Consider the following 115,343-nt stretch of genomic DNA (forward strand, 5'->3'; position numbering starts at 1 on the left):
CTCGGCGCGGAGCCAGCCGAGCGGCACGGGATGGCCGAGAACGGATTGTCGGGCAGGAGGATGCGCAGGCCCCGGCCGCGATGCGGCGACTGCGCCGCGGGCGCCTCGCCCAGCGCGGTCAGCACGGCCGGGTCCGTGCCGACGGCGATGCCGGTACGTTCCTCGTAGTTCTCCGTCGCACTCGCCCGCCCGTCGTAGAACGCCACCACCCGGTCGTCATCGAAACGCACCGCGCTGACCCGGACGCCGCGAGCGTCCCACAGCCCGGACCGACCACTCAGCGCGGTGCCGTGCCAGGTCCACTCCAGACCATCGGCGCTGGTGGCGTAGTCGGTGACCATCTGGTCGGCCTCGTCGGGATCGGCGAGCGGGTGGCAGGAGGCCCACAGATGCCAGACGCCGTCCCGCCGTACGATCACCGTGTCCTTGACCCCGGTCTTCGGATCGCCCGACAGGACGGTGACGCGCGAGCGCGCATCGAACGCCGCCGGGTCGGCCGCCTCCAGCACCTCCACCCGCCAGTGCTTGGTGCCGGTGGTGGCGCAACTCAGGTACAGCCGCCAGCGCCCGCTCGGCAGGCGTACCAGCGAGGGCCGCTCCAGCGACTCCGCGTCCATCTATCTCCTCGCGGGTCACGGTCGTCAGCGTCTCGAAGCGCTCACCGTCCGCCGACCGCGCGACCACGACGGCGTACCCGCGCCCCTCCCCGACCGGGCGGCGCAGCCGGTAGGCGAGATAGATCAGCCCGTCCGCGGCCACCGCGCTGGGCGCGCCCGCCCAGTGCCCCTCCCCCGCGGCCGGCGGTTCGACCGCGACCACGGCGCGATCGGGGTCGGGGAGCGGGGCGGCGTTCTCGGCGATCGACATGGCCGTGAGACTAGGCGACGGCACGGGGCTGGACCCGCTGACGGTTGCCGACCAAAGCCACCACGTTTCCGCCGCTCACGACGACCACCCCTACTCATTTTGAAGGAATTTCGGCGACGCCGAGTGCCCGCAGCAGCTCGGATCGGATCTCGGTGGCGCTCCGGTCGGCATCCAGCCGCTGCTCGGCGGCGATCCTGCCGTGGTCGAGCACGAGAACGCGGTCGGCCAGGGCGATCGCCTCGTCCACGTCATGGGTGACCAGCAGCACGGCGGGCCGGTGTTCCTCGTACAGGCGGCGCAGCAGGCCGTGCATCTTGAGCCTGGTCAGGGCGTCGAGCGCGCCGAAGGGCTCGTCCGCGAGCAGGAGCCGGGGCTCGCGGACCAGGGAGCGTGCCAGCGCCACGCGCTGCTGCTCGCCGCCGGACAACTCGTTGGGCCAGGCACGCTCCCGCCCGGCCAGACCTACCTCCGCCAGGCTCTCCCGGCCGCGCTCCACGGCGCCGTCGAGTCCGAGGATCACGTTGTCGAGCACGCGCTGCCAGGGCAACAGCCTGGCGTCTTGGAACACCACCGACACCTGCGCGGGCACCTCGACGAGACCGTCCCCGGCGACGTCTGCGTCCAGGCCCGCCAGGGCCCGCAGCAGTGTGCTCTTGCCCGACCCGCTCTGCCCGAGCAGGGCCACGAACTCTCCCGGCGCGATCTCCAGGTCCAGGCCGTCCAGGACGGCGCGATCGCCGTACACGCGGGTCAGGCCCTTGACGCGGATCAGCTGGCCAACGTCCGTCGCCACGACAGCGTCCTCCTCTCCACGAGCCGCACCCCGGCGTCGGAGAAGAGCCCGAGCAGGCCGTACAGGACGATGCCGACGAGGATCACGTCGGTCTGCCCGTACGTGCGCGCCAGGTCCATCATGTAGCCGATGCCGGTGGTGGAGTTGATGAGCTCGGCCACGACCAGGAACAGCCAGGCCGTGGTGACCGCGAAGCGCATGCCGAGCAGGAACCCCGGCAGCGCGCCCGGCAGGACCACCTTCCTGATGAACGCGCCGCGCTTGAGGTCGACGGTCTCGGCCAGTTCGACGTAGCGGCTGTCGATGCTGCGCAGCCCGTTGTGGGTGTGGATGTAGATCGGCACGAGCACGCCGAGGGCGATCATGGTGATCTTCATGCCCTCGCCGATGCCCAGCCACAGAATGAGGAGCGGCATGAGCGCGAGCGCCGGGATGGCCCGCTTGATCTGGATGGGCCCGTCGATCACGGCCTCACCCCACCGGCTAAGCCCGGAGACCAGCGCGAGCATGGTGCCGAGCGGCACGCCGAAGGCCAATCCCAGTGCCACCCGCTGGACGGACGCGAGCAGGTTGGACTGCAGGCGGCCGGACTCGATCAGGTCGGCCGCGGTGGTGACCACGGTCCACGGCGCGGACAGGAAGCGCGGATCCAGCAGGCCGCTCGCCGAGGCGGCCGCCCAGAGCGCGAGGAGCAGGAGCGGGCCGACCAGGAAACCGAACCTGATCCGCGGGCCGGGCCGCAGGCGACGACGCTTGCGCGTGCGGGCGGCCACGGCCGGACGGGCGGCGACGAGCGTCATCACGCACCACCCTTGACCGCGTCCGCGCCCACCGTCTGGAAGCGCAGGTCGTACAGGTCCTGGGCCTTCAGCACCGGGTTACCGGTCTCCTTGGACAGGATGTCGATGGTCTCCTGGTGCCGGGCGATGGCCTCGGACCAGTCGGCGGGGATGTCCGGCTCGCCCGCCAGCTCGGCCAGGTATTTGCCGTCTTCGGCACTGAGACCCTGGTCCTTGACGTAGTAACCGTCGATCCACTCCTCGGGGTGCTCGTAGACCCAGCGCGAGGCCCGTGCCCAGGCGGCGACATACTCGCGGATCGCAGCGGCCTTGGCCGGGTCCTGGAGCGTGACCGTCCGCACGTACAGGTGGCCCGGGTCGTCGCGGAGCCCGTGGCGAATGGTCGTGGCGCCGTCCCTGCCGAACTTGGCGGTGTAGCGCCTGATGTTCACGCCGCCGATCGGAGCCACGTCCACCTGCTTGGAGGCCAGCGCGTTGGGGTAGACGTCGCCGGTGCTCGGCAGCTCGACCAGGGTGACGTCGTCCTTCGTCAGCCCGGCCTGCTTGAGGACTTTGAGCACGAGCGCGCCCTGAGCCTGGCCGGGGCTGTAGGCGATCTTCTTGCCGCGCAGGTCGGCCAGGGTCTTCACGCTCACGCCCGGCGCGATGCCGAGCTCGTACGTCGGGTGGTGGAGCGGGTCCTTGCGGAACTTGGAGGCGACGATCTTCACGGGCAGGCCGGTCCAGGTGGCCTGGATGGCCGGGATCTCCGCGACCGCGCCCACGTCGAGCGCGTCGGCCCGGAACGCCTCGCTGGTCTGCGGACCGCCGCTGATGTTGGCCCACTCAATGTCGAACGAGAACTTGTCGATCTCACCGGACAGCTGCAACGCCACCTTGGTGGGCGGGTCTCCGACGATCAGCTTGGTGCCCTTGGGGACGGACGTCGGCAGCGGCGCGTCGGCAGCGAGCACCGCCGCGGAGCTCTGCTGCTCGCCGCCTCCAGCACATCCGGTCAGGACGGCCAGCAAAAGCACGGCGAGTGCGGGTCTCAGGAGAGCGGAAACAGGCATATGGCATGGCCTTTCACGTGTGAAGGTGCAGATCCTTGACGAAGGCGAGCGGGCCCCGCGTGGGACGGTCGGCGACGTCGAACTGCGGGTCGTAGCCACTGGCCGGATAGAGGCGCACGGCCTCCGGCTGGCGGGGCCCGGTGGTCAGGTAGATCCGGCGGTGGCGCGGGTGCGTCCACACGCGCTTGACCTCGGCCGTCGCCGCGTCGTAGCGACGGAACGCGCCGCCGGACACCACGATCAGGAACGCACCGTACGGCGGCGCGAACTCGGACTCCGGATACCTCGCCAGCTCATCGTTGCGGCCGTAGCGCGAGGTGTACTCCAGGCCGGTTGGGCGAGAGCCGCACCAGCGCCAGGACCGCGCCCAGCACGAACCCGAGCGCGATGCCCAGCACGGTCAGCTCCAGCGTGAGCAGCACCGAGCGCACCACCGACGGCGCCCAGCCACCGCAGCGGACGACGGGCCGTCATCACCTCCAGCGGCCACCCCGCGTCCTGGCGGGCCGGTGACTCTACTTCAGGCAGCGTCATGAGCCGCCTCCGATCTCGATCACTCCTCGGCGAGAGGAAGGGAGGGTTGATGACGAGATTTCGTGATCAGTGACACTGCGCGCTGGCGACGTGGCCGTGGTCCACGTGCGCGCGCCGGGTCAGGTTCGCGGCCTGGCTCATGACCACGAAGCTATGAGCACATCCAGATAAAGTCAACATTTCCTACTGGATATACATGTATTATCTGATATCGTCTGAGACGCACCGGCCCCCGGAAGGGCTCCACGACATGCACATGATCACGCAGTCGGAGATCGAGCGCCTGCTCACCCCTTCCGACTACATTGACCTCATCGAGGCCGCCTTCGCCGCCCACGCCCGTGGCGAGACCTCACCCAGCCGCCTGTCTCACCTCGACAGCCCGCCCGGCGAGTTCCACATCAAGGCCGCCGGGCTCGGCGGCGTGGTCGCTGTCAAGATCGGCGCCTGCTTCTACGACCGGCCTGCCACGCTGGGCCTGCCGAGCATCGTCGGCGTCATCGCCCTGTTCGACGCCACGAACGGCCAACCCCTGCTGTTCCTGGAATCGGCCACGGTCACCCGGCTGCGCACCGCCGCAGCCACCGCCGTGGCCGTACGCCACCTGGCACTGCCCGGCGCCGCCACCCTGGCCGTGCTCGGCACCGGTGCCCAGGCCGCCGCCCACATCGCGGCCATCCGGGCGGTCCGCCCGATCGAGCGAATTCTCGTATGGGGCCGCGACCCGGCCAAGACCGCGCGCTTCGCCGCCGAACACGGCGCCGAGGCCACCCGCACTCCCGCCGAGGCCACCCGGCAGTCCGCCGTCGTCGTCACCCTGACCCCCTCCACCGATCCCTACTTGGGCTTGCGCGACGTACGACCAGGCACGTTGGTGGCGGCGGTGGGCTCCGACGCGCCCGCCAAACGCGAACTCCACGACGACCTGCTCGCCGCCGCCACCCTGATCACCGACGTCACCCACCAGTGCGCCGCAGTCGGCGAACTCCACCACCGCCCGAAGACGCCGGTCAGGGCCGAGCTCGGCGAAATCGTCCTGGGCACGAAGACCGGCCGCGAGCACGCCGACGACCTCGTGGTCTTCGACTCCACCGGCACCGCCGTCCAGGATGTTGCCGCCGCGCAGGCGCTCTACACCGCCGCGATGAAGAACGGCGCCGGCCACCCGCTCCCCCTATGGGAATGAACACGCCGGCCGCCACCAGAGCGACCAGCAAGACGCCGGCCAGCGTCGTCACACGGATCCATCGCTCTGCCGAGAGGTCGAGCACGGCGGGAGCGATTCCGCCTTCCTCAGCCCCACATAGCCGTGGCCGGCATCCCCTCCGTGGGCGTACGGCGCGTGCCGGGCCTGCGCCGGGAGGAGGTCGCGATGCTCGCCGGCATCAGCGCCGACTACTACCTGCGCCTGGAGCAGAGCCGCGACCGCACCTCCTCCGCGCAGGTCCTCGGGTCCCTCGCCCACGTGCTGCAACTCGACGACGATGCAGCGGCCTACCTGCTACGCCTCGGGGCGGGAAAATCCCGGCGGCGACGGCGGCGGCACCGGAAGGAGACCGTCCCTCCGGGCGTCGCCAAGCTCGTCGTCGCGCTTCCGCTCCCCGCGTACGTGGAGGAGAGCTACTTCGACGTCCTCGCCGCCAACACGCTGGCACCCACTCTGTCGCCGCGACTCGTGGCGGGGGGCAACCGCCTGCGGGACGTGTTCCTCGACCCCGCCGAGCGTGAACACGTGCGAAGGCACCCCAAGCACATCGATCATCCCCAGGTCGGTGGCCTGTGGCTGAACCGGGAGAGACTGGGCGTCAGCGGCGCGCCAGACGCTCGTCGTTTTCCCCCGTGGATCACGGCTTCGGAGCGGGTGGGCAGGGCCTCGTGGCCGACGACTTCGATGTCTGTGCCGAGGGCGAGAAGGTATGGAGGCGGCCGCGCGGCGGTTCTCTGCTCGACGACGCCAAAGGAGAACTCGCGCGCCCGCTCACCGGGCAGCGGGTTCGGCGGCGGCCGGAGGCAGGGGCGGGGAGCCGGTGGCCACCAGGCCGCGACCGGTCTCACCTTGCGGCGGGCGATCAGGCACCTACCGTCGTACTGCTCGAAGTCGTCCTCCACCAGGCCGATTCGTCGTCCAGTCCGCCGGCCGCAGGTCGCCCTGAGCGGCGTTGGCCTGGTGCCAGTGCCAGACCGTCGCGTACGCGGACACCCGGGGTCGGCCCGTGTCCCACTCGATGGCTATTTGAGCCGCCGCGGGTACGGGGCGCGCGGCCGGCGCAGCACCTCGGCCACCGGCCCGCACTCGACGATCCGGCCCTCGTGCATCACCGCCAGCCGGTGTGCCCGATCTGCGGCGACGCCCAGGTCGTGGGTGACCAGCAGGACGGCGGTGCCGTTCTCCTCGGCCAGCCTCTGCATATCGTCGAGGATCACTCGCTGGACGGTGACGTCGAGGGCGCTGGTCGGCTCGTCGGCGATGATCAGCCGCGGCCGGGCGGCGATGGCGATGGCGATGAGCACGCGCTGCCGCATCCCGCCGGACAGCTCGTGCGGGTACTGCCGGGCTCGGGTCTCCGGGTCGGGCAGACCGGCCCGGCCCAGTAGCTCGATCGCGGCGCCGCGGGCCGAGGTACGCGTGGCCAGACCGTGGATGCGCAGCGTCTCGGCCACCTGGTCGCCGACGCGGTGCACGGGGTTGAGCGAGACGCCCGGATCCCGGGGGATCAGCCCGATCTGGTGCCCCCGTACGGCACGAAGCTCCCGCTCCGAGAGGGCGGCCAGATCGTGGGTGCCGAACCCGATGCGGCCCTCGTCGATCCGCCCGCCGGGCGGCAGCAGCCCTACGACGGCTTGCGCCAGTGTGCTCTTGCCCGACCCCGACTCCCCCGCCAGCGCGACGATCTCGCCTGGCCGCACGTCGAGATCGACCCCGCGTACGGCAAGCGTGATCCCATCGCGGGAGTGGTAGGAGACGTCCTCGCCACCGAGCACCATCCCGATCCCGCCGCCCCTGTTCCGGCTCGCCGTGGCGGGCCTGAGCCCGCAGGTCAGCGCAGCTCGGCGCGAATGACCGGCACCACCTCGGCGAAGAAGCGCTCCAGGTGGCCCCGCGTGGTGGCGGCGTCGGTGAAGAAGAAGCCCTCGAAGCCGACGCCGAACAGGTCGTTGCCGAAGTCGGCGTGCAGGGCGAGCAGCTTGTCGGTGATCTGCGCGGGGCTGCCGATCAGCGCCGAGCCGCGGGCGACGAAGTCCTCCAGGCTGTCGTAGGGGAAGCCGTTGCTCGCGGCGACCGGTTGCCGGCGGAAGCGTTCGAACGCCGGGCGGGCCAGCTCGTAGGCGTCCTGGGAGCGGGTGGCGATCACCGGCGAGTGGGCGCCCAGCCCAAGGGGGATCGCCGCGGGGTCGTGGCCGTGGTGCGCCAGCCGCTCCCGGTAGTGCCGGACCAGCTCCAGGTAGTGCGCGGCGGGCTTGAAGCCGTTGGCGGAGTACAGCGGGTCGCCGAAGGCGGCGGCCAGCTCGGTGGAGCGCCGGCTGGAGGCCGAGCCGTGCCACACGCGGGGGGCGGGCCGCTGGAAGGGGCGCGGCCGGGTCGTCACCTCGTCGAGAGGCGGGCGGAACCGTCCTGACCAGGTGACCCGTTCCTCACGCCACAGCCGCCGCAGCAGCTCGTACGCCTCGGCGAGCCGGTCCCACTGCTCCTCCTCGCGCGCCCCGAAGAGCTTCAGTGACGGCGCGTCGTTGCCCTTGCCGATGATCAGCTCCAGGCGGCCGTCGCTGAGGTGGTCGAGCATGGCGTAGTCCTCGGCCACCCGCACCGGGTCGTTGAGCGACAGCACGGCCACCGTGGTGAACAGCCGGATGGTCGACGTCCGCGCGGCGATGTGCGACAGCAGCACCGCCGGGGACGGGGACAGGAACGCAGGGTTGTGCCGCTCCCCCACGCCGAAGCCGTCGTAGCCGACCCGCTCGGCCCACACGGCGAGGTCGACCGTGGCGCGTAACCGGTCGTGCTCGCTCTCCCCGGGCAGCGACAACGCCGGATCGTTCGACAACAGCGTACTGGCGAGGAACTTCACGACAGCCCCCATTCACCATAAACTCTACCTGGAATAAGTATTATACGGAGGAGGGACGACGGATGCTCTGGCGCTGACGGCGTAGGCACCAGCCGGAGTACCCCAGGCGGGCGCTGGTCATGGGGGCGCTGCCCAAGCCGATCGCCGAGGTCGTACCGCCGACCGGCACCGCGAACAGCCTCAACGACATCGCCCGCACCGTTGGCGGCCTCCCCGGCCAGCTCGCCGCCGTGATCGCCTCCAGCACCGAGGGCTGCGCTGCGGCCGTGCCGGCGACCGCGAAGCGAGTGGCATCGCTAACCGGCAAGACGACGCCGGTGAGCCCGCTGGCGGCACGTCGAACTGCAGTAGCGGGGCGGCCGCCCTGTAGCCCGCTCCGGCAGCGGCGCCCCGCATTCCCCGCAGTGCCGCGGAGCGGAGGTTTCGTGACGTGACGGCGAGGCCGAGTCACGAAACGACTCGGGTTTCGTGACGGTACGGGCACGCAACCCGTCCACCAGCAACCGCACCAGCCGGGCGCCGCGGGCCTGGTCCCGGTGCGCGGCAAGCAGGGCGGCACCGCCGACGGCTAGCGCCGACAGGTCGTCCACCCGTACGTCGGCGCGTACCACACCTGCCCGTCTCGCGTCGTGCAGCAGGCGCTCCAGTGCCTCGTGGAACCGCCCTACCGCGGCGGCCAGCACGGCGCGCGGCCAGCTCCGGTCATCGGTGAGCGCATCGCACACGTGCTGGCGCCCCGCCGACTTCTCGATCACTTCGAGCAGGAAGCCGAACAGCGCGTCACCGGGAGCGGCGCGGGCGCGCCAGCGATCGGCGGCGGCCACCAGAGCGCCGAGGTGTTCGGCGAGCACCGCCTCGAGCAGGATGTCCTTGCTCGGGAAGTGCCGGTAGACCGTGCCGGCGCCAACCTCGGCGCGCTGCGCGATACGGCCGAGGGACACCCCGGGCCCCTCCTCGGCGAACACCCGCATCGCCGTGCGCAGCACGAGCTCCCGGTTGCGGCGGGCATCGGCGCGCCCGGCGGGCGCTGCGACCGGCGCTGCTGTCATGTCACGAAATCCTTGTCTGCGACGGCGAAGCGGGTGGAGCATTCCGGACCGAGCCAGTATCTCCCACCTCACCGGAGGGCACCATGACCACCGCCACACCAGCCGGCACCGACGCTCCGATCCTCATCACCGGCGCCACCGGCAAACAGGGCGGCGCCACCGCCCGCCGGCTGCTCGCCGAAGGCCGCAAGGTCCGCGCGCTGGTGCGCGACCCGGCCGCGCCGGCCGCCGCCGAGCTGGCCGCGGCGGGTGCCCAGCTCGTACGCGGCGACTTCGACGATCCGGCGAGCCTGCCACCCGCGCTCGACGGCGCCGCCGCCGTGTTCGGCGTGCCGCCGGTGTCCTTCGGCCCGGCCGGACCACGGACGGAGCTCGAGGTGGCCCGCGGCAGGGCGCTGATCGACGCCGCGGCCCGCGCGGGCGTCGAGCAGATCGTCTTCAGCACCGTCGCCTCCACCTCGGCCCCGTCGCGAGGGGCGCAGGGCAAGACGCTTATCGAGGAGTACCTACGCGACCACGTGGCGCTGCCCACCGTGCTGCGCCCGGTCCGGTTCATGACGAACTATCTCGGCGCCGGAGTCGTCGGCATCGACGGCATCTCCCCTGATGGCGTGCACCGGCACCTCTTCCCGCCGCACGAGCCCATGCAGGTCATCGCACTGGAGGACATCGCCGAGTTCGCCGCGCTCACGTTCGCGGACCCGGCCCGATTCGCCGGACGTACCTTGGAACTGGCCGGCGACGAACCGACCCCGGTCGAGGCCGCCGCCGCGATCAGCGCGGCCACCGGCCTCCCGATCCGGTACGAGCAGCTCACCGACGACGAGACCGCCCGGCTCGGCCCGGAGATCGCCGAGACCGCGAAACACTGGCAGGCCGGTCACCGCTGGCACGCCGACATCGAGGCCCTGCGCGTCATCCATCCCGGTCTGCGCACCCTCGCCGATTGGCTCGCCGACTCCGGCGCCGCCGCCATCCGCGCCCACGTCACCGCCGTATGAGCCGCCTGCTCAGCCTCAGGACGGTCGGGGCGCACGGGAATACGCAGGCGGGTGAGCAGGTTGGGTCCTCCGCCTGGCACGGGAGAACCCGAGGTAGGGGTACCGGCGGGTACACGGCGAACTGGTTCGGCTCGGCTTGCAGGTCAGTGCAGCGACCGTGCGACGGATCCCGCGTCCACGCCGACACGGTCCCGCTCCCCGAAGCCGTCCGGGCCGGTGAGGAAGGCCACGACGTTCGTGATCTCGCCAGGCGTGCCGGTACGACCTGCGCCGCACGCCTGAAGCATGCTCATCATGTGGTCGCCCCGAATGCAGAGCCACGACTGTAACGCGCGGTCCTCCAGCAGCCTTCACATCAGTGACCGGTGACGGTCGACATCGCGAGATCACAGGTTCGCCCGATGACGCTCGCCGCCGGTGAACCGATAGTGCAGGTCGAGCAGACCGGCCGGCTGCGACCCTCACTCTCATCACGCCGGCCACCGCGATCGCTGAGCGGAGGCCAGCATGCCTCCGGATGGCCGGACCACACGACCTCATCGGAATCCCGCCACACGGCCTCGCCGGCTGAACCATCCAGAGCAGGTCGCGTGAGGTCGCGGCGGCCACCGCCGCACCAGGATCTCCACCTCCTTGGAGGTGTCACTCCGCACGAGCATCCGGCCCCGCGTTCGCCGCCCGCTCACGACGAGGCGGGGCCGCGGCTCTTGCCGCAGCAGTCGGAGGTGGCGAATGGATCATGGTGTGTGCGGGGTTGGCGCCCTCCAGGATTCGAACCTGCGACCGTCGGATTGGACGCGCGGTCTTCGATCCGCGAGTGCCTTCAGCGAGTCAGGTCGCGCGTAGCTTGCGGATCGGTGCGGGCCGCATCAGCGAGAGCCGGCGAACAGGCCCCGCTCGGCCACCTCGGCCGACCACACCGCATCATCGAAAGTGCTCTCCGTCACCATCCCCGGGCCACACCTCGGCAGAGTCAGGGCTACGCCGACGGCATGGCGGCACCGGCATCGCAGGACGTGCGCATGGTCGCGGTGCGGAAGAGCGCCTCCTGCCTGATCCGCTCATCGGCCCCACCCTGCTCAGTCCCGGCCTCACGGCCATGATCTTCCCCGAGGAGGTGCGGCCTGCGCTGAGCGCGCTCGCCGGGGTCGGGGTAGCGCTGTTCATGTTCGTCGTCGGCACCGAGCTGGACGCCGGAGCCATGAAGGGCGGCGGGCGGGTGACGGTGTGGGCCTCGCTCTTCGCGACGGCGGTGCCGCTGGCGCTGGGCGCCCTGCTGGCCGGGACGCTGCTGTCGGGGCACCAGAGGGGTTCCGGCGCCGGGTTCGTGCTGTTCTTCGCGGTGGCGTTGTCGGTGACCGCGTTCCCTGTCCTGGCGCGCATCATCGCCGACCGCGGCATGACCGGCACCCGGATCGGCGCCACCGCGCTGACCTGTGCGGCCGTCTGCGACGTGCTGGCCTGGTCGCTGCTCGCGCTGGTCGTCGCGCTCGCCACCGGCGCCCGCTTCCAGTGGTGGCTGCTGCTGCTCGTGCCGTACGTCGTCGTGATGGTCACGCTCGTGCGCCCGCTGCTGCGCCGGGTGAGCGAGCTCCGCCGGCACGGCGAGCCGGGAGGCGGATTCTTCTTCGCCGTCGTGCTGGCCGGGCTGCTGATGTCGGCCGCCTTCACGGAGTGGCTGGGGCTGCACTACATCTTCGGGGCGTTTCTCTTCGGCGTCCTCCTGCCCAAGGGCGGGGGCGGCGAGGTGCGCGAGTGCGTGATCCGACGGGTCGAGCCGCTGTGCGGCGCGCTCTTGCTCCCCGTCTACTTCGTGGTGGCGGGGCTCAAGATAGACCTGTCCGGGCTGACCGTGGGCGAGCTGGGAGAACTGGCCCTCATCCTGGCCACGGCTGTGACGGCCAAGTTCGCCGGCGCGTACGCCGGAGCCCGCATCGGCGGCCTGGACTCGCGCGGGGCGATCACGCTCGGAGCGCTGCTGAACACGCGCGGGCTGACGGAGCTCGTCGTGCTGGGCGTCGGGCTGGAGCTCGGCGTGCTGAACGAGCGCCTCTACGCGCTCATGGTGGTGATGGCCGTCGTGACCACCGCGCTCACCGGCCCCCTGCTGAACCGGCTGCATCCGGCGCCGGCGGAGGAGTCGTCGCGGCGCGCCGCCTCCTCCCCCGCTCGCGCCGGTCGAGCGGGCTAGTTGCCGGTGCCCGCGCTGACGAGCCCGGTCTCGTAGGCGACGACGACGGCCTGGGCGCGGTCGCGCAGGCCGAGCTTGGTGAAGATGCGGGCGACGTGGGTCTTCACCGTGGTCTCGCTCAGCGTCAGCGCCTCGGCCAGTTCGGCGTTGGACAACCCGCGCCCCACCAGCGTCAGCACCTCGAGCTCGCGCGTGGTCAGGCTGGCCAGGTCGGCGTGCGCGTCCTTGGACGGCGTGCCGCCGGCGGGGTCCTGCGTGGCGAAGCGCTCGACGAGCCGCCGGGTGATCGACGGCGCCAGCAGGGCATCACCGGTGGTGACCAGCCGAACGGCATTGGTCAGGTGCTCGGGCGTGACGTCCTTCAGCAGGAAACCGCTAGCGCCGAGAGCCAGCGCGGCGTACACGTAGCGGTCGAGGTCGAACGTGGTCAGCATGAGCACGCGGCAGTCCGGATCCTGCGCCAGGACCCGCCTGGCCGCCTCCAGCCCGTCCATGTTGGGCATGCGGATGTCCATGAGCACAACGTCCGGCCGCAGCTCCCGCGCGGCCGTCACCGCCTCCACACCGTCGGCCGCCTCCCCCACCACGTCGATGCCGCGGGTGGTGAGGATCAGCCGGAATCCTGCCCGGATGAGCGCCTGATCGTCGACGATCAGCACGCGGGGCGAAGGCTCGGGGGTCATCAACCATCCTGTCGATGTGAGGTGCCCGCCGGGGGCGGACCAGACCGGTCGCCGGCGGGCGGCGCGTTCAGCGGGATGCGGGCGCGGATGCGGTAACCGCCGCCGAGGCGGCGCCGGGCGTCCAGGTCCCCGCCGTAGACGGCGACCCGTTCGCCCAGCCCCAGCAGGCCGCGCCCGGTTCCGTCGTCGCGTTTGCGCTGCTGCGCCACCGGCACGGCACGGCCCCGCCCTGCCGGCTGCTCGGGCTGGTCGGCGGTGAGCGTGCTGGGGCCGGTGTTGAGCACCTCCACGCGTATCTGGTTCTCGGCGTAGCGGATCGTCACCTCGGCCTTCGTATCCGGCTCGGCGTGCTTGAGCGCATTGGTCAAGGCCTCCTGGATGATCCGGTAGACCGTCGCGTCGATGCCCGGCGGCAGCGCGCGGGGCTCGCCCAGGATGCGCGTCTCCACATTCAGCCCGGCGAAGGCGAAGCGGTCGATCAGCGTGTTCAGGGTGCTCAGGCTCGGCGACGGCACGAGGCCGGCGTCAAAGGAATCCTCAACGCCGTCCGGCGAAGGCGCGAGCAGTCCCAGCAGGTGCCGCAGCTCCGACATCGCCGAGCGGCCGGCGTTCTCGACCGCTTTGATCGCCTCCGCGCACTCGTCCGGCTTGATGGTCATCACCTCGCGCGCCGCGCTGGCCTGGACGACCATGAGGCTCACGTTGTGACTGACGATGTCGTGCAGTTCCCTGGCGATCCTGGCCCGTTCGGCGTCGACCGCCGCCCTGGCGGCCCGGTCGCTCTCTCGCTCCAGGATCCTGCCCCGCTCCTCGATGGCCTCGCGGTGCCGCCGGTGAGATCGCACGAGCGCGACACTCAGCGACAGCGTGACTCCCAGCAGCGCCACCACAACGACGACCAAGGTGTACGCCCAGACTCCGCCCACCGTTCCACCCTGGCAAACGGCGTGGAGATCCGCACTACATCCACAGGATGACATCGGAGCGGATTTACATCCGGGGAAGGATGCCCGGCGTCCGGCACCGTTCGTAGCCTCCTTGCATGACAACCGGAACCGAGATCGTCGTACAACTTGATCAGGTACGCAAGCAATACGGCGAGACGGCGGCACTGGGCGGCGTCTCGCTGGAGATCCGTGCCGGTGAGGCCGTCGCGGTGATGGGACCATCGGGCTGCGGGAAGTCGACGCTCCTCAACATGATCGCCGGGCTGGACCGACCCAGCGCCGGAAGGGTCATCGTCCACGGCGAGGACCTGACCGGGTTGAACGAGACAGGGCTGGCGCTGTTCAGGCGGCGCCGGATCGGCATGGTCTTCCAGTTCTTCAACCTGCTCGACGACCTGTCCGCGCTCGACAACGTGGCGCTCGCCGCCCAGCTCACCGGCACACCCGCCGCCCAGGCCCGCAGACGCGCGCTCGAACTGCTGGACGAACTCGGCATCGCCGACCGCGCCCGCATGTACCCCGCGGTGCTGAGCGGCGGCGAGCGCCAGCGTGTCGCCGTCGCCCGCGCCCTCATGAACCGGCCGGCCGTGCTGCTGGCCGACGAGCCGACCGGCGCGCTGGACAGCCACTCCGGTGAGCAGGTGATGGACCTGCTGCTCGACCTGCACCAGATCGGCCAGACGCTGCTGCTGGTCACCCATGACGAACGGCTGGCCGAGCGGTGCGCCGGCCGGGTGATCGAGTTGGCCGACGGCCGGGTGACCGCCGAACGCAAGCTGGAGTGGGCCCCATGAGCGTGGTGTGGAGCATCGCACTGGCGGCGGTGCGGCGGCGTAGGTTGCAGAGCACGGTCCTGGCCGTGGTGGTCATGTGCTCCACCGTGGCGATCGTCGTGGCGCTCGGTCTGCTCGAGGCCTCCTCGGGGCCCTTCGACCGGACCTTCGCCAAGCAGCACGGGGCGCACGTCGTGGCCACGTTCGACCGGGCCACGGTTCCCGACGCGCTGCTCACGCAGACGGCGGGCAAGCCGGGGGTCGAAGCGGCGGCCGGGCCGTTCGGCCAGAGCGTGGTCACCGTCGCCGACACCCGGCAGAGCCTGCCGCCCGGACCGCTCACGGTCGTCGGACGGCCCGGTCCGGGCGGTCCCGTGGACCAGGTCGACCTCTGGGCGGGCCGCTGGGCCGCCAAACCCGGGGAGATCGTGGTGAACCGGCCGGTCGAGCCGCTCTTCAGCGACCTGATCGGCGCCACGGTGCAGGCCCAGGAGGGGATGAACTTCACCATCGTCGGCCTGGCCTCCAGCGTCAGCAGGACATCTGAGGCCTGGGTCACCCCCGCGCAGATGCAGACGATGAACCCCAAGACCACCCAGATGCTCTACCGGTTCACCAAGGCGGAGACGGAGGGCGACCTGCGCGCGGCCACGACGAGCGCGACCGCCGGGCTGCCGTCCTCCGGCGTGCTCAACCAGCAGTCCTACCTCGCCGTCAAGCAGGACGTCTCCCGGGCGGCCGCCGCCTACCTGCCGTTCCTGGTGGGGTTCGGTCTCCTGGGACTGCTGGTGGCGGTGCTCATCGTGGCGAACGTCATCGGCGGCGCCGTCGTCGCCGGGCAGCGGCACATCGGAGTGCTCAAGTCACTGGGGTTCACCCCCAACCAGGTCATGGCCGTGTACCTGGCCATGGTCCTGCTGCCCGGGTTCGCCGGGTGTCTGGTCGGCACCGGGCTCGGCGCCCTGGTCTCACAGCCGCTGCTGCAGCGCGTGTTCGCGGGCATCGGGTCGTCCATCGGCCTGGGCGTCAGCCTGTGGGTGTATCTGGCGGCGCTGATCGGCGTACCGGCCGTGGTCGTCCTGGCCGCGCTCATCCCCGCCTCTCGCGCGCATCGGCTGTCCGCCGCCGAGACCATCCGGGTCGGCAGCGCGCCCCAGCCGGGACGCGGGCAGGCGATCCAGGGCCTGCTGTCGGGCACTCCGCTCCCCCGCTCGGTGAGCCTGGGCCTGGGCCTGCCGTTCGCCCGCCCCGGCCGCTCGACGTTGACGCTGGCCGCGATCGTCCTCGGCGTGGCCGCGGTGACGCTCGCCACCGGCCTGTTCCAGACGATGACCGCCTATGGTGACACGGCACAACGCGTGGGCCACGTCCATTCCGTGGTCTATGTCGGACGGCCCGATCAGACCAGGCCCAAGCTGAACGACGCCGCCATCGAGGCGCTGCTGCGCTCGCAGCCCGGCGTGCGGTACGTGACCGCCGACGCCTGGATCGACGTGCAGCTCCCGGGCCACACGGGCCGGATCAAGGCCCAGTTTCTGCGCGGCGACGCCGCGACCCGCGGCGACGTGGTGGTGGCCGGGCGCTACATCTCCGGGCCTAACGAGGTCGCCGCCCCTTCGGCGTTCCTGAAGCGGTTCGGGCTGCACGTCAGCGACCGGCTCACGCTCGCGCTCGGCGGCGGCCGCACCCAGGCCACGATCGTGGGCGAGCTCATGGACGCCGCGAACGACCTCGTCATCGCGAGCTGGCCCACGCTGACCGCGCTCGACCCGAACAGGAGCGCCACTCAGTACGAGGTGCGGCTCGCTCCAGGCGCCGACGTCGAGAAGTTCAACGCGGCCGTCAAGGCGGCCGAACCCGGCCTGTACCCCCAGACGAAGTCGCAGGTGGACCAGAACAGCGTGGCCATCATCAGTGCGGCGTCCATCTTCACCCTGCTCCTCGGCACGGTGGCGACGCTGGGCGTCTTCAACACCGTGGTGCTCAACACCCGCGAGCGCCGCCGCGACCTGGCCATGCTGAAGTCGATCGGGATGACCCCGCGCCAGGTGACGCTGATGATGGTCACGTCCATGGCGGCGCTGGGTGCCTTCGGCGGCCTGGTCGGCATCCCCATCGGCATCGCCTCGCACCGGGTCATCGTGCTGGCCATGCTCAACGCGGTGGGGCTCACCGCACCCGAGATCCTGCTCGACGTCTGGCAGGCCACGGCACTGGCCGCGCTGGTCGTGGCGGGTGTGGCCATCGCCATGCTGGGCGCGTACCTGCCCGCGCGCTCGGCCGCCACGCTGACCATCGCCGAAGCGCTGCGCACAGAATGAGCACCAGGCGACGCGATGGGAAGTCCTGATCGATGTACCACTCCTACACGGCGGCCCAGTCGCTGTCCCTCACCATGCAGGAGGAATTGATCGAGCGCCTCCAGGACACCCGCCCGTACGCACCGCGCACCGTGCTGACCATCACCGATCCGGAGACCGGCGAGACGTACCGGCTGGCGCTCGGCCCAGCGCACGTGGCATACCTGGAGGACCTGCTGGCCTTCGGCGTGATTCCGTAACCCGCCCCCACCGCGACAGCCACATCGGCCCCGTACGGGAGGGGCGGCGGACCCACGTTCAAGGCGGCGTTCACCATTGCCTCCGGGTGCGTCGGCGTCGTCCTGCTCGGGCTCACGCTGCTATCGTGCGTCACGATGAGACACACGTGAGTCACGTCCTCAGGGGCCCTTGCGCACCATCCGCGCCGCCTTACGTGCCGCGCCCGACACCAGCCTCGCGGTCGCCCGTACGTTGCCGTGACACGGCTGTGGCAGCACCGACATGTGCGTGTCGGCGGTCAGCGCGATGCCGGCATGCCCCAGCTAGCCCTGCACCAGCCGCAGGTCCAGCGCAGCCCCGCTACCTCGGCGCGGCGCGAACGTCGTAGAGCGATCAGCCACCACAGCACGGGCGCTCGCCCTTACGCCGCCAAGCGACCTCCCGCCGCAGCGTCCACACCACCGGGTGGATGTGGCGTGGAGACGGCAATCGTTGCCCGCGAGCCGGGTTGTCACCGATCAAATCCTCTCGTTAGCCAGCGCCGCGAACGCGCCCGCAGCTTGTTCAACTGCCGCTGTGGCGGCGGACTTTTTCCGCGCTCCGTCGCCGCAGTGTGTCTGACGCCCAGGAACGCCGAAATCCTGGCGCTGTACGCACCACAGGCGTGCGAGGATCTCGCGAAACGAACCGCTTTCAGACTCAGCGGCGCCCATACGAACCGGCCTATACGGCGACCCACCTGACATGCCTGACCTGCAGGTGCGATCAGCGGCACCGGACGTGAGCGCGTCCGCGCCGGGCCTGTCCTCGAATCACGCCGGGCCATGCGACGGCACCCACCTCGCCATGACGCCGAGAGGCTCGTCATCCCGGCCCCGTACCTGCCTGGTCACGAGCCGGCATGAGCGGCGGGATGCCGAATGTTCAACTGATTCACGGAATGATCGTCTGCGCGTTACTCTGCCTCCGGCCTAACGGAAATGGAGACCATGGATGCACAGATTAGCCAGATCCGGTTTTGCCCTGTCCTTAGTCGGGGCCATAGTCGCGGCCACCCTGATCGCCACCGCACCCGCCGCGTCAGCCGCGCCCGCACGCGGCAACGGACACCGGGTCACCGTCATGGTCCACGGGTTCGACCGCGAGGCCGACATCAGCTGCTCCGGCGCATGGAACAGCGCCAAGAATCTGCTGAACGCCAATGGCTGGGGCGACGTCGTCACCTTCGGCTACTACAACAAGGCCACCAACTGCGACCTCAGACTCCAAGGGACCACCGACACGCGCATCCAGGAGGTCGGCCGCCAGTTCGCGTGGACCGTCTACTACCTGTACTCCAGCAAGGACGTGGCAATCGACGTCGTGACGCACTCCATGGGCGGTCTGGTCGCGAAGGCGGCCATCGAGGGCGTCAACAGGTACGGCGTGGGCAAGCCGCCACCCGACCTGAGCGGGCTGACGGTCGATCCGAACAACCTCGGCGCGACCGCGTGGCCCAGAGACTGGCCCCCCTTCCTGTACATCGAGGACATGGTCACGTTCGCCACGCCGCACCTGGGCATCGGCAGCGCGGTGGTGACCGCGTGCGCCATCACCCACGAGCAGTGCAGCGACATGCGTCCGGGCAGCGGCTTCATCAGCTGGCTGGGAAAGCAGCCGCAGTCCCAGATGGGCACGGACTACACCTTCCTCGCCTCGAAGCACGACGACACGGTCAGCGCCGACTCGGCGACCAACAAGCGCACCGCCCACCATTGGGCACTCTACGGCTCGAACGCCGACGGTGGCACGCTGAGTCACACCTCCATCCGGAACACCTCGACCGGCGACTGGCAAGCGTCGTACGGCGGGGAATTCAGCGACGAGGGTGAGGGCTCGTACCCCGCGCCGCTCCTTCGGATGATGGACGGCCTGTACGACCAGCAGGCCCAGTAGCGCAGAACGACGATCGGCACGCCACAGTGGTGGCATGCCGCAATCGAGACAAGCAAAGTGCCTGGCTCGCGGAACCTGAGGCGCGAGCAGGGCGCTGAGCTGGTTGCCTCAGTTTGAGTGAGACAGGGATGCCGTCGTTGTCCCACTCAAACTGAGCAATCTTCGTCTGCCACCACTCCGCCTGCCGATGACGCCATCCGCGCGGGTCATCCGGGCTTGTACGGCTACGACCGGCGACGCCGGGCCGATCTGCCGATGAGCGGCCGTGGCGTGTTCATCGAGTTGACGGGTGCGGCGGCTGCACCGTCCCGCATTCCGTTTTCCGGACACCCCGGTCGGGCGCCTGATCAATCGGCATTCTTGGGCATTTGCTGCATGACCTCCGCCATGGCGCGGCCTCGCTGATGTTGGCGTCCGGGGGGGAGATGAAGGTGATCCAGGAGGCACTGGGACATTGCGCCTGTGGGGTGTTAGCGGCCATCACAAAGTCCTGATCGGCGGACATCTCCGTCTTGGTAGACGGACATAGCGGTCCTGGCTGGCGGACATCGGAAATCCTGGTCGATGGCGTCGCCCGCCTACCCGAGCGGCCCGAACCTCCTGGCCGGCACCATGACCGGCGGGATGAAGATTCGGACGCACCTGAAGTTCGACACCCCGGGCCTGAAGGGCAGCACGGTGACCGACGCCAAGCTGTCGATGAACACCATCGATAGCCACAACTGCGGCGCCGCGCTCACCAACGGCATCCAGGTCGCCCGGCTGACCAGCGCATGGGACCCGGACAACCTGTACTGGGCCACCAAGCCTGCCTTCACTACCGAGGACGCCTCGGCAAACTTCAAGGGCGTCAATTCCGACTGCGCCACCTGGCCGGACAGCATGGACTGGAACGTCACCGGCATCGCCCAGGACTGGGCCGCCGGCGCCGCCAACCACGGCCTGGTGCTCAAGTCGCCCGGCGAGGCGAACATCGACAACTACCGGGTGTTCACCTCCTCCGAAGACACCGACTTCAACCAACCGCCCACGCTGACCATCACCACCAGCGGACCGGCCTCGCAACCGGCTGTCTCCGCCCCGGCCATCACACCGGCGCAGACTGTGGACGGTGTCACCGTGACCGGCTCGCTCACCCCGCAGCTCGCCGTGACCGTCGCCGACCCCGCCGGCGGCAGCCTCACCGGCCAGTTCGAGGTCGAGCACGACCCGGCCGCGCCTGGGCAGGGCACCGGCCAGATCCGGACCGGCACCTCGCAGACGGTCACCTCCGGCGGCCAGGCCACTGTCAGCATCCCTCCCGGGAAGCTGGCGGACGGCTGGAAGATCCGCTGGCGGTCCCGCGCGGCCAACGCCGCCGCCTCCACCACCTCTGCGTGGTCGGAGTGGCAGACGGCCACCGTGGACGTGCCGAATCCCAGCGTCGGCCCTTTCGGCGTCACGCCGTCACAGGTAGTCGACGGTCAGACGGTCACGAGCAGCCTGACGCCCACCCTGCATACCATGGTGAGCGACCCGGCGGGGCAACCGGTTCGCGCGGAGTTCGAGGTCGAACACGACCCGGCCCCGGCAGGGCAAGGTGCCGGGCAGATCTGGGCCGGTGGCGTCGACAACGTCGCCTCCGGGACCCAGGCCGCGCTCACCGTTCCTGCGGGCAAGCTGACCGATGGCTGGAACGTCCGGTGGCGGGTCCGCGCGATCAACTCCGCCACCACGGTCAGCTCACCGTGGTCCGGCTGGCAGAGCCTGAGCGTCGACGTTCCGCCGCCCGCTTCCGAGCCCGCGATCGGAGCCCTGCAGATCTCTCCGTCAGAGCAGGTGAACGGCACCACCATCGTCACCACGCTCACTCCGACGCTCCGCGCCGAGGTCGGCAACCCGATCGGTGGAACCCTTCGTGCCGAGTTCGTGGTGGAACACGATCCAGAAGCCACGGAGCAAGGCAGCGGCCCCATCTGGGATGGAGCCGTCGACAACGTGGCCTCCGGCGCGCAGGCCACCGTCAATATCCCCGCCGGGGTACTGACCGACGGGTGGAAGGTGCGCTGGCGTGCTCGTGCCGTTGCGGGAGAAACGAGTTCTCCCTGGTCTGAGTGGCACTCGGCCACTGTCGCAGTGCCCAAAGCCGGCCGTGGCCGATCTCGTCCTCACCCCGTCAACGGTCATAGACGGCCAAACGATCATGAACGTACTGAGCCCGACGCTCAAGGCGACTGTGACTGGGCCCGCCGGGCAAACGGTCCGGGCCGAGTTCGAAGTCGAGCACGACCCGGGCAGCACCGGGCAAGGCGCTGGGCAGATCTGGGCTGGATCCGTCGACGGCCTCGCATCGGGCACCCAGGCGAGCCTCACGGTGCCCCACGGAGAGCTGTCGGACGGATGGACCGTCCGCTGGCGTGCCAGGGCGATCGCCGGCGAGGTGTCGAGCGACTGGGCCGCGTGGCACTATGTCACGCTTGATCTGGCTCAAGCCGGACCAGGACCGATGGCGCGAACGGCGGGGCCGGTGCTGCGCACCGATCAAAGTTTCACCGTCGCGGCATGGGTGAGGTGGGACGACCAGAACGGCGCGTACACCATCGTTGGACAAGATGGCGTAAATGCGGCGCCATTCCGGCTGGGAAACGATCCGGAAGACGGCCTGATCTTCAGCTTGACGTCGTCTGATACCGCCGACGCGAGATCGGAAGGCGTCGTGTCGGGCGTCAAAGCTCCCGCAAACTCCTGGTTTCACATCGCGGCCGTGTACGACAAGGAGAGCAGCACCGCGACTCTCTACGTGAACGGCAACACCATCGGGTTGCCGGTGCTGGACGAGAGCCAAGAAGACACGGAGGTGTCGGCAAGCGCGCCGATCAGTTTCCCGACCTGGAATTCCACCGGGCCGCTCACTCTCGGCACCAGCATGAACGGCACTCTCGACGAGGTGTGGGCCTACGATCGCGCCCTGTCCCACTCGGAGATCGCTGAGCTGGTGGACGGCAGCAGTTCCGAGGAGTTCGCTCCGCTCGCCGGCCAGGGTGACAGACGGTCCACGACGGCCATGGCCGCTCCGCAACCCATGACGTACGATCGCGTCGACCCGGAAGAGTGCTGGAAGAAATTCGAGGACAACGACAGGAATAAGGCAACCTGGCGGAAGAACCGCTTCAGCGGATGTCAGGTGCACAGCATCAAATTCGCCGGTGACGGCGCGGATACCGGGGAATTCTTCCTGATGCTCGTCGCCAGCACCTTCAACGGTCCGGACGGAGGTCCGGGCGGAGTTCCCCCCGGCGGAACCAGCCGGGACATGTACTTCGACGTCTATGTCAATGAGTTCAGGTTCAGTGACTACGATTTCCTGGACGCGGACTATACGCTCGGCCTGAGCCCGGCACGAGGGCAGACAGCGTGCCGTCACATCACCTCATGGAACGGGAGCGCACAGCACAACAACATCACCAAAGAAGGCGACGAGCTGCGGGCCCTCAGCAATCCGATCGACGACAAGTGGCCCAAGCTCGCCACCTGGCGGTTCCGCTCCGCTCCCGGAGACGCGAGCGGAGCCGATCTCATCTCGAACTGCAACTTCAGCCCATGGGTAAAGACCGACAGCGACGGGTGGCTGGATCCCATCAAGTTCGAATGGGGCCATGGCGCCACGCCGCAGCAGTTCACCATCCGGTGCGACTCCGCCACATACATCTCGAAGCAGTTTCCGGGAGGGTGTGCGATGCCCGCGGCAGCGTCCATCAAATGGGAGCTCGGGGCTGGTTACGACGAAGCCTACATCCATTACTGGAAGGCCTGTTACGACAAGGGCGACACCTACCCCAAGAGGCCCGACAAGATCATCAAGGGCTGCGCGACCTCGGCCAACGAGAACCCCGGAGCACAGAACTACCTGCATCGGATAGGCCAACCGGAGATCGATCGGAACCGCGGACGAGCCACCACCAGGTGCAGAAGTCTCTGGCCGAACTACGGCACTCCCGTACCTCCCATGGTCCACATGGAGTGCGATGAGTTTCCGCCGGCATCCGCCGTGGAGCGGACACCGGCCGGGGACAGGGCAAGGAACTTGTCGGTGTGCGCCATGCCGGGCACCGCGGCCGGCCCCAACGGTAAAGCCGGCAAGGCCATGACACGCTTCTACAATCGCGACCGGCTCCTGTACAAGGACGATCCATGGTTCTCGCGGTTCGCCACCAAGCTACAACCCTATCCGGCCACACCGTCCAACCGTCAATGGATTCCAACTGCTGGAAACCTGCTGTAGGCGGATACACGAAGTGGCCATAACCGGAAAATGACGCGCGTATAGCAGAATCAGCGTTCATGAACAGCAGCCTCCGTCGCCGTGCGGCAGCCAGCCTGCCGCACGGCGACGGAGGCGCATATAGGAGGGAACCCGGCTTGAATCCTGCAGATTTCCAAGAGTCAGTACGGCGCTATCGAAGCTTGTTGAAAGAGGTGGCATGGATGGGCGAAGGGATGGCATGGACGGTGATCGTGCCGGAGTCCGAGAGCCTTTCTCTCGACGAGGTGGGACGCCGTGTCACCGGTGGCGCGACTCCACAGTTCCAGGAGTACGAGCCCGGTTACGCCGACCTGACGGCCTTCCGGCTGTCCGGAACGTCGGTGATGCTCTTCCAAGCCGAGGGTTTCACGCCTGTAGGGGAGCAGCCGATGCTGGGGCGCGTCAGCTCGGGTGCGCAGGTCTGGCATGTGCAGTGGAACATCACCGGAGCCCGCAGGCTGCTCTATGCCGCCGACGGCGGGGTCGTGGCCGAGGTCCGCGACTTCGATCCGAAAGGGATTCACGGCACGAACGCCGAGGCCCTCCGGGAAGAGGCGGCTCTGCTCGGTGGCACCCGGGACGCGTTCACTGTCCGGGCGAAGGCCATGGCGATCGTGGAGCAACGGACGAACGTCCGGCTGGACAGGGAGTGGCTTGATCATCCTCAGCCCTCCCTGGAGATCGACTGAGCCTCGCGGGCGCTGGAGCCGCCATGCCCGCCCACGGGTCAGGGAGATGGTGGGGTGGGCGGCCGGCTTGGTACCGGCGAAGATCACGGTGCGGCGCGGTGACCGGCGGCGATCACTCTTGCTGACACCTGGGTCTGCTGATTTCCCGGCAGAGCCCGGCGACAGCAGTCGCTATCCGTTCCCGGTGACCTGCCGGGCTACGCGCAGTTCGGCGTCGCGGACACGCCGGAACCGGTCGAAGTCCCGGCGGTGGGCGGCGATGGCGTCGAGCTGAACGGCCTTGTCAGCGGCGGACCGGGCGGCGACCAGCCCGGTTGCCCGCTTGCAGCCGATGTCGGCCGTGGCGACGGCGAGCCCCCGGGGCGAGGCGTGGCCGGGTTTCGCCCACGCCGGATCGGGGGTTGAGGAGTTCCTCCTCAACCCCCGTCCTCCGGCGAGCAGCCGAGCTGTTCGCCGGCATCATCAAATGGACGAACTGGCGGGATGGTCAAGGAACCATCAAACTGCCGAACCAGCCGACCTACTACGGCGACGTATCCCTTAATGCTTTTCATCCTCACGCTGCCTGCGCAGCTCGGTGATTCTGAAGGACAGCGATGGCCTTGCAGAGGTGGCCAGCCTTGCTGGGGCTGCAGCGTAGCTTGCGGAGGATCTTCCAGCTCTTCAGCTGGGCGTTCGCTCGTTCACCGGGACCCCGAAGTCTTGCGTGGGCACGGTTGGCCTGCTTCTGGGATTCAGGCTTGTTCTTGCCCTTGTATGGAGTGAGCACCGGACCTTCGGCCCCCTGATACGCCTTGTCGGCCAGGGTGATGATTCCGGCTGCCTCCAGCGCGCGCAGGATGCCCCAGATCCGGGCGGCGCTTAGATCGTGGGCTTTGCCGGGCAGCGCTCCGGAGGTCCACAGGATCGTCCCGTTCGGTGAGGCGATGACCTGGACGTTCATACCGTGCACGCGGTGCTTGCCGGAGAAGTACGGCCGGTCGGCGGCGATCCGGTCGGTGCGGATCAGCGTGCCGTCCAGCACCAGGTAGTGCAGCCCGTCCCGCTTCGCCTTGCGCAGCGCCTGCCCGAGCTTCGGTGAGCGGGCCGACAACAGCGCAACCGTCTCCTCCACATACCGCCAAGCGGTCGCGGTCGACACCCTGAACGCCCCGAGTTCGCTGAATGTCTCGCCCTTGCGCAGGTAGACCAGCACCAGCAGCGCTTGCTGCCCCGGGTTGAGCAGCCGCCAGACCGACCCGATTGTCTTGCGGTGCCGGCGGATCACTCCGGCGACGTAGTTCAGCGTTGAGCGCGACAAATCGACGGCGGCGCGATAGAAAAGCATCCGAGGCCCCTGGTTGTGACGGATCTGGTTGTGGTGATCAATCCATCTACCAGGGGTTTCTTGCGTCGTCAGGCGAACGCCAGGCTCGCGATCACGCTGTGACCTAGCAACCCGCCGCCAGGGGATGCAAAAGCCTCACTGGAGCACGGAAGGCAACGAACGACGTGCCGGCAAAGCGTCAAGGGCACGGGATACACGCAGAATAACCTTGAAAGGGTACGGACCGTGCATTCGTTTGCGCAGCTCAGACTATATATCAGGGCGTACAAGCCGCACACCCCCACTGCGGATGTCGGCTGGGCGAAGCCGAGACGATTCGCTCACTTCGCCACTCGATGGCCGTGGCTGGAGTGATCGAAGCTGGGGCCTTCCTCTCGTAGGGTCCCGCGCCGGGCGGTGCGGTAGGCTCTACTGCCCTAAATCATCCGAATTTGCACTTTTTATGGCATAAGCTACATCACGACCAAAGAGGGGCTTTGAGAACTTCATGTCCCATTTCCGGAAAACCTGAGGCTTTGGTGAAACTCCTACGCATCCGCCGCGCAGAGCCGCTACCTTAGCGCGTGCCGTAGCTCCGCCGTTGACAGATATCGACGTGAGCGAGAAGCTGGTCGGCTTTGTGTTGCGCAAAAAAATGGCCAGGAGGCAACCATTGAGCGCCGATCCGTCGTCTGAAACGCCGATGGCCGCGCGGCAGCGACGCCCACCGCGTCCCCTGCCGGTCTTCGTTCTTGCCGACATCAGCGGCAGCATGCACGGTGAGAAGATCGCCGTGCTCAATGACAGCATGCGCGTGATGTTCTCCGCCTTCGCCACGGAGGATTCGCCCCGAGGCCAGATCCACGTCGCCGTGGTGACCTTCGGCGGCGACGAGGCGAGGCTCCACATGCCGCTGATACCGGCGTCGCAAGCCGAGTGGAGCGAAGTCGTGGCTGGTGGAAGGACTCCGCTCGGCGACGCGCTCGATCTGACGCGCCAGCTGATCGAGGATCCCGAGGTCGTTCCCGAGTCGGCCTTCACTCCTGCCTTGGTATTGGTCTCCGACGGCGCGCCCACCGACGATTGGGAGGCGCCGCTCGACGCGCTCCTGTCCGAAGGGCGCGCCGCCAAGGCGGTACGGCTCGCGATGGGCATCGGCAGTGATCGCACTCCCGAGGCCGAGCACGTGCTCACCACGTTCGCCACGCCAGGCTGGGACGTCCTGCGCGCCGACCAGGTCGACGAGATCGCGCGGAGCTTCCGATGGGTCACGGCGAAGGTGACGAGCCAGTTCCGTCAGGTCACCGGACGAGTGGCGCCCCGCCTGCAGGATCTGGACGCGCCATGACCATGACCGTGGAACATTTACCGGAGTATGTCCGTGACGAGCACGGCAACACCTATCAGTTGGACCGTGAGACGCCGATCGGAGAAGGCGGCCAGGGTGTGGTGCTGCGGGTTAAGCGCAGCAGGTTGGCAGTGAAGATCTGCTTTGACGACGGCCAGCCGTCGTTGGGTGACGACATCCGGGAGCGTCTTGATCGGCTCCGCTGGCTTCCGATCGAGGACCTGCCCGTCAGCAGGCCAATCGTCCGGCTCGACGAGCCGCATGTCGGATACGTTATGGAGCTCCTGGAGGACATGGCCTCGATGGAGTCCCTTTGCCAGCCGCCCGCAGGCGACCTCGGTCCCTGGTATGCGAGAGGCGGTGGGCTTAGCCGCAGGCTGCGCCTGCTCGCGAAGTGCGCCGACGTGCTGGGCCGGATGCACGGCCGCGGCATCGTGTACGGCGACGTCTCCCCCGGCAACATCCTCGTCTCGGCAGACCCGGAGCATGACGAGGTCTGGTTGGTCGATGCGGACAACCTGCGCGTCGAGAGCTCTCCGGCTGACCGTGTGGTGAAGACGCCGTTCTACGCCGCGCCGGAGCTGTTGCGGCGGCTCAGCGGCAACACACCGTTCAGCGACGCCTACTCCTTCGCCACGATCGCCTACGAGACGCTGGTCGCCAACCACCCACTGTTAGGCGACCTTGTGGAAGACGGCCCCGTCGAGTACCAGGAGGATGTCCAGCGCGGGCTGCTGCCGTGGGTCGGCCACTCCGACGACGACAGGAATCGCTCCTCGCACGGACTGGAGCCCGGTCTGGTCCTGACGAAGCGGCTGCGGGCACTGTTCGAGCAGACCTTCGAAGAAGGTGTCCGCACTCCGTATCGCCGTCCAGGACTCCACACCTGGGCGGACGCACTACACGCCGCGGCCGATCTCACGATCGTGTGCCCTTCGTGCCGACAGACGTACTATGCGTTCTGCACGTTCTGCCCGTGGTGTCGGGCGGAGCCGCCACAAATCGTGGTAGTCCAAGCGCACGACGTACTTCCGGCGGGGTTCGCCGACAGGGCGCAGCACTTGGCTCCCCGGACGGAGTATCTGGTGCTCCAGGGAGGCCAGCCGGTCAACGTGACAGCGCGGCTCACGCGAGTGCTCGGGGGCGACGCGCACACCTCAGTCGCGCGCTTGACCTGGAACGGTGCCTACGACGTGACCGTGCGCAACGTGGGCACCACCGCGATGAGACGGGTCCCGGCTGCGGGTGGGGCAGGCCGGATGGTCTTCCCCGGATCGGAGTTCGTCGAGGACGTACGGATGCCGTGGTTCCTGCACTTCGGCGAGGACAGCCGCGTCCATCGTGCGCTGACCTTTATGTTGCCACGGCGATCGGAGGGCTGACGTGAAGGCCCATGAACTGCACACGGGAGAGGCCGTCCCTGTCGAATTGCAGCTGTGCGGCACCCCGCAGGGATGGCTGCGGAATCCGTCAGCGGAAGTGTTCCTCAAAAGGCCCGCGCCGGGCTCCGCGCACGACGTCGTCGTCGTTCCCGTTGGCGGCGGAACGCCAGTGCAGGCGATGGCGGTCGATCGGGCCCAGCTTGACGCCGTGCTCGACTCGGGCATGAAGACCGTGAGCTGGGTGCTGACGGGTACGCGTGAAGCCCGTGACCCCTTCGTCGTTCAGTGCCACCTGTTCCCCGGCGTTTCGCTGGGTGAGCGTCTCGTCATCGGCGTGGACGACTACGTGGCGGACCAGGTCCGCTCATCGGCGGGCTCCCAGAGCGTCTACACCTGGCTAGGAGAAGAGTTCACGCTCTCACCCGGCCCCTCCCGGATCGTCCACAGCGGCGGCCCAGCCGACACGGAGACCCCGGAGGTGCGCCCCTTCAGCATGCACGGCCGCCGCTGGATCGCTGACGTGGGGCTGCGCGACGACCGGCTGCAGATCGTTCGCATCGTGCCCAGCGGCAGAAGACAGCCGAGCCGCTGGATCAGGATCAGCGAGGTCGAGCTGTCGTTCGTAGACGTCGCGGAGGCGGTCGCGACGGAGCAGATACGCGCGATGCTCGCCGGTCTCATGGAGGAGGGACGCTCCTATATCGAGATGTGGAGTGCCTACAACGACATCGAGCGCGAGGCGCTCGTGGAGGAGGCTCTCAGGCTCAAGTCGGCGCGCTACGAGCGGTGGGAGCTGCTGCCCGACGGGCTTTGGCGCTTCCACCTCGCTGGCGACGAGCGCTCGGCAGCCTTTCTACGCGCGCTGAAGTCCTACGAGGGAAAGCTCGACCTCGAGGCGGGTAGCGATCTCCCGCCGGAACTGACAGGCGACCAGAAGTCCCGCGGCGGCCAGACGGTGTCCGGCACCCTCGCCGGCGTGCGGCCGGACATCGACGCGATCGATGTCACGCCGCTGCGCGACGACCTCGACGCCGATGATCCGTCCACGTCCGGGCACCTGTTCCGCGCGCTCACCGGCGACCGGATCCGGCTGAGCCGACGTGAGCAGGCCAAGCGCCGGATCTGGTCCGGCCACGCGGAGATGCGCGGCCTCGCCCAGTTGATCGAGGGCATCGACGTCTCAGCGGGCACGCCGCGGCGGATCATGGGGGAGAGCGAAATACTCTCCCAGGCGGTCAGAGACGTCTTCGGCGGAGGCGGGCCCACCGACGCGCAGCGGGCGGCGCTGAAACTCGCCCTGACCACGCCTGACATCCTCCTCGTCCAGGGACCTCCCGGCACCGGCAAGACGCAGTTCATCAGCGCCCTCCTGCACTGCCTGGATCAGATCGACGAGAAGGCGCTCGCGCTCAACCGTACTTTGATCACCAGCTACCAGCACGACGCGGTCGACAATGTCGTGGGCAAGGCACGCCGCAGGGGAATGCCGCCTACCCGGGTGGACTCCCGGCCAGGGCGTCAGGCTCAGAGCGCCCGTAGCTGGCGCGAGGAGACCCTGGCGAGACTCGACGAATACCTCCAAGAGCACCGCCCCGACGTCAGGGCCAGGCAACACCTGGACGACCTACGGCGCATTGCCGCTGCCTACGATGCGCACCCGGCGACCGCCCGCGACCTACTGGATCTGCTCGACAAGGTCAGGCGGTCGGTGGGAGAGCTGCTTCCGCCTCCGTTGCGCGGACGTCTCGACCAGGCTCGTGCTGCCGTCCACGGACGCATCAACGCTCAGCTGCACCTGGCCGCGCCCGTACGCAGAACCGCGCTCGCCGTGATCAGGTCGATCCGCGTCAGCGCCGAGTCGTTCGCAGATGACGGCCCGGAGCGCGCCAGGACGGCACGCGCTCTGCTCGACCGCTACGGCCTCCTCAACGAGGGGGACCACGCCCTGCTGGACCAGGCGGCGGACCAGCTTGACAGAGGAGACGTGCAGGCCGTGATCGACGAGCTGCGGCTTCTGTGCGTGCGGCTGTTCGACCGAATCTCCGCCGAGCGGCATCTCGAGGGCACGACCGGTCGCGACCCCGCCATCCTCGTGCTGCTCCAGGACATTGTCGACGCGGTCGAGGAGCGCGTGGCGGCCAAGCCGGACAATGTCGGTGAGGTGCTGCGCGCCTTTCGAGCCGATCTCCAGGATGACCTGTCTCTGGTGGAGGCGACGCTGCGCCGGTACAACTCCGTGCTCGCGACCACGGTCCAGCAGGTGGACTCCAGCGAGATGCACCGAATCGTGGACGCGCCGCTGCCGGTCTTCGACACCGTGATCGTCGATGAGGCGGCCCGGGCCAACCCGCTCGACCTCATGATCCCGCTTGCCTGCGCGCGCAAGCGCATCGTCCTAGTCGGCGACCACAAGCAGCTTCCGCACGCCCTGGAGCTGAAGCTGGAGAGGGAGTTGCGCCGTACGAACCGCATCAGCACTTCCTCCGACCTGTCACGCAGCCTGTTCGAGCGGTGGTTCGACATGTTCGATGGCATCGAACCTCGGCTGCGCACGATACGGCTGGACGAGCAGTTCCGCATGCATCCCCGCTTAGGGGAGTTCGTGAGCAGGGTCTTCTACGGCGGCCCGCGCGCGGTCCGGCCGCATCCGTCCACGCACGCGCTCACCCACTCCCTGCAGCCCTACCACGGAAAGGTCGCCGCGTGGATCGACGTTCCGCACGAGACGGGTGGCGAGGAGAGGGACGGCCACAGCTTCGTCCGCGAATGCGAGGCGAAGCGGCTCGTCAGCGAGCTGGCCGCCCTGATGGCGGTGGACGCCAATCGTAGGCTCAGCTTCGGCGTGATCACCTTCTATAAGGCGCAGCAGCTACGGCTGGAAGATCTTCTCGTGGACGCGGGGCTCGGCGTCAAGGACGACAAAGACCGTTTCGGGCCGATGCCTCATATGGCGTGGACAGACGAACGCCGTCCCCGCGAACGCCTGCGCGTCGGCACGGTCGACGCGTTCCAGGGCATGGAGTTCGACGTCGTCCTGCTTTCCGTCACCAGAAGCAGCCCGTGGTCGGACGAGCCCGGCTCGGCGGTCAGGCGCTACGGCCACCTGCTCCGCGACAGTCGCATGTGCGTGGCCATGAGCAGGCAACGTCGGCTGCTCATCGCTGTGGGCGACCCGGCGATGGCTGATCGTGACACGGCTCCACACGACCAGCTCCTCGGCCGGTCGCTCGCCGAAGGACTCGTTGCCTTCCGCGAGCTGTGCGAAGGGAGGCATGGTGTCGTTCGGTCCTGACACACCCGTGCTGATGTCAGAGTACGTGAGCTATCGGGGCAGGCTGCAATGGCTGCTCTGGCCGGCATGGCAATACCGCGTACTGGCACCACTGGTCTACGAGCAGCACCTCAACGCCTTCCAAAAGGCCGTGCTAGGTCTCGCCCGAGCCGGACACCGCAACACGACGACTATGGCCGAGCTGCTGCAACTGCACCCGGACCTGCTCGAACTCGTCCGCGACGACCTGCGCCAGCTCTCCTACCTCGACCAGCACGGCGTGGTAACCGAGCGTGGGGCCGCGGCCATGAAGGACGGCTTCCTCGATCCGGACAAGACCATCGTCACCTATGTCTACCAGGACCCCGTCACAGGCACCCTCTGGCCGGCCTCTACTCAGGAGCCGCAGATCGCTCCGGCGCAGTGGGAGGGCGTCAACCGCGCGAGCGTGCGATTCCGGACTGCGGGCGCGCCGCTACATGTGTCGGCCCTGCCCGTCCCTCCGCCCGCTATGGGTCCTTCCGTTGGGCCGCCAGGCCACGAGGACATCGTCGAGGCGGTCTCACGCGGTGAACGCCTCGGCAGGCGGATTCGACGCGACCGACCCTGGCAGCAGGCGCCGCCGGAACGCGTCGTGGCCCGCGTCTCGGTGGTGAGCGCCGGGCAACCGGTATTCCTGCCTGTCGCGCTCGGGCTGTCCAAGCAGGCCAAGGAAGGCGTCGCGAGCGTGACCTGGGTCGCGCGCAATCCGTTCTCCGGACGGCCCAGCACATACCTGCGGCGGCTCGTCGCCACTCAGGCACAGCACAGCCCCCCGTTACGCGGCGCCATCGACAAGCTGCTCGGCCGGTCGAGCCAGGCCCTGTACGCGGAATTCGACCAAATGGATCGGGAGATTCGCCGGAGGCTGGCGGAGGACCTGGAGGCACGATTCACCCATCGCATCCGCGACGAGCAGGCGGTGTTAGAACTGCTGACGCTCCTGGAACGCGACATCAACAGAGTGCGGCGGCCCGGCGACCACACCGCCGAAGTGGCCGACGTCGTGCGCAACGCCTGGCGACTGCACGAGGTCGTGCTGCGCGTTCTCGTGCGCCGCCGACGTGTGCCGATCGCCAGGAACGAGTCCATACGCGAGCGCCTGACCAGAGCGCTCACGGAGCTGGGCCTGCCGTTCTCACAATACGCGCCGATCAAGGCTGCGGACTGGCGCACGATCTCAAAGGCGTTCAACAACCCTGACAGCGCCACTTCCCCCAGCCTGCTCGCCGCCGCCACTCTGTCGGCCGCCGCCGGGGACTCCGCCCACCCCTTCCGCAGGCTCGCCGCCCATCGGCGAACTTTAATCACCGACCTGACGAACCTCTCGAAAGACCGCAACTCCCCCGGCTCGCACGCGGGGCTTACCCCGCTCAGTCCCGCGTTCGCCGAGCTCGCCTGGCAACTGGCGCAGGAGACCGTTGCGGCACACCTCAATCTGCCGATACCGAAGGGAAACGATGTCGAAGCGTAGTCGCCGCTCGGGCAGCACCAGGGAGAACAACGGCACGAGCGTCGCCAGGAAGACCGAGGCGCTCAAGACCCTGCTGGAGCGGGCTCGACAAGCCGATCCAGCAGAGGTGGAGGCAGTCATGACGGCGGAAGGCGTGCCGGCCGCCGACATGACTGCCATGACAATCGAGCCTGCGGACGTCACGCGGCTGGGCGAGGTGCTGGACGCGCTGGACATGCAGCGTCTGGCGTACCAGAAATGCGCCACGGCAGCCAGCGAGCGGGAGCGCCAAGCCGAGGAGACCCGCAAGTCGCTGGAGGAGGAGCGCCGAAGCCTCGCCGGCGAACGCCAGAACCTGGCCGACCAACAAACCAAGATCCAAAAAACGAGTCTGGCCTTGGCTGCACGCGAGGAGCAACTCCGCGCCCTCGAGCAGGACGCGGAAGAGGGCTTCGTCGCCGCTGCGGCGAACGCCCACCAGGCTCTGACGACCGAGCTGACCCGTCGCCGCGACGATTTCGACCGGCGGCTCCAAGAGGAGGCCGACGCCCTGCGGGACGACCATCGGCGGCGGTTAGCACGGCTCGACGAGGACCGCGTCGAGTTCCAGGCCGCCCGCGACACGCTGAAGGCAGAGCAGGCGGAGCTGCGCGCCGCGCTCGCCGAGGCGCGCCGTACGCAGATCGCCAGTGAGCGTCGCGATGCGGCGATCGAGGCCGAGGTGGCCGCGCGAGCGGCCGCCGAGATCGCGGCGGTGCAGGTGGAGCTGCACACCACGACTATGCGGGCGGACGCCGCCGAGCAGCTGGTAGACGAGCTGTCGGCCAGGCTGAGGAGGCTGGAGAGCGACTGGGAAAGGTACGGGATCGAGGACCCAAGCCACATCCTCGACCAGCTCAACGCTGTCAAGGAGGCGAATAGGGACCTCCGCGACAAACTCGCCACCCGACTTGACGACGACACGCTCGACCGACTACGCCGTCTGGAACAGCAGAACCGCGAACTCAACGCCGAGCGCGAGCGACTCGGCTACGAGCTGGAGGAACTGCGCGGCCAGGCGCTGGCGAACCGGATCAGCAACCTCCAGGTCAAGCAGCTCGCCGACGCCGAACAACACTTCGCCATCCTCGAACGCGGCTACCAGACACGCATCGGAGAGCTGCGCGCGAGCGTGGAGGAGCTCTATCGGGATCGCCCCGATCCCACATCGCCACTGTTCCCAAACTGCGTCGCCATGGACGACGATGACGAGCTGAACGAGGAGGGCGTGCTGGTGGACGAAGCGCCCGACTTGGCGGAGCTCGCGCTCGCCCTCCAAGCCAAGATGTTCACCGGGTCCGATCGGGCCTACCGGCTCAACGACGTGTGCGCCGCGCTCGGAGGCATGCACATGAGCAGGCTCCACCTGCTGGAGGGCATCAGCGGTATCGGCAAGACCTCGCTGCCCAAGGCGCTGGCGCGAGCACTCGGCACCGACTGCGTGGTGATCGAGGTCCAAGCGGGCTGGCGCGACCGCCACGACCTCATCGGCCACTACAACACTTTCGAGAAACGGTTCGACGAGTCGGAGTTCCTGCAGGCCATCTACCGGGCGCAGACACCGAGATTCCGCCACCGCCCCTATTTCATAGTGCTCGACGAGATGAACTTGTCGCGTCCAGAGCAGTACTTCTCGGTGTTTCTGTCCAAGCTCGAGAACAACGACGGCAAGCCCATCCAACTCGCCCCCACTGGACTGGGCAGACAACCCAACTGGATGGTGGGCGGCAAGGCGATCCATCTGCCGGACAACATCTGGTTCGTCGGCACTGCCAACCAGGACGAGTCGACGCTGGAGTTCGCAGACAAGACCTACAACCGCTCGTTCGTGCTGGAACTGCCCGCCGTACGGCCGTGGGTGCCGCGCTCGGCCGCGCACGCCGCGCAGCCGTACAGTGTTACAGCCTTGGACCAGGCCTTCCGCGGGGCGAGGAAAACGCACGCCGAAGCGGGAACGAAGGCACGCGAGTTCGTCAAGTCACTGCGCAACGACCTCTACGAGTTCGGCAGGGTGCAACTGGGCAGCCGGGTGGAGAAACAGCTGGAGAGGTACGTGCCCGTGGTGGTGGCCGCGGGCGCCGGCCAGCAGCAGGACGACTCCGGACAGGACGGCCTAGCCTTCGCTATTGACCAGTTCCTCTCCTCGAAGGTGCTTCGCCAGCTCCGCACCAGATTCGAAGTGACCGTCGAGCATGTGAAGAAGATCGAGGCCAGCCTCCTCAACGAGTGGGACAACGGAGGCATGAGCGGAATGCCCGAACGGTCCATGCGTACGCTGGAAGACGCACGCCGTCGGCTGGACGGCTGATCATGAGCGCTCCGGACCTGCTGATGTCATCCTCGGTCATCGCCGTGGCACACGCGCTGCGCCGAACGTCGAGCGTGACCGGCTGGCTGCGCGAGAACGTCTTCATGCCCGACACCAAAAACCGATCCGGACTGAACGCGCTGGACAAGGCGATCATAGAAGACTGGCGGGCGTTGAAGACGGTGTGCTGGCGCCCCCACGACCGGCTCGAGACCAGGCCGGAGATCGTACGCGCGGCGCGGGCTCGCCGCGTGCCGCCGGCTGGCCTCATGCGCTTGGCAAGCCACACCGCGGACTGGGCCGGTTTCGAGCACGGACGCATTCATCCGCACCGGCTGCTCTCGCTGAACTTTGCCGAGAACCTCGACTTCTACGAGAATCGGGTGGCAGCCCAGCTCGTTGATCGGCTACGCGCCTATTTGACCACCCGCATCGACGAGCTCGACAATCTTGCACGGAGCATGGCCGACCTGGATCAATACCGCTACCACGACGCTTTGGGGCGAGCGCAGTCATGGCGGAAGACCGACAGGCTCGCTCACCTGGTGGCTGCCGCCGTCGCCAGCACCGAGGGGCAGGCCGTCGTCGTCCAGGAGACCGTTGCGACGCTGCGTACGGCCCGCGAGCGAGTACTGGGGCTGCAGAGCTCGCCGGCCTACCGGCACGCCAGCCGCCGTCTGCGGGTTCCGCTAAGGCTGCTCCGCACTAACCTTTTCGCGAACGACGACAACTACCACCGAGTCGGCACCCTCTGGGATCAGTGGTTGGTCCGGCACGAGGCCGAGCGCGACCTGCGGAAGGCGGCCGACGCCGAGTTCAGCTCGTGTTACGGGCTTTATGTGGCGACGCTCGCCGTACGCGCGTGTCAGGTGCTCGGGTTCTCTCCAGTGAACCCGTCCGCCCCTTTCCCGCGATCCGGCTCTGGCATCGATCTGAGCGACTCGAGCAGGACGATCACATGTCATCTCGAACCGGACGGCATAAGAATGTCGATGGACGGGCGCACCCTCGTCCACGTCAAGGCCGTGCAGGAGTCGCTCTCGGCGCATTCCTCGGCCGCCGCCGTCCAGGAGGCGGTCAATCAGCTCTATGCCACACTCGGCGACGACGGCCCGATCATCGTCGCCTATCCAGGGCTTCGCCGCGAACGAGAGAACCTTCCTCGATCACTCCGGCGAGCGCTGCACAGCAGCGGACCGAGCCGCGGCAGTCCCGCCTCACTCATAGGAGTCGTCCCGGTCACGCCACTGGAGATCGAGGGTATCGAGCGTCTGGCACGTGCCTTGCGCTGGGTCGTCCACGGTTTTCCGATGCGGGATGAGTATCCCCCAGCCCAGCTCGCGGGACGGACGCCCACCGCTGAAGACCTGCGAGAGGCAGACGGCGGGCGCGCCCAGCACATTCTGAGGTGCCCACTGTGCGGGGCAGTGAACGCCAAATTTTCCGCCCGTGGTGGTGACACCTTTCATTGCCGCTGCGGGGATTGCGAGGGGACGTGGGGCACCCGCCTCTGCGGCCGATGCAGCCGACGTTATCCGGTCCTGTGGCCGAAGAACGCGAAGGCGGCTGGCGATGACGGCGACCAGCTCGATCTCGCCTTCGGCGCTGACCTCCTGGCGATGCCCTGCACTTCGCCGGAGGCGGGTACCCGTTTTCGCTGCCCATGGTGCGACTGACAAGGAAAGGGCTCACCGTGGTACTCATCAACGTGCAAATCCACTTCTATGGTCTTACGTTCGAGGAGCTTTACAAGTTCGTCAATGCGGCTCGTGCGACCGGCGTGGATCCATCGAGCGAGGTTCCGTTGGTCGAGTGCGAAGACGACTACGAAAGAGTGACGACGGTGACAGGCAGCCAACTCGCACTCAACGACAGAACCTTCAAAGGTTTCCCCGAGCCCCTGAGCGCTGATGAGGCGCAGCAACTCTCCACCGTGCTGGATAGGCTGCTAACCGCAGAGGACCCTCAAAAACTCCGTTCAGATGTCCTGCTGTGGAGGGATCGACTTCGGGAGGCCTGGCATCTTACTGCAGCGATCTGACAACGCATTCGCGACGTGTGCTGCGGTGAAAATTCGGAACATCGTCCCGTCATGCCCGTGCCGTTGACAACAAGACTGAGTGCTTTTCATCCGGCTTCGCGCAGCTGTAGCACGAGGATGGCTTTCACAAGTTGACCTGCCAGAAGAGGGCAGCAGCGGAGTTTGCGCAGGATGCGCCAGGTCTTCAGCTGAGCGTGGGCGCGTTCGCCCGGTGCGCGGAGCTTGGCGTGGGCGGCATTGGCGGCCTTTTGAGAGACGGGCTTGTTGCGGCCCTTGTACGGCACGCGCACGTGCTCGCCCGCGCCGACGTAGCCCTTGTCGGCCAGGACAATCAGGTCGCTGGCGTTCAGGCGGCGCAGGATGCCCCAGATCCGGGCGGCTTTGAGGTCGTGTACCGAGCCGGGCAGCGAGCCGGAGGCCCACAGCGGTGTGCCATCAGGAGCAGCCAGGACCTGGATGTTCATGCCGTGTTTCTTGTGCTTGCCCGAGTAGTAGGGGCGGTCGGCTGCCACCCGGTCGATGGGGATGAGCGTGCCGTCCAGCACCAGGTAGGGATAGCCGGCACGGCGGGCCGCGCGTAAGACCGTGTCCAAGCGGGGCGCGCGAGCGGCGAGCAGGGCGATGGCCTCGCGGATGTAGCGCCAGGCGGTGGCCACTCCGACGCCGAAGCCAGCCGCAACTTCGGTGAGCGTTTCGTCCTTGCGCAGGTGCACGAGCACGAGGAGGGCCTGCTGGCCTGCGTTGAGGCGCCGCCATGGCGAGCGGATCTTCTTGCGGTGTCGGCGGATCAGGTCGGACAGATAGGACAGCGTCCGAGATGACAATGACAGCGCAGCACGGTAGAACAGCAACTCGGAGCCTCTGGTGGACAGGTTGATCTTGGTCGACAACCCTTCTACCAGGGGCTTCTTTACTTGTCGATCAACCTGTCGCCTCCAGCAAGTCCCCGACCTGCAGTTTCAGGTTGGAAAACCTTCACTGGATTGTCGGGGGCCGTCACGGCAGTCCAGTCGGCTGGCACGTGACAGACCACGCGGCAGCCGGATGCCTACGATTGTGGTTGAAATCAGCCCGTCCAGCCGGACACGCACGCGTCCCCCTACCGAAAGTGGCTGGAGGGCCGAAGTACGCGTGAGCAACCATGGCTCGCCATTTGAGGACCTACGCGGGATGATCAAGCCTGTCCCATGCGGGCGCCATAGCGTTTCAGCAGGCCAGCCCATATGCGCGGGCATCTCCGCCCCCACTCTCCTAAAGCGGGTGCCGCAGGTTCGAATCCTGCCGGGGGCACTCACCGAGATCGGCATTTCAGGCGCCTGACCTGCGGTTTCACAGCCGCAGGTCTTTTGTTTTGCGCCCTTGGTAGGTAGCAAACGGTGCCCGCATGCAGCCGTAAGACCATGATCAGGGGACATGCACGGGATGATCTTGAGCGCGTTTCCCAGGTCGAACCGTGGTTCTGGCTATCCCCGCGTCCGACCACCCGCTCCGACCACCCGGACTCCGGACAAATTACAGCCGTTGATCGAGTCAAATACGTGCGTAAACTCCGGCTTGTGGCGCACGCTCGCCCGTCCAAGACGCGGCCGCGCATGGTGCTGGAGAGCGGCACCCAGGCTGTTGACGACGACATGATCTGCGGGCTCCGTGATGGCCTGAAGGATCTCCCAATGTCAGGCATGTCATCCGGGGGCCAGGCGCGCGGCGTCGGGGTCGAGGTGCCAGCCGTGGCGCCGGGCAGCGAAGCCAGCCCGGCGCCTGCGGCAGCGCAGCCCGAACAGCACCCACGATCGAACGCCCAGCGGGCCTCGTCTGCTCCGGGATGTTCGACGCTCGGCCCGCCCCTGAGGGTCGGCCCGAACACGAGACCCCTCCCGAACAGAGATGAACGCAGCGGCCAGTTTGTCAGCCGACCCGGCGTGCCGGCCCTACCTTGAGACTATCTGTTTGCCGAGGTAACGCTTCAGCCGCGCCGGGTGATGCTCCACCACCAGATGGCGATTTTGTGCCTGAGTAGGTACATGTAAGACCAGCGGTGGAGCCAGGCGGGCAGGTCTCTGTGAGGGACATAAGTCCAGAGGTCCGCCGCGTAGTTCTCGGCCACCTCACGCATCTTGGGATCCCGGAGTAGCGGTCTGAGCAGCGCGACAGAGGCGCTGTCTGCTTGGTTCGTCAGCCTGACCATGTGGGACAGGGCAGTCAGTCCTTGGCCTCGCAGCTCGTGCCTGCCCGAAGAGATCGCACGGATCGCTCGTGGCGCGACCACATCGACGTCGGGGCAGTTCAGCGCCAAGCCGATCACCACCGCGCCCACATGTGGTTCGCCTCGGTCGAACGCCGCGTCGACCTCTTCGGGATCGTCGCACCCGATCAGGCCTTCTCCGGTCTCCCAATTCATGCGTCTCGATGAAGGCTAGAGAGCCTTCTGAATCGCCCCGAGTTTGATGGAGACCTCAGCGGTTGATTGCGATGGGTTCGTTGGGGTGGTGTTGAGCGTAGTAGAGAGCTTCGAACTCGTCTGGCGGTAGGTGACCGATCGCTGAGTGCAGGCGGGTGGTGTTGAACCAGGCAACCCATTCGGCGGTGGCAAGCTCGACGTCGGCCAGGCTGCGCCAGGGGCCTCGGGGCTTGATCAGCTCGGTCTTGTAGAGGCCGATCTGTGATTCCATCAGGGCGTTGTCGAGCGCGTCGCCGACGGTGCCGATGGAGGCGTCGATCCCGGCCGCCAGCAGGTGCGTGGTGAACCGGAAAGACGTGTACTGACTTCCCGCGTCCGAGTGATGGATCAAGCCCTGCTCGACCGGATGGCCGGCGCGTTCTCGCCGCCACAGGGCCATGTCCAGGGCGTCCAGTACGAGGGTGGTGTGCTTGGTGAGTGAGGCGGCCCAGCCGACGATCGCCCGGGAGTAGATGTCGATGACGAAGGCCACGTAGACCACCCCGCACCAGGCGGAAACGTGGGTGAAGTCGGCCACCCAGGCGGCGTTCGGCCGCTGGGCGGTGAAGTCGCGCTGCAGCCGGTCACCAGCCCGCTCATGCCCGGGATCGGGTGTCGTGGTGCGCACCTTCTTCCCGCGCCGAGCGCCTTGCAGGCCCAGGGCGCGCATGCGCCGCTCGACGGTGCAGCGGGCCACCCGATGCCCGTCCCGTTGCAGCTGGTGCCATATCTTGCGGGCACCATAGACGCCGTAGTTATCGGCATGGATGCGAGCGATGTGCTCGTCCAACTCGGCGTCCCGCACCACCCGGGCCGAGGGCGGCCGGTTCTTGGCGGCGTAGTACGTGCTGGTGGAGATGGAGCAGCCGTGCTCGGTCAGGGCACGGCAGATCGGCTCGACACCGAACACCTCAGCGTGCTGGTCGATGAAGCTCACGAGTGCGTGTGTGGCCGGTCGAGCTCGGCGATGCTCCTATGTTGTCAAGCCGCGGCTGTGATTGGCTGGTCGCTGACGTCGCAGCCTGAAGCGTCCACGGTCTTGAGGGTGCGATAGACCACGTCGGACAGGCGGCGGCGCAGTAGGGGGCTCGCCCCGAAGTGTGGACACGGGTTGTTATGCGGCGAGCAGCACCTTATCGGTGGTTTGCTGCTCGTAGTCGATAGGGCTGAGGTAGCCGAGGGTGGAGTGTCTCCTTCGGGTGTTGTAGCGGGTGATCCACTTGAAGACGGCCACGCGGGCCTCACGCGCCGAGGACCAGCGCTTGGCGCCCTGCAGCGTTTCGCGTTTGAGGGTGGCGTTGAACGCCTCTGCCGCGGCGTTGTCGGCGCTGGTGCCGACGGCTCCCATGGACTGGCGCACGCCGAGCTCGGCGCAGACCTTGGCGAACTCGGCCGAGGTGTACTGGGCCCCGTGATCGGCATGGAAGATCGCGCCGTGCAGGCTGCCCCGTGTCGCAGCGGCCGCGCGCAGCGCGTCGCTCACCAGCTCGGTGCGCATGTGATCGGCGATCGACCAGCCCGCCAGCCGGCGTGAGCCCAGGTCCAGGACGGTCGCCAGATACAGGAACCGGCCCTCACCGACGGGCAGGTAGGTGATGTCGCCGACATAGCGCCGGTTCGGGGCCGGCGCGGTGAAGTCCCGCTTGATCAGGTCGGGCACCTTGTGATGCGAGAGTTCCGGAACCGTGGTGCGCACCTTCTTGCGCAGGTGCAGCCCGACGATGCCGAAACTGCGCATCACCCGCGCGACCCGCTTGTGGTTGACCGTGTGGCCCCGGGCGCGCAGCTCGGCGGTGATGCGCGGACTGCCGTAGGTGCCGTCGAACGCGCCGTGGATCTGCTTGATCTCCGCGGCGAGTGCGGCATCGGCCGCGGCCCGCTCCGCCCGGGCCGGCGCGGCCTTGCGCCACCGGTAGAAGCTCGAGCGGGACACCTTCAGGACCCGGCGCAGCCGCTTCACGCCGAAGGCGCCCGCGTGGTCGTCGACGAACTCGAAGCGGCTCACCAGTTCGTCTCGCCGGCGAAATACTTCGCCGCCCGGCGCAGGATGTCGCGCTCCATCTCCAGCTCCCGGATCCGCGCCTTGAGCTGCTTGTTCTCCTCTTCCAGCACGTCGTCGGACGATAGCGGGCCCCGTGCCGGCCGCTTGTGCGGGCCCTGCTTCTTCGCGCCCGCGGTGCCGTCCGCCTGGGCCTGACGCACCCAGTTACGCAGCGTCTCCCGGCTGATCCCCAGGTCCTCAGCCACCGAGGCCAGCGTCCGTCCCGGATCGGATAGATACAACGCGACGGCGTCCGCCTTGAACTCCGGCGGATACGACTTCATCGCCACGTGGAACTCCTTGTCTCCGGATCTCCATCATCCGGTACTCAAGGTGTCCACACATCGGGGACAGGGCCCGTAACCGGATAGCCTCGGTACGGGTCTTGCCGTCCGCCATGAGTTTGTCGACGTAGGCCTTGCCAGCCCCGATGCCTCGGGCCTGGGTGACGGCGATCATGTGCAGCGCGCAGTTCATGCGCCGGTTGCCGCCGCGGTTCAGACGCACCCGGCTGCTGTTTCCCGACCACACCGGGATGGGAGCGGTGCCGGTGAAGCGCGCGAAGGCCGCTTTGGAGCGGAAGCGGTGCACGCCGGCGGTCTCCCCGATGATGGTGGCCGCACCGAGCACGCCACAGCCGGGGATGGCCAGCAGTTGCGGGGCCAGAGCGCGCACGAGCCTGCGCAACTGGCTCTCCAACTCGTTGATACGCATCGTCAGCTGGCGGCAGCGCTCCAGCAACTCACGAGCGATCTGCGCGACCACCCCGGGCATGTCCGCTAAGCGCAGGCAGAGCTCATCTTGCAGACAACGCCGGCGCAGGCCACGGGAGGGAATGTCCAGTTCTGGGTCGAGCTCGTGCAAGTGCCAGCGCAGCTGGCTGCAGATCCGGGTCCGCTGGACGACCAGGTCGTCGCGGTAGTCGGCCAGCAGCTTCACCTCTCGTGACGGGCCATCCAGATGCGCGATAGGCAGATCCGGCTCGCGCAGCGCTACTCGGGCGACTGCCAGCGCATCGATCGGGTCGGACTTGCCGCGTTCCCGGCCGCCGCGGCGCTGGCCCGCCATGAGCTGGGTGGTCACGCGCACTACCCGAAAGCCGGCGCGCAGCAGATCGGCCTCCAGGCGCCGGGTCACGTGCCGGCAGTCCTCGATGGCGAACATGACGTCGGGCCATTGGTCCGCCCAAGCCGCAGCATCTGCATGACCGTCCGGGGTTGCGCGGACGGTGCGCTCGGCGAGCTTGCGGCCGACCTGGTCCACGGCGACCAGGGTATGAGTGCGCTTGTGAGCATCGATGCCGATGACGACCAACCGTTCCTCCTGCAGGCTATCTACCAGGCAGCTTGGGTCCATGCCGGTCCGGCGGGCAAGCCTAAATCGAGCTATTCGCAAGCACCTATCAAGCCACACCGGACGGCTGGGACCCCGACGGGTTGCACATCACGACAAGCCACCAGCACGGCCGGGGCAGCAAAGAAAAGAGCAAACCCGCCGGGACATCCCCAGAGTATTTACGCGAAGAAAGCCGACGCGGCCTTCAAGATCTCGTTCGCCCGCCGCAGTTCGGCGTTCTCCCGGCGCAGCCGCTTCAGCTCGGCCGACTCATCCGTCGTGCGGCCTGGCCGGCTGCCCTCGTCGATCTGGGCCTGGCGGACCCAGGTGCGCAGTGTCTCCGCGGTGCCGATGCCGAGCTTCGTCGCGACCGCGTTGATCGTGGCCCATTCGGTCGGGTAATCCGGCCGCACTTCGGCGACCATCCGCACCGCTCGACGGCGCAGCTCGGCGGGATAGGGAGACTTACCTGGCATGGACTCGATCCTCTCAAGAGATCAAGTCTCCACCGAACCCGGGACGATTCACTCACCAGCGGCTACCAAGCACCGAGCCTGCCTGAACAGCAGAGCCGGTAGCTCCCATTAGGCCAGGGTTGAGAAGTCCGAGGAGGTGGAGATGGTCATGATGGCTCCCACCGCCGTGATCATCGTCGGCCCGACCAACCTTAGCCAGTACAAGTCAGGCAGACCGTCGAAACGAGTCACCAGACCATCGGCTTCACTGGGCCACGTCGTGGCCGTGCGCAACAGCGGCGTGAGAGTGATCTCGTCGACGAGCGATGATTCTATGTCCGGGCCCTTGTCGACGGCGACGTGCCGCACGTCCTCCAGCAGCAGGCTCACCATCGGCCATTTCAGCGTCTGGACGATCTTGATGTCGAGATAGTCGCGCTCGCCGAGAGCTGCGAAGGCCACCGTGTCGAGGAAGCCGCCGGCGCAGTGCGCAAGCACCGCGCCGGCTCGCTCACAGGTCATCTGGACCGTGTTGTCTACCATGGGTTGCTCAGCATTGCAGGTTCTCGCCCGTGTCGTGGGACAACGTCTTGTTGCCGTGCTGGTCCCAGCGCTGGGTGCCGTTCTTCTCGTTGGGCCCCCTGACGATCGCGCTGGTCCTGGTGACCCGTCCGTCGGAAAGTCTGACCGTCACCTTACTGCCGTCCGCTGCTTTGTAGGTGGCATAGGCTCCGGACTGGGAGATTGCCTGGAGCTGGAACCCGTGCCGCGCCAGCACCGCATCGGCGCGGGTCTGAGTCATGCCGGTGAGGTTCGGTACCCGGGACGCTGCCGGTGGCGGGTCGTCGTTGTGGACCAAGACATCGGCCGCGCCGGCCTGCACGTGGTAGGTGTGGCGGTCAGCGACTGTCAGGTTGTACACCGACTGGGACCCGCTGGTCCATCTCGCGACAGTGGCGACCTGGACATAGGTGCCCGTACTCGTGCGCAGCCACATGCCCGGCTCCAGGCGGGTCGCGGCTGTCCATGCCTGACGGTCTACGACCCAGAACGGGTGCTCGTCGGTTGCGACAAGCACACCGGTTGACGCGCCGGCGGTGCCGTCGGTGTCGACCGTGATGCGGACGAGGTTCTTGACGCCCGATCCGGTGATCACGGCGATCACGGGCTGCGCTTCGCTGAGTCCAGTGGCCGGGTCGGTTGCGATGACCCGATCGCCTACTTTGATGTCCTCGATGGGTTTGGTGGCCCCGCCGGCGAGCACCACCTTGGTGCCGGGGGCGAAGCTGTTGGCCTTACAGTCGCGAACGGCAGCCTTCAGGCGTTTTGATGCGGCTTGCAGCCGGTCCTTGGCCCGTATCCAGTTCTTGAAGGCGCTGATGGCGTCACCGGCGTGCTTCCACACGGCCTTGCCGAGTTCGTAGGCCTTCTTCCACTTCCACGGCAGCGCATATTTCGTCAGCAGCTTGCCTGCCACCCCTCCGGCGAGGGCGCCGAGAACGTTGAGCGCCGTCTCTCCGCACGCGCCCAGGTCTCCAGTGGTGAAGCACTGGATGCCGGCAGTGATGCCGAGCTCGTCGGCGGCGATCTTCGCCAGCGCCATGACCGCGTTCAGCAGGAGTTTCAGCTGTCGATCAACTTCAGCCTGTGCCGCTTTGGCCTCGGCGTCGGCTTGCTTCTTGCGGGCGACCTTGCAGGCTTGGCTCTTGGGCTTGTAACAGGGGTTGACCGCATCCTTCGACTCGTCGATCGGTCTGAGCCCGGTGGGGTCGGACACCCCGATGGGATTGTTACCGGCGTAGGAGTAGGAGTTGGTCCATTGGGGCTTGGTCAGGTCAAGTAAGGGGTCGGTGGAGACGAACTTGCCGATGGACGGGTCGTAGTATCGGGCGGACAGGTAGTCCAGGCCGGTTGAGGCGTCTTCGGTCTTGCCGAGGAAGCCACGATCGGTGAAGGGCAGGTCGTCGCCGCCGCGGCGCTGTCCGAAGGGCAGGTAGCGTTCGCGGGAGACCTGGCCGGTGGCGTCATCGATGGCGAGTTGCGTGGAGCCGTGGAGCCCGGAGGCCATCCACTTCAGGCTCGTGCCGGTGCGCATCGCCACGACCGCGCCGTCGGGCCCGGCGTAGTAGCGGGTGGCCTTGGCCACGCCGGCGCGGGCCTGGATCTCCATCGAGCCCAGATACAAGGTAGAGGTGCCGTCGGGGTCGCGGCGGATGAGCCGTTCGCCCTCAGCGTCGTAGACCATGGCCGTCTCCTGGCCGTCGACGACGGCCTTGTCCATTTGGCCAAGGGGGTTCCAGGTGAAGGTTGCTTGCTTGCCGGCAACGGTGCGGGCGATGAGCTGGCCGGCGTCGTCGTAGCCATAGGTGTCGGTGCGGCCGGGCCTGCTGATGGAGGTGACGGCGTTGGGCCTGACGGCGGAGGCACCAGCGACCGGGTAAGCGTAGGTGGCGGTGGCGCCGCCTTCCGTGACACTGGTCAGGTTACCGACCGCATCGTAAGCGAACGCCTGGCTGTAGGGGTCGGCCCCTTGATTGTCGGCGGCGGCCGTGCAGGCGGCCGCGGTCGTCGTGTAGGCGGCGGTGAGGCGGGTCAGCCCGTCGTAGCTGAAGCATTCAGACTGGCCGGGGCTGGAGGGGCCGGCGGAGACAGCGTCCAGAATCCGGGTGATGTCACCGTTGGCGTTGTACGTGAGGTGGTCGTCCTGGGCGAGTTGGGTTCCGGAGGTGGTGGTCAGCCGGTTGAGCCAGCCAGTGCCCTCGTCCCAGGTGAAGGTGCGTTTGACCTGAGCGTTGGCGCCGTAGGAGCGCTCGTTGAGCCGGGCGGTGGCCGAGTAGGCTGTGGCTTTGATGTAGGTGGTGCCGCCGCCGTGGTTCGAAGTCATGTCCCCGGGCAACCCGAGGTCGCTGTAGGTGAAGGTGAGCGTCTCCGCTGGGAGATCGGCCTTGCCTGGGAAGGTCTGGCTGAGCTTGTTGCCCGCAGTGTCGAAGGCGGCGGCGAAAGAGTATTCACCGGCAAGCGCGCCTTCGGTTGCGGGGATGGTGACCTTGGTGCCGGTAGCTCGGTAGCCGTTGTCGTACGCGGTGACCGTCTCGGTGTACGCCTGGCCGCCCACATGCCGGGTGGAGGACGACAGGTAGCCCTTGACGATGCTGTCGTAGCTCCACTCGGCGAGCTTGGTGCCGGTGTTCGGCTCGCCGGCCCACTTACTGGTCTGACGTCCTAGCTCGTCGTACAGCATGGAGACCTTCGTGCCGTTGCCGTCGACGCTCCACACCTGCCGGCCTGCGGCGTCGTAACCGTAACCGGTCGAGCCGGCGTCCGGATCGGTGGCGGCGGTCCTGCGGCCGAGCCAGTCGTAGGTGAAAGTGCGAACGTTGCCGTTGGCATCGGTGATTCTGGCGAGGTGTCCAGCGGCGTTGTAGGTGTAGGTGGTGTCGTGGTGGTTGGAGGCGTCCTTCCACTCCTCGGTCTTCACCGTACGGTCGTAGACGTCGGACACCGCAACGGTCTTGCCACCGACAGGCGGAGTGATCTCCGCCCGATCGAGACCGGGGTAGACGGTGGTGGTGCGGCGGAACTCGGTCGCCTGTTTGTAGTCGATGACCGAGGTCGGGCGTTCCATGCTGTCGTAAAGGGTTTTGGTCCACGACGGTAACGTCGTCAACGCGGGATTGAGCAGGCCGCTGCCTGGGGCGTTGCCGTTGTGGACGGGCTGAGAGGTGGCGGCGGTCAGACCGCGGGCGTCGTAGGCGGTGGCGGTGACGATCCGACCGCCGACCGGGGACGCGGTCTGCTCTTCGCGGGCCCGACCGAGCCCGTCGTCGTAGGCGTACGACGTGAGATAGGTGGTACCACGCAGCAGGCGGCGCATAGTGGTCTTGGCGGGGGCCGTGGGCTGGCCGAGGTTGCCGTCAAAGGGGATGTCGTAGGCGACGGTGGCCGTCGGCGTGCCGCCGGCGCGTGGCTGGTCGGGTTCCCACAGCGCGGAGGCGCGGCCCAGGCCGTCGTAGTCGATCTCGGTCGTCTTGTTGTTGGCGTCGATCAGCTTGATGGGCAGGCCGTTGCGGTGGGAGGAGAACGTGGTCACCGCGTGGCCGAGCGGGTTGGTGACCTTGGCGCCCTGATGTGGCCAGCCGACGACGGGTGTGTAGGTGGTGGTGGTGACCTTGCCCATGGCGTCGGTGGCGGTCAGCGGGCGGCCGTAGTCGTCGAAGGTGTTCTTCGTAGTGGAGATGGTCGTGGCGCTCGCGTAGGAGCGGGTTTCGGTGATGTTGCCGTCGCTGGGGCTGTTCGTGGCCGGGTCGGTGCCGCCGTCGTACAAAGTGATCGTTTTGCCGATCAGGGTGCCGGTGGTGCAGCTGTCGCCGGAGCGTTTCTCCACTACCGAGGGCAGGCTGGTGATGCCGTTGGCCGGGTTGCGGGCGTAGGTGGTGCTCGTGCAGGTGTTGTCGGTGCTGATGGCGGTGTCGCCGTAGTCGTTGACCGTGGTCGGCTGGCCGTCGCTGTTGTAGGCGGTGCGCTGATCGCTCCACCGCCAGGTGCCGCCGGTGACCTGCTCGCGGGTGCGCTCCCGGGTGCGGTGGACGAAGGCGGGGTCGAGGATGCCGGGACCGGTGCCGGAGGAGGCGACCTGGTACTCATACCGGGTGGATTCGGCCTCGGTGTAGGCGCGCGGGTCGGTGGCCGTCAGCTTCCAGGTCTGTTCCTGTAACAGCTGGCCCTGCAGGGCGCGCGAGTCGGTGACGGTGTTGCCCTCGAAGTCGGTAATGGTGGCCCCGTCGATGCCGCGGTAGAAGGTGTCGGAGGTGACGGTGTATCCGTTCGGGTCGCTCCCCGAACCGCGGGTGGTGCGCACGGTACCGTAGCCGCGCCAGTCGCTGCCGGACGGGACCAGGTCGGGCTGGGCGTACTCGACGCGGTTGGTCCAGCGGGGCCCGCCGAGATAGTCGTAACTGGTGACCATGTCCGGCGAGCCGCCGACCAGGTCACGCTCGACCACCTTCATGGCCAGTTGCTTGAAGAAGCGGCCCCAGCTCTCGTAGCCGCTCTCCGGGTTCTCGTCGTAGAGGACCTTGTAGCAGTCTCCGGTCGCGTCGGACAGGTAATTGGTGCCGTCGCGGCCCTTGCCGCCACCGCACGGGTCGGCCTGGCCGTAGGTGACCTCGATCCGGCCCCCCATGCCGTTGCCGATCCCCGCCACCCTCGGCACCATGCGCCAGGACAGGAAGTCGGTCCAGTCCGAGATGTTGTCGTAGTCCATCCGCCCGGCCACCATGGCGGCGTCGAAGTCGACCGGTGGTAGCTTGGCCGGCGTGTTGCCGGCCAGGCCGGTCTGCTGGACGCTGTCCAGCCACAGCACCGGGTCGTAGGCCGGGCCGAAGTCGGTACGCGTGTAGATCCACTGGTAGCGGAAGTCGAGCCGGGTGCCCGGCTCCCACGCGCCGGAGGCCGGGTTGCGGGACTCGGTCAGGACCGAGTCGAGCTTGCGGGTGGAGTAGAACGCGATCGCGTCGTTGGTGGTGCAGGTGGGGCCGCAGTTCAGGTCGGTCGGCACGTCCAGGCCGCCGCGGTCGGAGGTGGTGAACGTCATCCGCGAGGTCGGCGTGCTGCCGCTCACCTGGGTGTTGTGGCCGTAACTGATCTGCTTGAGGAAGCCGCCCCGGTCGTACGGCAGCGCCCGGTAGACCTCATAATCGCAGCCGGGCATGCAGAAGTAGTTGGTCTCGCGCTCGTAGGTGTAGTCGATGACGTTCTCGTTGGCGTCGATCGACTGGTCCAGGTTCCACCGCCACACGCCCGCGCAGGTGGGCGGGATCATGTCGTTGAAGTACCGGTCAGAGCACGGCTCGCCCCGCTGGTTGCCGATGTACTGCAGCTGCCACTGTGCGTCCTTGGTGTAGCCGAAGCGGTGCACCTGACCGTCGGAGGAGGTGACCTTCCAGTACTCCAGCCCATCGGCGCCGCCGGTCAGCTGCTCGACCTTCCAGCCGAAGTCCGGCACCGTCTTCCACAATCCGCTGGTGCGGTCCTTGACGATCGAGGCCGAGCGGCCGGCCAGGTTCAGCACCAGCTCCGACTGCGTGTAGTCCTTGGTGACGTCGCTCGCCAGCTCATCCGGCGACTCCCAGCACACTGCCGAAGCGTAGGGGCCGTTCTCGTCGGCGTACCAGATCAGCTCGGCGGTGTCGGGGTCGTACTCGTTCCGGGCCGTACAGCGGCGGTACTTGCGCTCGATGAACCCGGCCGACAGGTTCCAGCCGATCCCGGTCACGCCGGACTGGTTGTTGGTCCAGTTGCCTTCACCGTCCACGGAGGAGGCGTCGTACTGCAGCGACAGGTTCGGCCCATTGCCCACCGGCGACGGCGCCTCCGGCAGGGGGTAGTCATAGGAGAACCCGCCGCCCGAGGTGCCCGCCGGCCAGGTGCCCGACGGCTTCAGGTCGGTGGCGCCGAAGTTGCCGTCCGGGCCGGTCATGCCGGCCGCCAGCACGTACACCGAACCGGACGTGAACGCCTGCGCCGCGCGGGCGTCGGCCGCCTTGGTGTCCTTGCCGGTCTGGCTCTTCGACGGCGTCAACGGGGCTGCCTTGCCGGACGCGGGGTCGGTGTCGATGTCGGCGGTCAGCGTGCCGGTCTTGATGTCGTTGTGCGCCTTCACCTGCTGCGGCCGCACCACGCAATCGCGCGGGCGCGGGGTCGTCAGCGCACACGCCGGCACACGGAGCACCTGCAGGCGGGTGGCGAAGTTGCCGCCGTAGGCGTCACGGAAGCTCGCGTACGAGAACTCCGCCCGCACCTTCCCGGCGCTCTGGCCGGTCAGCCGGGCGGCGATGCCCACTCCGCCGAGCTTCCGTACGGTGTCGGCGGGCAGCGTCTCCACCTTCACCGTGCCGATGTCGGCGGCGCCCTTGACCTCGGAGATCCGGACCGGCAGCCCGTCCGCCGTGACCGCCTTCGCGCCAGGATCCACCTCAGCGGTACCTGGCTGCGGCCACACCGGGTCCTTACGCTCGACTTGCGGCTGGGACTCCTCAGCCCCCTTGGCCACCTTCTGCTTCGCTACCGGACGACCGTCCACCGACGTCTCCGGATCCGGCCCCTCCACCGACGCCGCCGCCGGAACCACGAGGTTGTCCGGCACCCCCAACCCGGAAATCAACACCGCCATCGCCACCGCGATGACCAGCACCATCGTCCGTAACCGCCGCCGGACCCGCATGTCGTCACCTCTTCAGGGCACGCTGACGCAGACCCCGGGAGCAGGGCCGCGTTGCGCCATAAGGACTTGATAAAGACGATCGTTTGGATCGTGATCGACGATCACCACATGGTCAATACCTACACACCGTTCACAAGTATTACGGAATGTCGCTTTCGCGATTCACAGCGAGGCGAACTCCATGTCAACCGACTCATACAAACGGCTGCGCCAAACACAACATCAACTGTGTGATTTACATCACATCGGCAGCCTTCGGTCAACTGTAGAAAATATGTAGAGAAGTTCGATATCGGCCACGCCACCCACCCAACACACCGGAGGCACGCCATCCCACCGGCGGCCCGCGCAGGCAAACCAGACCTCCGTCATGCGACATCACTGAATGCTTTTCATCCTCACGCTGCCTGCGCAGCTCGGTGATTCTGAAGGACAGCGATGGCCTTGCAGAGGTGGCCAGCCTTGCTGGGGCTGCAGCGTAGCTTGCGGAGGATCTTCCAGCTCTTCAGCTGGGCGTTCGCTCGTTCACCGGGACCCCGAAGTCTTGCGTGGGCACGGTTGGCCTGCTTCTGGGATTCAGGCTTGTTCTTGCCCTTGTATGGAGTGAGCACCGGACCTTCGGCCCCCTGATACGCCTTGTCGGCCAGGGTGATGATTCCGGCTGCCTCCAGCGCGCGCAGGATGCCCCAGATCCGGGCGGCGCTTAGATCGTGGGCTTTGCCGGGCAGCGCTCCGGAGGTCCACAGGATCGTCCCGTTCGGTGAGGCGATGACCTGGACGTTCATACCGTGCACGCGGTGCTTGCCGGAGAAGTACGGCCGGTCGGCGGCGATCCGGTCGGTGCGGATCAGCGTGCCGTCCAGCACCAGGTAGTGCAGCCCGTCCCGCTTCGCCTTGCGCAGCGCCTGCCCGAGCTTCGGTGAGCGGGCCGACAACAGCGCAACCGTCTCCTCCACATACCGCCAAGCGGTCGCGGTCGACACCCTGAACGCCCCGAGTTCGCTGAATGTCTCGCCCTTGCGCAGGTAGACCAGCACCAGCAGCGCTTGCTGCCCCGGGTTGAGCAGCCGCCAGGCCGACCCGATCGTCTTGCGGTGCCGGCGGATCACTCCGGCGACGTAGTTCAGCGTTGAGCGCGACAAATCGACGGCGGCGCGATAGAAAAGCATCCGAGGCCCCTGGTTGTGACGGATCTGGTTGTGGTGATCAATCCATCTACCAGGGGTTTCTTGCGTCGTCAGGCGAACGCCAGGCTCGCGATCACGCTGTGACCTAACAACCCGCCGCCAGGGGATGCAAAAGCCTCACTGCAGACCAAGAGCCGGACGGGGATTCACACTGAGTAACCCGGGACACTCGCATCTGAAGAGCGGGGACACCTTTCGCCCTAAATCGGGAGCCGCAGGTTCGAATCCAGCCGGGGGCACGCCTCTCGACCAGGCAATTTGCCCTCTGACCGGTGGTGTCCCTGCCGCAGATCTTTTGCTTTCCAGACCCTGGATAGGTCGCCGAGGGCACCCGTATGCAGCCGTAGGAACTTGATCACAGGATTTATGCGGGATGATCTTTATGGCGTTTTCCCAGCCAAATGCAGCCGTGACGTCTTGCGCCATCCACATGGCGGCGCTCGCCTACGGCCAGCGTCGTCCCATCTGATGCTTCAGACCAATCCGGGCGATTCGGTTGCTGCAGCGGATACTGCACAGTCCAATGGCTCCTACCTTGAATGAACCGCTCCGGGATCGGTGGAGACTCTATGGGTTGACTCCAGCCGCCGGTTGGGGCTGGTGTTGAGCGTAGTAGACGGCTTCGTGTTCGGCGGGTGGGACGTTGCCGATCGCGGTGTGGAGTCGCTGGTGGTTGAACCAGTCGACCCATTCGGCGGTGGCCAGTTCGACGTCGGCCAGGCCTTTCCAAGACCGTCGGGGTTTGATCAGTTCGGTCTTGAACAGGCCGATCTGCGATTCCATCAAGGCGTTATCCAGGGCGTCGCCGACGCTGCCGACCGAGGCGTCGATCCCGGCCTGGAGCAGATGGGCGGTGAAGGCGAAACAGGTGTATTGACTGCCCGCATCCGAGTGATGAATCAGGCCGGGCCCGGGCGGGGTGCAGGTCCGCTCGCGTTGCCATAGCGCCATGTCGAGGGCATCCAGGACGAGTTTGGCCCGTTTGGTGGTGGCCGCCGACCAGCCGACAATCGCGCGGGAGTACACATCCACCACGAACGCGACGTAGACCACGCCGGCCCAGGTCATCACGTAGGTGAAGTCAGCCACCCACCGCTGGTTGGGGCGGGATGCCGTGAAGTCGCGGTTCAGCAGGTCACCGGCGCGTTCGTGGCCATCATCGCGCATGGTGGTTCGCACCTTCTTGCCGCGCCTGGCACCTTCCAGCCCCAGCTCGCCCATCAGCCGGGCGACCGTACACCGCGCCACGACGACTCCTTCGCGCCCCAGTTGCCGCCAGACCTTGCGCACTCCATAGACGCCGTAGTTGTCCGTGTGCACCCTGCTGATGTGCCGCTTGAGCTCGGCGTCCCGTACGGCGCGCCGGCTGGGCGCACGGTGCTTGGCCGCGTAGTATGTGCTCGTTGCGATCTTCAACCCGTGTGCGCTCAGCACACGGCAGATCGGCTCGACCCCGAGCACTTGCCGATGCGCGTCGATGAACGCTACAAGCGCTTGTGCGGCCGGTCGAGCTCGGCCGCGAAGAAAACCGACGCTGCCTTGAGGATCTCATTGGCCCGCCGCAGCTCGGCGTTCTCGGCCCGTAGCCGCTTGATCTCCTCCGCCTCGGCCGTCGTGGTCCCGGGTCGCTGCCCTGCGTCGATCTCCGCCCTGCGCACCCAGCTGCGCACCGTCTCCGCCGTTCCTATGCCCAGCTTCGCTGCGACCGCCTTCATCGCGGCCCACTCGGTCGGGTAGTTCGGCCGGATCTCCGCGACCATACGGACCGCACGCTCACGAAGCTCGGGAGGGTAAGGGGACGGACGTGCCATGACTCGATCCTCTCAAGGAATCGAGCCTCCATCAGACCCGGAGCGGTTCAGAACCCCCGAGTTAGGTCGACGCGCCCGAAGGAGTACCTATGACCCGGGAACAAGTGGAACAGGCCCTGCGCCGGGCAGAGCAACTCACCGATCAGGCCAGGCCCGCACTCGACCGCGTGGCCGCGCTCATGGGCCAGAACATCTGGACAGGCCCAGCCGCACAACGTTTCGCCGACGAACTGGCCGCCCAGCGCCAGGCCATCAGCAGGGGCTGCACCGGCGTCGTGGACGAACTTCGGGCGTTATCAGCCCGTACGCCAGCCGACAGCCCAGGCTAGCCATGGGCCAGCTGGAGGGCATGGTCCCCGATGGCGTCCGCGCGTTGAAAGACGCATTGCACCAGGCCGAAGTCTCACTGGACGTCATCGGCGAAAAATTGTGGAACATCCTGCGCGGGGCCTGGCTGCCGACTGCCTCAGCCGACACCATCCGCCAGACAGCCGCGTGGGCCCGCGGACAGGGCCCCGAGATCAACAGGCGACTGGTGCTCCTGGAGCGCATGGAACTGGCCAGACCGGAACTGTTCGGCGCGGGCAAGCCACCGATCTCCGTCGACGAGGCCATGCTCGCTCCCGGTGCGCCCCTGCCCACGGCAGGCAACGTATGGGACCGCATCGGCCAGCAACTCCAGGACATCTTCGACCCGAACCTGGCCTCTTCCAACCCGATGGCCGAGCAGGCCAAAGGAGCCGTGGAAAGCGTCGCCGGACTCGGCCAACTGGTCATCGACTACTCCCCCACCCGCGCAGCCATCGACTTCATGGGCTGGCAACGCAGCGTCAACGACCTGACTCAGTCCCTGATGGCCGCCATCCAGAATCCAGCCGAATTCGGCAAGGCACTACTGGACTGGGACACCTGGGCCTCCAACCCCGACCGAGCCTTCGGCCGCCTCATCCCCGACATCCTCGCCGCCGTCGCCTCCACAGGCGCCAGCAGCACCGCCTCAGCCGGCACCCGCGTTGTAGGAACACTAGGCAGAGCCGCAAAGAGCACGCTCCGCCGCAAACCGCCGACCTCTACCTCCCTGATGCCCGGCAGGCTTGCCGACGACGTCGGAAAGGGACCCAAGAGCTCCGACGGCATCGGCGCGGAACCGCCATCCGCAGATGCAGGCGGAGCCGGCTCAGCACCTCACCCCGGAACCGCTACGGACCGCTGAACCCTGGCCCACTCGCCGACAAACCGGATCTCATGACTACATTCAGAAGCAGCAGCTATTGGACGGTCACGACCCCTTGAACCCAAGGAGATCCCCCCTGTCGATCTCCCGGGCTCATATCCGCGCCAGCGGCCCAGTCTCTCCAAGTCATCACACGCGAACGAGACGTTTGTTCTCCATTCACCCGTATCCTCATTTCTCAAAGTCAGCGCAGAAGTCAGCGTTACCGGCGTATTTCGGGATGTCCAGCGCAGAGAATCGCCGAGATCTCAGCGCAGCATCCACAATCTCGATCGCGAGGTTCTCCCCAGTTTTTGGGATCAGCAGATCGGGACGTTTGCTTTTGCGACGGCGGCCACGTGGGCCGGATGGGTGAGCTGTGGATGGTGGCCGGTTCCGGGGATGACGGTCACCCGGGCGTCGAGGGTGGCGTCGATCAGCGGATCGAATTCGCCGGTGACGAGGCGAACCGGCACCGGGCAGGTGGCGGCCAGTGTCGGTAGCTCGGCGCGTTCGCTGTGCCGTTGTGCTCGGTCGAGCCACCGCGCGGTTGCGCGTGCTCGACCCCGAGGTCAAGCTGACCGTCGATACCCCCGGCGGCGTGGTCGTCGCCCTCGGCGACACCGAGATCGCAGGCCGCGCGCAGCTGTTCTCCGACTCGGCCGTGCGGGGGCGGGCGGTGCTGGTCAACGGCCTGCCCGGGATGCTCTCCTGGCGCGAGGACGGCACTCCACTATCGGTCCTCATGTTCATCGTCGCCGACGGACGGATCACGGCATCGCGGCCCTGGTCGACCCGGCCCGGCTGGCGGCGATGGACCTGCCCGACCCGGCGTGAGTCGCCGGCCGGAATCGTCAGAAACGGTAGTGCGCGACCGTGGTGCCCAGCCTGGAGAAGGCCGCGCTGAGCGCCGACAGGCGGGTCCACAGGCGCAGGGCCGTCGGGAACCGGTCGACCTCGGGCTCCCGGGTGAGCAGGATGTGCCGGATCAGGGTCAGTCGCGGGTTCCACCGTACGGGGTCGAGGCGGTCGAAGCCGGGGGACTTGAAGAGGGGGACCAGGAATTGGCTGCCGGAGTAGTGTTTCGCGGCCCAGACGGTGAATCGGGTGTAGACGTTGAACGCGATCTCCCCGCTGGGGAAGTGGCTGGTGAGACGGCCCAGCAGCGTGATCATCTCTTCCTGGGAGAGGAAGGGCAGCACGCCGTCGGCGACGATCACGGCGGGGCGGTCGGTGGGGAGCGCCTCCAGCCAGCCGGGCTCGGTCAGGTCCGCGCCGATGATGTGCGTGTGCGGCCGCTCGGGGATGACCCGGTGCCGGGCGTCCACGATTTCGGGGAAGTCGACGTCGTACCAGTCCGCTGTGGGTGGAGGGTCGATGCGGAGGGCGCGGGTGTCGAGGCCGGCTCCCAGGTCGATGCCGATCGCGTCGGGGCGGCGGGCGATGAACTGCTGAGCGATCTCGTCCAATTTCTTGGCGCGCTGGGCGACGTCGATGGCCGAGGCCACGCTCCAGCGGAGTTTGCGGTGGTCGTAGCCGGTCTTGTGGATGATCTCGTAGGCCATGCGGTCTCCGAGTATGGGGCTTGGCAGGCGGCTGTCGAGTGCTCGGCCACACAGCGTCACCCACAGGGTTTCCTGCAGCGGGGTCAGGGTAGGAAGGGTCACTCCCATGATGTCCTCCAGGCTCAGGTGGTGGGCATGTCGCGTCGGGTAAGGCCGGCCAGGCCGGCCGCGACGAGGGCCGCCGCGACGACGGTCATGACGATCAGTGGCGTGGGCGTCATGACCCCGCCGGGGAGTTTCGGTACGTGCTCGAAGACCGACAGGTTGATGACCCATCGGTCGAGCTGCAACTCCCCGCCGACCCAGCCGAACAGCATGCTCACCATGGCCACCGCGAACGTGCCGGCGACCAGCCGGGGCAGCAGCCCGAACAGCGCGAACGCGATCCCGGTGAATACCCACACCACAGGGAGCTGCACGAGTGCGGCGGTCAGGAGGCGGGGCAGCTCACGGGCGATGTCGCCGGTGTTCAGGCCGTGCGTCAGGCCGGCGGCCGCCCCGAAGGCCACCACCCCGAGCGCAGGACCGAGCAGCGCGAAGGCGACGTGGCTGCCCGCCCAGCGCAGCCGGTTGACCGGCGTGGCCAGCAAGGGCTCGGCCCGACCGTCGCGCTCTTCGTTCCTGAGCAGCAGCGCGGACTGGATCGCGAAGAAGGCGCTGACCAGGCCGAGCATGGTCATCATGGGAGCGAGGAACTGGTCGACGAGCGTGCCAGGACCGCCGAGCCGGGCAAGTACCTCTCGCGCCACGGCACCGCTGTTGTCCATCAGCGCGCCGAGGCTCGCCGACATCGCGCCGATCACCAACCCGACCAGCGTGAGCCCCGCGATCCTGCTGATCAGCGGGCCCCGGTGCAGCCGCCAGGCCAGCGCCAGCGGGCTGCTCAGGTGGGGTCCGGCGGCGGCCGGGCCCAGGCGGGCCTGGAACATGCCGGCGCCGAGGTCACGCCGCTCCGACAGCGCCACGGCCAGCACGATCAGCGCCAGCACGGCGCCGGCCGCGAGCGCGAGGACCCACCAGCGTTCGCCGCGGTAGGGCCGCAGCGCCTCCGCCCAGCCGAGCGGCGTCAGCCAGGACACCCAGGCGGGCCCGTCACCGGACTGCGCGGCGATGTCGCCGACGCCGCGTAGGAGGATCGCGGCGCCAAGCGTGCTGATCCCGATGGCGCGTGCGCCGCCCGCGCCGGTCGTGAGCTGCGCGGTCACGGCGCCGATCGCGGCGAACACGCAACCGGCCACCGTGAGCCCGAGTCCGAGCGCCAGGGAGCCGGCGGCGGGCAGGCCCTGGCCGATCAGCGCCACCGCCGAGGCTATGCCCAGGACGAGGGCGGCACCGCAGGTGACGAACAGGGTGGCGGCCAGGTCGGCGTGGCGGGACACCGCTGTGGCCCCGACCAGTTCGCGCCGCCCTGCCTCCTCTTCCGTACGCGTGTGCCGGATGACCGTGAGCAGGGCGAACAACGCGACCATGAACGTGACGAATCCCGACCGCCAGGCGACGAGCTCGCCAAGGCTGGAGCCGTTCAGCACGCCGTAGGCGATGGTGAAGGCCCTGGTGTGGACGCTGGTCTCGTAGTAGTGCTGGCGGGCCTCGGCCGTGGGGTACGCGCCGGTGAACGCGCCGACGAACACCACCGGAATCATGCAGATGAAGGCCACCCACAGCGGCAGCAGCACACGATCGCGCCGCAGCACCAAGCGGACCAGCTTTCCCGTGCCGGCGAACGCGTTCATCGTCCCGCCTCCGCGTGCCGGCCCTTGACGTTCACGGTCGCGCGGTCGTAGTGCCGCAGGAACAGTTCCTCCAGCGTCGGAGGCCGGCTGACCAGGCTGCGCACGCCGGCCTGGGTGAGGTGGCGAAGTGCGAGGTCCAGCGCGGCGGTGTCGACGCTGAAGCGTACCCGGCCGCCGTCGGCACGCAGGCCGTGCACGCCTGGCAGGCCGGCCAGCCCGTCCGGTGGGGCGGCCAGCTCGGCGTCGATGGAGGTGCGGGTGAGGTGCCGCAGCTCGGCCATGGTGCCGGTCTCGACGGTACGGCCGTCGCGGATGATCGTGATCCGGTCGCAAAGCGCCTCGACCTCGGAGAGGATGTGGCTGGACAGCAGCACCGTACGGTCACCCGCGCGCCGCACCTCCTGGATCGTCTGCCGGAAGACCTCCTCCATCAGCGGGTCCAGGCCGGAGGTGGGTTCGTCGAGGATGAGCAGCTCGGCGTCGGAGGCCAACGCGGCGACCAGGGCGACCTTCTGCCGGTTGCCTTTGGAGTAGGTGCGGCCCTTCTTGCGCGGGTCGAGGTCGAAGCGTTCGATCAGCTCGTCCCGGCGCCGCCGGTCGAGGCCGCCGCGCAGCCGGCCGAGCAGGTCGATGGCCTCGCCACCGGACAGGCCGGGCCACAGGGTGACGTCGCCGGGCACGTACGCCAGGCGGCGGTGCAGCTCAGCGGTCTGTGTCCAGGGGTCGCCGCCGAGCAGCCGGGCGGTACCCGCGTCGGGGCGCATCAGGCCCAGCAGGACCCGGATCGTGGTGCTCTTGCCCGCGCCGTTGGGCCCGAGGAAGCCGTGCACCTCGCCAGTCTGTACGACGAGGTCGAGGCCGTTCAGTGCCCGTGCCGGGCCGAACGACTTGACCAATCCAGTCATGGAGATGGCATCGGTCTCAGTCATCATGGGTGTCCTTGTGTGGTGATGAGGAGAGGGCTAGAGATCGTCTCCCCGCTGGGCCTCCCAGGCGGCCTGGGCGGCTTTGAGCATGGTGTCGTCGGCGTACAAGCCGTGGGTGTAGATCTCGAGCATGGGCAGCCCGATGCGCCGCAGCACGTCGGGGCCCATCCGCTCGAAGCCGAGCGCGCGGGTCAGGGGCGGCGCCATGGTCAGCGTGGCCAGGCTCACCAGCACGGTGAGCACGGCCAGCGCCCGCACGTCGGAGGACTGGCGCATCGAGCCGCTGGCGATCCCGTCCCGGAAGAGCTGCTCGGTCTCCTCCACCAGCGTGTTGACGAACGTGGTGGCCGCGGAGGAGTCCTCCTCGATCGCGCGCACCATGTACTGCACATGGAGGCGGTACTCCTCCGAGTCCGACAGATATTCCTGGGACAGATCCCGCACGCCGACCAGGTCGGCCGCAATCCGGGCCCTCCTCACCAGGATCTGCAGGACGTGCTCGTCGCAGACGCTCCGCAGGTTGTCCTTGCTGCCGAAGTGCCGGATGACCAGGGCGGCGCTCACCCCCGCGGTGGCCGCGATGGCGCGCAGGTTCGTCTTCTGGAAGCCGTCGCGGGCGAAGTGCGCGATGGCGGCGTTACGGATCTTGGCCTGGGCGGTCAGATCCGCCGACGTAGCTGAACACACGTTTACTATAGTAAACACGTGTTCAGCACCGTGGCAACCGGGGTCAGAACGTGGTGAGGATGACCTTTCCGTGGACATCCCGTCGTTCCAGAGCGCGGTGCGCCCCGGTCGGCCTCGGAGAGTGGGAAGCAGGCCCCGATCCGTGGCCGGATGTGACGCCCCAGTGCGAGCTCGAAGAGGTGCGTGAGTAATGCCTGGTGCTGGGACGGGTCCGTGGCGATCTCCCGGGGCAGCGTGCAGAGAGGGCCGTGCGCTTGCCAGGCAGCAGGTTCAGCATTCTGTTGCGCACCGCGCCGCGGACAGTGTCGGCCAGCACGTGTCCTGGCCGGCCCATGAAGGCGTAACTGACCAGCACACCGCCCGGCGCCAGGAGACGATGGTTGGCGCGCATGCTGGCGCCTCCGAGGTGGTCGTAGACGATCCGGACGCCTTCGGGGTGCTTGGCGCGTACGACCTGGGCGACGTCCTGGCGGCGGTAGTCGATGGGCACGATGTCGTAGTCGCGCAGCCGGTGCAGGCTACGCTCGGAGGCGGTGCCGTACATGACTAGGCCCCGGTGAGCGCCGAGTTGGCACAGCGCGTCGCCCACGCCGCCGGTCGCGCTGTGGATGAGCACGGTGTCGCCAGGGCGGGCTCGGCCGTGGCGGTCAAGGAGGCTCAGCGCGGTCAGGTAGTCCAGTGGAAGGGCGGCCGCCGCCAGGGTGTCGAGGCCATCCGGTACGGGGGCCAGCAGCCGGACTGGCAGGTTGGCGTATTCCCTGTAGCCGCCCATCCTGGTCAGGCACGCGGCGACCCGGGCGCCGGCGACCAGCCAGGGCGGTGCCGGATCCGCGTGGTGGTCGACCACCTCTGCGCCTGCCGATAACTACATCCGCCCAGGTCATTGCTCTGCGAGGGCTTTCGCTTCAACGTACGCGAGCTCCGGTCATCCGGGAGACGGAAGCGCGTACGGCAGGATGATCCGCTGTGCTGCTTCGCCTGGCCTACCTCACCGTCACGAACGCCTTCGCCGCGCGGCGACTGCTGCCCATGAGTGATCGGGACAAGGACATGGAAATTCTCGTTCTGCGTCACCAGATCGCCGTCCTTGAACGCCAACTCGGCGCCGACACCAGAGTGCGATTCGCACCCGAGGACCGGGCCCTTCTCGCCGCTCTCCTGACCTCACTGCCGCGTGAGGTTCTGCACCGCCTGCGGCTTCTCGTCCGGCCGGACACCGTCCTGCGCTGGCACCGCGACCTGATGAGACGTCGTCACGGCCGTATCTGCCGGCCCAAGCGCCCCGGGCGCCCGCCCACGGTCCACTCCATCCGCGCCCTCATTCTGCGCCTGGTTCGGGAGAACCCGAGCTGGGGCTATCGGCGGATCCACGGAGAGCTCACCACACTCGGCATCAAGGTCGCGCCGTCCACCGTCTGGGAGATCCTCAAACAGGCAGGCCTCGACCCGGCACCCGAACGGCAACCACCACGTGTTTCCTGCGCTCGCAAGCCGACGCCCTACTGGCCTGCGACTTCATCGAGACCATCACTCTCAGCGGACAACGCCAGTACGTCCTGGCGGCCATCGAGCACGCCACCAGACGCGTCCGCGTGCTCGGCACCACCGCTCACCCGAGCACAAACTGGGTCACCCAGGCGATCAAAAACCTGGTGATGGACCTGGATGATGCAGGCTGCCGGGCGCGCTTTCTGCTTCGAGACCGGGATGGGAAGTTCCCGGCCATCATGGACGAGGTACTCGCCGACGCCGGCATCAAGACCGTGCTCACCGGCATCCGGATACCGCGGATGAACTCCATCATGGAACGGTGGGTGCAGTCCTGCCGCCACGAGCTTCTCGATCGCTGCCTCATCTGGAACGAACGCCACCTTCGGCACGCCCTGCGCGAGTACGAACGCTTCTACAGCCGGCACCGAGCACATCAAGCCCTGAACCAAGCGGCTCCACTGCGTCCCGCCCCGGACCCGATCACCGACCCCGGACGAATCATCAATCTGAACATACGCCGACGAGACCGGCTCGCCGGCGTCCTCCACGAGTACTCACATGCCGCTTGAACTGCACGGATGGAATTTTCGGCAGGCGCAGTGCGAGCACGCACCGAGCACGGCGAACGCCCTGAATTCGATTATCGGACAGGGGCCGTGCGTGATCATCGCATGGTGAATTTGCGGCGTCCTTCCGCAGACCGGTATTCACATCGCCATCACGCCCCTTCATCACTTGCCAACGCAGCAGTGCACACCGGGCGTCAGGCTGGCAGTGTGAGGGGCGTGACGATCGAAGACCCCCTTCACTTGCTGGGACGCTTACGACTGGGGAGAGAGGAGTACTGCCAGCGCCTTCTGACCATGTTGATCGTGGGCGGCCCCTATCCCCGGTGGCACAGTCGTACCCACCCGTCACCCCAAGGTGCCCGGTTCCTGCGGTCGCTGGATGAGCTGTCCTTCGGACGGAGTGACTGGAACGGGCAGCCGCTGTTCGTGGACGAGTTCGAATTGCGCCCGCGCCACGACGACGAGCAGGGCGGAGCACCCGACCACGCGGTGCTGTGGACGGAACGACTGTGGATGATCGAATTGAAGACCGAGAGTTCAAGCCACCGGCGAGACCAACTCTCCGGTTACTACGCGCTCGCCAGTCATCATCATCCGAATCTCACCTTGGATCTCACCTACCTGACGCCACCGCTCACCTTCACGCCGCCCACCGAAGCGGACAACAGGAAGTTCGCGCATGTGACCTGGGCCCGCGTCCTCCCCTTGCTGCAGGATGCCTGGGGCCAGGGCACAGACGTAGAACGGCATGTCCTCACAACCCTGCTGGCGGCGCTGGACAGTATCGGGTCGAGCTGGTCCGACTGGCGGGCGCAGCGGGTCAGCACCAGGAGAGACGAGCCACCGGCAATCGAAGTCCAGGCGATGGCCTTGGCTGAGGCGACCGCGAAGGACGGACGACAGCGAGCGGTGGATCATCCGGCAGCGGACCTGGAAGAACTGCAACGTCTACGCCTGACCCTGCGACAGGCCATCTGCGCCAGCCCAGGACAGTCCCCTCTCCACCACGTACAGCCCTGGCTATGGAACCTCACGACCAGCGGCGGTCGCGCACTCACGACCTCTGGCCAGGACACAGGGTTCGAGCTGCGCCTTTCCCGATACCAAAAGCCAGTGTGCTAACGACCGCGGGAACGCAACCACCGGTCGCGAAACCTCCCACCCTCAATGGCTCAGGCAAGCCGTTCGACGATGGCACGACTGGTCCGCTGTAGTTCCTCATCGTTGTCGATGCTCGCGAACCGGCCTCCGAGCCGGGGACGGATCAGTTTCGAGCGGAGCCGCGGCAGGGCAGGCGCAGCAGCGGGGCCCATCCGGTCCAGGCACGCCGCCACATGATTAGCCGTTGCTGGGTTCTGCTCCCATGCCTGGAGCAGGGTATCCAGAACAACCCGCGCCTCAGCGGCACCGCCGACCTCCCAGAGCGCCGTCGCGCCATGGACACGGACCCATTCATAGTTGTCCGTCAGCAGCTTTCGCAGGCGCGGCAGTGCGGCCGTAACAGGTGGGCCGATCTCCCCGAGCACATCCGCTGCCAGTGTCTTCCAAGAGGAGACGCTGCTTCCAAGCAGATCATGAAGTAGCGGCGTGACCTCCTCCTGATCGCCGCTCACCGCCCACAGCGCGCCAACCGCAGCGTGCCGCACGTAAGCATCGGCGGCCGCGGTCAGTGACCGGATCGCCGGGAGTGCGGGCGCCGCCGCGGGACCGAACGCCGCCAACGCCTTCAGAGCCGAGCACGTGGTCGACCACTGCTCGTGACGTACGGCCGTAACGAGAGTGTCGGTGATCGCAGGCAGCGCTGCCTGATCGCCGAGCGCGGCCAGCGCGGACAACAATGAACCGGCGCTCATCTCCAGCCGCTGCTGAGCATGGTCCATGCGGCGCACATGGTCGCACAGCCGAGGCACCAGCTCCTGCGACGCCTCCTTCAGTGCACCAACGACCGCCACCGCACGCCAGTCGTCGACGCCGCAGTCCAGCGCCGCCAGCAGACCGGGCACCGCGCGCACATCACTGAGGCGGGCAAGAGCCCGGATCGCGTTCTGATAGGCCCGGCGCAGCTGCTGCTGCGGCGCAGTCCACATGTCCGGCCCGTACGCGGCGACGTACGCGGCGAGCGGCTCGCGGGCCGACTCGGCGATCGGGTGACAGGTCTCAAGGACGGCTGCCGCCTCGGCCGCGACCTCATGCTCGCTCGTGCAGAGCTGTCCGGCAACCAGCGTGATGAGCCAGGTGTGATCACCCCGCCATGACGTCATAAGCTCCTGGCTCATCCGAATCGCGTCCAGACGGGAGCCGGGATCAGGGCTGGCCAGTTGCTCCGTGAGCAACGCCGTACGCTGGGATACCCGCGTCGCCAGTGCCTCGTGGAACGTGCGCAGCAGTTCCGTGGTCGGCGCGTGAACGCGCCCTTGCCGGTCAAGGTCTTCGAAGGCGGCGACGACCTGCGGTGGCACTCCGCCCGCCGAACCCGCTGAAGTCGCCTGCCCGGGTGAATTCCGCAACGCCGGATAGGCTGCCGCGCCGTGTGCCATCTGCCGCAACAGGCCGATCGCAGTCGGGACGACATCCTCGCCGATCTGTTCCGGGGCGCAGCGGGCCTGCTGCACCACGGCCGCCAGCCTGCTCCCCGGGTCCAAGGTCGAATCGGCAGCCAGCCCAGCGAACCACGCCATCGCCTCGTCCGCCGACGCGGGTAGGCGCAGGGCCAGCGTCCCCATCGCCTCCACGATCAGCAAGCGCTCGACCAGCCCCGCCTCGGCCGACAGCCGATGTCGAAGCACCTCCCCGGCCCGGTCCGCGTCATCGAGGAACAGCCCCAGACCCGGAATCGCGGCCTGGCGCACGCGGTGATCGGCATCTGCGGCGAATGCGACAAACATCTCCGCCCGCTCGCGCACCACCATCGCAGCACCGGCGAAGTCCACCAAATCGGCGTATTCCTCTTCGCACTCCTCGACGGCTACGCCCCCGATGCTGACCAAGAGCTCGACGATCGCGGCCCGCACGGGGAGAGTGGGATCACCCGCCAACTCGAACAGAAACGGCAGACTCGCCGTCGTGCACGGGAACACCCCCGCTGATGATGGACGGCACTGTAGAACCTGCTGAGAGCCTTGCGCCGCTCCTCCCGATCAGTGGAACGCAGGGCCAGTAACAGCTCCGGAACCTCATGCGCCGGGCCGTAGGCATGCTCCATCGATGCCCAGTCGATGTCGTGGAGTCCCTCGAACATGCGAGCCATCATGCCCGATCCCACTGACACTGGATCACCGCTGAAAGCCCGGGCGGCGCCACAGGCGTAGAACTCCTGGCCATACTGTGGCCAGGGTCCGCACCGCGGTCTCCAAACGAATTCGGCACCCTCGCGACCTGCCCAGGAAACGTTCCGAGCGGGACTGATCCCACCTCTGGACAGCCATCGTGGGCGTTAAGGTAAGTCATGATCAATAAGCCTCCGGGATGGCTTTACCTCACTGCGCTCTCCGCCGTGGCCGGCGTCATTCTGTACTGGGCAAGCGTCCCCCACTGGTATGTCATCGAGATGTTCCTGATCGGCTTCTTCTTTGGGATCCCGCTGTGGGTGATCTGGGGGATCCGCTTCGCCCTGGCGATGGGCAGGGGTACAGCACAGGCCCGATTAACACGCTGGCTTATGCCCGTGTTCATCGTCGCGGGTCTCGCGACTGCACTCGTGGCAGACGCCCCCTTCTGGCTTCGGTTCACGATCTCGAAACCGAGCATGGAAGCCTACGCCCGAACTGTGACGGCCGAAACACCACGAGACTTCTCCTGCCGCTGGCTCGGGTTGTATCGGATATGCGATGCCTTTCCCTACGCCGGATTGGAGGAGAACGCTGAAGACATCCCCGGCAGTGCCTGCCTCATCGGCGAGGAATGGGCGATCCACAGCAATACCAATTTCGTCCTCCTGCCCGAGGGCGAGCCCGAGGAGACGGCCGACGATACTTACCGGCATCTCATGGGGTACTGGTACGGCTGGCACGGGTGGGATCAATGGTGATCCGCACCTGACGACGCCACCGAGTAGGTACCTGACCTGCGGCGCTACGACAAGTGGCTCCGCCCACGACGTAGATCCAGGCTGGCTGCACACCGTCGTACGGCGGGATGGCGATTTCCGCCACGATTGGGCCAAGCAAGGAAGTCCGCGGAGGCAGGTTCCTGGTTCTCGTTCGTACTCCACCGCAAGGTGATTCTGCGCGTTTTCGCCTGGCTGCACCTCGCTGTAGGAAGGGGTCCGTTACCCGGTGCAGGACGGGGCGGGCGCCTGCCCGCCAGAGGACGTCGGCGGCATCGGAGCTACGCATACTTCCGTCGGGTGCTGGCCGATCCCGGACACGACGAGCACGACAGATATGTCCGCTGGGCGGGTCTGGAGAGTACGTAGGAGTTCGACCCCGCCAGTTCGCCGTTGAAGCCGCTCGCCGAGCGCTGGCCTCGGCTGGGTGATCAGACGCGCAGCCTACGCGCCTCCCGCCGTAGCACTCGCCCCGCACATCGATGGCCCTGATGTACCCAGTCGAGACCTCATCGCGGCAGCCCCCGGAGCTTCTCCATATCCCGAACACTTGACCTCAGGCCACCCCTGATCGAATGCGAGCCCTAATGGCTAGGCGCGTTCTGGGGGCAGGCTGGAGCGGCTGACGGCCAGGTAAGTCTCCGGCGTCGCCGCTTCAAGAAGCCCCTCGTCACTTCCCAGGTCGAGTTCTGGTTCCTGGGGACCGCGCAGCAGATCACCCCAGTCTCTTGTCGCTCCTCGCTCGTAGGCGTCGCGGAGCCGGGGACGCAGTCTGGGGCGGGCCTCCTCCTGCTGCTCGCGGAAGATCCGCCGCTGCATGAGCCGGCGTACTTCCTGAGCGTCGTCGCTGAGTTCCTGGTCATCGGTCGGCTGGTCCTCGGCGCGCAGTCCCGGGGTGTGCTGGGCGATGGCGAGGTCTTCCTCGTGGAGGCGCTCTCAGGCGGCGAACAGCTTCCGGGACATGCCGAGGTGAATTTCGGTTCCGGGGATGCGGCAGGTGAGGAAGTCGTCGAGGCCCATGGAACGGATACGGGCGCCTCGATATGCACGTATTGCGCTCATCTATCTACATAGCGCTGGAACTGGTGGCTACGGTGGCTTTTGGCGGCCGGATTCATGCGTTGGGGAGGGCAGGATGGATCCGCTGGTGTTAGCCGCGGCAACCGCGATGGTGACCGCGATGACGACCGAAGGCTGGCAGCAGGCCCGCACGACGGTGGTCGCGCTGTGGCGGCGGGTGCATCCCGAACGGGTGGCGGCCATCGAAGCCGACCTGGAGGAGACGCGCGCCGAGGTGGTGACCGCACGACAAGCGGGCGACCGGCAGGCCGCGCAGGAACTGGTCGGCGACTGGCAGCGCAGGTTGCGGCGGCTCCTGACCGGCGACCCGCACCTCGGCGATGAGCTGCGGCGGGTCCTGGACGAGGAGTTAGCTCCCTTGCTGCCCGCGGCCGAACAGTCCCACATCCGCGACATCACCATGACGGCCACGGCGTACGGGCACGGGCGAGTGTTCCAAGCGGGCCGCGACCAGCACATCAACGAAGAATGAGCGGGCTCCCCGAGCAGCCGCCAGAGCCGGAACCTGCTGGCTCCCATTTCCACGCCGAGGCATCCGGCGCGGGACGGGTTTATCAAGCAGGCCGCGACCAGCACTTCTACTACCAAGACGGTGTCCGCCGCCGGCGACGCACCCAGGTGGGTGAGGTGGTGGACCACTGCCCGTACCCAGGGCTGGCCGCGTTCGGAACTGAGCAGGCTCGCTGGTTCTTCGGCCGGGACCGGCTGCTGGCGGAGCTGACCGTGCGCCTGGACGACCGCGTATGGCGCGGCGGTCCACTGATGGTGGTAGCCCCCTCTGGGGCGGGAAAATCGTCGCTGCTGCGGGCCGGGTTGCTGCCCGCGCTGGAAGACGGCGCCCTTCCCGGATCGCGACACTGGCCACGCCTGCTGTTCACGCCCACCGCCCAGCCAATGGCAGCCTTGACGGAGAACCTGGCGGCATGGACCGGCATCGGGCCGGAACAAATAAGCGGGGCGATAGCGGCCGGGGCGCAGCAGTACACGCCGATGCTGCACCAGGCGCTGCGGGATCGAGGCGTCGATGAGGCCATCGGCAGGGCACACATGGTCGTGATTGTCGATCAGTTCGAAGAGCTGTTCACCCAGTGCACCAACGAGCCTGATCGGCGCGCCTTCGTCGATGTGATCTCCCATCTGGCCGACCTCGGCCCGAATGGAGAGCCTCCGGTGGCGCTGGTGGTGTGCGGCCTGCGCTCGGACTTCTACACCCCATGCGCCGACCACCCCCGATTACGGGTTGCCTTGCAGGACGGCCAGGTGTTCGTCGGGCCGATGCCGCAGGACGAACTGCGCGAGGCGATCGTGTACCCGGCCCAGGACGTCGGATTGGATATCGAGCCGGGGTTGGTCGAAGTCCTGCTCAGCGACCTTAGGACCGCCAAGGGCGACGGATACGAGGCCGGGCGTCTCCCGCTTCTGGCCCACGCGCTGCGTACCACCTGGCAGCAGCGCAACGGCCACACCCTGACCGTGGACGGCTACCGCGTCACCGGCGGCATCCAGCAGGCCGTGGCCGCCACCGCCGAACGCATCTTCGCCAGCCTGGACCCGGCAGATCAGCAAATAGCGCGGACGCTGTTCCTGCGACTGGTCACCATCGGCGACGCCATCGAAGACACCCGCCGCCGCGTGGCCCGAGCCGACCTCCTCAGCGCGGGCTTCGACACCGGCCCTGCCGCCGCGGTCGTGGACGCCTTCACCCGAGGCCGCCTGCTCACCCAGCACCAGGACACCGTAGAAATCATCCACGAGGCGCTGCTGTCGGCCTGGCCCCGCCTGCGAGCATGGATCGACGACGACCGCGCAGGCCTGCTAGTGCTGCAGCGCCTCCAGGCCGACGCGGCCGAATGGGATAAGGGCGGGCGCGACGCAGCGTACCTGTACACCGGCACGCGATTGGAGACGGCGCGCGAGGCTTACGCCGCGACGTCATGGGCGCACCCGGCGGCCGACGCCACGACCCGCGCCTTCCTGGCCGCCTCGCAGGAGGGCGTCGACCAGGCCAGGCGTGCGGCCGTGCGCAGGCGGCGGCTAGCCTGGACTGCGCTGGTCCTGGTGACGGTCCTGGCCCTGGTTGCCTCGGGTTTTGGGGTGTTCGCGATGCGCACGGCCGACCGGGCCGAGACCCAGCGCCGCGAGGCCATATCGCGGCTCCTGACTGCGCGCGGCGAAATGATGCGCACGGCCGATCCGATCGTGGCGGGCTTGCTTGCCGCAGCAGCGTGGCAGTACGCGCCTACCGAGGAGGCCCGGTCTGGCATGCTGGCGGCGCTGGCCACGCCGCTGGACGTCGTGCTGAACAGCCCCTCCGCCAGGGTCAGTGCGGTCGCCGTCAGCCCGGACGGCCGGACGGTCGCGACCGGCGACTGGAACGGGACGGTGCGCCTGTGGGATATCACGGGCCGGTCCAGAGGGGTGCCGCTGACCGGCCACAACTCTGGCGTCTTCCCCATCGCGTTCAGTCCGACCGGCGCCGTGATTGCCTCCCGCGATGGCGACGACGATCACGACGGTGTCGTCCTGATCAGGGACGCCGCCACCGGACGGCCGCTCACCGCACCGCTGACCGGCCACAAGGGCGAGTTGAGCGCCATCGTCTTCAGTTCCGACGGCACGACGCTGACCACGGCCGACGGGAACCAGATCGTCCAACGCTGGGACACCAAAACCTGGCGACGCCTCGGCCCCGCTATCGGACCGCTGCGCAAGGGTCGTGACACCTGGACCCAGCTGAGCCCCGATGGCTCGGCCCTGGCCGTTCAGAACGGCCGCTCCAGTAACATGTCGGCCTGGCAGATCTGGGACCTGGCTACGCGCCGGCCGTACGGGCCCCCGATCCCGGCCGGCGAGATGGCCTTCAGCCCGGACGGCCGAACGATCACCACGTCGAACGACAACCTCGGCCAGGACGGCGGCCTGATCCAGCAGTGGGATATCACCGCCTACCGCAAGATCGGCAAGCCCCGGCGCGTCGGCACCTACCTCGATCGCCTACAGCCCGGACGGCCGGACCGTCGCGATCGGCGGAGGCGACGGCGTCGTCCGCTTCCTCGACGCCCATACCCGGCAGCCGACAGGCGCCCTCCTGCGCGGCCACAGCACCTACATCGCCGACCTGGCCTACTCCGCCGATGGTCACCACCTGGTGACCACCGCCGGGGAACACAACGCCCGCATCTGGGACACCACCGTGTGGGCTCAGACGCCTGGTCCCGTGCCCGCCGCTGCCGATGGGTTCACCGCCGCCGCCGCCATCAGCGCCGACGGCCGTGCCATGGCCGTGCAGACGTGGCCGCATTCGGATGGCAGCTTGGAGAGCTCCGTCCGCCTCCTTGACGCAGCCACCGGGAAACTAATCGGCGACCCGCTGGGCCTTGGCCTGAGGCCATTCTCCCTGATCCGCAGTGACATCGTCCTGAGCCACGATGGCCGCCTAGATCGGCAACCCCCTCCCCGTCCCGGCCCGCGTAACGGCCATGACCGTCAGCCGGGACGGCGCCTACCTGGCGACCGGCGAATCCGACGGCACATTGCGTCTGTGGGACATCCAGTCCCGACGCCAGATATCGGCCGCGCCGCCCGGCGGCCCAACCGATTGGCCGGTGGATCTCGCCTTCAGCCCGGACGGTACGACCCTGCTGGCCGTCGCGAGTGACGGCACCGGCAAACGGTGGCCGCTGCGGCTGCCGACTGACCCGTACCAGGCGATGTGCGCGTTGGCCGGGCGGTCGCTGACGCGGCAAGAGTGGAGTCAGTTCCTGCCTCCAGGCGAGCCGTATAGGGCGACGTGCACGTGAGGTTTTCCGGTGCCATGAGACACCCGTCCAGGCCCGCGGGCACGTCGTCTCCGGCCAGTACTGCCGGCGCGAGGTCCTGGGTGACGATCCGGGCCAGCAGCTCGAGCACCTGGGCTTCGGCGAGCACGTCCAGGCGCAGCACCCGGGCATCCAGCCGGTGCCAACCCTCGCCCAGCCGGCTGGTCATCAGTACCCGGGGTCCCGGTAGTAATGGCGCAGGATCTAACGGATATGCCGAACGGATATGCCTCTCACCTGTGCTTATGCAGAGATCTCAGGCTGATGAGCCAGGCCCGAGCCCTGCCTGTCAACGCACGCCAGAGGCATATCTGTTGGATTTTCGGCCACAGCTACGGGGATCCCTAGATGCCCAAGCCAGCGTCGCGGGCGCGGGCGACGGCCTCGGCGCGGCTGGAGAGGCCGAGCTTGGTGAGGATGCTACTCACGTGGTTAGCCGTGGTCTTGGCGGAGATGAACAGACGACGGCCAATTTCGGCGTTGGACAGTCCGCGAGCGACTAAATCGAGGACCTCCGTCTCACGCGCTGATAGTTCGTGAAGGGCGCCGATCTGCTGACCGCTGGACGCAGCGGCGCGGACCCAGGCACCGACGTTTCCGCCCAGGACGGTGTCTCCAGCTGCTACGGCCCGGATTGCGCAGGCGATAGCCTCCGGCCCGGCGCTTTTGACCACGTAACCGTGCGCGCCAGCCCGCAGGGCCCTGACTACCATGGACTCGCCCTCATGCATGGTGAGTACAAGCACCTGCATGCGGTCGTGCAGAAGGCCGGCTGCGGTTATGCCGTCTAAGTCGGGCATGTCGAGGTCCAACACCACGATGTCGGCTGGCGTGGTCTTACTCAGTTCTAACAGCTCGGAGCCGTCCCTGGCGGTGCCGACGACGGTCATTCCGTCGATGGTTTCGAGGAGCATACGTAACCCCTCGAGGTAGACAGGGTGGTCGTCGGCGAGCAGTATGCGGATGGTCACGAGGTCACCACCGGTAGGACACTCCGCACCCTGACGCCGCCGCCTTGGCTCGTTCTCAACTCCAGTGATCCTCCTATCTGCTCGGCGCGTGCCCTCATCGAATTGAGCCCGACGCCTGGCTGGATGTGCGCGGGGAAGCCCACACCATCATCGATGACGTCGAGGTGCAGGCTGTCTTGGCTGAGGCGGACGCGCATCGTCACCTGTGAGCCGCGGCTGTGTCGCCGGGCGTTGTGCAGGGCTTCGACCGCGATGCGGTAGGCGGCGGCCTCGATGTGTGCATCCAGCGGTGGCAGAGATGGCGGAAGGTCAAGGCGGAGGGACGGGTTTCCGGTCCACAGGGAGGCATGCCAGCGGAGGGCGGCCAGCAGGCCCTGACCGTCGCACGGGCCTGGTGCCAGGTCGGCCAGAATGCGGCGAATCTCGGCCAGGGCACGGTTGAGATCGTCGCCAATGGCTGCCAGCACATCGTCCAGTCGGCCGGGCGTGCCCAGCAGGTTCCGCGCAGCCCGGGTTCGCAGCGACGCCGCGCCGAGAAGAGGACCGAGTTGGTCGTGGAGGTCACGCTGAATCCTCAGCCGTTCTTCGTCCCTGGTGGCAAGCAGCCGTTCGTGACTACGCCGTAGTTCCTCGTCGACGGCGGCCGAGTGAACAGCGGTCCCAAGATGACCGGAGATCCCCTCCAGGAAGCTCCGGTCGTGTGGCGTCAGAGGTTCGGCTGGATGGCGCCGCCCGGCAACGAGCTTGCCCACCAGCTCCGTTCGGTGGTGCAACAGCTGAGCCTCCACGGCCTTGTCATCATGAGGAGAGCCAGTGGATGCGGCGATCGAACCGTCTGCGAGCTCGATCGCGACATAGGGAAGCCGCAGCGACTCGGCCAGCGCGGTGACCACCATGGGAAGAAGCGGCGTTGCCTCGGCCTGGAGCCGATGTCCGAGAGCGCGGATCACTGAGTACGGATCACGGCGAGCACCGTACAGGACATGATCGAGGGTAGCCTGCAGCAGCGCGCGCAGGGGCAGCGCGACGATCGCCGTGAGACCGGTCAGCAGGATCTCAGGCAGCAGGTCCGGCAGGAGTGATCGCAGCGCGAGCACACCACCCACATAGGTGAGCAGGAGCAATCCCGTCAGCAGGGCGTAGACGACTGCTCGCCGGATGACGAGCCCCAGATCCCAGAGCCGGTAGCGAAGTAACGCCACGCCGATGGCGGCCGGCAAGGCGGCGATGCCGAGCGCTTCGGGCAGCCACGAGGTGAGAAAGGCATCTGCGATAACCCCCATGATGAGCATGGCGCCTGCTGTGGCGATCCAGCGCAGCTGCTGGCGGGTCACCGCGTCGCCGTGGGTGTAGCGGAGCACCAAGCAGGCGAGACCAACGGCGGCGTGCACCACCAAGAGACTGGTCAGCGTTTCGTTGACCGGGTCGAGGTACACAAGCGCGGGTATGGAGAGCGGATTGGGCAGGTCGAGCGGCGTTGCTCGGGTGCTGGGGCTGAAAGCCGACAAGGACGCGGAGATCGCGATCGTGGCGACGACGAAGTATTCGTAGCGTCGCCACCATGATCCGGCGGATCGTCCGGTCGGAAAGCGAAACACCAGCAGGATGAGCCCTGTGGGTCCCGCAGACCATAGCCAGCCGGTGACCCAAATGGCGGGCCCGAGCAGGGGCCACCAAGCGTTGTGATGTGCCACAAGCGCCCACGCGCTAAAGGCGAACGCCGCCGTTGCCAGGACGAAGGGAACGACCAGCAGGCGTGCCATGGGGTGGCCCGGTTGCCTGCGGGCCAGCAGCACACCCACGACGACGAGGCCAGTGAATCCCGCGACGCCGACTCCGATGGGGATGGCCTGCTCCGGCCCGGCGGAGGGGACAGAGCGTCCGTACCCGATGAAGAAAACGGCCAGCCAGACCACCATCGCCAGTTGCGTGGCGAGGGCGATGGTCCAGGCAAGTCGTGTCATCGGCTGGACCGCCAAGGTGTGAGCCCGGAGATACCCATCCACAGTAACCCGCAGCCCAGCAGGAGCCCACTTATTACTCCCAGCAGGAAGGTGCAGGCGCCCAGCGCGACAAGGACCAAGGCAATTCGGGGAAACACCCGGGCGCGGTATGCGGAGGCCGAAAGCCAAAGCAGCCCGCCGATGAACAGGCTGAGGCTGGCGATGACCCCGACAGCGTGCGTTCCCACAGGGGGCGCGTCCAGAACGGCAGGCGCGGAGACCGCAAGCGAAGGGACCAGGAAGACCGAAACCCCCTGCAGGAACGTGGCCGCCATGAGCCCGAGGAGCACGCTCACGCTTGCGAAGGTACTGATCGTGCGGCCGTCGGGGCCCTCCTTACGGAAGGACGCAACGATCCCAACAGTAAGGCACACGATTGCGGCCAGCCCGAGCAGGCTGTCGACCCGGTAGCTGTAGAGGGCCGCTATCTGCGAGTACGGTCGGCGATCGAACTGGGTGAGGAGCTGAAACGGCGTGGCGGCGAGATACAGCAGTCCGGCGCTTACGAGCATCGGATGAATTAGTCGGCTCATGCCCGGAGTCTCTGCCGCCCGGGTTCCCGGACGCATGAGACGCAATTCACGGGAAATCCGCCTCATGCCGCCGGGATCGGAGCTATCACACACTCACTGCAGAAGCTGCTTCAACAGCCCGCGGCCACCGCAGTGTCGTCAACAGCACGCACGCTATCGGCACCGAGCGGGCTAGGGCGGCACACGACAGGTGGCGACGTAAGCACACGCCACCTGAACTCACCTCAAGGAGAGATCATGGCTACTGATGTGAAGATCACGCGGGTCTACGTGTCGAGCACGGCCAACGGCACGCTGGACGACACCCCCAACGAGGTCGGCGGCAACTCGCGCTCACCCTTCTACCTGATGCTCGAAGCCGACGCCAGCGATCCGGCAGGGGACAACAAGCTCAACTACACCCTCATCATTAGCGCCCACTCGGTTTCCGGCGCCACCACAACCTTCGCCACCAAGACGCTCAACGAGCAGGCTGGCGTCCCCGCCGAGGGATGGAAGCAAGTGACCGCAGGCGCCAACGACGGCTACGTCAAGCAATCGACCTACCCCATCAACGCCAGCGACTTCCAATCCAACGGCCTGTACGAGTTCATCGCCGTCCTGCGGCTCGGCGACGGCAGCGTGAGCACCGCCCGCAGCAACGAGTTCTTCATCAGCTGAGCCGCACTACTTCAGCGCCTTCAGCTCGACACCCGACGGGGACCCACCATGAACAATCCGTCACCGACGGCCAGTTCGGCTGGACCAACCTGAAGAGCAACAACGGATACAGCAAGGACGCACGGTTGCTGGTCAAGGCTTCCGACTTCCAAGGGAGACATCTACCAGCTCATCGCCGTCGTTCGGGCCGGCAACGGCATCGTGTCCAAGGCCACGAGCAACGAGATCATCGCCTGACCTCGACTGGCTGGCGACTGGCCAGACCCTGCCGAAGCGGGGCCTGGCCAGTCGAGCCGGCCGACTCAGCGCGGGCGGAGTCATGCCGTACCAGTCCGGGACCGGCCCTTCTGTAAGTACGTCAGACGCAGAGTGAGGACATCGATCATGCGTGGATACAAGGCACGAACAGCCGCTATCTTTCTACTGCTCACAGGACTGTTTGGTTGCCGGTCGCCCTGGCAACCACATCCGGTGCATCCTCCGGACCCACCGGTGCACCTTCCACATGTCAGTCAGCTTCCCAAACCCAATCCCCCTGTTCCGCAACCGGACTTGCCAAGCCCGGAGCGGTCCACGGCTTGATCGCCCGCGGCCTGTGTCACAGCGACGACCTGCGCGGACAAGGCTTAGCGCACGATCCGGTTCCGATGTTCCTCAGACCCCGATTGCCGGCCGAGGCCTGACGATCCGGCGCACCCGGATGCTCGTCCGACGCTATAGCCAGCCCCGGACCTCGGCGATCGGAGCGGCCTCCGTGTGGGTGGCCGCACCCATCTTGCCGATGTCCGCCGGCAGGTGGAGCGGACGGTCCCGTTGGACAGGCTCAGCGCCCTGGCGATCTCCGAGACCGTGCCGCCGCGCCGAGCCACGCGCAGCACGTCGCGCTTGCGAGCGGTCAGGGGACTGGCCCCGCTTGTCAACGACTCGGCCGCCAGCGCTGGGTCCACGACGCGCAGGCCCGCGTGCACGCGTCGCACGTGTCGTCCAGGTGCTCGGGCGAGGAGTCCTTCGCCACGAACCCGGACGCGCCGGCCCGCATCGCCCGGGTGAAGTAGCTGGGCCGTCCGAACGTGGTGCAAATGACCACCCAGCACGACGGCAGCGTCCGGCGCAGGCGTTCGGTGAGGGCCACCTCGATGTCGGGTTCGAGCGCGAGCATCGCGGCGAGCGCGCCTCGTACCAGCGCCTGGTCGTCGGCGAGCAGGCGCCTGATCATGCGCGGCTCGCCCGGAGCAGGAAGCCGCTCTGCGGCAGCGGGCCCGCCTCCAGCAGGCCGCCACCGCGCGGAGCCGCTCCGCCAGCCCGGCCAGTCCGTTGCCCGGCGGCCGCGCGGTGGCGGCGGTGGCGGCGGTGGCGTGGCCGTTGTCGCGGATTTCCAGGCTAGTTTCGCTCAGGGTGACCTCGCAGCGAGTGGCGCCGCTGTGCCGGATGACGTTCGTGACGCCCTCGCGCAGCACGTACGCGAACGGCTGCCCGAGGTCCTCGGGCACCTGGTCCACGCTCTCGGGCAGAACGGCGCCGATGCTGGCCGCCCGCAGCGCGGCCCGTACCCCGCTCAGCTCGGCCATCAGCGACGGCCTACGGGAGCCCGACACGGTGGCGCGGATCTCCGCGTGCGCCTGCCGGGAGAGCCGTTCCACGTCGCGGAACTCGGCGAGCGCCTGCCCGGAATCGGCGTCGTGCTCCAGTAGGCGGTGAGCCAGCCCCGCCTTGGCGGCGATCGTGGTCAGGCTCCACCATCACGAGATTCTTCGTCTGGCTTATCTCACCGTCACGAACGCGGCTTTGCGGTAATCACACATAGGTTCGGATCGTGCACGCAGCTCCCACTCGCCCCTTATGATCACGAAGGTGGTGAAAGCTGGCCAGAAGCAGGGTCTTGGTTGACGTCGGCGAACGAGTCGGGAAACGGTACCTACTCCTCGCATGACGCGAGCGATATACCGAACCGCGGCTTCTTCGTCTCGATGAACGCGCTTGGCATCAGCTGCCAAGGGAACTAACGGGGTTGATATGGAAGTCGAAGTGACGGTGGACGGGCCTACGGCTGAGATTGCCGACCTCGGCACCCTTCTCACCAAGCGGCGGCGCTGGAATGTTTCACTCGTGCTGCGCGGCGAAGCCGAAGCCGTGGACACCATGCGCGTCGTCGTTGACTCTGGAGACGACCTGACCTTCTTGGTCCTCTCCATCGGGAAATGGCTCATGGCGCGTAGAGGCCCCGTTACGGCCCACCTAAAGGTCGGCAACCGAGAGGTTGTTCTAGACAGTGCCAGCCGCGCAACGGCGTTCTCCGAAGCAGCTCGAGAACTTATCGGTGCCCGCGACGTGATAGCGGGTCTTTCGCCTGGCGAAGATCTGGCCATACGAGAGCAGTCACTGGAGCTCAGGTGGCCAGCGTCTGAGGTGGTTTCGCAGGACCGCATCGTGGAGGCCGCCATAGGGCTAGCCATGCACGACCATCTGAGACACGCTCGCGCTTCCTCCCCGCGCCTGACGCCGGTGTCGATCTATCTCGAGAACGCAGCGACGAGCTCACGGGTGGAAGCGGCTCTGAAGGAACTCGCCGCGGCCTTTGAGCTACAAGACACGGGCTGGGAGCCTGGCGTTCGCGGTTCATGGTTCAGAAAGCTGCTCCTGCGCGGCAAGGAACTCAGCAATACACAGATAGCGCGAGAAATCGGCGGCGAACTGCGTCGAGGTGTGGAGTTGCATGGGCTGCATCTCGCACAGGCCGAGGTTGACGAGAAGAAAGCCGCCGCTGTCAGCGGGCTAATCGAGGCGCTCGCGGATCAACCAAACGCGGCCATAATGATCGGTTCTATCCTTCTCCTTAAAGCCGGGGGCGTGTTGACCGTTCGCGAGCTCACCCAGCAGGAAATCGCCCATATGGAGCGTAACCCTAGCCTGCTCAGGGAGCCTGCATCTCTGCTTGTCCGGCTGCAAGACATGTCCCTCGAGAGGCCGCGCGCTATCGAGGATGTACAGTGAACTCTTTCCATCTTGACGGCACTAGCCAGGATGAGCGGCTTGCTGCCAGGCGTTGATCTTCGCGTCGAGCGTGCCGGTGAGCAGGGAGTCGTAGGGACCCGGGATCGGAGCGTTGATCATGTCATGTCCTCGGAGACATAGGAAGATCACATATCTAGCCGATGCCGTCCAGGGCGGCAAGGGATCTCCAGATGTTCTCGTCCGCGATGGCGGACATGACCTCGAAGCCGCCGATCGTGAAGCGCTCCGCACTCGGTCGCGTAAATTCGAGAGGACCTCAGAGACTTTGCGGACCTCACGCTTACGCACCTCGGCCTGGACAGGAAGCTCAGTGGAAGTCGCAGAGCTTCCAGCGCTTCTCGACCACCACCGCCCGCTGTTACGTTACGGGCGAGTCCACGGTTCCGCATCCTCACCAGACAGCCCAAACGCGACAAAGGGCTTCGCACTCCCCCACACCTACACGAGTCCGATGCGCTAGGTGAGCCATGGGGGCGAGCGACCCATCCGCTCGTCTGACGTCTGGCCCTTCCGCCGGAGGCGTTCGGCTTCACCAAGCCATCGGGGCTAAGCCGACTGCAACAGCCGCAATTCCATGCGGCTGTCTCGCCCGTGTACTCCCCGGTCACCGGCACGATCGGTAGCGGCGGATCTGCCCGCCAGAACGCAGGCTGGCGGATCAACGCCCCGATGACGCCTCGCAGATCGGCCACCTGGCCACCCTCTGCTCACCCAGCTTGTGTCTGGTGAACGAGCGATCATCGGAAGTGGTTCACCGATCGGTCATGGTTCGTCAGGCGAAGATGGCGTTCACGGCCTTGCTCACCTCCGCGAGAGGGACTTTCTCGCGTTGGTGTTCGAGGGCGATCCACTCCTTGCCCTCCGCGGCGACCCCCTCCAGCACGTGCAGGGCATTGTCGAGCCCCGCCGTGCCGAGGGTCACCTGGGACGCGCCTTGCGGATCCTTGTCCTCAGTCTCGGTGACATCCGTGGGCGGATCGGTCACCTTGACCTTGATCGGATCGCCGTTGGTCAGCGTCAGCTCGAAGACGTTCTCTCCGTTGTCGGTCTCAGCCACCTGGACGGAGGTGAACGCGTCGTAGCGGTAGTTGGTGCGTGCCCGGCTGCGGAAGGTGGCCTTCTGGAAGTCGAGGTGTACGGTCAACTGCCGCACGCCGTCCATGGTGAGCAGGAAAAGCAGGATCTTGTATTTCGAATAGCGCCATGGCCCGTTCTCGATGCGTGCCCTGTCGTAGAAGGGCGTGGCGGGCGCCTCGATGAAGGCGTGGGCGAGGACATCCTGCCGCTTCAACCTGTAGAGGCTCATCGCCTGCTCCATCAGCGCCTTGCGGTCGCACTCCAGCCAGCGGGCCATCTCGAGATCGTCCGGTCTGTCGGCGAGTTTGCGTTTCCACCGGTCGAAAGCCGCCTGGCGGCCAGCCAGGAGTCCCTCCTTTTCCGCCTTGTCGGCGAAGTAGCGCCTGTACTCCGCGGCGATGCGCAGCCATAGGCGAGTCGCGGACCAGACGGAGGCCAGGGCGGCGACCGCGGCCAGCGACACGAGTAACGGCCTGACGTGCGCGCCGCTCCAGATCAGGAAGGCGCCTGCCGCGGCCGTCGCGATCGCGGCGAGCACGCACATCGCTTTCACGAGCAAGGGGACGCGCAGCCCCTTGCGGTAGTCCCACAGCTTGCCCGCCTGCCAGCGCCGCGCGACGTCGGCGACCAGGTATCTGGTGAGCCAGGCGACTCGCTTGGCGTTGACCGTGCTCTCCCGGTAGATGGTGACGACTTCGTCGCGCAAGGCCCGGCGGACGCCCGCCGTCTCCGAGAGCCAGCGAGCGCTGTCGGCATCGCGCGGGGTGTACAGCGCGAAATAGTGCTTGAACTGCCGGTCGACCTTGCTCGCGAAACCGTCGCCGCGCGTGGTGGCCGGTCGGCGCAGATCCTCGCGGTCCTTCGCCTGGCGGCGCTCCTTTCTTCAACCGACAGCCCACCCCATGCGATCTGATATCACGGCCTACCCATCGCCGACGCGCCTTGATATCACGAATACCCGAACTGGCCCAGGCGGCGGCTCGCGATCTCGATCTCGGCAGGGCTGAATAGACTCGCGAACTGAGGTTGTACGACCAGCGCCTCGACAGTGAGATCCAGCCTGCCGCGCTCCCAAAGGGCCGCGAAGCCGTCGGAGACCGCCGGCGTGTTGAGAAGCTTTCGAGCCGTTGCAAGGCTGCCGTGCTCCGCCAGCATGCTCAGGAAGTAGCTTGCGTGATAGTTGGCCTCGTTCCTGGCCTTGTCGTAGATGGAGCGCATGGCCTGATCGAACTCCGCTGGCGCGTCCTCAGCGGGCTGATCGACATCGTTCTCCCCTGCCCGCGTCCGGTTGAGCCTCTCGGCATAGCCGAGTAGCGCGTCCACTGAAGTAAAGACCATGAAGCCGAGTTCTTCCAGACGGGCCACGTCTGAAGAGTCTGAGTCCAGCTCCAGCACAACCGGCTTGCCCTGACCGGTTTGGAGTCCCTCAGGCCAGAACGCCTCCGCTACAGCCAGGACACGTCCGTCGACGGGATCCGCTATCTCGCTGTCGAGAGCCGGCTCTACGTAGCCGAGTTGACGCATCGCTTCGACCATGCCCTTGATCTGAGCCACGCGGACGTCGTCCTGCGTCTCGCTGACGCCGACGGGCCCCAGCTGACCGGCTCCTAGAGCACCGTCTCTGAGTTCCGTCAGCAGAGACTGCGCTGCCTCGGCCAGAAGCTCTCGACGCGCTGCCAGGAAGTCCAGATAGCGCTCAGGCCGCCAGAGGTCGGGGTCCTCCGGAATCCATTGTGAAGCAAGAACACCGGGATGTTTCGCTTGCGCCTCAGCGAAGTAGTCCTCCGGGGACCTTTTGTTGATCTTGAGATTGGTGTCCTGGGTGAGAAAGCAGAAGTTCGCGATGGCGTTCACTTGGGTGCGGTCGTAGCCCGCCCGGTAGAGCAGTGCCTTCGGGAAGATGTGGTGTACCTGCAGCGAAGTGAGCTTGCCCAGCATCTCGGCCTTCAGCTCGAGCCCACTGCCGAGATCGCGCGCCCCCTTGACCCGGGTCAGCATATAGAGCAGTGGATAGAAACGCGAGCCCTGTGTGGATCCCTCGAAGTCGTGCGGCTGGATCTCCAGGTTGCCACCGCGCCAGCGCTCCAGGGCGCTGATCAAACCGTCGATGCCGGCCCGCTCGGCCACCTCGTAATCCTGCGCGAGCGCCGTTTCCGTGGAACCGGCGAAACGGCCCCAGAGCGCAGAGTGGATGTACCAGTAGAGCACTCGATCGCGGTGGGAACTGTCGGTGAAACTGCCTCCCGAAGTCAGATGAAGCAAGCGGGAGATCACGGGGATCGCATAGCGTCCCATGAGCACTCGATCGTGGTCCAGCCCCAGCCGCCCGGAGACGGCGTCCAGAACCCTGCCCACATAACCGACCGCCTTGTCCAACGCTGTCTCGAACTCCTCCGCCGACACCTCGTTGAGCGCGGTGAACACCGCGCGTCCCGTCGCCACGGCGGTGGTGTTCCGCAACAGCCAGTCGAGCGAGAACGTGAAGCCCGCCTCGGACCAGCTGTTGAGGTGATCGCGCATGACCTGACGGGCGGGTGCCCACTGCGCGCAGATCTTGGCCAGCGCGAGGTCGCCCTTGGACAGCGCCGTGCCACCGGAGTTGACCCGGTTGAAGATGTCCACCACGACATCCACGTCCTTGTCCGGGCCGGTGATCTTCTCCTCGTGGAACTCACGCTGTTCGATGTTCTTCAGGCGGTTAAGACGTTCGAGGTAGATCGCGAACTTGTCCGGCAACTGCGCGAAGTCCTTGATGAACGGCTCCAGGCCCTCCGTGAACAGGCGGGTGACGTCCACCCATCGCACGTCGTCCTTCATCTTGGCCGGACCGTAGAACTCGAACGCCTCCTCCTCGACGTTGAACCGCAGGCCGGTGAACGCGGAGACGTCGCCTTCGAAGAAGGCCGGGGCACGCCCGCGCATGACGCCGTACAGCGAGGTGATGCGTTGCTGACCGTCGAGCAGTAACCGTCGCACGCCGCCGTCCGGCGCTGCGCCGCGAACAGAGGCCAGGCCCGGCTCTGTCTCCCAGATGAGCAGTCCGCCCACCGGATATCCCTTGTACAGGGAGCGCATCAAGCCGCGTACCTGATCGCGATTCCATACGTAGCCGCGCTGGAACTCCGGCAGGAGCACCGTGCTGTTGTCGATCTGGTGGAGCAGTACTGAGAGAGTGGCCATCATCCGTCCTGTGAGATGAGAAAAGGGCTCGGCGCGCCGTGCCACGACACGTAAAGGCGTTCTCTCGCCCTGGTGCAGGCGACGAACAGCAGGCAGCGCTCACTCTGCACGTCATGAGCGTGCGTCAGCTCGTCTTCGGCGGCCGGCGTGATCGCACTGGCGGGCGGCAACTGGTGTTCGTTGGCCCCGATGACGGCCACGCAGCGGAACTCGAGCCCTTTCATGCGATGCATGGTTCCGGCTCGGACGACGCCGTCTTCCTCGCGGGCTTTGGCAAGGGACTTGGCGGGGATGCCAGAGCGCTCGAGCACGGCGACGGCGGAGTCTGCCAAGATGCCCGAGCGCGCCGCGATGCCGATCGCGTCCGGCTCCACGCCCGCCTCCAGCCATTCGGCGACCTTGGCGGCCAGGGCATCCAGTTCGTTGCGCTGTGAGCCGAAGCCGCGCAGTTCCGGTGGCATACCGTGCACCAAGGATCGGTACCCCTCGACGGTGTCGAGTCCGCCGTTCATGTCGTCCACCGTCTCCCCGCGGATCATGGCGAGGCTCCAGGCGAGGATCTCGGCAGTCGTGCGGTAGTTGACGTTCAGGCGGGTGGACCGTCCGGTCACATTGATACCGACGTCCCGCAGCGAAACTCGGTTGTCGTATATGCGCTGGTGGCTGTCCCCCGCGATGAAGATGTCGTCGGGTCCTTCGGCGACCGACGCACGGAGCAGGCGCCACTGCACCGGATGCAGGTCCTGCGCCTCGTCCACGATGACATGCCGGTACGGCTTCGCCGCCCGTGCGCTCAGCAGGCGGGTTGCCTCCTCGCAGACGGTCTCGTACGTCCACACCCGGCGCCGCTTGAGCTCCTCCTGGAATTCCCAGAGCGCCTGCCACACCTGCGCCTTCTGCCTGGCACCCAGACGCCTCCCGCGTCCCGCCCGCTTCGCGACCAGGTAGTCGGCGGCGCTGCTCACCTGCTGGGCGAGAACGACGTGCCGCCATTCCTCGGCAAGGAACGCCACGCTGAACGGCACATCGAGCCTGCGGGCGATACGCCGCCAGATTTCCTTCTCCTCGCGATCCGCCAGAATGGCGGGACGACCGTGTTCCTCGGAGAAGATCCGATAAGAGAGGTGGTCCACGTGCCGTACTTCGATGGCGTCACGGACCTTCTCGGAGTCGGCCAGCAGTCGCAGACCGGCTTCCAGGGAGGCGGACAGGGTGGAGGTGAAGGTCGTCACCAGGATCGGGCCAGCGCCGAGCGAGGCGAGGTGGTGGGCGCGGTGCAGGGCGACGACGGTCTTGCCCGTGCCGGGACCGCCGGTCACGCGAGCGCTTCCGTTATAGGCGGCCTGGACCACCCGTTCCTGTGAGGGATGTAGATAGATCTTCCAGGTGGCGAACGGGTGTCGGAAGACCTCCATCAGCTCGTCCGGGCCGTGTACGAGTACGACCCGTTCCGGCGTGCGTTCGATCGCAGCGACGAGGTCCTCGGTGTCGTACCGCTCTGCCGAGACGCTGCCGCTGATCTCCTCCCAGACCGCCTCCGGTGTCAGGCCCGCTGCCAACCCGACTAATACGTCATACTGCGTCTCCGGCAGGAATCCCTGCGCTGCTTCGAGCTGGATGACGTCGGTCAGCGCGCGGGCGAAGGCGAGAACTTTGCCCTCCACGCCGAATCTTGTCAGGACGGCGTCACCGAGGTGGTCGAAGAGCCGACGAGGAGTCGTACTCGCCATCGCGTCGAGTTGGGTCTGCGTCTCCTCGACGGCGGAGATGTCCCAGATTTCGATTCGACCGGTCGCGGCGTTCACGGAGGCATGACGGCGCTCGGCCCAGCGGTAGGCCGCGTCATGCCCTAGCACCTTCAGCAGCAGGTAGAGGTCGCCCGATTCCGGGACCAGTACCACTCCACGCCAGTACTGGTTGATTCGGATGGTGCGGAAACGCGGATCCGCGGCTCCCTGTATGCGTTCCAGGTGCAGCCCGGCGTGCGTGGCCCGCTCGAACTCCTGGAACACCTCGTCCACCCGGTCCTGAACGGAACGCTCCAAGCGCGCATAGTCCCGCAGGAAGTCCCGGTATATGCCGAGCCTCGCCATCTCCAGCGCTCATCTCCCAGGTAGTTGACGACCGGTCACGCCCGTAGCGGCTCGGTCAGGTTAGGGGTCCAGTCCTTCGAGGATCTCGCGGACCGCTCGTGCGTTGGGATGGTTGGTACCGTACCGCCGCACTAGATCCTTTAGGAGGGGGGCAAAGGTCCCCCTCGCTCGGGCCGCATCACCCGCGCCCAGCTCGAGCAGGCCGATTTGGCGCCGGAGTTCCAGGATGCGATCCTCGTCCACTCCGAAACGCCACTCATCCCCGAGCAGTTCCCTGAGCTTGTGCAGGGCAAGATTCGTGTCGCCGAGCATGGCCAGGGCGTTGGCCTCCATCATGCGGAAGCGCAGGGCCAAGTCGTTGGCGGGTCCCTCTTGCTGCGCGATGTCGACGGCGAGCTGGGCGAACTCCGGGGCGGCACGCCGGTAGTCCCCTCCGAGGAAGAGCACATCCGCCAGTTCGATCCGGAGCGTGAGCACTTCGGGATCCATCGCGCCGAGCGTCTCCGCGGCAGGCTGCACGACTCTGCCGAGCACCTCCGCCGCTTGCGTGAAACGAGATTCCGCCTTAAGCGCTTCGGCGTCCTTTCTCGCGTACGAGATGTCGCTCGGCCGGAAGGAGACGTCGACAGGGCGAGGACGTGCTGAGGGTGCCAGCATGGGAGCCGTCCCGCCGGCGTCCCTTTCTACAGGCGCGCCGACTCGGCCCACCACTCCCGCATACATCTGGACTGGTTGCGGTGAGGCGACATCCACGTAGCCAAGAAGAGGCGGCAGATCGTCACAGAATTCGAGCAGCCGCTCGTAGACGTCCGCAGCGGATGCGGGCCGGTGGTCCGGCGACTTCTCCAGCATCCAAAGGACCAGTTTCTCCAGCTTCTCAGGCGCATCTCGCCTTCGGTGCCGCAGCGGCTGCGGCACCCGGTCGATGTGGTTGCGCAGGGATGCAAGCGGGGTGGGACCACCGAACTGATTCTTGCCGGAGATCATCTCATCCAGCACGACACCGAGAGAGTAGAGGTCGGCCTGCGGACCGGTGGTGCCGGCCATCGCCTGTTCGGGCGCCATGTATTCCGGTGTACCCACGGTCATCCCGGTCCGCGTCAACCGCGTGGCGGTGGGTGAGATGGCCGCGGCGACACCGAAGTCGAGCACCTTGACGGCGCCTTCAGGCGTCAGCATGAGGTTGCTGGGCTTGAGGTCCCGGTGAATCAGCGAGTTGACATGGGCAGCCGCGAGCACCGAGCACACCTGGGCGGCAATGGCCGCGGCCCAGGGGATAGGGATCTCCGTCTCGTCGATCAGCGTTTCGACGGAGACGCCGGGGATCTGCTGCATGACCAGGTACAGGTTGTCCTGGTGGGTGCCGCAGTCGTACACGGCGGGGACGCCAGGGTGCTCCAACCGGGCGGTAATGCGGGATTCCCTGACAAATCGCTGGGCGAGCTCATTATCCGGTTTCCCGTCAGGCAGGCGATCCACTCGAATGAACTTAATCGCGATCGGCCTGTCCAAACGCTTGTCGAAACCGAACCAGACCTCGCCCATGCCGCCTCCGCGACGCGACAAGGGGTCCAGTTCGTACCGGCCGCCGATCGTTTGTCTGGTCATCCGGCCGCCTCTCCTTCGAGCTCTGCTCCCTAGAAGAAATTACCGGATCTAGGCGGCGTTCACAGGTGCCACGCATACCTCGGCTTTACCTAAGATTCGCGATATGGCCCGGCAGAACGATCACGATCGCCTTCCTCTTGAACCCACTCATGTCAGGCCTGCGCTGATCGATACGCTGAGCTTCGCGTGGGCGATCGTACCGTTGTTGTCGATCGGGGTCCTCACGCCGTTGAGCATCGGTTTCGCCGCCTTCCGGATCAGGAGCCGGCTGGTCGCCGTTACTGCCGCCGGTTACCTGATCCTGGCCCTGGGACTCATTGCGACGGAAGGGCTGCGTGACTGGCCCGCCGGTGACTGGCGCAACGAACTCACCTGGGCAGCGTGGTGCGTCGGTCCGTGGTTCGGTGGAACGCTACAAGGATTCCTGCTCCGTACCAGGGTCTTCCCGGCGAAACCCCTACCCTCGACGACGACGCATGGCACGCATTCTGGTCGAGAGTCCCAGACGTCATGGGATCCCTGGGCAAGCCCGCCATCGGCCGAGGCCTTGCCGATTTCCGACAAACCAACCCAACAGATCCTGGCAGGACCCGCCGGACTGGCGGTTCCGCTCAGCTATCTCTGGGCGGTCATACCGCTCCTTTCGCTCGGCCTCGCCACCTCCCTGGCCATCGGCGCGGCGGCGGTGCGCTTGGGGAGTTGGAGGCAGGGCGTCGCCGCGGCGATCTATCTCGTGTGCCTGGCGGTCTTCATCATCGCGGGCGACCCGATGGCCACGATGCCGGACACGGCCTGGCAGTTCCAGCTGGTGTTGTGGACCTGGTCTTTGGGGCCGTGGTGGGGAGGCACCTTCCACGCCTTCATGCTGCGGCAGGCCGTATTCAGCAGGCGTCCAGAGCTTACGCCCCCGTCGGGCCACCCCCACGATGTCATCGGCCCGTACCGGCTCGTCAGGCGGCTCGGCAGAGGAGGTCAGGCAACCGTTCATCTCGGCTTGAGTCCTGCCGGCAGGCAGGTCGCGGTCAAGGTACTCCATGCCTCGCTCGGTTTCGCTCCCGCCGAGCGTGAGGCGTTACGCCGGGAGATTGCCGCCGCTCAGCGGGTTCCTCCGTTCGCAACCGCGCCCATCCTGGACTTCGGGTTCGCGGACGACCGCGCGTACATCGTCAGTGAGTACGTCCCCGGCCCTACCCTGCAGGACTTCGTCGCCCGTGGTCGGCCCCTGGACGCGCATGCGGTGATCCGGCTCGCTATCGGCACGGCTGCGGCGTTACGGGGCATTCACAGCACCGGTATCGTGCATCGGGACTTCAAGCCCGGCAACGTCCTGCTGGCGCCCGACGGTCCGCGGGTGATCGATTTCGGGATCGCGCGTATGCTCGATCGGGTCACCATCACCTCCGGAGGGATCAAGGGCACGCCTGCCTACATGTCCCCCGAGCAGGTCTCCGGCCAGGATGTCGGCCCGCCTTCGGACGTGTTCAGCTGGGCGTCCACGATGTATTTCGCAGCGACCGGGCGACTGGCCTTCGACGGACCGACGTTCGCCGCCGTCGCCCACCAGATCTGCACTCGTCGTCCTGACATCACGGCGCTGCCACGGACGCTCCAGGGGCCAATTGCGGCGTGTTTCAACACCGATCCCCGCGCTCGGCCAACCACCGCCCAGCTCATACTCGTCGTCAGTCAGTGACCGGCTGGAGCGAGCCTACAGTGAGCCCTTCCAGGATCTGTGCGGCCAGTTGCTTGCCGATTCTGGCGGTCTCGTCGATCGCCCGCTCGTATACCTCCAGCTGTTGGAAGGCCATACCGTATCGGCGCTGCTCATTGAGCGGCAGTCGAGGTATCTGTGCCCGCCGGACGTCTATCCGCAAGGTGCCGGAATGTGTGCTCGCGGTACGTTCGGCGGACAACCTGAGAAAGCCGGCGAGGAAGTGCGGATCGAAGAGCTCCGGATCAACTCGGATCATGAACAGGTGCGGACCGAGGGTGAGCTCCTCAGTGAGCACCCGAGCATGAACCACGCGAGTGATCGCGGGGATGACCACGTCACCGGGCCGAGCGGTGATCGTGCCGACCTCGACTGTGCCTTTGCCTGTTGGGCCGCGGCCCAACGTGACGTCCTTCGCGGTCAGCAACGGCAAGTCGCCGGACTCGGTCTCCATGCGCATCGGCGTCTGCTCGAGTTGGACCGCCCCCGCGCGGATGAGTTCGCCGAGTGTGGTCATGGTAAGGGCTCGGGGCTCCTGGAGCACGTTCGGTACTGTGTCGGCTAGCTTGCGGGAGAGAGCGGCCAACTCTGCCCGTGACTCGTCCACGTTGCCGGTCGGCGGTATTACCGCTTTAGGCAAGTACCGGGATGGCGTGAGATCGACCTCATCGTCGAGTAGGTCGATGATCGATATGGCCCCCTTGGCTTCCTTGAGAAAGGACCGCCACACGGGAAGCACGTCCTCTAGCTGGCAATCGGCCATCAGAACCTGGGAGGGGACGGCGTCGTGGTCGCCGGGGCGACGCAGCAGCCACAACTGAGGCGGCTGCGTCGACTGTGGCGCGGAGCCCGCGGGAAGCCCGATCACTCCTTGCAGGGTTCCGGTGCGGAGAAGCTGCGAGCGAATTCGCCTGCCGGAGCGGCGTGCGGCCGCGGCGGGCGGCATCAGGACGACCACCTGGCCTCCGGGCCTGACCCGGGCCAGACAGTGCTGTACCCAGGCCAGCTCAGACTCCCCGCGTGGCGGAAGACCGTACTGCCAGCGTGGGTCATTGGTGAGCTCTTCGTAGCCCCAGCCACGTTCGCTGTAGGGAGGGATGCAGACGGCGGCGTCCGCTTCCATGTCCGGGAAGGCATCCGCGGTTAGGGAGTCTCCAGTCCGGATCTCCGCCTCGACGCCTTGGGCCGCGAGGCGGGCGGCGGCCAGTCTCGCCATGGCCGCGTCCCGTTCCTGTCCGAACACGCGCCCGGCCTGGCGCCGGGCCGCGTCGACGGCAGCCATGAGAAGCCCACCGAAGCCGCAATGCGGGTCGAACACCGTGTCCGACGATTCCAGCAGCGCTGCCATCGTGGCAGCCACTTCTGCTGAGGGCACCTGAACCCGCCGGGAGTTGGTTTCGACATAGCGGCGGTAGAGAAATTCGACCGTTTCCCGCGTCCCGAGCTCTGCCGCAAGCCGGCTCGCGGCATCGGCCAGTTCTGCAGGCGGGTCGGCGTCCCCTCCAACGAGTGAGCAGGCCACGGAACTCACGACAGACAGCAGTTGGAGGTCATCAGTGGAGTTACGAATCTGCTGCCAAACCCGCTCATCAAAGGGAAGCTCATCGAGCTTGCCCTGGCTGCGGAGCCAGAATTCAACCTCGTTGAGCGAGAAGAGCGGGTTCGACGACGTCCCGCCAATAGGTTCAGGGAAGTCCTGGAACCTGCGGCGCCAATTGCTGACGGCCGCACGGCCAACACCCGCCAATCGGGCGATGTCACCCGCTGTCACCGTGGCATCGTCCCGCATGACACCCCTCTTTCTACAGTCCGAAACTCAATTTAGTGGTTCACCGTAATCGCTCGAGGATGCCTTTCGCTCGTAGTTCAGCGATGTGTTCGGCGGCGCGGACCGGAGCAGTGCCACCGCGTACGAGCAGCCCGGCCTCGATGTTCTTGGCCACTCCCGACTGCGTCAGGTTCGCGCTGGAGACCAGCAGTGTCCGCCGATCGGCCACGGCGAGCTTGGCGTGCATCTTGGCTCCAGCCTCATCGCGCTTGCTCAGCGGCCAGTGCCACAGCTCTATGCCGGCCACCGAGGCGAAGGCCGCGGCCGGCTCGCCGCCGCTCATGGCCGAGCCCGCCCCGGCTAATGTCTCGACGACGACGGTCACCGTCACCCCGCGACCGACCGCCTCCGCGAGTGCAACCAGCACCGGTTCGTACGGCTTGGCGGAGTACGTCATCATGGCCAGCTCGTACCTGGCCTCGGACACCACCTCGGTCAGCACATTGCCGGTTGCCCGAACGGGCACGGGTAGCGTTCGAGGGCCCGTCCACACAGCTTCCACCCGCACGCGGTCGGCTTGTGCCTCCAAGCCTGCGGCGAGGCCGCGGAGGTAGGCGGCCAGCTCGGTACCTGTCTGGCCGGAGTCCAGCACCTCCGCGGCCACTTCGGCGAAACCCATTCGCGGCACGGCGGTGAGGATGGCTTCGCGATGCCAGTTCTCCTCTATTCGGGCGGCGAGCAGGCGCAGGTCACTCGCGCTCAGGCGGCTCGCCGCCCGAGCGATCGTGCTCTCCGCCTTCGCTCTCTCCCTCATAGCAATCCGGCGAAGAGGGCCAGCTCAGGTTCATCAGCGAGCGGGACGACGAAACGGCGGTCCAGATAGCGGTTGCCTCGCTCGCAGGTCGTCTCCGAGACGAACAGGCAGACGTGGCAGGCCGCTCCGTGCAGGAAGTCCGCCGGCGCCTGCGGAGTCCGCTCCGCGCACAGCGGGTCGGATGAGCAGTGCCGTGCGTCCCGCAGAGCACCGAACGTGAGCTCGACCAGCCTGTCGGGCTCGGCGAGGGAGACGAGGCCGCCGAGCGTGCCCTCCGAGTCCGGGACGGCGGTGTAGATGAGGATGCCGCTGCGAGGATCATCCGCAGTGCCCGCGTAGATGCGCTCCGACAAGCTCGCCGAGCTGTAGCCGCACTGCAGTGCGATCGTGCGGATGAGCAGGTGGGAAAGGGTGTGGAGCGCGTAGAAACGCGGCCCTGGCCAGCCGCGCGCGGCGTCGAAGTTTCCTTTGATGCGATCGGAATACCGATAACTGCGGAATCGGGTGTACGCCTCCAGGTGCTGCGTCATGGCCTCGGACTCGATGACCCGTTCCTCCCAGCCACGTAGCAGACCCTCCGGCAGGCGCAGGAAGATCCCTTCGCCGCGTACCTGGCTGGCCGGGACCCAGAGCGGTCTGGATCTACTCAAGGGTGCGCGGGTGACCAACTCGGGATCTTCGGGGTCAGGGGCGTCCAGCCGGGTGAAGCCGATCAGCGCGCGGACCTCACGCAGCCGCTCGACCTGGAGCACGTCGGCGTAGACCTCCTTGAGCCTGCCGGGAACCTCATCGAGCCGCCGCACGGCGAAGTCATCGTTCGGCTCGGGCAGCTCCTCGGCGGAGAACACCTCCCATTCCGGCGAGCGCAGGTCCGGGTAGGCCGGAGGCTTCTTCTCCGTGCCACCCGCCTCGATCGCGCGGCGGCGTTCGGTGGCCTCCCAGACATCCTGGTCCGACCACTTGGCGAAATGGTCACGCATGGCGGGCAGGTTCTCCCTGGCCCAGGGATACATCGGCAGGATCAGCGGCTTGATGGCCTCCCAGTGCCGCTCGACCATGGTGTCGATGGCCTTCGCACCGGTCTGGGGCACGGCCAGCGCAGCCAGCGTTTGCGGAAACCACTGGTTGGACGCGCCGACCACGAGCACGTGCAACTGCCGGTTGCAGCCGCCTTCGTCGAAGCGGGAGAGGTGGGGGTGTCTGCCTCGGCAACGCGGCAGCTGATCCTGCCCGCGGCGGCCGAGGACGGCGCGGATGTTGCGCTTCTCCTCGCAGTTCGTGCACCGGACCTCGACGTTGGCGCCGAGATTCCCGCCACGGTCGGTCATATGCAGCGTCGGGTGGCTGACCTTGGCGCACGGCTGCCCGTGATGGACGAACTCCACGTAAGGGAAGTCGTCCAGGTGGCCGCCGGTGCAGGCAAGCACGAAACGCGCCGCCACGGCGAGCGGTTTGCGCCCCTTCCGCTTGCGGCCGCAGTTGTCATGGAAGAAGCGAGCCTCGTGCGGCTTGCGCGGCTTGTCGTTCTCGAAGCCGAAGACCTTGGAGTCTATGGGTGCGAGGAGGTCGCACGCGGTGCAGCGCATCCATCCAGGGAACGGGACGGTGGGCACACCGACCTTGGAGGCCGGGCCGGACGGGTCGCGTTCGATCCCGGCAAGCCAGGGGGCGGGGCGCAGTTCCTTCACCGAACGGAAATCCAGATACTCTGGATCGCCCTTGTGATAGGGGAAGGACTGGATGGCCGCGAGCAACCGCGGCTCCGCGAGGGGCTCCCAGCCGTACGCACCCTCGTGGCGCCAATCATCGAGTCCTGACACCAGGACAGAGAAGTTCGGCAGGTCGACGAGGGACCCGACGCCGCTGGTGAACATCAGGTGGCTGGGGCGCACAGCTCCAGCGCGCACCCGGTATTTGTCGCCGGCCATCTACCTGCTCACCTCTCCCAGCTCGTCACCCTCGGGAATGTCCGCGGGATCCGGCTCCGACGTGGTGAACGACCAAGCCGGAGCTCCGTAGAGCGGCACGAAGATCTGTCCGCCGCCCGGGAGGATCAGATTGATCTCGTTCTCCGTCTCTCGCATCGACTGGCCGACAGTGAGGTCGCCCCACTTGCCGTCGCCTGCCATGTCGAGCAGCCCCACGAGCGGCTGCTTCTTGTAGGTTCCCTCGCGGTAGCCGAGCCGCGTGGAGCCGGTCTTCTTCAGCGTCCACAGGTCGACGATGACCTTCAGCCGTTCCAGCAGGTACTCGCGAGCTCTGCTCTCCCCTACGGCCTCCGCGCGAGCGAGGAACCTGTTGGTGATGGCCTTGACGATCTCACCATCCAGCGGGACATCGTGCGCGTCTAGCTCCCGCGAGTACCCCTCGGCAGCTTGGCGCACCGCGGCGACGAAGGCGGCGGTGGCGCCGCGGTCGAGCGCCCGCCGCGTGAACGGCGTCACTGACAACGCCTCGACCTGGCGATAGAAGGTGGCGTGATAGTGCTCGAAGTCCTCGAAATGAGCAAGGTCACGGGGCCTGGACCAGTTGTACAACGTGAGCACCAGACCTGGCCTCTCCGAATCTCGTCCGACCCGAGAGGAGGCCTGGATGTACTCGGCGGTGTTCTTGGGCTGCCCGATGACCATCATCAGGCCGAAGCGGGAGACGTCCACGCCGACCTGCAGCATGGAGGTCGCCAGCGCGACGTCCACGGGCAGGCTGCCGTCATCGTTGCGATCCGCCCATTTCCTGGCCAGTGGGTGGGGCTTGCGGCGCTTGTCGCGGTCCTTTTCCTTGAGCACGTCCGACCATTCCGCGGGGATCTCGAGGCGGCGACGCGAGGTGTCGAGGTCGGGGTCGAAGCGGTGCTCCAGGCGGCGCAGTACCTCGCTGATGTCTCCGGACGAGATGCGCGACGTAAGCTCCTGTACGGCGAGCATCCCTGTCTTGCTCGCGATCCGGTTCGACAGTCCCTTGAGCCTGCCGTGCCGGCGTACGCGCGTGGTGACGTCGTCGTCGACGTAACGCCGCATCCCGGCGAGTTCCCTGGTGGCGTTGAAGTAGCCGACCAGCGTCATGTAGGGATCGGCGGGAGCCCCGTACTTGTCGAAGAGGGTCTGCCCCGCGATGAGCAGGATCTCCGCCAGGCGGATCTCGGCGGACTTGAGCCGTACGCCGTGCGCGCAGAGCCCGAGGTAGCGGCGGCCGGGGTGCTTGCGAGAGAGCGGGACCTGCCGGGAGAAGAAGGTGTCGCCGATGTCGATGACCTGCGGCGGGAAGATCGCCAGGTCCTTGCCGAACACGCCGAGCACCTGGGCCTTGGCCCGCTTGGTGGTGGCCGTCGAAGCGACGATCTTGGGGCCGGTCTCCTGGCCATCCGGCAGCCGCCAGGTGCACAACTCCGCGATGGCGGTTTCGAACAGGCCCACCGTGGTCCCGAGTGCGCCGGAGATCAGGTGCAGCTCGTCCTGGATGATGAGGTCCGGAGGCCGCAGCCGGGTCACGGGCTCGCTCTGCGGGACGGCCGCAAGATCGTTCTTCTTGAAGTGTCTGTCGCCGCAGTCCGTCTTCAGGTCCAGGTCGTCGTGGCGGTAGCCGTGCCGCGGGCACCTCCGGGAGACCCGGCCGAAGAGCAGCCCGGCGTAACCCTTCCAGGGCAGCTGTGCGAGCTTGTCGACGGTCGCGATGACGAGGCTGGGCGCGTAACGGTAGATCTCCTCGTCGATGGTGAGGATCGGCAGACCCTCACGGTGGACGGCCAGGGCCGCCTTCAGGTCGTCACCCTCGCGGCCGGCGAACAGCTCGCGCAACATCGCATCCTCGCCCCGCTTGGAGAACGGGCAAGGGTCATCACCCTCTCCGCGACGGCAGTAGAGAAGGACACGGCGGCGGTCGGTGTCCGGATGAAGATCTTTGTGGCCGGCCAGTTCCTCGCCGCACCACGGGCAGGTCAGAGTCTGCAGAACGTTGGTACGTTTGCCGTCGCCTGCCTGCCTGGCCTCGTGGATCTGGTCGACCGCCTCGCCGAACCAGTTGGGGGAGACACCCGCGCCCACCCACAGGCCAATCCGGAACGGCTCGGCTCCCCAGGCCGCCGGTTCCTTCCTGCGCAGCACCTCGGCCGCGCAGATCAGCGCCGCAGCGCGCTGGAACTGCTGTGCGGTCAGGAGCCGCAGGGTGTAGCGCATGAGCACGGCCACGCCTGCCGACCCGTCCCGGGTGTCCGCACCCGAACCGAGCTTCCCCTGCAGTCTTCTGATGGCGAGTGTGAACGCGGTCAGCCCCAGGTACGCCTCGGTCTTGCCACCGCCGGTGGGGAAGAACAGCAGGTCCACCAGTCCCGTACGGTCCGCCGCCCGCTCCGCGTGTCCGGGGTCGGCCAGTGCCGGCAGGTTGAGCAAGACGAAGGCGAGCTGGAACGGGCGCCAGGATGCCTCGCTCGGACCGCGGCTCTCGACCTCGGCCAGCGCCTGCTCATACCCCCAGCCTTTCTCTTGCCGGAGTTTGGCGGCGGTGCTGTGGCGACGCTGGTCGGCCATGGCCGCGTTGGCGAAGCGGAAAGCACGGAGCGCATGCTCGTGGCCGGGATGGCTCGGATCGGTCAACAGCTCGACGCCCTTCTGGACGCGCTGGGCGATCAGCCTGGCCTCGAAGACCGCCTTCTCCGCAGTCTTGCGCAGGGCTTCGGGCACGTCGCTGCGGCGTGCCTGGGTGTCGAGCCAGGCCAGGTAGCCGTCCGCCAGCGGTGACAGACCCTGCTTCAGCCGGTCGAGGTCCGCCGTGGCCAGCTCGTCCATGGAGAGCTCGACGCCGCCGAGCCCGTCGCTCGCGGCGATCGTGGCGGGCACGTCGTGGTAGGGAATCCAGGTGGTGACCAGCTCGTGCGCGACACGCTCGTCGTCACGCACCTTCGCGTGCACCGCTACGTTGCGCCCGGAGGCATAACGGCGGTGGTTGCGATAGAGCAACCGCAGGTGCTTCTCCTCGAAGTCCTCGCTGCCCCACTGGCTGTCGCCGTCAAGGGGATCGTCGATCGGCAGGAAGATCGCCGCGTCTCCGTCGAGGGCACGAACCCGCAGCTCCGCTTGGAACAGCCACGCTGTGTCGGGATTGCTCTCCGGCTCCGGCTGGGCATTGACCAGCGTGAGCTCCACGACCCGCCGGTCGTTGGGCTGCGACCGCACCGCCACCGCCAGGTAGACGCCCTGCTCGCCGCCGGTCAGCGGCACGTGGTAAGTCGGCTCCCCGTCGAGGCGGATCTCCTTGTCCGCGCTGATCGGCTGGCGCGCCCAGGTGCTGACCTTCTTGCCGTCCTCGAGCTCGATCTCCGTCTTGGCGTACCGGCCCCACGAGACGGTGACCGAGACGGCGTCCACGCGGGCCGGGACCGCGAAGGACAGCCCCATGGAGGAAGCCCAGATGCGGCCCAGGTTCTGCGGGGTCAGCTTGTCGCTGAGCTCGGCGTCGCGGGCGTCGCCGCTCACCCCGGTCTCGGTGTCAGGTACCTCGCCTGCCTCTTCCCGCGCCGACTTCGGCGTGTGCTTCGGGCCGAGCATGCCCAGCAGGTACCGCTCCCTGGGGCCCGCTGCCCGATGCGAGAACGCCTCCAGGTCGCCGCCCCATGGGCCGAGCAGGTCAAGCCGGACCAGCTTCTCGAACTCCTCACGTACCTGGAAGGAGTCGGCCTCCGCGAACTGCTGCTGGGCGTCGAGGGGCACGCCGGGGTCCTGCTCTGGCACGGCCGATGCGGGGGCGAGGTCGAGTGTTTGCTGCCTGTTCCCCAGGTCGGGGAAGAGGTCACCCTGGTCGTCAATCAAAACAGGCGTCCTTCGGGTTCAGCCTTCGCCGGCTTGTTCGCGGCTTTCGGACGGGGGGCCTTCTTTCCCTGCTTGTCGTGTAGGCCTGCCTTGACCTCTTCGGCGTAGCGGGCGTGGTTGAGCTCCAGCAGGCGGTCCACAAGTTCCCGCTGCACGGCCGGGCCAACGGTGAAGCGGGTCTCGCGGGCCACTGGGTGACGGCCGTGATCGAGTTTGTCGAGAAGATCGGTCCAGCCGTAGGCGCGGCAGACCGCTTCGTCGATGGCGACGTGGATGCGGCGGAGCTCGGCGATGTCATCGTCGGTGTTGGTCGGGTTGTTGACCATGTTGTAGGTGGTGGTGAGGCCGGCCTGGCGGGAGAGCATGAGGTCGCGGCGATAGGCGTCGAGACGGGCACCGAGGTCGCGCATCTCCTGCGTGAGCTCAGGGAGGGGCAGGGTCTCGAACACGTCGGAAGGCGTGTAGCGGACTCGGGTCTCCAGGGTGGATGCACGGGTGAGGGCCCACCAGTAGTGCGGGGCGCTCGATAGCAGAGCCAGCATCGCCGTGTCGTCGGTCGCGAAGACGCCGAGCATGTGCGAGAAGACCTGCCCGGTCGGCACCATCACCGGCATCACGACCTTGCTCACCAGTGTGATCGTAATAACCCGCTCTAGCCCTTTTATGGTTGCATACAAGCTAGGTTTGTAGTCGCCGTAACGCCACCACCGTAGCCGGTGCGATTCGCGATTTACTTTCTCGCGCTCAGGCTTAACCAGGCGCAAAACCCGATTATAAGCAGCCTGATACTCCTTAGCCCGAGTCTCGTCCCAGTCCCGAAAATTCACTATGATACGACTAGCGGTAAGGTCAGGCCTAGAATTAAGATCTTGGCCGTTCAGGTACGGGAACAGCACATCCGCTTCACGAGGACTCCGGGCGATGATTTCTTGTGCTTCATTTGACTCCATTGTAAAGCCCAGACCCACGACGATAGAACCTTGAAATGCGATCCCGGAACTCGCCTTAAGACGATACGGATTTCCCGTGACACGAGATTCCATCTCAAGAGATGGAGTGATACCGGCAACCGAAAGCCCGTCCAAGATCTTCTGACTCTCTTCCGCGAGAGTAGAACTGGTCCAAACAGCACAATATTCCAAAACGGCACCGCTGGATGGCCACGGAGCACTCTTGATCGCTTGTCGTATAATAGTGCCGCGCTCGACAAGTCTGTCCAGGCCTACCTCTCGGCTGTCTCCTTGGGCAAGTGAATTTGTCGCGATGAGTCCAGCTTGCCCTCCTCCGTTCAGCAGGACATGGCCTCTGAGCATGAAATAGGCAACCAAATCAGCGTTGCCCTTCGCTCCTTGTGCTATGGCTGAGACCAGATACTCACGATAGGCCGAACCGCTTGATCCGCTGATTTTCTTGCCACCCAGGAACGGTGGGTTCCCAATCACCGCGTCGAATCCGGCTCCGTTCGTCCGCCTCTCATCGAACACCTCGGGAAAGACCAGCGGCCAGTGGACCGGGTACCGCCCGAAAGACCCCGGTACCCGATCCGTCTCCAGCCATTGCTTCCGTTGGACCTGCTCTCTCAGCAAACCGTCCGGGTCACGCCGCACGCTGGCGCTGGCCAATGCCGATGCCTGCAGCGACGCCGCATCGAACCCACGTGCTCGGTTACGGTCGAGCGACCCCGGCACCGGATGGTCCGCCTTAAGCCGTCCCTGCTCAACCGCGTACGCCAGCGAGGCTCCCACCAGCAGGTCCGCGAACGACCGTGCCTGCGCTGTGTCCAACTCGATCTGCCCGAGGATGCTACGCTTCCTGGCCAGAGCCCCGAGCGGATCGTCCTCTTTGACCTCGATGCCGACCAGCGTCCGCCGCCGCTCGGCTACGTCCCCCAGCAGCGACCGCACGTCCTTCGTGAAGTCGACCGCCACGTCCTTGTAGAGCTTGCGCCCCCGCCTCGGATCGAGATGCATGTACTCCAACTGCTCTACCGAGGTGATCCCAAGCAGCGAGTCGCCAGCGACGAGTCGGTCGTCGAGGAACGTGAACGGCCGCCGCGGGTCCATGGAGACCAGCCACAACGACAGCTTGGCCATCTCCACGGCCATCGGATTGATATCCACCCCGTACAGGCAGTGCTCGATGACCTGCCGCCGGGCCTCGATCACGACGGGATCCTCGTCAGCGTCAAGCGCGCGGTCTGCCGTGCCGGAGACGTAGGCGGTGGCGCGCTCGTCGCCCTGCCGCGACCATGCCTCCACTAGGCGGTCCCCTAGATAGCGGGCGGCGGCGACCAGGAAGGCGGCCGAGCCCATCGCGATGTCGGCGACCTTGAGATCAAGGATCTCGTCGGCCGTCTTCGGCACCCACTGGCTGCGGTCGGCGGTCTGAAGCGGGCCGACTCGGTATACCAGCGGCTCAAGCGCCCCCTCGGCGACCTGCTGGGCGAGGTCGCGTGGCGTGTAGTGGGTGCCGGTGTTCTTGCGAAGCGAGGATTCTGTGACATACAGGGCGCCAGGCAGGATGACCGTGGGCTGGCCGCGCAGGTCGGCGCGGATGACCCCGTAGAACGGCAGCAGCCGCTCGGTCAGCTCGGCGTCTCCCTTGGTGACCGCGAGCAGCTTACTCCTGGCCTCCTCGGTCTCGACCGGGCCCATCGGCGCGAGTGCTTTCTCCACGGCCGACACGCTGCCAATGCCCGATTCCTTGCACTTCTCGGCCAGGTCACGGGGGGAGAGCCGTTCGAGGTCGCGTAGCCGTACCTCCTCCTCCAGACCTTCCGTGCCGACGAGACCGACCACGACGTCGGTGGCGCGCAACCCCTCATAGGAGAGCAGGCCCTCGTAGACGTAGCCGATCTGCTCGACGTCCAGGGTACGGAAGCTGAGCTTGCGCCGCTCGCCCTTCTTCGCCTTGTCGCGGCTCTCGAAGTCGGGCACGTTCATGCTGCGGTTGGTGCGCTGCTTGCCCGCGCTGATCCAGACGTACTGCACGGCGCGGAGCATGTGCAGGACGGTGCGGTCGTCGACCGACAGCGGCAGCCAGGCGTATTGGTCGGGGTCGAACAGCGAGCCGTCGTGCGCGTGCATGGTCAGCTTCGGGTGGTCAACGCCCCGGTAGACGGCGTTGCACAGGGCGAGCAACCGGTGCCAGGCCGCGTAAGTGTGCTCCAGCTCGGTCTCCGAGCCGGCATTGGCCCGCTGCTCCAGTTCCTCGCACAGCCTCCCGGCGGAGTACGCCCGCAGGTAGAGGTCGTTGTCGGCGGGAAGCAAGCCTCGTTCCTCGGCGAAGAGCAGGAAGACCACTCGCATCATGACGGTGACCGCGCCCCGGTAGACGTCGTGCGGCGTGACGTCCCTCCCCAGACCCGGGCCGCCCCGATCGCGATCGGCGGCGTCGGCCCGGCCGATGGCGGCGACGAGAAGTTCGACCGCCTGGCGGACCTGGGAACCGAGCCGCTCGGTGATGACTTCCTGGTTGTCCTTGCTGGCCGCGAGCAGCGCAGGAAGCGTCTCGTCGTCGGTGACGCCGAGGAAACGCTCGCGGCTCAGCAGCGAGACGAAGGCGCGGACCACGACCAGCTCGGCCGCCTCGTTCCAGGCCATGGCGTCGAAGACCGCGGTAGTGGTCACGCTCTGCCGGGGCGCCCAGACCAGCGCCCAGCGCCGTCCGTCCGTCGCCAGGCCGAGCGGCACGTCGTGTACCCGGCACAGATGCGCCACGCGGTCGGCGGGGGTGGCCGCCCATTCCGAGCCGGGGATCCGCTTGACCGGGTCGCCCTCGCAGACCAGCCCGAGCAGCCGTCCGTTCATGGTGAAGTCCGGCACGAGGGTGGTGTCGTGCTCGGGCACGGCCACCTCGTACTTGCCGAGGTCCTCGGTCCGCAGCGCGTCGCCCCAGCTGAGCAGGTCGCGCAGAACGTAGTCGATCCAGGCGGCCCGGTCGCCGGAGCTCTGCCAGGCGCTGTGTCGAGAACGCAGCCGTTCGCGGTCCTGCTTGGTGAGCGCGTCCAGCGAGGGCCAGGTCTTCCGCAGCACCGGCAGGCTCAGGAAGGGACCGGAGACGTCGACCAGGCCAAGCCAGTCGAGGTGCTCCCGGTTGGGGTCTCGGGGCTTGCTGAACTTCATCGGGTAGCTGCCTCACGCTCGGGGACGACAAAGATCAACGCGACGGGGAAGGTGTGGGGGCGGGGGTCGGCGTAGCGGGCGGCGATCACTTCGAGCTCGCGGTCTCGTTCAACGGCGAGCTGCGCCAGGCGGTCCTGCCACGACTGCCTGTCCCGGCGGTACTGGGCCAGCTCGCGGGCGTCCTTGGTGATCTCGCTCAAGCTGATCAGCGCGTCGTCCTCATCCTCGGCGAGCTTGCCGCGCAGCGTCGCCTCGAACTCGCTCAAATTGGAGGTGATCGTGTTCTGCTCGGACTCCTGGCGCCGGGCGAGAACACCGGCCAGGGACTTCTCCCGGTCGGCCGAACGCGAGTAGACGGCGTCGAGCAGGCCCTCGCGGGCGCGGGGCCATGCCTCGGCCAGCCGGGAGCGCAGGTGGGCCGGAGCGGGGACCCCTTCGGCGAGCGCGTGGTCGAGGATCTCTCGCGTCTGGGTCAGCGAGGCGGCGCGGGCGAACCAGGGGTGGCGCTCGCGCAGCCATCCGCCGCTGTAGAGGATCTCCTCGTGCAGCAGGATGCCGTCGCCGCCGGCCACGACGAAGCGCGAGTAGGCGCCGATGAAGACGCCTTCGAGGGCGGGGTGATCGCTGACGACCGCCGTCACGCGGTTCAGGTCTATCTCCGGGTTGGAGACCGCGGCCCGCAGCAGACCGGTGGACATGGCCACCAGCGGATGGTTGAGGTGGGCAAGCACCACGTCGTCACGGACTCGGCCATCGGGATCACGGGTGGTGGCGGAGTCGAAGGTGATGGGCCTGCGCCGGGGCACGACGCCCTTGGCCAGGTCCTCGTCGGAGAGCTTCTCCAGCAGGCCGACGCTGCCTCGTTCCCAGGATCCGGTGAGAATCGGGACCTCCCAGAAGCCCTCCGCGAGATGCCGTTCGTCCGCGTGCGGCCGCAGCGGCTGCTGGCGGGTCAGCTGAAGAGCTGTGTCCACGACCCGCTTGACGTTGGCCGGTGTGATGCGCAGCTCGTCGATGGTGCGGTCGAGGTTGGCACGCAGCTTGCGCACCTGCTCGGGCAGGTCATGCTCGATAGGAACTTCGTCCGGGGGCGCGTCCTCCTCGACATGGTCGATCGAGACGTTCTCGCCGAGCAACCGGCGCTGCAGCCGCTCAGAGATGACCGCGTTCACCGGGCCGAGGTCCTGGGTCTGCTGGGCGACCTTGCGTGCCACGCGGGACAGGAACTCAAGGTCGGCTTCATAGGTATCGGTCGCGCCACCCTTGACCACGCCGACGAAGTGGCGGATCTCGGGGGTCTTGCTCTGGCCATACCGGTCGATGCGGCCGATTCGCTGTTCGAGCTTGTTGGGGTTGAACGGGATGTCGTAGTTCACCAGGCGGTGACAGTAGTTCTGCAGGTCGATGCCCTCGCCTGCGGCGTCGGTCGCGAGCAGGATGCGTACCGGATGCTCTTCGGGGGCCTTCTGGAAGGCGCGCCGGATCTGCTCGCGCTCCCCTGCCGGCTTCTGCCCGTGCATGGTCTGCACGGCGTCGCCGCTCAGGCCTTCTTGGGCCAGCAGCAACTGCAGCCAGTCCAGAGTGTCCTTGTACTCGGTGAAGACCACGACGCGTTCTGAAGACCAGTTGCAGCCATCCGGCATGCAGACCGCCTTCAGGTATGTGATCAGCTCGGCGGCCTTCGCGTCCGGCAGGGTCGCGTACTGGCCGGCCCACGTGCGCATGCGGCGCAGCAGCTCGACCTCCTCAGGGGTGGCCCCGCCCTGCAGAGGATACGCGCGGGTCACCGCGTCATCCTCAGCCTCGGCAAGTTCCTCGTCGCCGAGGCCGGCGACGTCCTCGTCGTAGTCTTCCATCCACTCCGGCATGTCGTCGCTGTCGGCCAGCGTCTCAACCCGACTCTGGACGGACTCCAGGTAGACGTCGATGGTACGCGCGAACGCGTCAGGGCTTGAGAACAGCCGCTTCTTCAGAAGGAGGGTAACCAGGTCTGCCGCCCTTCGCCCGCGCCGTTGCCGCAGCCGCGCCCTGCGGAGCTTGGCGAACTCCTTGAGTAGTTCGTGGGCCTCGCGCTCGTCCTCGGGATACAGGACGGGGATCTCCTTGGCGACCCGCTTCGGGAACTTCTCCCTGCCGTTCTCGCGGATTTGGCTCTTCAGCCGCCGGACGACGGTCTCGTCCAGGGCGCTCCGTTTCGGCTTGACCCCCCGAGCGAACCTCTGATCGTCGAGGGTCTCCAGCAGCGCCGTGAAGGACGCCTCGTAGCCGTTGTGCGGAGTCGCTGAGAGGAAGAGGCGGTGCGTGAAGTGTGGTGCCAGCCAGCGAATCAGCTTGGTCTGCTGTGAGTCGACCGCGTAAGCCTGCTTGGGGGCGGCGGGGGCCACGTGATGCGCCTCGTCGAGGATCAGCAGGTCGAAGGTGCGCGGATAGGACGGGCCATCGGCCGGCAGCAACTCGGCCAGCAGCCGCTGCGCCTTCTGCCCGCGCAGCCAGGGCAGGCTGACGATGCTGAGCGGGTAGATCTCGAAGGGGTTGGCGGCGCTGCCGTACGAGCGGCGGACCTTGGCGCACCGATCGGTGTCGATGATCGTGAAGTCGAGGCCGAACTTCTCGGCCATCTCCTCCTGCCATTTGATGGTCAGGCCGGCTGGGCAGACGATCATGATGCGCCGCCCGCGATGGCGCAGCAGCAGCTCCTCGGCGACGAGCCCGGCCTCGATGGTCTTGCCCAGGCCGACGTCGTCGGCGAGCAGCAGGTTGACCCTGGGGGCGTCGACGGCGCGGGCCACCGGCTCCAGCTGGTAGTCCTCGATGGCGACCCCCGAGCGGAACGGCGCTTGCAGCGTCTTGACGTCAGCGCTCGTCACGGCCGACCAACGGATGGCGTCGAGGAAGGCGGCCAGTCGCCCAGGCGAGTCGAACCCTGCGGCCGTCACCTCGGGAAGTGCCCCGCTGGGCAGCACCTTGCCACCGGGCTCGACCTCCCAGACGACGGTGAGCGTGTCGCCGTAGCGCCCGTCCTCGACGCTCTGCAGCGTCACCAGAGTGCTGCCCGGTCCGGGTTCCACCTCGCCGACCACCCAACGCTGGCCTCGAACCGACACAAGCCGGCCTATCTCCGGCCGCTCTACGGCAGTGCTCGTCACCGTCAGCTCCTCGTCCCAGGGGGCTATCAGTTTGGCAGAACAGGGGTTGGTACGTGTGCGGAATCTTACGACCGACATTCGCTTACTGTCCAGATCACGAAATAAGTTGTGCGCTGAGTTCACAATATGATTCTCTAGTGGACACCTTCACCCCCTGAGGAGACCATCGATGCTTCTCCGTTCGCTGGCCGTCCTGGCTCTGACCCTCGCCACCCTGCTGGTTCCGGCGACCGCGCACGCCGACACGAGCTATACGGGCGTAGGCGACCAGGTGCTCCGCATCCGCCTCACCAAGAGCCCAGGTCTGCTGGCACTCACGCACACGGGCGAGTCCAACTTCATCGTCACGACCGTCAACTCGTCCGGGAAGCAGGAACAGCTCCTGGTCAACGAGATCGGCCCGTACAAGGGCACTGTGCTCTACAACGGCGACGGCACCACCAAGAGCATCGCCGCCGTGCAGATCAAGGCCGACGGCGCCTGGAGCGCTGTCTTCAAGCCCCCGAGCAAGGCCCGGTGCTGGTGCACGGCCACCGTGCAGGGCTCGGGCGATCAGGTGCTCAAGCTCTCCCCCACCCGTGGGCTGCGCACGGTGACCGCTGCGCACAGCGGAGAGTCGAACTTCATCGTCCAGAGCTATACCCGCCCGGGCAGCTGGGGCGACCTTCTGTTCAACGACATCGGCAGCTATCAGGGCAGCGCGGTGCTTCCCGCCGGCACACGTCTGGTCACCGTTAAAGCCGACGGTCCGTGGACGCTCAAGCGCCGCTGACAGGAGAACGTTCATGCACATCACCGCTCATCTCGACCTGACCGTCGTCCCCTTCGACCAGGACGACGAGGTCACCCTCATGCTGGAGATCGCCGCTCCCCCGCCCGCCATCGGCGATCGGCCGCCCGCGACCGTACAGGTCGTCCTCGATCGCAGCGGTTCGATGGGCGGCGCCCGGCTGGCCGGCGCCCAGCGTGCGCTGCTCGGCCTGGTGGACCGTCTCGACCCTGCCGACAACTTCGGCCTGGTCAGCTTCAGTAATTCCGCACGGGTCGAGTTGCCGGCCGGACCCTTGGCCCACAAGGCTGCGGCCAAGCGGACGATCGAGGCCCTCCGTCCGATGGGCTCCACCGATCTGTCCAGTGGTCTGCTTCGCGGGATTCAGGAAGCTCGTCGCGTTGCCGACGAGCGCAGCGCCACGCTGCTGCTCATCTCCGACGGTCACGCCAACGAGGGCATCGTCAATCACGAACTTCTGGCGGACATCGCACGTGATGCTCATCAGCACGGCGTCACCACTACCGCGCTCGGCTACGGCCTGGATTACGACGAACGGCTCATAGCAGCTATAGCGGACGGCGGCGCCGGAAGCTCCCTGCACGCCACAGAGGCCGACACCGCTGTTCAGCTCATCGCGTCAGAGGTCGGCGTCCTGCTGTCCAAGGTCGTCCAGGCAGCCTCTCTCACGATCACGCCGCGCACCGCCGTCTCCGGTCTCCGGCTGTACGGCGATCTGCCCTGCACACAGCGCGCCGACGGTGCGGTGGTCACGGAGCTGGGCGACTTCTACGGCGGAGAGACACGCAAGCTTCTCATCCGGATGCCCGTGGCCGGGATGGCCGTTCTCGGCCTGGCCACCGTCGCCGAACTCGAGTTCACGTACGTGGAGAGCCGGACGCTGACCACGTACACCGTCACGGTGCCCGTGTCGGTCAACGTGGTTCCCGGAGACCAAGCCGCCGGGCGCATTCCCAACCCCGTCGTCCGCGCTGAACAACTCTTCCACGATGCGCAGGAGGCGAAGCGCCGCGCGTCAGACGCCCTGCTCCGTGGTGACGTGAACGCGGCCGAGGCGATCCTCAACGCCGCCGGCGACGCCCTGGAGCGGAGCCTGGCCTGGGCACCGAATGCCGACGAGTTCTTGGCCGAGATGGAGAAGCTGCGCAGGCACGCACTCGAGGCACGGCATGACGCGGCTCGCATCTCCAAGCAAGTTCGCTCCGAATGGCACATGCGCACCCGCAAGCGGGGCCGCTCCTACGACGACAGGGAAGGCGGCTGAGATGTGCACGGCGGCGGCTTCCGGCTGGACCGCGAAGAGTCCCGAGGCGCTGCCGTGCCATGGATCGCTCTTCCCACTCGGTCTCAAAGCAGAGGATTGCTTGTGAATATCATCAACAACTGCTTTAATTCTGCCCCATGCCCTTCCAACCCGGCCATCAAGGCAAAACGTTGGAGCATGCGGTACGTCGACATCGCGGGCTACTCGCGCCGCTCGGCTGCTGAATGACAGGCGGTGCGCTTCCATGTCCCCCCAAAGCCACATGTCAGAAATATCGGCTACGGAGTCGGCCGAGCTTCTCGACCGACGCGAATCCGAATGGCGCTCCCTGCTCCCGACCGTCTCCCTGCTCACAGAGGTCGAGGTCGACCAGGACTCCCTCGATTCCACCGGCAAGGCGCTCGGGGCCCTGTATCAGCTGAAGGTGACGAAAGGGAAGTATCTCTCCCTCTTCGACCGATGGCCGGCCTGCGTCGCCGTGACCCTCACGGGGGTGGCGGTTCATCACTATCGGCAAGGCACTTTCTGGCCTTATCTGAGGACGACGCTGAGTTACCGTTCGTTCACCATTCCGCAGGACTCGAATGCATGGGGAGCCGCATATCTCGACGCGTTGAAAAGGTTCCGCCTCCCCCTGTTTCCCGAGCGGGAGCAGAAGTATGTGGGACCGATTCTCATGCATGCGGGCATACCGACCTTCTGCCTGGACGACTTCTTCGCGCTGCTCCTCCGTCGGCACGCGCAGGATCCCGCGATCGACGCCGACGCACTGCTCGCGTGGGCGACCGCGCGCGAGACGCGCCTGTACTCCCTGGACGTGCCCGCGCGCAGGTTCATCAGAAACGGCACCGACTTCGCCGTGGACGTGATCGACCGTTGCCTTGATCTGCTGGACCGCATGAGGTCACCCGAACCCGACCTCGGCGGTCTCGGGCTGCCCGTACGCTTCATCGAGCGAGCCCAGGAGCTGATCGAGCAGGGCCGGCTGGACCTCGGACGGGGCACGGCGACGCCCGCCCGGCTCACGCAGGTCGAGCGCCCCCGGCTGGCGCTGGACCCGTTTGGGCAGGGCGTTCAGATCGTGCTGCCTCCCGTTGGGGAGGCTCCTGACGGCACCGCGCGCTGGAACGTGACAGTCGACGGCGTACCGAATCTCGTCAAGAGCCGGCCCTTGTGGGTCGGCGCGGCGGAGGGAGCGCCGACCACGACCTTCCCCCTGACCAGGCCTGCCCGTGTCGCGCAGATCTCCCTCCAGGGGACGGAGCACGAGACGGAGATCGGCATCGTCGATTCCGGCGACCCATTGCTGATCTTCACTGAGAGCGGCCGTCAGCTCCAGTCTCACCTCGGCGTCCCTCCGGACGCCGTCTGGGTCCTCCACCCCCGTGACAGGGAGGTGGTCGCCGACGTCCCGCCCCGCGTCATCGTCGAGAGCCCTCTGCCCGTGGGCTGGGACGGGTGGCGGCTCGTCCAGGTGCTGCTGGAGGGCGCGACGTGGGTCGCGCTTAGCGGCGAAGGCGTCAGACACAGGCCGATCCGTGGGCACAGCAAGCCGCGAGTGATCACCGGCGATCCGATTCCCGGTGTCACCACGCCGTACGGCTCACCGGTCTACTGCAAGCCTCCCGCCATATGGCTGCCCGCGGAGACGCCGACAACCTGGCTCATCGACGTCCGGTCGGCCACGGGCGAGGAGAAATTCCTCACCCGCCGGTTCACGGTCGGAGAGCCCACGGAGATTTCCGAGGAGCTGTGGGCGGGCCTGCCGCGGCCGCTCCTTGGAGCGTTCGAAGTCACGGTGCGCGGCCCGATCGGCCGCAACGCCCGCAGGACCGTCTCCATCGCCGAGGGGTTGGCTCTGCGCTGCACCCCGCCGGTGCGGCTGTTCAACGGAGACGGGCTGGTCCCGGGAGAGGCGTCGCTGTCCTGCGGACCTGGTATGACCGTCGACCGCCCCTCCCTCTCTTACTCCCCTGTGGAGCGGGAACGGGTCGTCACTTGTACGACCTCAGGTGGGACAGAACCGCTCATCGTCGCCCCGCCCTCCATGCGGGTCCTCGTGGAGGAGGCGAGCAGCAGCCCCCGGTGGAACGCCGGCCCTGTGCGGCTGCACACGGAGGGCTTCGGCGACGCCGACGCGCTCCTGATCGAGGTGCCGGGCATCGACGCGTTCCCGCCGCTCCAAGTGCAAGCGGGGCGGCGGGTCATCCAGGAGATCGCGCCGTCCGGACGGGGCCGCTACAACTTGCGCCGCGCCCAGGACACCGTGCAGGAGCACCGGAGCGTCGATCTGGTCCTCCCGCTCGCCGGCGTCCCCGTGCTGGTCGGCAGCGTGCGGCCTGCCCGGCTCGCCACCGGCGTCACCGCGGCCGGCAAGTCGCTGCTTCTCGACGAGTGCGTGTGGGTGGAGAACCTGACCGCGGGCCTCTACCTGTGCACTGCCCCCTGGCGAGAGCCGGAGATCATCCCTGTGGAGAAGGACGGCTCTATCCCGCTCCCCGACGACCTGGTGAACGCCGGGCGCATGCACGTACGGCTGACAGTCGAAGATCCCTGGGTCTCGTCCGAGTGGCCGCGATGGCCCCACCCGCGGGAGATGCTGGTCTGCGAGGCTCCCGGGCACTATGAGGGAGGCGATGCGGAGGACCGGCAGTTGTCCGGCTACCTGGCGGGGACGGACGCGTTCCCGGCGAAGGTGAGCCGCCTGGACCGGCTGTGGACGATCGTCGACCTGGCCAACCGCATCGACCATTCCACCGCGGACCGCTGGATCGAGGATTCCGCGGCCTTGCTGCGAAACCATCCCGAGGCGATCCGTTCCGTCCCGGATGCCGGCCTGCCCCCTGATCGCGCGGTGGTCGCCCTGATCACGACCGGGCTGGCAGCCTCGAAGATGGATCACTGCGTGGCGTCCGACATCGCGCTGTGGCGCAAGGCTCCCGTGGCGGCCGCCCTGCTGACAGGGTCCCTGCTCGCCGACGCCGCAGAGGACTCCGACCTGCTGGCCGAGGTGCGTGCGGAGTGCGGCGAGTCAGCGCTCGCGATCCTCAGGGGAGAGGACGACCCCTATGCCCCAGCCGGCCTCTTCGACATGGGCGCGGAGCTGATGGCCCGTCAGGATCCGGAGATGCTCGAGAGCCTCTGGAGCGCCGCGCAGGTCGTCCCCTCGGCCCTGCTTGATGAGGACACCCGCGTGACGGCCGCGCGCCTGCTGTTCGACCAGCGCAACTGTCGCGACGGCCGCAAGCTCGCCGATCAGGCCGAGCGGGTCGTGCGCGAAGGGCTGGTGCTGCGCGACAACGGGTTCTGGGCTGTGGGCAAGTATGTGGCCGCCCGCTGCCATCCGAAGCGGCTGCACGGGTGGGTGTCGCTGCCCGCGATGTCGATCGCGCTCGCGCTCATCGCCCGCATGGCCGCGCATGGGCACGCGGACTGCCGGATCCTGGAGGAACGCTTCCGCTTCCTCTGGCGGATGCTGGCCAAGATCGCGCCGGTGCTGACGACCATCGACCTGGTCCGCGCGGAACTCATCGTGGCTGCCCGGCCCGCCCGCTGAAACTTCCTGATCTCCCCGTACATCGGAGCTGACCGTGGATCCGCTGAAGACAAGCGCCCTCATCACGAACACGTACCGGCGTTACCTGCGCTCGATCCTCCCCGTACGCGATACGAAGATCGCGCAGGCGCTGGCGGCCGAGATCACGAGCAGTCCGATGCTGACGAAGGGACCACTGCTGGAGGCGACCCCGCCGTACCAGCCGGGGACCACGCTCCGGCAGCTCATCGACGAGAACGTGCTCTCGCCCGCGTTCGAGAAGCTCGGCGCGCCGGCCCTACCGCTGGACCGGCCTCTCTATCTCCACCAGGAACAGGCGATCCGCAAGGCCACGAACGGCAGGAACCTGGTGGTGGCCACGGGCACCGGTTCCGGCAAGACGGAATCCTTCCTTCTGCCCATCCTGAACGCGCTGGTCACCGAACGAGAGAAGGGGGAGCTCACCCCCGGGGTCCGGGCGCTTCTCCTCTACCCGATGAACGCCCTCGCCAACGACCAGCTCAAGCGTTTGCGCCTGCTGCTGGCCCAGACGCCGTTCATCACCTTCGGCCGGTACACCGGTGACACGAAGGAGCGCAGACACGAAGGACTCGCACAATTCGAGGAGCTCAACCATGGCCACAGGCGACTGCCCAACGAGCTGCTGAGCCGGGAGGAAATGCGTGCCACACCGCCACACCTCCTCCTCACCAACTACGCGATGCTGGAGTACCTGCTCCTCCGGCCGGCAGACATGGAGCTGTTCGAAGGTGAGCACGGCGGGCGCTGGAGATTCATTGCCCTGGACGAAGCCCATGTCTACGACGGCGCCAAAGCCGAGGAACTCGGCATGCTGCTGCGCCGCTTGCACGACCGGGTGGCACCGCGGCAGCGGCTGCAGTGCATCGCCACCAGCGCCACGGTCGGTGACGAGCCGCAGGCAGTAATGGACTTCGCGACCAAGCTGTTCAACGTGCCCTTCGAATGGGCTGACGACGACGCGAGTCGCAGGGATCTCGTCAGCGCCACCCGCGTCAGCATGCCGTCGGGGCCGTTCTGGGGACCGCTGTCGGCGCAGGACTACAAGGAGCTCGCTCGGAGCAACGATCCAGCGGACGACCTTTTCTGGCGGGCGGGCGAGCAGTACGCCAACGTCGCCGAAGGTCTCGCGCACGAGCACGCGATGGCGCGGTTCCGTGGCACTCTGGCCGCCGGGCCCCGGTCCTTCGACGACCTGGCCCAGCTCATCTTCGGCGGTCAGGATGACCCAGCCGGTGGGCTCGCCGCCCTGGTCGAGGTGGGCAGCCGGATCCACGGCGCGACCGGTGCCCCCGTCCTATCAGCGCGTTACCACCTGTTCGCCCGGGCAACCGAGGGCGCCTACACGTGTCTCACCTCCAGCGGACCACACGTATCCCTGAACCGGCATGAGTCTTGCCCGCAGTGCGCCGGCGCCATGTTCGAGATGGCCGGGTGCAAGCGCTGCGGTGCGGTCCACCTGATCGGCGCGATAGCGCTCTCATCTGGCGGCCAGTTCTTCACCCCGCGTGTTGGTAACGACGGCGTTCGTACGTGGCTGCTGCTCGATGACGCTCCGGAAGTGACCGACGAGGACGAGGCCACTCTGGAGGAGGCCGCCACCACCGAGAGCCAGGTGGCTCACCTCTGCCCCCGTTGCGGCGCGCTGCACGCCCAGCCACAGCTCTCCTGCGGCAAGAACGGCTGTGCGGAGACTGCCCTGCGACCGGTGCGCAAGCTCAAGACCAAGGCCGCCTCTCCCAGCGGCTGTCTCGTCTGCGGCGGGCGGGGCTCTGAGATGATCAGGCAGTTCGAGAGCGGCAACGACGCCGCCACGGCCGTCCTGGCTACCGCGCTTTACCAGCAGATCCCACCGGCGCCGGACGTCGAGATCGCCGACCATCCGGGTGAGGGCCGCAAGCTACTCACCTTCAACGACAACCGACAGGCGGCGGCCTTCTTTGCCCCCTATCTTGAGGCCAGTTACGGCGAGGTGCAGCATCGGCGCCTCATCCTCCAGGGCCTGTACCGGGCGACCGAGGAACACCAGGCCGTCAGCCTCAAAACCCTGATCTTCCACGTGAGCCAGGCAGCGGAGCAGGCTGGCGTCTTCCCTGCCAAGGACGACGCACCGAGTCGCCAGCGCGAAGTTTCCCTCTGGGTGATGCGTGAGCTGCTCGCTCTCGACGAACGCAAGTCCCTGGAAGGCCTCGGTCTCATCCGTGTCGGGCTCGACCGTGACCCCGGGTGGAGGCTGCCGCAGCCGCTCCTTTCGCTTGGCCTGTCCGAGGCTGAGTGCTGGGACCTGCTGGAAGAGCTCATCCGTTCGGTACGCAACCAGGGCGTGCTCACCATGCCGACGGACGTGGACGCCAGGGACGAGGCGTTCAAGCCGCGGACGGGGCCGATCTACGTACGCAAGGACGGGGCGGAGGCCAAGCTCAAGGTGCTGAGCTGGCTGCCCACCCGGGGACGCAACCGACGGCTCGACTATTTGACGCGCCTGCTCGCGGTCCTGGGCTGCAACGCCGATCCGAAGGGCGTGCTCGAGGGCTGCTGGAAGTTCCTGACGAGCCAGAAGAACGGCTGGCTGCCCAGCGACAATCCCCGTCGGGTCGGGGTGATCCATCAGGTGGACCACAGCCGGATCCGCGTCTCCCCGGCCGATGTGGTCTACCGGTGTGAGCTCTGCCGCCGTTTCACCGGCGTCAGCGTACGTGGCGTATGCCCGATGATGGGCTGCGAAGGTCGCCTGATCGAGGCCAAGGCCGATCCTGACGAGCACTACACGGTCCTCTACCAGTCGATGACGCCCATCCCGCTCACCGCGCGGGAGCATACCGCCCAGTGGACGGGCGAGGAGGCAGCCAATATCCAGCAGCGCTTCCTGCGCGGCGAAGTGAATGTGCTGTCGTGCTCGACGACGTTCGAACTGGGCGTGGACGTCGGCGAACTGCAGACGGTGATGCTGCGCAACATGCCGCCCACGACGGCCAACTACATCCAGCGTGCCGGGCGCGCGGGCCGGCGTGCCGACTCCGCGGCACTGGTGCTGACCTATGCCCAGCGGCGTTCTCATGATTTGTCGCGCTATCAACAGCCTGAGTCCATGATCGCAGGTCAGGTCCGCGCGCCGTACGTGCCGCTCGGCAACGAGCGCATCGATCGTCGACACGCCCACTCCGTGGCTCTGGGAGCGTTCTTCCGGTACGCGAAGTCCACGAGCGGCGCGGTCTGGCGGACTGCCGGCGAGTTCTTCCGCCCCAATGGCGGTTCGGACGCGGCCTGCGAGCGCGTGCTCGACTTCCTCAGCCCCGTACCCGCCGGGATCACCGAGACGCTGCGCCAGGTCCTGCCCGCCGAGGTGCACTCCGAGATCGGGGTGGAGTCCGGAAGCTGGGTGATCGATCTTTGCGAACACCTGGAAAAGGTGCGACAGGAGCTGGACCAGGACATCGCCATCTTCGAACAGAAAATCCAGGAGGCGGTCGCGTCCAAGCGGTACGGCCTGGCAGATCGCTATCAGCGCACCATCAACACCCTCACGACTCGCAATCTCATCGGGTTTCTGGCGAACCGGAACGTGCTTCCGAAGTACGGCTTCCCCGTCGACACGGTCGAACTGCGCACGCTTCACTGCGACAACCCCGTGGGCTCGAAGCTGGAGCTCGCTCGTGACCTGTCCAGCGCCATCTACGAGTACGCCCCAGGCTCGGAGGTCGTGGCGGGCGGAGTGCTGTGGCGTTCGGCCGGCGTCTACCGCCTGCCGGGGCGCGAACTCATCAGCAAGCGCTACTACGTGTGCCGGAACTGCCAGCATTTCCGCCACGTCGAAGACGACCCGGATCCGATCTGCCCGGCATGCAAGACGCCCTCCGACTCGCCGGTACGGCAGTACTGCATTCCCGAATTCGGCTTCGTTGCCGAACCGAGGACGAGCAAGCCGTCCACCTCGCCGCCGAGGACGTCCTGGAACGGCGCCACCCTCGTCGTCAAGCTCGCCGACGACCCTGCTCTCTTCCGCTGGCGCACCGCGAACGGCATGGTCGTCCAGTGCCGTTCGGGAGCGAGGGGGGAAATGATCGCCCTGTCCGAAGGGCCGATCGGATCGGGCTACGTGATCTGCGAGTGGTGCGGCTGGGCGAGCGCGCACCTGGGCCGCCTGCCGAAGAGCCACACCAGCCCGCTGCGGCAAGGCGAGTGCACCGGCCCCCTACAGTGGCGCACACTCGCGCACACGTACGAGACAGACATCCTGGAGATCCGCTTCGAGGGGCTGAGCCGGCCGCGAGAGGGCTGGCTGTCCACCCTGTACGCCCTGCTCGAGGGCGCGGCCCACGGCCTGGAAATCAGCCGGGACGACATCGACGGCACGATCCACGCGGGAGCGGACGGCCACACGAGCCTGGTCATTTACGACAACGTGCCGGGCGGCGCTGGATCGGTGCTGCGGATCGCCCAACGGCTGGACACCGTGGCGGAGACCGCGCTGCAACGGATGTCAACCTGTGAGTGCGGTGAGGAGACATCTTGTTATGGCTGTCTTCGCAACCGGCGCAACGAGCGCAACCATGAGCTTCTGTCCCGTGGAGCCGCACTTGACGTGCTGCGCATCCTGAGCGGGGACGGACTCCTCCGGGCGGAGTAGATCGATAACATGCACTGGACGAACTCTTCACATTGGCGCAGATGAACAGCTCAATACCTGATGGCGTCACACGCGCGGAGGCGGTGGCCGCGTGGCGCCAGAACCGCGCGCGACGCAAGGCGGCCAGGTCTCCCGACGGGAGGATCGCCGATCAGTCCGCTATGGCCTGGGCAGACCTGGGATTGCACGGCCGGGACACTATCGAGAACCTCAAGCGGGGACTTCGTGACCTGCTCGAGCGTTCCCCGGGCGCCCCGGAGCAGGATCGCTTGACCGTCGAAGAGGCGATCCTGTCCGCGCCGGGACCCGATCTTCCCCATGCGGTGCGAGGTCTCCTGAGCGCCATGACGCCCCTCCGGCTCGTCGAGGCTCTGAACAACCTCGTGCAGGCGGGGATGCCGTGGCTCAGCATTCAAGGTGAACGGCACGCCCAGCTGCTGGCCATGGACCTGCCGGGCATGGGCGCCATGAAGCGGCTGTCCGATGAGTTCCTCGACGGCGGGCCCGGATGGCGTTGCTATCTCGCCGCGTTAGGACACCCCGCCCGAGTCGCAGCCGATGAGATCGGGCAGGTCGTCCCGCGAGTCCCTCTGACTGTCGTCGACGACCTCATTGATCTTGGGCTGATCGGTGCGGAAGATCAACCGTGGCGGCTGATGGGCGACCCCGGCGAGGGTGTCTACGTACGAGCCCGGCTGGCGCCGGAAACCATCACGCGCGCAGACGCGGGGCAGCTCCAGTGGAGCGAGATGGAACGCCGGCACGCCTTTCTGGACGGGGCGGACCTCGACGGCGACGACGTATACGGCATGCTTGCCGGGCTGTGGCGAGGAGAGGTCGACGTACGGCTTCGCGGTCAGTTGCCTGTGGAACAGCAGACGCTGCTCGATCAGATGCAGCACGGTGCCCAAGTAGGACGATGGCCACAGGAGCTGATCAACGACCACGCCCTGTGGGGCGCCCTCGCCGCTCTGTGGACGCCGAGCGAGGCAATTGAGGCCAAGCTGAGCGAGTTCCATACCTGGCGTGGGCTGTACGTCTGCTACCTGCACATCCTCGTGGGCAATTTCAAGAAGGCCAGCGCCCAGATCGAGAAGCTCCTGGAAGCCGCCGCCACGAAGGATCAGCACGGCGGATGGCTGCTCGACCAATGCTCCTTCGCCGAGGTCCACAACATGGGCGCGTACCTGGCCCAGCGAAACAACGAGCTCGAGCTGGCCATCAAGCTGCTCTCCGACAAGGACGTGGTGAGCGACGAGACCGCTGCCCAGAACCTGGCCCTCATTCGAAAGCGGCGCGAGACGCTCGTCAACGATCGCGAAGACTGGCAGAATCCCTACCTCGCGCTCGGACTCGCACACGGCGATCCCGACTGGAAGGAGCAATACCGTGCCTTGCTTCGGATCGTCCGGGGAAACACCGAACGGGAAGCCGCCATCAACCGGGCCGAGCGTCGGCTGAGGCGGGCCACCAGCGAGACCCAGTTCTTCGTGGTACCGCTGAGCGAGGACATCTTCCTCCCCCCGTCCGACGGCCGCTCCTCCGCTCTTCTACCGCCCGTGGAACCGCTCCTTCGGCGCAC

80 protein-coding genes, 1 tRNA gene and 5 pseudogenes (2 of these 86 cut by a window edge) are annotated in these 115,343 nt (G+C 67.3%); 38 read left to right on the forward strand and 48 right to left on the reverse strand.

All coding sequences use genetic code 11. From position 1 onward, the window contains the following. The 6 genes from HD596_RS02015 to HD596_RS63485 form a co-directional block, all read right to left on the reverse strand. Window positions 1-617: the 5' portion of a glycoside hydrolase family protein gene (locus HD596_RS02015; RefSeq protein ID WP_246554069.1), read on the reverse strand. The gene continues 13 nt to the left of window position 1, outside the view; only the first 617 of its 630 coding nucleotides appear in the window; its start codon is at window positions 615-617; its stop codon lies beyond the left edge, outside the window. A gap of 344 nt (window positions 618-961) precedes the next feature. Next, a complete protein-coding gene (locus HD596_RS02020) occupies window positions 962-1,660 on the reverse strand; it encodes an ABC transporter ATP-binding protein (protein ID WP_185067604.1) in 699 nt (232 codons plus the stop codon). Next, window positions 1,636-2,460, reverse strand: a complete 825-nt coding sequence (locus HD596_RS02025) for an ABC transporter permease (protein WP_185067605.1) — start codon at window positions 2,458-2,460, stop codon at window positions 1,636-1,638. Before HD596_RS02025 ends, HD596_RS02020 begins: the two co-directional genes overlap by 25 nt. Further along, window positions 2,460-3,476: an ABC transporter substrate-binding protein gene (locus tag HD596_RS02030; protein ID WP_313042355.1), complete on the reverse strand. Its 1,017-nt coding sequence runs from the start codon at window positions 3,474-3,476 to the stop codon at window positions 2,460-2,462. The genes HD596_RS02025 and HD596_RS02030 overlap by 1 nt, the downstream gene beginning before the upstream one ends. Window positions 3,477-3,525: 49 nt before the next feature. Beyond that, window positions 3,526-3,750 carry a GNAT family N-acetyltransferase gene (locus HD596_RS02035; RefSeq protein ID WP_185067607.1) on the reverse strand — a complete coding sequence of 75 codons (225 nt, stop codon included), beginning with the start codon at window positions 3,748-3,750 and terminating at the stop codon, window positions 3,526-3,528. A gap of 55 nt (window positions 3,751-3,805) precedes the next feature. Continuing rightward, the gene (locus HD596_RS63485) at window positions 3,806-3,934 is read right to left on the reverse strand and encodes a hypothetical protein (RefSeq protein WP_281398125.1); all 129 of its coding nucleotides are present in this window, start codon (window positions 3,932-3,934) and stop codon (window positions 3,806-3,808) included. Between the two features lie 362 nt (window positions 3,935-4,296). Between HD596_RS63485 and HD596_RS02040 the strand changes: the two genes are divergently transcribed. Next, complete coding sequence (locus tag HD596_RS02040) at window positions 4,297-5,232, forward strand: ornithine cyclodeaminase family protein (RefSeq protein WP_185067608.1); 936 nt, start codon at window positions 4,297-4,299, stop codon at window positions 5,230-5,232. 156 nt (window positions 5,233-5,388) lie between these two features. Then, window positions 5,389-5,772, forward strand: a pseudogene (locus tag HD596_RS65515) (helix-turn-helix domain-containing protein); the annotation flags it as partial. Window positions 5,773-6,275: 503 nt separating this feature from the next. On the opposite strand, the gene HD596_RS02050 reads toward HD596_RS65515, so the two are convergent. From HD596_RS02050 to HD596_RS02060, 3 genes are all read right to left on the reverse strand, one after another. Continuing rightward, window positions 6,276-7,031 carry an ABC transporter ATP-binding protein gene (locus HD596_RS02050; RefSeq protein ID WP_185067609.1) on the reverse strand — a complete coding sequence of 252 codons (756 nt, stop codon included), beginning with the start codon at window positions 7,029-7,031 and terminating at the stop codon, window positions 6,276-6,278. A 53-nt stretch (window positions 7,032-7,084) separates the two neighbouring features. Then, a complete protein-coding gene (locus HD596_RS02055) occupies window positions 7,085-8,125 on the reverse strand; it encodes an LLM class flavin-dependent oxidoreductase (protein WP_185067610.1) in 1,041 nt (346 codons plus the stop codon). Window positions 8,126-8,409: 284 nt separating this feature from the next. Further along, complete coding sequence (locus HD596_RS02060) at window positions 8,410-9,162, reverse strand: TetR/AcrR family transcriptional regulator (RefSeq protein ID WP_185067611.1); 753 nt, start codon at window positions 9,160-9,162, stop codon at window positions 8,410-8,412. An 83-nt stretch (window positions 9,163-9,245) separates the two neighbouring features. Between HD596_RS02060 and HD596_RS02065 the strand changes: the two genes are divergently transcribed. Next, a complete protein-coding gene (locus HD596_RS02065) occupies window positions 9,246-10,163 on the forward strand; it encodes an NmrA family NAD(P)-binding protein (RefSeq protein ID WP_185067612.1) in 918 nt (305 codons plus the stop codon). 143 nt (window positions 10,164-10,306) lie between these two features. On the opposite strand, the gene HD596_RS60115 is transcribed toward HD596_RS02065, so the two are convergent. Further along, entirely contained in the window at window positions 10,307-10,459 is a 153-nt protein-coding gene (locus HD596_RS60115; RefSeq protein ID WP_221519138.1) for a hypothetical protein, read from the reverse strand. A gap of 443 nt (window positions 10,460-10,902) precedes the next feature. Between HD596_RS60115 and HD596_RS02075 the strand changes: the two genes are divergently transcribed. Next, the gene (locus HD596_RS02075) at window positions 10,903-12,354 is read left to right on the forward strand and encodes a cation:proton antiporter (RefSeq protein WP_376775815.1); all 1,452 of its coding nucleotides are present in this window, start codon (window positions 10,903-10,905) and stop codon (window positions 12,352-12,354) included. Here the strand turns inward: HD596_RS02075 and HD596_RS02080 are convergent. Further along, a complete protein-coding gene (locus HD596_RS02080) occupies window positions 12,351-13,037 on the reverse strand; it encodes a response regulator (protein WP_185067614.1) in 687 nt (228 codons plus the stop codon). The two genes, HD596_RS02075 and HD596_RS02080, sit on opposite strands and share 4 nt — an antisense overlap. Beyond that, a complete protein-coding gene (locus HD596_RS02085) occupies window positions 13,037-13,963 on the reverse strand; it encodes a sensor histidine kinase (protein ID WP_221519139.1) in 927 nt (308 codons plus the stop codon). Before HD596_RS02085 ends, HD596_RS02080 begins: the two co-directional genes overlap by 1 nt. Before the next feature lie 116 nt (window positions 13,964-14,079). Here HD596_RS02085 and HD596_RS02090 point away from each other — a divergent pair, with 116 nt between their 5' ends. The 7 genes from HD596_RS02090 to HD596_RS02120 all read left to right on the forward strand — a co-directional run bounded on the left by HD596_RS02090 (window position 14,080) and on the right by HD596_RS02120 (window position 24,203). Then, window positions 14,080-14,778, forward strand: coding sequence for an ABC transporter ATP-binding protein (locus tag HD596_RS02090; RefSeq protein WP_185067616.1), 699 nt, complete (start codon window positions 14,080-14,082; stop codon window positions 14,776-14,778). Further along, complete coding sequence (locus HD596_RS02095) at window positions 14,775-17,078, forward strand: ABC transporter permease (protein ID WP_185067617.1); 2,304 nt, start codon at window positions 14,775-14,777, stop codon at window positions 17,076-17,078. The genes HD596_RS02090 and HD596_RS02095 overlap by 4 nt, the downstream gene beginning before the upstream one ends. A 32-nt stretch (window positions 17,079-17,110) precedes the next feature. Further along, window positions 17,111-17,317 (forward strand): YciI family protein, encoded by a 207-nt coding sequence (locus HD596_RS02100; protein WP_185067618.1) that lies wholly within the window; start codon window positions 17,111-17,113, stop codon window positions 17,315-17,317. 973 nt (window positions 17,318-18,290) lie between these two features. Beyond that, entirely contained in the window at window positions 18,291-19,232 is a 942-nt protein-coding gene (locus HD596_RS02105; RefSeq protein WP_185067619.1) for an esterase/lipase family protein, read from the forward strand. Between the two features lie 564 nt (window positions 19,233-19,796). After that, window positions 19,797-21,692, forward strand: coding sequence for a DNRLRE domain-containing protein (locus HD596_RS02110; RefSeq protein ID WP_185067620.1), 1,896 nt, complete (start codon window positions 19,797-19,799; stop codon window positions 21,690-21,692). Continuing rightward, window positions 21,586-23,493, forward strand: coding sequence for a LamG domain-containing protein (locus HD596_RS02115; protein ID WP_185067621.1), 1,908 nt, complete (start codon window positions 21,586-21,588; stop codon window positions 23,491-23,493). The genes HD596_RS02110 and HD596_RS02115 overlap by 107 nt, the downstream gene beginning before the upstream one ends. Window positions 23,494-23,552: 59 nt before the next feature. After that, window positions 23,553-24,203: a hypothetical protein gene (locus HD596_RS02120; RefSeq protein ID WP_185067622.1), complete on the forward strand. Its 651-nt coding sequence runs from the start codon at window positions 23,553-23,555 to the stop codon at window positions 24,201-24,203. Window positions 24,204-24,374: 171 nt separating this feature from the next. On the opposite strand, the gene HD596_RS02125 is transcribed toward HD596_RS02120, so the two are convergent. Then, window positions 24,375-24,623, reverse strand: coding sequence for a hypothetical protein (locus HD596_RS02125; protein WP_185067623.1), 249 nt, complete (start codon window positions 24,621-24,623; stop codon window positions 24,375-24,377). A 136-nt stretch (window positions 24,624-24,759) separates the two neighbouring features. Further along, complete coding sequence (locus HD596_RS02130; protein ID WP_185067624.1) at window positions 24,760-25,530, reverse strand: transposase family protein; 771 nt, start codon at window positions 25,528-25,530, stop codon at window positions 24,760-24,762. Between the two features lie 595 nt (window positions 25,531-26,125). On the opposite strand from HD596_RS02130, the gene HD596_RS02135 reads away from it, so the two are divergent. The 7 genes from HD596_RS02135 (at window position 26,126) to HD596_RS02165 (ending at window position 37,390) form a co-directional block, all read left to right on the forward strand. Next, window positions 26,126-26,857 carry a vWA domain-containing protein gene (locus HD596_RS02135; RefSeq protein ID WP_185067625.1) on the forward strand — a complete coding sequence of 244 codons (732 nt, stop codon included), beginning with the start codon at window positions 26,126-26,128 and terminating at the stop codon, window positions 26,855-26,857. Further along, window positions 26,854-28,239 carry a protein kinase domain-containing protein gene (locus HD596_RS02140; RefSeq protein WP_185067626.1) on the forward strand — a complete coding sequence of 462 codons (1,386 nt, stop codon included), beginning with the start codon at window positions 26,854-26,856 and terminating at the stop codon, window positions 28,237-28,239. The genes HD596_RS02135 and HD596_RS02140 overlap by 4 nt, the downstream gene beginning before the upstream one ends. A 178-nt stretch (window positions 28,240-28,417) precedes the next feature. Further along, the gene (locus HD596_RS02145) at window positions 28,418-31,531 is read left to right on the forward strand and encodes a DEAD/DEAH box helicase (protein ID WP_185067627.1); all 3,114 of its coding nucleotides are present in this window, start codon (window positions 28,418-28,420) and stop codon (window positions 31,529-31,531) included. A 13-nt stretch (window positions 31,532-31,544) separates the two neighbouring features. Then, a complete protein-coding gene (locus HD596_RS02150) occupies window positions 31,545-33,023 on the forward strand; it encodes a hypothetical protein (protein WP_185067628.1) in 1,479 nt (492 codons plus the stop codon). Continuing rightward, a complete protein-coding gene (locus tag HD596_RS02155; RefSeq protein WP_185067629.1) occupies window positions 33,010-35,349 on the forward strand; it encodes an AAA family ATPase in 2,340 nt (779 codons plus the stop codon). Before HD596_RS02150 ends, HD596_RS02155 begins: the two co-directional genes overlap by 14 nt. Window positions 35,350-35,351: 2 nt before the next feature. After that, window positions 35,352-37,025 (forward strand): DUF2357 domain-containing protein, encoded by a 1,674-nt coding sequence (locus tag HD596_RS02160; protein ID WP_185067630.1) that lies wholly within the window; start codon window positions 35,352-35,354, stop codon window positions 37,023-37,025. A 17-nt stretch (window positions 37,026-37,042) separates the two neighbouring features. Beyond that, window positions 37,043-37,390, forward strand: a complete 348-nt coding sequence (locus HD596_RS02165; protein WP_185067631.1) for a hypothetical protein — start codon at window positions 37,043-37,045, stop codon at window positions 37,388-37,390. 86 nt (window positions 37,391-37,476) lie between these two features. On the opposite strand, the gene HD596_RS02170 is transcribed toward HD596_RS02165, so the two are convergent. After that, window positions 37,477-38,241 carry a transposase family protein gene (locus HD596_RS02170; RefSeq protein WP_185078239.1) on the reverse strand — a complete coding sequence of 255 codons (765 nt, stop codon included), beginning with the start codon at window positions 38,239-38,241 and terminating at the stop codon, window positions 37,477-37,479. Window positions 38,242-38,603: 362 nt separating this feature from the next. On the opposite strand from HD596_RS02170, the gene HD596_RS02175 reads away from it, so the two are divergent. Next, window positions 38,604-38,680 (forward strand) — tRNA-Arg (locus HD596_RS02175). A gap of 673 nt (window positions 38,681-39,353) precedes the next feature. On the opposite strand, the gene HD596_RS02180 is transcribed toward HD596_RS02175, so the two are convergent. The 9 genes and pseudogenes from HD596_RS02180 to HD596_RS02220 all read right to left on the reverse strand — a co-directional run bounded on the left by HD596_RS02180 (window position 39,354) and on the right by HD596_RS02220 (window position 53,878). Continuing rightward, on the reverse strand, window positions 39,354-39,788 hold the full coding sequence (locus tag HD596_RS02180) for a hypothetical protein (protein ID WP_185067632.1): 435 nt from the start codon (window positions 39,786-39,788) through the stop codon (window positions 39,354-39,356). A gap of 55 nt (window positions 39,789-39,843) precedes the next feature. Next, a complete protein-coding gene (locus HD596_RS02185) occupies window positions 39,844-40,764 on the reverse strand; it encodes an IS3 family transposase (protein ID WP_185067633.1) in 921 nt (306 codons plus the stop codon). A gap of 177 nt (window positions 40,765-40,941) precedes the next feature. Next, window positions 40,942-42,158, reverse strand: a protein-coding gene (locus tag HD596_RS02190; RefSeq protein ID WP_376775816.1) for an IS3 family transposase whose coding sequence is annotated in 2 segments (ribosomal slippage) — window positions 40,942-41,849 and window positions 41,849-42,158 — 1,218 coding nt in all. Because the reading frame shifts where the segments join, the coding sequence is not laid out codon by codon here. Further along, window positions 42,067-43,182, reverse strand: a complete 1,116-nt coding sequence (locus HD596_RS02195; protein WP_221519140.1) for an IS110 family RNA-guided transposase — start codon at window positions 43,180-43,182, stop codon at window positions 42,067-42,069. The genes HD596_RS02190 and HD596_RS02195 overlap by 92 nt, the downstream gene beginning before the upstream one ends. 209 nt (window positions 43,183-43,391) lie before the next feature. Beyond that, window positions 43,392-43,679, reverse strand: a pseudogene (locus HD596_RS02200) (transposase); the annotation flags it as partial. A gap of 108 nt (window positions 43,680-43,787) precedes the next feature. Next, window positions 43,788-44,201 (reverse strand): hypothetical protein, encoded by a 414-nt coding sequence (locus HD596_RS02205; protein ID WP_185067635.1) that lies wholly within the window; start codon window positions 44,199-44,201, stop codon window positions 43,788-43,790. Window positions 44,202-44,208: 7 nt separating this feature from the next. Next, the gene (locus tag HD596_RS02210; RefSeq protein ID WP_185067636.1) at window positions 44,209-50,880 is read right to left on the reverse strand and encodes an RHS repeat-associated core domain-containing protein; all 6,672 of its coding nucleotides are present in this window, start codon (window positions 50,878-50,880) and stop codon (window positions 44,209-44,211) included. A 398-nt stretch (window positions 50,881-51,278) separates the two neighbouring features. Then, window positions 51,279-52,049 carry a transposase family protein gene (locus HD596_RS02215; RefSeq protein WP_185067637.1) on the reverse strand — a complete coding sequence of 257 codons (771 nt, stop codon included), beginning with the start codon at window positions 52,047-52,049 and terminating at the stop codon, window positions 51,279-51,281. Between the two features lie 585 nt (window positions 52,050-52,634). Continuing rightward, a protein-coding gene (locus tag HD596_RS02220) for an IS3 family transposase (RefSeq protein ID WP_185067638.1) occupies window positions 52,635-53,878 on the reverse strand; the annotation gives its coding sequence in 2 pieces (ribosomal slippage) (window positions 52,635-53,596 and window positions 53,596-53,878; 1,245 coding nt in all). Between the two features lie 89 nt (window positions 53,879-53,967). Between HD596_RS02220 and HD596_RS02225 the strand changes: the two genes are divergently transcribed. Both HD596_RS02225 and HD596_RS02230 read left to right on the forward strand, forming a co-directional pair. Beyond that, window positions 53,968-54,207, forward strand: coding sequence for a hypothetical protein (locus HD596_RS02225; RefSeq protein WP_185067639.1), 240 nt, complete (start codon window positions 53,968-53,970; stop codon window positions 54,205-54,207). 2 nt (window positions 54,208-54,209) lie between these two features. Then, window positions 54,210-55,091 carry a hypothetical protein gene (locus HD596_RS02230; protein ID WP_185067640.1) on the forward strand — a complete coding sequence of 294 codons (882 nt, stop codon included), beginning with the start codon at window positions 54,210-54,212 and terminating at the stop codon, window positions 55,089-55,091. Between the two features lie 320 nt (window positions 55,092-55,411). On the opposite strand, the gene HD596_RS02235 is transcribed toward HD596_RS02230, so the two are convergent. Then, a complete protein-coding gene (locus HD596_RS02235) occupies window positions 55,412-55,567 on the reverse strand; it encodes an alpha/beta fold hydrolase (protein ID WP_185067641.1) in 156 nt (51 codons plus the stop codon). A gap of 50 nt (window positions 55,568-55,617) precedes the next feature. Between HD596_RS02235 and HD596_RS02240 the strand changes: the two genes are divergently transcribed. After that, a complete protein-coding gene (locus HD596_RS02240; protein ID WP_185067642.1) occupies window positions 55,618-55,998 on the forward strand; it encodes a sigma-70 family RNA polymerase sigma factor family protein in 381 nt (126 codons plus the stop codon). Here HD596_RS02240 and HD596_RS02245 read toward each other — a convergent pair. From HD596_RS02245 to HD596_RS61225, 5 genes are read right to left on the reverse strand one after another with little or no spacing between them, the layout of a single operon-like run. After that, window positions 55,946-56,764 (reverse strand): class I SAM-dependent methyltransferase, encoded by an 819-nt coding sequence (locus HD596_RS02245; protein ID WP_185067643.1) that lies wholly within the window; start codon window positions 56,762-56,764, stop codon window positions 55,946-55,948. The two genes, HD596_RS02240 and HD596_RS02245, sit on opposite strands and share 53 nt — an antisense overlap. 14 nt (window positions 56,765-56,778) lie before the next feature. Further along, window positions 56,779-58,389, reverse strand: coding sequence for an ABC transporter permease (locus HD596_RS02250; RefSeq protein ID WP_185067644.1), 1,611 nt, complete (start codon window positions 58,387-58,389; stop codon window positions 56,779-56,781). After that, entirely contained in the window at window positions 58,386-59,318 is a 933-nt protein-coding gene (locus tag HD596_RS02255) for an ABC transporter ATP-binding protein (protein WP_185067645.1), read from the reverse strand. The genes HD596_RS02250 and HD596_RS02255 overlap by 4 nt, the downstream gene beginning before the upstream one ends. A 33-nt stretch (window positions 59,319-59,351) precedes the next feature. Beyond that, on the reverse strand, window positions 59,352-60,002 hold the full coding sequence (locus tag HD596_RS02260) for a TetR/AcrR family transcriptional regulator (protein WP_221519141.1): 651 nt from the start codon (window positions 60,000-60,002) through the stop codon (window positions 59,352-59,354). Between the two features lie 43 nt (window positions 60,003-60,045). Continuing rightward, entirely contained in the window at window positions 60,046-60,849 is an 804-nt protein-coding gene (locus tag HD596_RS61225; RefSeq protein WP_185067647.1) for a quinone oxidoreductase family protein, read from the reverse strand. A 203-nt stretch (window positions 60,850-61,052) separates the two neighbouring features. On the opposite strand from HD596_RS61225, the gene HD596_RS65520 reads away from it, so the two are divergent. From HD596_RS65520 to HD596_RS02275, 3 genes are all read left to right on the forward strand, one after another. Continuing rightward, complete coding sequence (locus HD596_RS65520) at window positions 61,053-61,658, forward strand: helix-turn-helix domain-containing protein (protein ID WP_376776137.1); 606 nt, start codon at window positions 61,053-61,055, stop codon at window positions 61,656-61,658. Beyond that, complete coding sequence (locus HD596_RS61230) at window positions 61,595-62,062, forward strand: integrase core domain-containing protein (protein WP_313042374.1); 468 nt, start codon at window positions 61,595-61,597, stop codon at window positions 62,060-62,062. The genes HD596_RS65520 and HD596_RS61230 overlap by 64 nt, the downstream gene beginning before the upstream one ends. A 216-nt stretch (window positions 62,063-62,278) precedes the next feature. Then, window positions 62,279-63,184, forward strand: coding sequence for a hypothetical protein (locus HD596_RS02275; protein WP_185067648.1), 906 nt, complete (start codon window positions 62,279-62,281; stop codon window positions 63,182-63,184). Between the two features lie 50 nt (window positions 63,185-63,234). On the opposite strand, the gene HD596_RS64600 is transcribed toward HD596_RS02275, so the two are convergent. Next, complete coding sequence (locus HD596_RS64600) at window positions 63,235-65,139, reverse strand: HEAT repeat domain-containing protein (protein ID WP_221519144.1); 1,905 nt, start codon at window positions 65,137-65,139, stop codon at window positions 63,235-63,237. A gap of 368 nt (window positions 65,140-65,507) precedes the next feature. On the opposite strand from HD596_RS64600, the gene HD596_RS02285 reads away from it, so the two are divergent. Next, window positions 65,508-66,089 carry a hypothetical protein gene (locus HD596_RS02285; RefSeq protein ID WP_185067649.1) on the forward strand — a complete coding sequence of 194 codons (582 nt, stop codon included), beginning with the start codon at window positions 65,508-65,510 and terminating at the stop codon, window positions 66,087-66,089. 609 nt (window positions 66,090-66,698) lie between these two features. Here the strand turns inward: HD596_RS02285 and HD596_RS60130 are convergent. After that, complete coding sequence (locus tag HD596_RS60130) at window positions 66,699-66,926, reverse strand: hypothetical protein (RefSeq protein WP_221519145.1); 228 nt, start codon at window positions 66,924-66,926, stop codon at window positions 66,699-66,701. Window positions 66,927-67,287: 361 nt separating this feature from the next. Here HD596_RS60130 and HD596_RS02295 point away from each other — a divergent pair, with 361 nt between their 5' ends. The 4 genes and pseudogenes from HD596_RS02295 to HD596_RS02305 all read left to right on the forward strand — a co-directional run bounded on the left by HD596_RS02295 (window position 67,288) and on the right by HD596_RS02305 (window position 70,987). Then, window positions 67,288-67,659, forward strand: coding sequence for a hypothetical protein (locus tag HD596_RS02295; protein WP_221519146.1), 372 nt, complete (start codon window positions 67,288-67,290; stop codon window positions 67,657-67,659). Then, window positions 67,656-69,839 (forward strand): annotated as a pseudogene (locus tag HD596_RS02300) (nSTAND1 domain-containing NTPase); the annotation flags it as partial. The gene HD596_RS02295 and the pseudogene HD596_RS02300, both read left to right, overlap by 4 nt. A gap of 337 nt (window positions 69,840-70,176) precedes the next feature. Continuing rightward, a pseudogene (locus HD596_RS65525) lies at window positions 70,177-70,329 on the forward strand (hypothetical protein); the annotation flags it as partial. 337 nt (window positions 70,330-70,666) lie between these two features. Beyond that, complete coding sequence (locus HD596_RS02305; protein ID WP_185067652.1) at window positions 70,667-70,987, forward strand: WD40 repeat domain-containing protein; 321 nt, start codon at window positions 70,667-70,669, stop codon at window positions 70,985-70,987. Between the two features lie 362 nt (window positions 70,988-71,349). On the opposite strand, the gene HD596_RS02310 is transcribed toward HD596_RS02305, so the two are convergent. From HD596_RS02310 to HD596_RS02320, 3 genes are read right to left on the reverse strand one after another with little or no spacing between them, the layout of a single operon-like run. Continuing rightward, a complete protein-coding gene (locus HD596_RS02310; protein ID WP_313042382.1) occupies window positions 71,350-71,976 on the reverse strand; it encodes a response regulator in 627 nt (208 codons plus the stop codon). Continuing rightward, the gene (locus HD596_RS02315) at window positions 71,973-73,940 is read right to left on the reverse strand and encodes a sensor histidine kinase (protein ID WP_185067653.1); all 1,968 of its coding nucleotides are present in this window, start codon (window positions 73,938-73,940) and stop codon (window positions 71,973-71,975) included. Before HD596_RS02315 ends, HD596_RS02310 begins: the two co-directional genes overlap by 4 nt. Next, the gene (locus tag HD596_RS02320) at window positions 73,937-74,512 is read right to left on the reverse strand and encodes a hypothetical protein (protein ID WP_185067654.1); all 576 of its coding nucleotides are present in this window, start codon (window positions 74,510-74,512) and stop codon (window positions 73,937-73,939) included. Before HD596_RS02320 ends, HD596_RS02315 begins: the two co-directional genes overlap by 4 nt. A gap of 237 nt (window positions 74,513-74,749) precedes the next feature. On the opposite strand from HD596_RS02320, the gene HD596_RS02325 reads away from it, so the two are divergent. Further along, window positions 74,750-75,172, forward strand: a complete 423-nt coding sequence (locus HD596_RS02325; RefSeq protein WP_185067655.1) for a hypothetical protein — start codon at window positions 74,750-74,752, stop codon at window positions 75,170-75,172. Between the two features lie 626 nt (window positions 75,173-75,798). On the opposite strand, the gene HD596_RS66130 is transcribed toward HD596_RS02325, so the two are convergent. The 3 genes and pseudogenes from HD596_RS66130 to HD596_RS65530 form a co-directional block, all read right to left on the reverse strand. After that, window positions 75,799-76,149 (reverse strand): LuxR C-terminal-related transcriptional regulator, encoded by a 351-nt coding sequence (locus tag HD596_RS66130; RefSeq protein ID WP_446685858.1) that lies wholly within the window; start codon window positions 76,147-76,149, stop codon window positions 75,799-75,801. After that, window positions 76,089-76,388, reverse strand: a complete 300-nt coding sequence (locus tag HD596_RS66135) for a response regulator (RefSeq protein ID WP_446685859.1) — start codon at window positions 76,386-76,388, stop codon at window positions 76,089-76,091. The genes HD596_RS66130 and HD596_RS66135 overlap by 61 nt, the downstream gene beginning before the upstream one ends. Window positions 76,389-76,806: 418 nt before the next feature. After that, a pseudogene (locus HD596_RS65530) lies at window positions 76,807-76,902 on the reverse strand (hypothetical protein); the annotation flags it as partial. A gap of 283 nt (window positions 76,903-77,185) precedes the next feature. Between HD596_RS65530 and HD596_RS02340 the strand changes: the two are divergent. Then, window positions 77,186-78,163: an effector-associated constant component EACC1 gene (locus tag HD596_RS02340; RefSeq protein WP_185067656.1), complete on the forward strand. Its 978-nt coding sequence runs from the start codon at window positions 77,186-77,188 to the stop codon at window positions 78,161-78,163. Between the two features lie 793 nt (window positions 78,164-78,956). On the opposite strand, the gene HD596_RS02345 is transcribed toward HD596_RS02340, so the two are convergent. The 4 genes from HD596_RS02345 to HD596_RS02360 all read right to left on the reverse strand — a co-directional run bounded on the left by HD596_RS02345 (window position 78,957) and on the right by HD596_RS02360 (window position 86,142). Beyond that, a complete protein-coding gene (locus tag HD596_RS02345) occupies window positions 78,957-79,967 on the reverse strand; it encodes a hypothetical protein (RefSeq protein ID WP_185067657.1) in 1,011 nt (336 codons plus the stop codon). 242 nt (window positions 79,968-80,209) lie between these two features. Further along, entirely contained in the window at window positions 80,210-82,441 is a 2,232-nt protein-coding gene (locus tag HD596_RS02350) for a GmrSD restriction endonuclease domain-containing protein (protein ID WP_185078241.1), read from the reverse strand. After that, on the reverse strand, window positions 82,441-84,534 hold the full coding sequence (locus tag HD596_RS02355) for a UvrD-helicase domain-containing protein (RefSeq protein WP_185067658.1): 2,094 nt from the start codon (window positions 84,532-84,534) through the stop codon (window positions 82,441-82,443). Before HD596_RS02355 ends, HD596_RS02350 begins: the two co-directional genes overlap by 1 nt. 60 nt (window positions 84,535-84,594) lie before the next feature. Further along, a complete protein-coding gene (locus HD596_RS02360; RefSeq protein ID WP_246554074.1) occupies window positions 84,595-86,142 on the reverse strand; it encodes a serine/threonine-protein kinase in 1,548 nt (515 codons plus the stop codon). A 103-nt stretch (window positions 86,143-86,245) separates the two neighbouring features. Here HD596_RS02360 and HD596_RS02365 point away from each other — a divergent pair, with 103 nt between their 5' ends. Then, window positions 86,246-87,835, forward strand: coding sequence for a serine/threonine-protein kinase (locus HD596_RS02365; protein ID WP_185067659.1), 1,590 nt, complete (start codon window positions 86,246-86,248; stop codon window positions 87,833-87,835). On the opposite strand, the gene HD596_RS02370 is transcribed toward HD596_RS02365, so the two are convergent. Genes HD596_RS02370 through drmD form a run of 6 tightly spaced genes read right to left on the reverse strand, consistent with a single transcriptional unit; the run spans window position 87,825 to window position 103,629 of the window. Next, window positions 87,825-89,642, reverse strand: a complete 1,818-nt coding sequence (locus HD596_RS02370) for an N-6 DNA methylase (protein ID WP_185067660.1) — start codon at window positions 89,640-89,642, stop codon at window positions 87,825-87,827. The two genes, HD596_RS02365 and HD596_RS02370, sit on opposite strands and share 11 nt — an antisense overlap. A 40-nt stretch (window positions 89,643-89,682) precedes the next feature. Then, a complete protein-coding gene (gene drmC, locus HD596_RS02375) occupies window positions 89,683-90,435 on the reverse strand; it encodes a DISARM system phospholipase D-like protein DrmC (RefSeq protein WP_185067661.1) in 753 nt (250 codons plus the stop codon). Continuing rightward, window positions 90,432-92,363, reverse strand: a complete 1,932-nt coding sequence (drmB, locus tag HD596_RS02380; RefSeq protein WP_185067662.1) for an MrfA Zn-binding domain-containing protein — start codon at window positions 92,361-92,363, stop codon at window positions 90,432-90,434. Before drmB ends, drmC begins: the two co-directional genes overlap by 4 nt. Then, complete coding sequence (gene drmA / locus HD596_RS02385) at window positions 92,364-96,236, reverse strand: DISARM system helicase DrmA (protein ID WP_185067663.1); 3,873 nt, start codon at window positions 96,234-96,236, stop codon at window positions 92,364-92,366. After that, window positions 96,233-100,360, reverse strand: coding sequence for an Eco57I restriction-modification methylase domain-containing protein (locus HD596_RS02390; protein ID WP_246554075.1), 4,128 nt, complete (start codon window positions 100,358-100,360; stop codon window positions 96,233-96,235). Before HD596_RS02390 ends, drmA begins: the two co-directional genes overlap by 4 nt. After that, window positions 100,357-103,629, reverse strand: a complete 3,273-nt coding sequence (drmD, locus tag HD596_RS02395) for a DISARM system SNF2-like helicase DrmD (protein ID WP_313042389.1) — start codon at window positions 103,627-103,629, stop codon at window positions 100,357-100,359. The genes HD596_RS02390 and drmD overlap by 4 nt, the downstream gene beginning before the upstream one ends. A 46-nt stretch (window positions 103,630-103,675) precedes the next feature. On the opposite strand from drmD, the gene HD596_RS02400 reads away from it, so the two are divergent. From HD596_RS02400 to HD596_RS02420, 5 genes are all read left to right on the forward strand, one after another. After that, window positions 103,676-104,278, forward strand: a complete 603-nt coding sequence (locus HD596_RS02400; protein WP_185067664.1) for a hypothetical protein — start codon at window positions 103,676-103,678, stop codon at window positions 104,276-104,278. A gap of 13 nt (window positions 104,279-104,291) precedes the next feature. Further along, window positions 104,292-105,560, forward strand: coding sequence for a VWA domain-containing protein (locus HD596_RS02405; protein ID WP_185067665.1), 1,269 nt, complete (start codon window positions 104,292-104,294; stop codon window positions 105,558-105,560). A 661-nt stretch (window positions 105,561-106,221) separates the two neighbouring features. Further along, window positions 106,222-109,116 carry a hypothetical protein gene (locus tag HD596_RS02410; RefSeq protein WP_185067666.1) on the forward strand — a complete coding sequence of 965 codons (2,895 nt, stop codon included), beginning with the start codon at window positions 106,222-106,224 and terminating at the stop codon, window positions 109,114-109,116. 34 nt (window positions 109,117-109,150) lie between these two features. Further along, window positions 109,151-113,761: a DEAD/DEAH box helicase gene (locus tag HD596_RS02415; RefSeq protein WP_185067667.1), complete on the forward strand. Its 4,611-nt coding sequence runs from the start codon at window positions 109,151-109,153 to the stop codon at window positions 113,759-113,761. A 41-nt stretch (window positions 113,762-113,802) separates the two neighbouring features. After that, on the forward strand, window positions 113,803-115,343 hold the 5' portion of the coding sequence (locus HD596_RS02420) for a hypothetical protein (protein WP_185067668.1). The gene runs 115 nt beyond the window's last position; 1,541 of the gene's 1,656 nt are visible here — the first part of the coding sequence; its start codon is at window positions 113,803-113,805; its stop codon lies beyond the right edge, outside the window.

The organism is Nonomuraea jabiensis, from assembly GCF_014204795.1.
In the GTDB taxonomy this organism is placed as follows: Bacteria; Actinomycetota; Actinomycetes; order Streptosporangiales; family Streptosporangiaceae; genus Nonomuraea; species Nonomuraea jabiensis.

What these genes read in the sequence shown, in the direction of transcription:
- HD596_RS02340 (WP_185067656.1), top strand. Translation starts at nt 77,186, where the DNA reads ATGGAAGTCGAAGTGACGGTGGACGGGCCTACGGCTGAGATTGCCGAC.
- HD596_RS02040 (WP_185067608.1), top strand. Translation starts at nt 4,297, where the DNA reads ATGCACATGATCACGCAGTCGGAGATCGAGCGCCTGCTCACCCCTTCC.
- HD596_RS02250 (WP_185067644.1), bottom strand. Translation starts at nt 58,389, where the DNA reads ATGAACGCGTTCGCCGGCACGGGAAAGCTGGTCCGCTTGGTGCTGCGG.
- HD596_RS02390 (WP_246554075.1), bottom strand. Translation starts at nt 100,360, where the DNA reads ATGAAGTTCAGCAAGCCCCGAGACCCCAACCGGGAGCACCTCGACTGG.
- HD596_RS02155 (WP_185067629.1), top strand. Translation starts at nt 33,010, where the DNA reads ATGTCGAAGCGTAGTCGCCGCTCGGGCAGCACCAGGGAGAACAACGGC.
- HD596_RS02090 (WP_185067616.1), top strand. Translation starts at nt 14,080, where the DNA reads ATGACAACCGGAACCGAGATCGTCGTACAACTTGATCAGGTACGCAAG.
- HD596_RS02080 (WP_185067614.1), bottom strand. Translation starts at nt 13,037, where the DNA reads ATGACCCCCGAGCCTTCGCCCCGCGTGCTGATCGTCGACGATCAGGCG.
- HD596_RS02370 (WP_185067660.1), bottom strand. Translation starts at nt 89,642, where the DNA reads ATGCGGGACGATGCCACGGTGACAGCGGGTGACATCGCCCGATTGGCG.
- HD596_RS02315 (WP_185067653.1), bottom strand. Translation starts at nt 73,940, where the DNA reads ATGACACGACTTGCCTGGACCATCGCCCTCGCCACGCAACTGGCGATG.
- HD596_RS02065 (WP_185067612.1), top strand. Translation starts at nt 9,246, where the DNA reads ATGACCACCGCCACACCAGCCGGCACCGACGCTCCGATCCTCATCACC.
- HD596_RS02105 (WP_185067619.1), top strand. Translation starts at nt 18,291, where the DNA reads ATGCACAGATTAGCCAGATCCGGTTTTGCCCTGTCCTTAGTCGGGGCC.
- HD596_RS02365 (WP_185067659.1), top strand. Translation starts at nt 86,246, where the DNA reads ATGGCCCGGCAGAACGATCACGATCGCCTTCCTCTTGAACCCACTCAT.
- HD596_RS02305 (WP_185067652.1), top strand. Translation starts at nt 70,667, where the DNA reads ATGACCGTCAGCCGGGACGGCGCCTACCTGGCGACCGGCGAATCCGAC.
- HD596_RS02110 (WP_185067620.1), top strand. Translation starts at nt 19,797, where the DNA reads ATGGCGTCGCCCGCCTACCCGAGCGGCCCGAACCTCCTGGCCGGCACC.
- HD596_RS02100 (WP_185067618.1), top strand. Translation starts at nt 17,111, where the DNA reads ATGTACCACTCCTACACGGCGGCCCAGTCGCTGTCCCTCACCATGCAG.
- HD596_RS02360 (WP_246554074.1), bottom strand. Translation starts at nt 86,142, where the DNA reads ATGACCAGACAAACGATCGGCGGCCGGTACGAACTGGACCCCTTGTCG.
- drmC (WP_185067661.1), bottom strand. Translation starts at nt 90,435, where the DNA reads ATGAGGGAGAGAGCGAAGGCGGAGAGCACGATCGCTCGGGCGGCGAGC.
- HD596_RS02295 (WP_221519146.1), top strand. Translation starts at nt 67,288, where the DNA reads ATGACGACCGAAGGCTGGCAGCAGGCCCGCACGACGGTGGTCGCGCTG.
- HD596_RS02050 (WP_185067609.1), bottom strand. Translation starts at nt 7,031, where the DNA reads ATGGTGCTCGGTGGCGAGGACGTCTCCTACCACTCCCGCGATGGGATC.
- HD596_RS02355 (WP_185067658.1), bottom strand. Translation starts at nt 84,534, where the DNA reads ATGGCGAGGCTCGGCATATACCGGGACTTCCTGCGGGACTATGCGCGC.
- HD596_RS02120 (WP_185067622.1), top strand. Translation starts at nt 23,553, where the DNA reads ATGAACAGCAGCCTCCGTCGCCGTGCGGCAGCCAGCCTGCCGCACGGC.
- HD596_RS02255 (WP_185067645.1), bottom strand. Translation starts at nt 59,318, where the DNA reads ATGACTGAGACCGATGCCATCTCCATGACTGGATTGGTCAAGTCGTTC.
- HD596_RS02025 (WP_185067605.1), bottom strand. Translation starts at nt 2,460, where the DNA reads ATGACGCTCGTCGCCGCCCGTCCGGCCGTGGCCGCCCGCACGCGCAAG.
- HD596_RS02055 (WP_185067610.1), bottom strand. Translation starts at nt 8,125, where the DNA reads ATGGGGGCTGTCGTGAAGTTCCTCGCCAGTACGCTGTTGTCGAACGAT.
- HD596_RS02150 (WP_185067628.1), top strand. Translation starts at nt 31,545, where the DNA reads ATGTCAGAGTACGTGAGCTATCGGGGCAGGCTGCAATGGCTGCTCTGG.
- HD596_RS60130 (WP_221519145.1), bottom strand. Translation starts at nt 66,926, where the DNA reads ATGCAGCGGCGGATCTTCCGCGAGCAGCAGGAGGAGGCCCGCCCCAGA.
- HD596_RS02215 (WP_185067637.1), bottom strand. Translation starts at nt 52,049, where the DNA reads ATGCTTTTCTATCGCGCCGCCGTCGATTTGTCGCGCTCAACGCTGAAC.
- drmB (WP_185067662.1), bottom strand. Translation starts at nt 92,363, where the DNA reads ATGGCCGGCGACAAATACCGGGTGCGCGCTGGAGCTGTGCGCCCCAGC.
- HD596_RS02230 (WP_185067640.1), top strand. Translation starts at nt 54,210, where the DNA reads ATGGGCCAGCTGGAGGGCATGGTCCCCGATGGCGTCCGCGCGTTGAAA.
- HD596_RS02160 (WP_185067630.1), top strand. Translation starts at nt 35,352, where the DNA reads ATGAGCGCTCCGGACCTGCTGATGTCATCCTCGGTCATCGCCGTGGCA.
- HD596_RS02205 (WP_185067635.1), bottom strand. Translation starts at nt 44,201, where the DNA reads ATGGTAGACAACACGGTCCAGATGACCTGTGAGCGAGCCGGCGCGGTG.
- HD596_RS02210 (WP_185067636.1), bottom strand. Translation starts at nt 50,880, where the DNA reads ATGCGGGTCCGGCGGCGGTTACGGACGATGGTGCTGGTCATCGCGGTG.
- HD596_RS02245 (WP_185067643.1), bottom strand. Translation starts at nt 56,764, where the DNA reads ATGGGAGTGACCCTTCCTACCCTGACCCCGCTGCAGGAAACCCTGTGG.
- HD596_RS02225 (WP_185067639.1), top strand. Translation starts at nt 53,968, where the DNA reads ATGACCCGGGAACAAGTGGAACAGGCCCTGCGCCGGGCAGAGCAACTC.
- HD596_RS02075 (WP_376775815.1), top strand. Translation starts at nt 10,903, where the DNA reads ATGGTGTGTGCGGGGTTGGCGCCCTCCAGGATTCGAACCTGCGACCGT.
- HD596_RS02060 (WP_185067611.1), bottom strand. Translation starts at nt 9,162, where the DNA reads ATGACAGCAGCGCCGGTCGCAGCGCCCGCCGGGCGCGCCGATGCCCGC.
- HD596_RS60115 (WP_221519138.1), bottom strand. Translation starts at nt 10,459, where the DNA reads ATGATGAGCATGCTTCAGGCGTGCGGCGCAGGTCGTACCGGCACGCCT.
- HD596_RS02285 (WP_185067649.1), top strand. Translation starts at nt 65,508, where the DNA reads ATGATCAATAAGCCTCCGGGATGGCTTTACCTCACTGCGCTCTCCGCC.
- HD596_RS65520 (WP_376776137.1), top strand. Translation starts at nt 61,053, where the DNA reads ATGGAAATTCTCGTTCTGCGTCACCAGATCGCCGTCCTTGAACGCCAA.
- HD596_RS02325 (WP_185067655.1), top strand. Translation starts at nt 74,750, where the DNA reads ATGGCTACTGATGTGAAGATCACGCGGGTCTACGTGTCGAGCACGGCC.
- HD596_RS02130 (WP_185067624.1), bottom strand. Translation starts at nt 25,530, where the DNA reads ATGCTTTTCTATCGCGCCGCCGTCGATTTGTCGCGCTCAACGCTGAAC.
- HD596_RS02180 (WP_185067632.1), bottom strand. Translation starts at nt 39,788, where the DNA reads ATGAATTGGGAGACCGGAGAAGGCCTGATCGGGTGCGACGATCCCGAA.
- HD596_RS02405 (WP_185067665.1), top strand. Translation starts at nt 104,292, where the DNA reads ATGCACATCACCGCTCATCTCGACCTGACCGTCGTCCCCTTCGACCAG.
- HD596_RS02140 (WP_185067626.1), top strand. Translation starts at nt 26,854, where the DNA reads ATGACCATGACCGTGGAACATTTACCGGAGTATGTCCGTGACGAGCAC.
- HD596_RS02350 (WP_185078241.1), bottom strand. Translation starts at nt 82,441, where the DNA reads ATGGCCACTCTCTCAGTACTGCTCCACCAGATCGACAACAGCACGGTG.
- HD596_RS66135 (WP_446685859.1), bottom strand. Translation starts at nt 76,388, where the DNA reads ATGATCAGGCGCCTGCTCGCCGACGACCAGGCGCTGGTACGAGGCGCG.
- HD596_RS02145 (WP_185067627.1), top strand. Translation starts at nt 28,418, where the DNA reads ATGGCGGTCGATCGGGCCCAGCTTGACGCCGTGCTCGACTCGGGCATG.
- HD596_RS02320 (WP_185067654.1), bottom strand. Translation starts at nt 74,512, where the DNA reads ATGAGCCGACTAATTCATCCGATGCTCGTAAGCGCCGGACTGCTGTAT.
- HD596_RS02400 (WP_185067664.1), top strand. Translation starts at nt 103,676, where the DNA reads ATGCTTCTCCGTTCGCTGGCCGTCCTGGCTCTGACCCTCGCCACCCTG.
- HD596_RS02095 (WP_185067617.1), top strand. Translation starts at nt 14,775, where the DNA reads ATGAGCGTGGTGTGGAGCATCGCACTGGCGGCGGTGCGGCGGCGTAGG.